Source organism: Streptomyces sp. CB01249 (assembly GCF_001905735.1).
Taxonomy (GTDB): domain Bacteria; phylum Actinomycetota; class Actinomycetes; order Streptomycetales; family Streptomycetaceae; genus Streptomyces.
The window spans coordinates 1284513-1399855 of sequence record NZ_LISW01000002.1 but is presented as its reverse complement, the minus strand read 5'-3'; the positions used below and the strand labels follow the sequence as shown (position 1 = coordinate 1399855).

The window sequence follows — 115343 nt, the reverse complement described above, 5'->3', positions numbered from 1 at the left end:
CTTCACCGTGCTGCTGTTCGCGGCGTCGTAGCGGTAGACCGGGCCGTCCATCGCGGCCTGGCCGCCGCCCTTGAGCCACGGCAGCTGGTAGGTCGCCTCCGACTCCTTGTACGACGGAACACCGTTCGCGTCGCGCGGGTAGTCGGGGCCGCCGCCCTGCGGGGAGTACCAGATGTTGTTGCCGGTGACCGGCGGCAGGTTGACCAGGCCGTCGTTGTTCGGCGACTCGTTCTTCGGGTGGTCGCAGTCGTACCAGCCCAGCGGCTTGGTCGGGTCGGGCAGGTTGCGGTCCCGGTAGGGCTGCTTGTTGCCCATGCAGTACGGCCAGCCGCGGTTGCTCGCCTTGGTGATCACGGCGAAGGTGTCGTACTTGGCCGGGCCCCAGGTCGTCGACGGGGCGCCGGCGTCCGGGCCGACCCAGCCGGCGTAGAGGATGTCGGTGGCCTTGTCGACCGAGATGCGGGCCGGGTTGCGCACGCCCATCACGTAGATCTCGCCGCGCGTCTTGCCGCCGCCCTCGGCGGTCTCCTCGCCGGTGAACAGGTTGCCCTCGGGGAGGGTGTAGGTGCCGTCCTGTTCGGGGTGGATGCGCAGGATCTTGCCGTTGAGGTTGTTGGTGTTGCCTGCGGTGCGGCGCGCGTCGGCGAAGGAGACGCCCTTGAAGTTGGGCTGCGGGTTGTTGCCCGAGTAACCGTCGCTGAAGCCACTGGAGTTGTTGTCACCGGTGGCGATGTACAGGTTGCCCCGGGAGTCCCAGGCCATCCCGCCGCCCGCGTGGCAGCAGCTGTGGATCTGCACCGGCCACTTCAGCAGCACCTTCTCGCTGGCCATGTCCAGCTTGCCGGTGGTGTTGTTGTACGTGAACCGGGAGACGCGCCGCTCGGCCATGTGCGTGTCGCGGTTGATCTCCGAGTGCGGCGTGTAGTGCAGGTACACCCAGCCGTTCTCGGTGAAGCGCGGGTCCAGCTCGATGCCGAGCAGCCCCTCCTCGACCTTCGTCAGCTCCTCGCCGCCGCCCTTGTTGCCGAAGACGGTCAGCTCACCGGCGAGGGTGACCTTCTTGGTCTTCGGGTCGTAGACGTGGATCTGGCCCTTGCCCTTGCCGACGTCCGGATCGTTCCAGTCGGTGACCACCGGCTGGGAGGCGTCGGCGCCGCCGCGGCCGATGTAGAAGACCCGGCCGTCGGACGCGGTGACCAGGCCGTGCGGCTCGCCGATCTGGTCGTTCTGCCCGGGCTGGTTGGGCTGGGTGAGCCGCTCCGCCTGGTAGTTGGCCGTGATGGTGGCCTTGCAGTCGGCCTGTGCGAGGCGCGTGGTCCACATCAGGGCGCCGCGCAGATGGGTGCGGAAGTCGGTCTCGTCGTAGGAGGAGGCCGTGCCGCCCATGGCGGTGTAGAAGGACCGGCCGCCGTCGTAGTCACGGCACCAGCTGACCGGGTGGTCGGCGCCGTTGGCACCGGTGCCCGGCTTGTACGTCGACTCGCGGACCCGGGCGACGGTGTGCACCTCGCCGGAGGGGTTCTTCGCCCAGTTGAGCCACTGGTCGGGGCGCTTCCACTCCTGCGGCAGGTCCTTGGTGGCCGGGTTGCGCCGGTCGCCGACCTCCACGGTGGCCCGCTGCACCGCGGGCGCGGCGCCGGCGACGGGGCGGGCACCGACCAGGCCGGTGAACCAGTCGGAGTACGGCTCGGCGCGGGCCGCGTCATGGAGGCCCACGAAGCCGCCGCCGGCCTCCATGTACGCCTCCAGGCCGGCCTCCTGCTCGGCGTTCAGGATGTCTCCGCCGCCGGTCAGGAAGACGATGGCGTTGTACTTGCCCAGCTTGCGCGTGTTGGTGAAGACCGAGGCGTTGCCGGTGGCCTCGGTGGTGAACCGTTCGGAGGCCGGGCCGGTCTGCCCGATGCGCTCGATCGCCGCGATGCCGGCGTTCACGACGGGCGACTCGTCACCGGCCGCGGCGGAGCCGTAGAACACCAGGACGCGCACGTCGGAGCCGCCTGGTGGCGACTTGATGGACATCGTTGTCAGGGACGGTTCCGGCACCGGGCGCGCGCTGGCGGACGTACCCGACAGCAGCCCGGCGGTGACGAGGCCCGCGGTCAGGGACGCGACCCATATCCGTCTCCGCCGGGACTTGGCGCTCGATCCTCTGTGGTGCACGGGCATGTGATGCGATGTCAACCGCATGTGGTAACCCACTCTCCTCGGTCGCAGCGACAGCGCTGAGGAAGCTAGACCCCTTTGCACGGTTCGCCAAGAGGTATCACCGGAATCGAACGAACTTTGTCCTGAGTGTGGATAAACCAAAAGGCAGCCGGTACCGTCCCACAGGCCCTGAGCCCATACCACTGTGGGGAGTTCGGCATGGAACGACGCGCTTTCAACCGACGGGTACTGCTGGGCGGCGCCGTGGCCGCGACATCGTTGTCGGTCGGTCCCGAGCTGGCGGGCGCCGCCCCGTCCGCCGCCGTCGCGGCACGTACGGCGCCGGCCGGCGGGCAGGTACGCCACCTCAAGATGTACGCCGAGAAGCTCCCCGACGGGCAGATGGGCTACGGCCTGGAGAAGGGGAAGGCGAGCATCCCCGGCCCGCTGATCGAGCTGACCGAGGGCGACACGCTGCACATCGAGTTCGAGAACACCATGGACGTCACCGCGAGCCTCCATGTCCACGGCCTGGACTACGAGATCACCAGCGACGGCACCAGGATGAACCACAGCGAGGTCGAGCCCGGCGCCACCCGCACCTACACCTGGCGCACCCACACCCCCGGCCGCCGCGCGGACGGCACCTGGCGGGCGGGCAGCGCCGGCTACTGGCACTACCACGACCACGTCGTCGGCACGGAGCACGGCACCGGCGGCATCCGCAAGGGCCTGTACGGACCGGTGGTCGTGCGCCGCAAGGGCGACGTCCTGCCGGACGCCACGCACACGATCGTCTTCAACGACATGCTCATCAACAACCTGCCGCAGGGCCCGAACTTCGAGGCCACCGTGGGCGACCGCGTCGAGATTGTCATGATCACGCACGGTGAGTACTACCACACCTTCCACATGCACGGACACCGCTGGGCGGACAACCGCACCGGCATGCTCACCGGCCCCGACGACCCCAGCCAGGTCATCGACAACAAGATCTGCGGCCCCGCCGACTCCTTCGGCTTCCAGATCATCGCCGGCGAGGGCGTCGGCGCCGGCGCGTGGATGTACCACTGCCACGTCCAGAGCCACTCCGACATGGGCATGGTCGGCCTGTTCCTGGTGAAGAAGCCGGACGGCACGATCCCGGGCTACGAGGAGCACGACCACGGCACGCATGGTCACTGAGCGTTTTCGGCGTTGCCTCCCCGGAGGCAACGCCGAAAACGCTCACTTACTTCTTCCTCGTGAGGTAGTAGGTATCCCGAATGTCGGGATCCGACGTCAAGAAAAACAGGCGAAGTTCGCCCTTCTTGCTCCTGCTGACCCCGATGTCCCACACCGCCTTCCCCGGCGGCGGTTCGGTGCGAGATGCGCCATCGTCTGGACTGAGTTCAGTCGCCGCCCCCGCGCCTTGCCCGAAGGGACCTTTCTCCCCTGCGAGGCCGGCCGGGCTCGCCTTGACCTCAATCACCCACCCATCCCCGACGGCGTTCCCACCTCGATACGCGCCGGGCTTCAGCAGGCGCCAGGACCCCGGACCCGACATGCGCCAGCCATCGTCGAATGCGAACTCCTGCCCGTCCAGCTTCTCCACAACCGCGCGGTGCTCGGGCCGAATGGTCAGAGAGCTGCCCTTCCAGCCCACCCAAGTGCCGTAGATATCGGCAGCAGTCACCTTGACGGAGGGGGGCGGCGGGTCGGTACGACTATCCACGCAGGAACTGAGAGCCAGCACCCCAGCACATGCCATTGCGAGTCCGACTGGTGCGCGTCTCATCGCCCGGGCCCCCGCATCACTATCTGCGCACTCCGCCAAAAGGTCACCCTCATGCCCTTCTCCCGCTCGGAAAGAACGCTTCGGTACGACGAGAAGGCACGATGACCTCTGGAACCGCAATCACGGCTATGCGGCCGGGCGTGTCCCGTAGTACGCGCTCACGGTCCTGGACAGCTTTCGCTGGATTTCCCGGAGGATTGGGAGCGTGGTCGCGTCACTGAGCCCCGTGGTCGTCTGCCACTCGACGCCTGAACCAACGAGGTCGCTGACGAAGACGATCTCCGTGGCCAGGAGAGTCCGCGCCCAATCGACGGGCTCGACCGGGTCATCGTCAGCCAGAGCGCGACTCAGGAGGCCGCACTGATCGAGCAGATCGCGAGCGTCCGCGAACCCCATGCCGAAGGCGAGTTGGTCACTGCACCGGGCCGGCCCGCCCCATTCGCCCAGAGCTCGTCGCAGCAGTCGGACCTCGTCCTCGGCCAGGAGTTCACTTGGCCGCACCGCTTGTTCCGGCATCCGTCCTGCCTTTGCAACCTCGTCCTTGCCGCAGGGCGATCAAGATACCTCGCCCCCAGCCCCATCTGCCGGAGACGTCTCAGGAACCATCTCAGCGACACGCTCACGGCAACACACACGTCCAGGGCGGCGACTGCGTCGAGGTCGCCGCGCACGCCGCCGCCTGGTCCGCCTTCCTCCGGGCGAACGTCTAGCGCCTCGTCGCCGCGAGGTACACGCGGCGGGCCGGGATCTCGTTCTCGTACGCCTCGCGGACCGTGCAGTCGTCGGTCGTGAAGCCCGCCTCGTGGGCTGCCCTGCGGAGCTCGTACGCGGTGAACTCCGCCCAGTAGACGCGGAGTTCGCTGCCCAAGGGGTCGGGGACGACGCCGTCCCCCTCGCCCTCCTTCGCGACGATCAGGAGCTCGCCGCCGGGGCGTATCGCGGCGGCCCAGGACGCCATCGTGTCGGGCAGGCGGTGCTTGGGCTGGTCGTGGAGGGAGTAGTACGCGACCAGGCCGTCGAGCGGGCCGCCCGTGATCGCGCCCTGGTCCATGACGGCGAACCGCACGCCCGGCTGCTCCCGGCGCGCCAGCGCGACGCAGCGGGGTGAGAGGTCGATGCCCAGCATGTCGAGGCCGTGGGCCGCGAGCAGGGCCGTGACGTGGCCGCAGGGGCCGCAGCCCGCGTCGTACACCCGGCCGCCCGCGCCGACCCGCTGCGCGAACGCGCGCAGGACCTCCAGGTCGTACGGCTTCTCCGTCAACTCGTCGCGGAAGAGCCGCAGATAGTGGTCCGCGCGGGCGTCCCACGTACGGACGACGTCGGCGGAGCTGCCGGGTGCGGGCGGCGATATGGGCGCGTCGGTCATCGCCGTACCGTATCGGGAACGGCGCTACCAGCGGTCGCGGTGGATCACATCGGCCACCGGGCGGCGGCGGACCGGGCCGAAGTTGCCCTGCGGCCAGCCCACCGGAATCGCGGCGAAGGTGTGCATGTCCGAGGGGATCCCCAGGGCCTTCTTCCACTCCTGTTCCAGCATCAGGTGCCAGATGGTGATGTTGGCGGCGAGCCCCAGCGCCCGCGCCGCGAGCAGGATGTTCTGGACGCCCGGGTAGACGCAGGAGCCCTCCGCCAGCGCCTGGAAGCGTGTCTGGGTGTTCGCCATGTGGTCGAGACCGGCCGGACCGAGCGAGGCGGCGTAGACGCCCAGGCCCTCCTCGTCGAACTGCGGCTCGGGGAACTTGTAGCAGGGGATGATCAGCGCGGGGGTGTCCGCGAAGTGGTCGCGCTGGTGCTCGATCGCCGCCACCATCCGACCGTACGCGGCGTCGTCCATGCCCTTCGGCGCGTGCTTGCCGGTCGTCGCGAGGTAGGCGTCCACGCACCGCTTCCAGAGCGGGGCCAGCTCGGCCATGACCGCGCGGTCGGTGACGACGACGTACTCGTAACACTGCATGTTGCCGCCGCTCGGCCCCCACACGGCCGCCTGTATGAGCTGGTCGATGGTCTCGTCCGGCACGGCGTCCGGCTTGAGGCGGCGCATGGCGCGCATCGTGGACATCGTGGGGAAGAGCGCGGGGCCGTCGGGAGAGGGCGCGTCGGCGTAGATCGTTTCGAAGGTCATGATCGCGGAGTCTACGGTTCGATTCCCGCCCCGGTAAGGCCCCTGGGGAGCGGCCGCCCGGCACCCCCTCGCGCCGGACGGCCGCCCCGTCACAGCCCCCCGCGCAGGGCGTTCACGCGGGCGGCCGCCGCGTCGAAGGCGGTCGGGTCCAGGGAGTCGCCGAGGGCGTCGGCCAGTGCGGTGACGGCCTCGTCGCCCTGGGAGACGCTGCGGGCCGAGCAGAGCAGCAGGTCCATCCCGGCGGCCGCGGCCTTCACGGCGCGCTGCGACGTACTGCCGTAGGACGAGAGCGCACCGGCCTCCAGCGCGTCCGTGACGGTGACGCCCTTGAAGCCGAGCCGGTTGCGCAGCTCGCCGACGACGGTCGGCGAGAGACCGGCGGGGCGGGCGGAGTCCAGGCCCGTGTAGATCGCCCAGGAGAGCATGACGAGCTTGACGCCCGCCGCGATGGCGTCCCGGTACGGGGCCTCGTCCACGCTGCGGAGGGTCGAGGCGGAGGTGGTGATCGTGACGGACCGCAGGTCGGTGTTCTGGCTCGCCGTCGCCGGGCCCAGGCCCGGGAAGTGCTTGGCGGTCGCGGCGACGCCCTCGCGCTGCTGGGCGGTGATGAAGTCGGCGCCGCAACTGGCCACGGCGGCGGCCGACTTGCTGTACGAGCGCTCGTACTGGTCGGTGAAGTCCCCGGCCGTGCGGTACACGTCGAGGACCGGGGCCAGGTTGACGTTCATGCCGACGCCCGCGAGGTTCAGGCCCGCGCCGCTGCCGGTGAAGTCGGCCCAGTAGTGCGGGTCGGAGGAGGCGCCGACGTCCTTCGCTGACTTGACCGGCTCCCCCGGCAGGCGGCGGATCATGCCGCCCTCCTGGTCGGTCATGAGGAGCAGCGGCGCCTTGACGGGGGACGAGGCGCGGGCCTGCTCCATGGACCGGATGACGCCCTCGATCTGCGTCAGGTTCTGGACGTTCTCGCCGAAGAAGATGACGCCCGCCGTGTGGCCCTGCTCGATGGCCGTCATCAGGGACGCGGGGGGCGTGAGGCCCGGGTACGAGTGGATGACGCGCTGCCCGGCGCGCTGGAGGGGCGACAGGGCGGAGAGGCGGGGGCGGGTGCTCTCGGGCAGCCGGAGGGCCGCCTCCGCCGCGCCGGCCGCCGGGCCCAGACCGCCGGCGAGGGCCGCCGCCCCGGCGATCAGGGCGCCGCGCCGGCTCAGGGGTGGGGTCATGAGGTGCTCCTTCGTGAACGGTCGTGGGGGGGGCGGGTGGGGCCGGAGCGGCCCGACCAGGCCGCTCCGGCTCGTACACCTATACGTTTACGTTCACGGCGTGTTGTTCGCCAGGGCGAGGAGGCGGGAGCGGTCGCCGCTGAAGCGGTCCCGGTCGACGTTGCCGGAGACTCCGCTCACCGAGCCGGTGGAGGTGTACTGCCAGACGGTGTAGAAGGGGAAGCCGGACGGGATGCTGGGGGTGCCGGTGGTCCAGTTCGCGACCCACAGCGGGCTGCGGGCGGACATGCCGCTCCAGCCGCCGGTGCAGGTGTTCCACCAGCTCGGGCTGGTGTAGATCACCACGTCACGGCCGGTGCGGGCCTTGTACTGGTTGTAGAAGTCGAGGATCCACTGCTGCATGGACGCCTGCGAGTAGCCGTAGCAGGTGCCCTCGATGTCCAGCACGCCCGGGAGCGTGAGGTTGTCCCGGGACCAGGCGCCGCCGTTGCTCGCGAAGAAGTCGGCCTGCGCCGCGCCGCCGGAGACGTCCGGCCGGGCGTAGTGGTACGCGCCCCGGATGACGCCCGCGTTGTAGGCGTTCAGGTAGTTGGCACTGAACGTCGGGTCCTTGTACGTCAGGCCCTCGGTGGCCTTCATCCAGGCGAACTCGATGCCCGCGCCGCGCACGGAGCTCCAGTTGATGCCGCCCTGCCAGCTGGAGACGTCGATGCCCTCGGGGTTCGCCTTGAGGCCGGCGTCCGGCTGCGCGCCGAGGTGCAGTTGCCGGGTGTCCGGCTTGAAGTCCTTGCTGTCCTGGACGTAGCCGACGCCCATGTACCCCTTGCCGAGCGGGACGGGGTTGTCGTGGCGGGGCGCCGCCGAGGCGGTGCCGGACATCAGGCCGAGCAGCAGCGCCGCGCTCGTACCGAGGACACCGGCCGCGGTGAGTCTCTTGCGAGTGATCATGAGGAGCCTCCTGCTGGTGGGGGGAACGGCCCTGACCGGCCGTTCGGGCAGCACGCTTCACGCATGGGGTCTACGCGCGTCCACTTGTCGCGAACACGACACAGTCAGCCACAGGAACGCCCCTCCGGTAAACAGTTTTCGTTCCTCGTTAGTGGTCTAGACCTCCACCCGTCTCCGTGAGCAGCGCGAACGCCCCTCGCCCGGCGGAAAGTTTCCGGGTGGCCGAAACGGTCCGCCAGGCGCTCTCCCACTCGATCGGGTGGACGTTCCCTCTCAAAGGCATGATTCGCGGGCAAATGACCTTGGCGAGGGTGATCATGCCTCGGTGATCTCTACCAACCGGACGGTCCGCCGTCCCAAGTCCCCTTTGCTGGCCGGGTTCGGCGGTGCACTCGCGCTGCTGAGTCTGGTCCCGGCGCTTCCCGCGACCGCCGCCGCGCCCGCGCGCGACAGCGCCGTACGCGCCACCGCGTATGCGGCGCCCCGGCCGGTGACGCCCGCCGAACGCCGTACCGCCGCCCACCTGGACGCACTGCGGGAGCGGCCCGCGCAGCTGCGGGCCTTCTTCAAGGAGCTGCCCAAGGGCGGTGACCTGCACAATCACCTGTCCGGGGCGGTGACCACCGAGTATCTGCTCCAGCTCGCGATCGAGCAGGGGCTCTGCATCGACGCGACGATGACCGCGGTGGCCTCGCCGTGTGCCCCGGGCGCCCGGCCGGCCTCCGACGCGCGCACCGACGCCGCGTTCAAGCAGCAGATCATCCGGGCCTGGTCGATGCAGGACTTCCCGGCCGACGAGTCCGGGCACGACCACTTCTTCGACACCTTCGGCAAGTTCGGCATGGCCACCTGGTACGCCCGGGGCAAGATGCTCGCCAACGTCGCGGACACCGTGGTGAAGCAGAACCAGTTCTACCTGGAGACGATGGTCAGCCCGGCCTCGGACAGCGCCAAGAAGCTGGCCGACGAGGTGGGTTACGACGCCGACTTCGCCGCCTTCCACCGCAAGCTCGTCGCGGGCGGCAAGCTGGACAAGGTCATCGACGAGGCCGTCCAGGAGGCCGACGACAGCGACGCGCAGTTCCGCGAGGCCGCGCACTGCGACACCCCGCGCCCCGCCCCCGCCTGCAAGCTGCCCGTCCGGTGGATCTCCCAGGTCTCCCGGGGCAGCGCCCCGAACCGCGTGTTCACGCAGATGGCGGTCGGCATGCGGCTGGCCGAGCGCGACCCGAGGTTCGTCGCGGTCAACCTCGTGCAGCCGGAGGACGGCGAGACCTCGCTGCGCGACTACAGCCTCCAGATGCGGATGCTGAAGTACCTGCGCGGGCAGTACCCGGGCGCCCACCTCACCCTGCACGCCGGTGAGCTGGCCCCGGGCCTGGTCAAGCCGGAGGACCTGACCTTCCACATCAACGAGGCGGTCCGGGTCGCCGGGGCCGAGCGCATCGGCCACGGCGTCGACCTGGTGCACGAGGACAACTGGCGGGCGCTGGCCCGGACGATGGCCCGGCGCCACGTGGCCGTCGAGGTGCCGTTCTCCAGCAACAAGCAGATCCTCGGCATCGCGGGCGACGACCACCCGTTCAACGCGTACCGCCGCTACGGCGTGCCGATCGTGCTCTCCACGGACGACCCGGGCGTCTCCCGGATCGACATCAGCCACGAGTACCAGTACGCGGCGAAGACCTACCGCCTCTCGTACACCGAGCTGAAGGACCTGGCCCGCGCCTCGCTGGAGTACGCCTTCCGCGACGGCCGCAGCCTGTGGGCCACCGGCGGCGCACCGTCGAGCTACCGCATGGTGGCGGCCTGCCGCGCCGACCGCCCCGGTGACGGCCGCCCGAGCGCACGCTGTGCGCGGTACCTCGCGGGCAGCCCGAAGGCGGCGACCGAGTGGCGCCAGGAGGCGGCATTCGCCACGTTCGAGCGGGCCCACGGGGGCCGCGGCTGAGCCTGCGGGGCAGCCGTTCCACCACGTCCGGGCCGCGGGGCCGTCCCCCCGCGGCCCGGTCGCGTGTCCGAGTCCCGCCTCAGCGGCGCCCGCCCGGGGCGAGGGTGATCCGCACGTTCTGGGGCGCGTCGCGGGGGAAGGTCCAGACGCGTCCTGCGGTGCTGACCGCGGTCACCGCGGTGTCGTCCAGGGCGACTTCGCGGAACGGGTCGGACCAGCGGGAGACGGCGAGCCATTCGAGCGTGCTCTCCTCGTCGTCCCGGGTGAGCGCGACCCAGCCGATGGAGCCGTGCCGGGCGGACTCCCCCGCCGAGGCGCGGCTTCCCCCGTGGACGTGGACGGCGTGGGTGGAATCGACGTCCAGCCAGTCGTCGGTGCTCCATTCGGTGGCCCGCAGGATCTCCAGCCAGTGCCAGCTCTCGGCCCGCGGATCGTCGGGCCGTCCGGCCTCGTGCGTCCGCAGGAGGTCCATCACGCGGAGGGAGCCGTCGGCGAACACGATGACGTCCCCGTCGGGCGCCTCCCGTTCGCGCCAACGGCGGTGCACCAGCTGGGCCATGGGCGTCGCGACCGCGTCGTTCATGCGCGCGATTCTGTCACGGGGCACCCGGGCTCCCCGTGCTCAGAAGCCGCCCCCGAAGTCCCCGCCGCCGCCGAACCCGCCCCCGTCGCCGAAGCCGCCGCCGTCCCCGAAACCGCCGCCTCCGAAGCCGGACGAGTCGAAGTCCGAGCCGGAGAAGTCACCGCCCGAGAAGTCGCCGCCCATGTCGCCGCCGCCGTAGTCGCCGCCCCCGTAGTCCGCCGCGTACGCCGGGGTGGCCAGCATCGAGCCGAGCATCGTGCCCATCAGGAGGCCCGGGAGCAGGCCGCCGCCGAAGTAGCCGCCCGCCCACGGACCGTAGGCCGGGCCCGCCTCCCAGTACGGGCGGCGGGTGCCGTCGCCCACCTCGACCGTGCGGCTCATCGGGTCCTCGCCCTCGTTCAGCCGCACCTGGTCCGCCGCGCACACCGGGACCTCCCGGGCGCTGCCGCCCGCCGGGGCCCAGCGGACGTCCGCGACGGAGGGGCCGTGGCGCGGGTCGAAGAAGCAGGGCGGGCGGCGGGCCGGGAGCTCGCGGCCGGAGCGGCGGGCGTCGAGCACCGCGAGCGAGTAGCGCCCGTCCTCCAGGGCCTGGGTCACCCCGCGCACGTCCGAGGGGTGTTTCGCCCCGGCCATACGGGACTTGGCGCTCTCGTAGGAGTCGAGGGCGCGTTCGTAGTCGCCGCGCATCGCGTCGTCGGCGCCGGGCTCCGCGGGGTGGAAGTCGAGCCGTTCCAGGGTCTCCCCGTAAGCCGTGATGTCCTCGTCCACGACCACCCGCAGCTTGTCGAGCGCGACCCGCTCCTCTTCCTCCTTGCGCCTGCGGTTGCGGCGTACGACCGTGTACGCCGCGGCTCCGCCGAGGACCACCACGGCCCCGGTCACGGCCAGGCCGACGGTGGCCGAGCTGCCGGTCGACGGGGAGTGCTCGCCGCCGCTCCAGGAGGCGGGGGCGCTGCCCCGGGCCTGTTCGAGGGCGCGGTCCACGAAGGCGTTGAGCTGGGTCGCCGCGTCGGTGTCCGCGCCGGGGGTCTTCACGGCGGCGGTGAGGTTGATGACCGCGTTCCGGGACATGACCTGCGGGTCGGCGCCCGCGCTGAAGCCGTCGCCGAGGCGGATCGCGTAGACGCCGGTGATGCCGGTCTCGGCGCGCAGGGTGCGCAGCACGGTGTCCTCGGGGAAGGCGGCGGTGTTCGGCAGCACGGCCACGAACACCGGTTTGTCCGCGTCCTCGATCTTCTTGCTCAGCGCGGCGGCCTGGCTCCGGGAGAGCTCGTCGGACGCGGCCGGGTCGACGTAGACGGGCCCCTTGCGCAGGGCCTGGGCGACGTCGTTCACGGTGGAGGCGCCGGTCGCGGCCGGGGCGGCGGGGGCCGCTGCCGGGGCCAGGAAGAGGGCGAGGGCGGCGAGCAGTGCCAGGAGCCCCGCCAGGAGCGCCGCCGGGGCCGTGAGGACGAGAAACGGCCTGTTCCGCATACTCCCAAGCTAACGCACACGCGTACGAAACGGGTCGGGACGTACGGAACGGGCGGGCGGCCTCCTGGTGCCGCCCGCCCGTTCCGCGTCGTCAGGCGGCCCGGTAGGCCGTCCTGAGCTTCGCCACCGCACCGGTCAGATCACCGGTGAGCAGCAGGTGGTCGGCGTCCGCGAACGGCTTGGACACCTTCTCGGTCAGCTTGCCGCCGGTCTTCTGCTGGACCAGCAGCCGGGCCTGGCCGACGATCTCCCGGCCGACCTCGGTCTTTCCGAGGCCGGTGCGCTCGGCGACCTGGGCGGCCAGGCCGAGCAGGGCGAGCGTGGCCTCGCCGCCGGCCGGGGGCTTCTTCAGCGTGGTGAGGCCCCAGCCGTACGGGAACTGCGGGTCGTACGAGGCGTCGCCCACGTTTATCGGGAGTTGCGCCTCGGACTTGGGCCAGGTCACCGGGAGCTGCCCGGTGAAGGCCCGCTTTCCGAAGAGGACGTCGGCGACGCCGTCGCCCTCGGAGCCCGGCAGCCAGGACGCCACCAGCGCGTCGATGCCGCCGAGCTGGTCCCCGATGAGCTGGGGGCGGCCCGAGACGATCAGGACGGCGCACTTCATCGCGGCGCAGACCTTGTCGACGGCGGCCCGGTCGGCGTCGGACAGCTTCAGGTCGTGCCCGTTGCCGACGTCGCCGACGCCCTCCGCGTACGGGGTCTCACCGACGACGACCACCCCGACGTCGTACCCGGCCGTGTCGGCGGACGCGTCCTTGGAGTACGTGACGGACGCGGCGTCCTTCTTCATGGCGGACAGGATCGTGGTGCCCGGTGTGGTGGCCCCGGAGGAGCCCTGCCAGCTGACGGTCCAGCCGCCGGCCTGGTTGCCGATGTCGTCGGCGTTGGAGCCGGCGACGTACACCTTCTGCGAGGACTTCAGCGGGAGCACGCCGCCGTCGTTCTTCAGCAGCACCTGCGACTTCGCGGCGGCCTCGCGGGCCACGGCCCGGTGCTCCGCCGAGCCGATCTTCTTCAGGTTGGCGGTGTCCGCGTACGGCTTCTCGAAGAGGCCCAGCCGGAACTTCTGGGTCAGGATGCGGGAGACCGCGTCGTCGATCCGGGACTGCGGGATGCGGCCCGCGGTGACCTCGTCCTGGAGCGTCTTCGTGAAGTCCTTGTACTCCGTCGGGACCATGATCATGTCGAGCCCGGCGTTGATCGACGTGCGCACGTCGCTCGCGTAGTCGCCGGGGAGCTGGTCGATCGCCTTGTAGTCGCTGATGACGAAGCCCTCGAAGCCCATGCGGTCCTTGAGGACACCGTTGATCATCTCGGCGTCGCCGTGCATCTTCACCGGGCCCTTGTCGTCCCCGATGATGTCGAGCGACGAGTAGGACGGCATGACCGTGCCGACCCCGCGCTTGACCGCGTCCTCGAAGGGCGCGAGGTGGACGGCCTCCAGCTCCTGCCGGGTGACCTTGGTGACGCCCTGGTCGGTCGTGTACGAACCGGTGGTGGACGAGCCGTACTCCGTACCGCCGTCGCCGACGAAGTGCTTGGCGGAGGCCAGCACCTTGTCGTTGCGGTCCAGGTCCTTGCCGGAGGGAGCGCCCTGCATGCCCTGGATCACGGTCTCCAGGGACTTCACGAGGGCCGGGTCCTCCCCGTACGCCTCGTACGAACGGCCCCAGCGCTCGTCGCGGGAGACGCAGAGGCAGGGCGCGAAGTCCCACGGGACGCCGGTCGCGCGGACCTCGCTCGCGGTGACGGCACCGGTCTTCTCGGCCAGCTTCGGGTCACGCGTGGCGCCGAGGCCGACGTTGTGCGGCATGATCGTCGAGCCGACCAGGTTGTTGTGGCCGTGCACCGCGTCCACGCCGTAGATCAGCGGGATCTGGAAGCGGGTGGCCTGGGCGCGCAGCTGGTAGCCGTCGATCATCTTCGCCCACGCCTCGGGGGTGTTGGGCGAGGGGACCGAGCCGCCGCCGGAGAGCAGCGAGCCGAGGTCGTACGTGGCGATGTCGCCCTGCGAGGAGAGTGCGTTGCGCTCGGCCTGGGTCATCTGGCCGGCCTTCTCGGCGGGCGACATCCGGGCGAGCAGGTCCGCGACGCGCTGCTTCACCGGCAGCTTCGCGTTCTGGTACGGCAGCCCGTGGGCGTCGATGACGGCCTGCGGGTTCTCCTTCGGCGGCCGGGCGCCGGTGACGGTCACGTCCAGCGGGATCGTCTTCGCGGAGGCGGCGCCGCTCACCTTCTTGGTGGCGACGGTGACCTTGTGCGTGGTGCCGGAGGCGGTGCCCGCCGGGAAGGTGTACGTGCCGCTGACCGGCGTGAAGTCGGTGCCGGGCTTCGCCGTACCGCCCTTCGTCTCGTACGCGACGGTGACGGGCTCTTCCAGCGGGACGGACCCGGTCGTGGTGAGCGTGAGGCCGAGGGACGCGGCGGCGCCCTGCTCGACCGGGACCACCGCGGCGTCGGTGACGACGCTCGCCTTCAGGGCCGCGTCGGCCTTGCCGTACAGCTCCACGCCGTCCATGGCGAACGTGCCGGGGGTGCCGGGCGGCAGGGTGAGGGCGTAGCCCCACATCTCGTTCAGGCCGAGGACCTGGTCGATGCCGCCGACGGGCTGGTAGTCGCCCCGGTAGGTGAAGTCGGCGAACGGGATCTCGACGAGGTGCCAGCCCTCCCAGTCGTCGGTGAAGGAGGTGGTCCACAGCTCGGAGGCCTCGCCGTTGGCGCCGCCGTCCTTGATCTCGAAGGCGATCCGCTTGCCCGAACCGGGCGGCAGGGGCGCGGTGTTCTGGCCGTACCACCAGAAGCGGATGCCCTTGTGGGCGGACCAGTCGTGGGCGGGCTGGTCGGCGGCGTAGTCGTGGCTGAAGCCGCCGTAGCCGCTGATGTCGTAGCTGCCTTCGAGGACCTTGGCGCCCTCGGGGGCGTCGGCCCGGTCCTTCAGCGCCAGGGTGGGCGGGTCGTCGGCGTCACCGCCCCAGGTGAAGATGCCCTCGGCCGGCTGGCCGGCGAAGGGCACCTCCCCCTCGAAGCGGTCGACGGCGACCGGTGCCGGTTCCTCGTCGGCCGGGGCGGCCGTGGACGGGACCGCCCCGGCGAGCAGGCCGGCCACCACGGTGGCGGCGGCCAGCACGGCGGTCACGGGTCTCGCCCGGCGGCGGGTGCGGGGTGGCATCTGTGCGGCTCCTTCTTACGGTGCCCGCGCGCGGCGCGGTGGTGGGGGACGCCGGGCCGCGCGCGGAACATGGGTGATACCGGAAGGTGACGTGCCTGTGGGGGGTGGTTCGGGGGGCCGGGTGCGGCTACTTCTTCTGCTCCACCCGCACCCAGTCGATCTCCGCCTTGACGCCGCCCTGTGCGACGCGGTCGACGCTGGACTGCGGAAGGCCCCAGTAAGGGCTGGTGACCTTGTTCCACCCGGCGGGATAGGCGCCGCCGAGTGCCAGGTTGAGGATCACGTACTGGTTGTGGTCGAAGACCCACTTGCCGCGCGTGGACTCCAGCTTGGAGCGGGAGGTCGTCTGCACGACGCGGTCGTCCACGGTGAACGTCATGCCCTCGGGCGTCCACTCGACGCCGTAGGTGTGCCACTCGTCGGCGCGGCCGCCGTTCGCGTACGTCTGCTGCTTGCCGATGTTTCCGTCGGCGGAGTAGCCCGGGCCGTGCAGCGCCGAGCTGGTCCAGTCGCCGTAGCCGATGTTCTCCATGATGTCGGTCTCGCCCGAGCCGGGCCAGGAGACGTCCGGGTTGTCGACGTCGCTGCCGAGCATCCAGAAGGCCGGCCAGAAGCCGTCACCGACCGGCAGCTTCATGCGGGCGCTGACCTTGCCGTAGGTGAAGTCGAACTTGGTGTTGGTGTCGATGCGGCCGGAGGTGAAGTCGAAGGTGCCTGCGGGCGTCTGGGTGCAGCCCTTGCAGTACTTCGACTGGAGGACGAGGGCGCCGTTCTCGGTGCGGATGTTGTCCGCCGAGTCGACGTACGCCTGGGACTCCCCGTTGACCGGGTTCATCTCCGTGCCGGTGCGCACCACCCGCCACTTGTTGCGGTCGAGTCCTGAGCCGGTGAAGTCGTCGAAGAACGTGGTGGTGTAGGCGCCGCCGGGGTCCTTGGGGAGGGCCGGGTAGGCGGCGTTCGCGCTGCCGCCGGTGCCCCACACCTGGAACTCGTAGAGCGAGTAGCCGAATTGGGCGGTCGCGGGCGCCGGGTTGTAGAACGAGCGCCGCTCGACCCCCAGCATCCGGACGTAGCGGCCGGTCGCCGGGGTGGGCAGCTGGACGGTGTCGTGCCGTCCGACGGCGTCGCCGGGCGACTTGACGTCCGCGCGGCGGGCGGCGACCTCGGAGGCGGACGGCTGGTAGACGGTGCGCCAGGTGCGGTTGTCGTCGGAGACCTGGATGCGGTAGTCGACGGCGTAGGCCGCCTCCCAGTAGAGGTCCACGCTGTCGATGGTGGAGGTGGCGCCGAGGTCGACGCCCACCCAGCGGTTGGCGTTCCAGTCGCTGGACCAGCGGGACTGGTCGGCCTTCAGGTCGGCGGGCCAGCCGCCGTCGGTGACGAAGGCCGGGGAGTTGCCCGCGTGCTGGTAGAAGTCGCCGTACGCGGGGTGGTTGAGGGCGAGGTTGCTGCGGGTGGTGGAGGCCGGGGCGGGCTCTCCGCCATACACCTTGAAGGAGTAGAGCGAGTAGCCCCAGGCGGTGGCGCGCTGGATGCCGCGCATCCGGACGTAGCGGCCGGTGACCTCCTGCGGGTAGGTGTGCGCGGTGACGCTGCCGCCGGTGCCGTCGTCCTCGGTGTAGAAGGGGGTCCAGTCCGTGCCGTTCTTCGACACCTCCAGGACGTACTTCTTGCCGTAGGCGGCCTCCCAGTCGAGGGTGACGCTGCTGACGCGGATGACGGAGCCGAGGTCGACCCTGATCCAGGCGTCGTCGGCGAAGTTGCTGGACCAGCGGGTGGTGCCGTCGCCGTCGGCCACCGCCCCGGGTCCGGAGGCGTCGTTCTCGCTCCCGGACGCGGTGACGGAGCCCGGGTCGGCGGCGTGGGCGGCGGCGGCCCGGTCGGTGTCCCAGGCCGCGGCCTGCACCGCCGCCGGCTTGGGGGCCGGGGCGGCGAAGGCCATGGGGGCGGCGAGGGCGATCAGAGCGGCGGTGGTGGCTGCCAGGGTCGTACGAGAGGGCATGGTGGGGTGTCCCGTTCGTATCCGGTGAGGGTGAGGCGCCACACCCGCGGTCGCGGCTACGACGCGTCGCGGGTGAGCCGGATGGTGTCGCGGTACCACTTGGCGCTGTCCTTGAGCGTCCGCACCTGCGTGTCGTAGTCGACGCGGACGATGCCGAACCGCTTGTCGTAGCCGTAGGACCACTCGAAGTTGTCCATCAGCGACCAGGCGAAGTAACCCCGCACGTCCGCGCCCTGGGCGCGGGCGGCGGCGACGGCGGCGATGTGATCGGCGAGATAGGTGGTGCGGTCGGCGTCGTGGATCCCGCCGTCCTCGGAGACGGTGTCGTCGAAGGCGGCGCCGTTCTCCGTGATGACCGTCGGGAGGCCGTAGTCCTTCTCCAGACGGACGAGCAGGTCGGTGAGGGCGGTGGGGGTGATCTCCCAGTCCATGGCGGTACGCGGCAGGTCGCGCTCCACCTGGCGGGTGACGGGCAGCCCCTCCGCGTCCGTGGTCGCGCCGTCCTCCGTGACGCCGGAGAACAGCGAACCGCGGTAGAAGTTGACCCCGAGCACGTCCAGCGGCGTCGAGATCGCGGCCAGGTCGCCGTCCTGGACGGGCAGTTCGATGCCCTGGGCGGCGAGGTCGGCGACGATGTCCTCGGGGTAGGCGCCCTTGACCAGCGGGTCCAGGTAGAGCCGGGCGCCCAGGCCGTCGGCGCGGCGGCACGCCTCGGCGTCCTCGTGGCTGTCGGTCTCCGGGGAGGCGGTGCCCAGGTTGAGGGTGATGCCGAGTTCGAGGTCGTTGCCCCGGGCGGCGGCCTGCTCGCGCAGGTACTGCGAGGCGAGACCGTGGCCGAGGAGCAGGTGGTGCACGGCGTGGATGGCCTCGCCGAAGTTCTGCCGGCCCGGCGCCTGGCCGCCGTAGGCGTAGCCGAGCATCGCGGAGCACCAGGGTTCGTTGAGCGTCGTCCAGTGCTCGACCCGGTCGCCGAACGCGTCGTAGGCGAGCGCGGCGTACTCGGCGAAGCGGTACGCGGTGTCGCGCGCCGGCCAGCCGCCCGCGTCCTCCAGCTCCTGCGGCAGGTCCCAGTGGTAGAGGGTGACCCAGGGGGTGACGCCCTTGGCCTCCAGCTCGTCCAGCAGGCGCTTGTAGAAGTCGAGGCCCTTGGCGTTGGCCGGGCCCCGGCCGCCCGGCTGGATGCGCGGCCAGGCCAGCGAGAAGCGGTACGTGTCGACGCCGAGGTCCGCGATGAGCTGCACGTCCTCGGGCATGCGGTGGTAGTGGTCGCACGCCACGTCACCGTTCTCACCGCGGACGACCATGCCCGGCACCCGGCAGTACGTGTCCCAGATGGACGGCGTTCTGCCGTCCTCGGCCGCCGCGCCCTCGATCTGGTACGCGGCTGTGGCGACGCCCCAGCGGAAGCCGGCGGGCAGACCGGGTACGGCCTGGGCGGCGATCTCGCGGGCGTATGCCTGGGGGGTGACGAGGTTCATGGTTCTCCTGTGGTTGCGTTGCTCGGGGCGGCCGGTTGCTAGACCTGGGCGGCGGCGGTGGCCGGGGCCTCGTGGTGGAGCCAGCAGGCCACCGAGCGGGAGCCGTCCGTCCCGGGCGCCGCGAGCACCGGGACGTGGGTGTCGCAGCCCTCGACCTTCTTGGCGCAGCGGGGGTGGAAGGCGCAGCCGGTGGGCATCGCCGAGAGGTGCGGGGGCGAGCCGGGGATGCCGCTGAGTTCGCGGCGGGGTCCGTGCAGCGCGGGGAAGGAGTGCAGCAGCCCGGCGCTGTACGGGTGGTGGGGGTCGCGGTAGATCTCGGTGGCGCCCGCCTCCTCCACGATCCGGCCGCCGTACATGATCGCGATCCGGTCGGAGAACTCGATCAGCAGCGAGATGTCGTGGGTGATGAAGACGACCGAGAAGCCGAGTTCCTCGCGGAGCCGGACCAGCTGGCGCAGGATCTGCCGCTGCATGACCACGTCGAGCGCGGTCGTCGGCTCGTCCATGATGACGATCTCGGGTTCCAGGGCGAGCGCCATCGCGATCATCACGCGCTGGCGCATGCCGCCGGACAGCTGGTGCGGGTAGGCGCCGAGCCGGTCCGGGGAGATCCCGACCAGGCTGAGGAGTTCCCGGGCCCGGGCGGTGCGGTCGGCCTTCTTCATCTCCGGGCGGTGCGCCTGGAGTACGTCGGTGAGCTGGGCGTGCACCGTGTAGACGGGGTTCAGCGAGTTCATCGCGCCCTGGAAGACGATGGACAGCTCCGCCCAGCGGAAGGCACGCAGCTCGGCCGCCGACATGGCGAGCAGGTCCATGGCCTGGCCGTCGCGCCCGTGGTAGTGGACCTCGCCGCCGGTGATGACGCCGGGCGGGGAGAGGAGCCGGGTGACCGCGTAGGCCAGGGTGGACTTGCCGGAGCCGGACTCGCCGGCCAGGCCGAGGACCTCGCCGCGGTGCAGGGTGAGGTCGATGTCGCGCAGGGCGTGCACGGCGTCGGCGCCGGTCCCGTAGTCCACGTTGAGGCCGCTGATGGTGAGGACGGGCTCGCTCATGAGCGGGTCTCCTTGTGGCGCGGGGTGCTGGTGCCGGGGCGGGCCACCGGGGTGAAGCCGACGCGCATCTTGACCTTCTTGGAGCCGCCGGTCTCGGTGCGCAGGCGCGGGTTGACGAATTCGTCGATGCCGAAGTTGATCAGGGCGAGGGACATGCCGAGCAGGGCGATGCAGAGCCCGGCCGGGACGAACCACCACCAGGCGCCCTGGGCCAGTGCCTGGCTGGACTGCGCCCAGAACAGGACGGTCCCCCAGTTCCAGTTCGAGATGTCGGCGACGCCGATGAAGGCGAGGGTGATCTCGGAGAGGATCGCGAAGATGACCGTGCCGACGAAGCCGGAGGCGATGACGGCGGTGAGGTTCGGCATCACCTCGAAGAGGATGATCCGCCAGGTCGGCTCGCCCGTGGCGCGGGCCGCCTCCACGTAGTCGCGGCGGCGCAGCGACAGGGTCTGGGCGCGCAGCACGCGGGCGCCCCAGGCCCAGGAGGTGAGGGCGATGACGAAGGCGATGAGCAGGTCGCCGGCGTCCGTGACGAAGCTGGCGATGATGATGATCAGCGGCAGTCCCGGGATGACCAGGAAGACGTTGGACAGCAGCGACAGCGCCTCGTCGGCCAGCCCGCCGAGGAAGCCGGCGGTGACGCCGATCAGCACGGACAGGGCGGTGGCGAGGATGCCCGCGACGAAGCCGACGACGAGCACGCCGCGGGTGCCGACGAGGATCTGCGAGAGCACGTCCTGACCGGTCTGCGTGGTGCCGAACCAGTGCGAACCGGAGGGCGCCTCCAGCAGGTCCTGGCTCATCGCGCTGGGGTCGTACGGGGCGATCCACGGGCCGATGATCGCGATCAGCACGAAGAAGAGCAGGATGCCCAGGCCGATGGTGGTCTTCCGGCCGCGCAGGAACCGGAACTTGCGCTTGCTCGCTGCCGGGGTTTCGGCGGCATCGAGTACGGCGACCTCGGTGGCGGTGACGGCCATGTCTAGTGCCTCTCGTCCGGATCGGGCCGGAAAGGGAGCGGGGCCTGGCGCGTGCAGCTGCAAGGCGGAGGATTGAGGCAACGCGGAGCGTTGGTGATTGACGACAACGCCGCAGATGTGCGTGCCAGGCCACGCGAGCCCGGCCTGATCTGGACGAGAGGCACTATGCCTCCCTTCGGGTACGGGGGTCGAGGAGCATGTAGAGGACGTCGGCGAGGAGGTTCGCCGCCAGGACGGAGAGCGTGATGATGAGGAAGATGCCCTGCATGAGGGGGTAGTCCTTGGCGCCCACGCCCTGGAAGAGCTGGTAGCCGATGCCCGGGTAGGAGAAGACCATCTCCACCAGGAGCGTGCCGCCGACGATGAAGCCGAGCGAGAGGGCGAACCCGGAGATGTTGGGCAGGATCGCGTTGCGTGCCGCGTAGCCGAACATCACCCGGCGCTCGGAGAGGCCCTTGGCCTGGGCGACCATGACGTAGTCCTCGCTGGACACCGTCACCATCATGTTCCGCATGCCGAGGATCCAGCCGGCGACCGCGCTGAGGACGATCGTGAAGCCGGGCAGCACCCCGTGGTAGAGCGCGCTGGAGATGAACGGCCAGTCGAAGGCGGGCACCAGCGAGTTGTCGTAGCCGCCGTCGGCCGGGAAGAGCGGCCACTTCACGGCGAACAGCGAGATCGCGATGAGCCCGAGCCAGAAGTACGGGATGGACGAGATGAAGGTGGTGACGGGGAGCAGGTTGTCCATCCAGGAACCGCGCCGCCAGCCCGTGAAGACCCCGATGCCGGTGCCGAGCAGGAAGCTGATCAGCGTGGTGATCCCGACGAGCGCCAGCGTCCAGGGCAGCGACTGCGCGATGACCTCGCTGACCGGGGTCGGGAAGAAGGTGAACGACAGGCCGAGGTCGCCGTGGAAGAGGTGCACCCAGTAGTCGGTGTACTGCTCCCAGAGCGACTGCTGCTTGTCGAGCCCGAAGAGGGCCTTCAGCGAGTCGATGGCGCTGGTGTCCAGCTGGCCCTGGAAGCGGGCGATGAGCGCCTGGACGGGGTCGCCGGGCATCAGCCGGGGGATGAGGAAGTTGATCGTGATGGCGGCCCAGGCCGTGACCAGGTAGAAGGCGAGCCGTTGGAGCAGGAACTTCACTTCGCAGCCTCCTTCTCGTGGTCGTCGGTGCGGGCGGTGCCGGTGCCGTCATAGAGCCAGCAGGCGGCCCACTGGCCGTCGGCCAGGTCGAACCGGGGCGGCAGCTCGGTGCGGCAGCGCTCCATCGCCTTGGGGCAGCGGGGGTGGAAGCGGCAGCCGGCGGGCGGGGCGATGAGCGACGGGGGCTCGCCGCTGCCCTGGTCCTCCGGCTCGTCCTCGACGGCCTGCCGGTCGGGGTGCGGCGCGGAGGCGATGAGCAGCTGGGTGTAGGGGTGTGCGGGGCGCTGTGTGACGGTCTCGCTGTCACCGCCCTCGACTATGCGGCCGGCGTACATCACCAGGGTGGTGTCCGCGAAGTAGCGGGCGGACGCGATGTCGTGGGTGATGTAGAGGATCGCGAGGTGCAGCCGGTCCTTGAGGTCCTTGAGCAGGTTGAGCACCCCGAGCCGGATGGACACGTCCAGCATCGAGACGGGCTCGTCGGCCAGGAGGACCTGGGGGTCGGCGCCGAGCGCGCGGGCGATGGCCACGCGCTGGCGCTGACCGCCCGACAGCTCGTGCGGGAACTTGTCCAGGTACTGATGAGGAGGAGTCAGCTGGACGCGGTTCAGCAGAGCGGTCAGGTTCTGTTCCAGTTCCGCCTCGCCGTTGCCCGCCCGGCCGTGGATCTTCAGCGACCGGGTGAGGTGGTAGCGCACGGTGTGCACGGGGTTCAGCGAGGCGAACGGGTCCTGGAAGATGAGCTGGACCCGGCGTACGTAACTGCGGAAGGACCGGCCACGTCCGGCCTTCGCCGGCTGCCCGTTCAGGTGGATCTCGCCCGAGGTGAGCGGATACAGCTGCGCGAGCAGTCTGGCGACGGTGGACTTCCCGGAGCCCGACTCCCCCACCAGTGCCGTGACGGTGCCGCGCCGCAGTTGCAGCGAGGCGTCGTCCACGGCGTGGACGGTACGGCGGGTGCGCGCGAGGAGATCGCGGGCGTTGCGCCGTACGGCGAAGTGCTTGGTGACTCCGCGTGCTTCGAGCACGATGTGGTTGTTCTCTGGCTGTTCAGACATGGCCGGTACCTGATCCCTGCTGTACTACTTGGCGGGCTTGAGATTCAGCACGACTTCCAGCGAGGTGCGCTGGGTGTGCTGCGGGTCCGCGTACGGGTTGTCCTCGGTGGGCCAGCCCACCCAGTTCTTCGTGGAGTACTCCGCCCCGACGGGAGCCGCCGCGGTCGGGATCATCGGCGCCTGCTCGACCATGATCTTCTGGAGCGCGTCCATCGCCTGCTTGCGGGCGGTGTCCGTGGTGGCCTGGGCGAAGTCCTTCAGCGCCTCGGTCGCCTCGGTGCTCTTGAAGCGGCCGAAGTTGCCGGACTGCGAGGGCTTGCCGATGGGCTGGAGCAGGGCGCCGTCCATGATGTTCTGGTACATGTCGTACGGCGTGGCACCGCTGTTGGTCCAGTGCAGGGTGGCGTCGAAGTTGCCGTTGGCGACGTCCGCGTTCCAGGAGTCCGCGGTCTGCGTCTTGACCTTGGCGTCGATGCCGATCTTCTTGAAGTTGTCCTTGATGATCGACAGGCCGGTGATGTAGTCGTTCCAGCCGGCCGGGTCGGTGAGGGTGAGCTTCACCGGCTTGCCGGACGGGTCCTTGAGGACGCCGCCGCTGAGCGTGAAGCCGGCCTTCTCCAGGACCTGCGTGGCGCCCGCGACGTCCGGCTTGGTGGTGGCCTTCTTGTACGTGTCGGAGATGAAGGACTCACCGGCCGGCAGCGGGATGCCGGTGGGGTTGGTGATCTCCGGGTACAGGGTCGCCTCGGCCTGGGTGTAGATGGCGTTGCGGTCGACCACCATCGCCATGGCCTTGCGGAGCGCCGCGTTGTCGAACGGCTTGCGGGCGGTGTTGATCCAGAGGCCGTGGATGCCGAGACCGGACGGGAACCACAGCTTGTGGTTCTTCGGGTCCTTGTCGATGAACAGCTTCTTGAAGTCCGGCATGAAGACGAACGACCACTCCAGCTTGCCGCTGGCCAGCGCGGTGGTCGCCGCGTTGTTGTCGTTGTACGTGCTGTACCGCAGCTCCTTGACCTTGGTCGAGCCCTTCCAGTAGGTGGGCGTCGCGATCAGGGTGGTGGTCTGCGGCGTGAAGGTCTTCAGCTTGTACGGGCCGGAGCCGACCGGGTTCCGGTTCGGCCAGGTCTCCGGGTTGTCGACCTTCTCCCAGATGTGCTTCGGGACGATGTACTGCTGGAGGATCTTGTTCTGGTTGACGTACTGCGAGCTGTTGAAGGTCAGGATGACCTTCTTGTCCTTGACCTCGACACCGCCCCACTGGATGCCGTCGGCGTTGAGCGCCGGGTGCTTCTTCAGCAGCTCGAAGGTGTACGCCACGTCGTCGGCGGTCAGCGGCTTGCCGTCGGCCCACTTGGCGCGCTCGTCGATGGTGAGGGTGACCTTCTGGAAGTTGAGGTCCCACTTCCAGTCGGTCGCCAGCCACGGGTCGGGCTTTTCGGCGGGCTTGATCTGGCGGACCATCGCCAGCGGCTCGTAGATCATCCAGCGGTAGCCGAGGGTGGCGCCGGCCGAGGTGTTCAGGAACGGGTTGCTGTTGTTCGTCTGCGGCCCGTCCGGCTTGCCGATGTTCAGGACGCCCGAAGCGGCACTGCCGCCGTTCTTGTTGTGGTTCGAGTTGGCCGAGGAACAGCCTGCGGCGAGTGCGACCACCGCGGTGGCGAGCGCGGCGGCTCTCAGCGTGTGACGGCGTGCGGACATATCGACTCCAGGAGGGACTGGCGGGTCTTGGGATCCGGAAACGGGCAGCGCTGGGCGCGCCTTGGTACGGCTGTGCGGGTGGTGCGGGTGCGGTGTGGGCCTGGGGGTGCCCTTGTCCGTTAGGTCGTGTCACCTGACTGCCGTCGTCGCCCGGAGGGCGGCCGGGCGGCGTCTGGTGCGTGCGATCGCAAGGCGCCGGAGAGTCCTCGTAGCGGAGCTACTAGGGCTTTTCGGCAACGCCGCGAGCGCGCGTGCCAGGCGTCGCCCGGCAGACGGCAGTCAGGTGACACGACCTGGGGGCGCCGAGTGGCGCACGACCAATTCGGTGGGGAGCACGACCGGGGTGTCCGGTGCGAGCGTGCCGCCCAGGTGGGAGAGGAGCATCCGCGCGGCCATCTCACCCATCTGCCGGGTGGGCTGGCGCACGGTGGTCAGGGGCGGTTCGGTGTGCTCGGACATCGGGATGTCGTCGAAGCCGACGACGGCGATGTCACCGGGCACGGTCTTCCCCGCGGCGCGCAACGCCCGCAGCACGCCCGCCGCGGTGATGTCGTTGTGCGCGAAGACCGAGTCGAACTCCGTGCCCGAGGCGAGGAGTTCCTCCACGGCGAGCCGGCCGGAGAGTTCGGTGAAGTCCCCCATGACGACGTGGTTCGTGGGGAGGACCGAGACGAACCCGGCCAGCCGGTCGCGTACGCAGCCGAAGTGCGCGGGGCCGGTGATCACGACGGGCCTGGTGCGACCGGCGTCCCGCAGATGGCGGGCGGCCGACGCGCCTCCTTCGTGGTTGGTGGTCACGACGGAGGGGAATTCGGGGTGGTGGCCGCGATCGTCGATGAGCACGATCGGCAGGCCGTCGCGGTGCAGTTCCGTGAGGTGGTCCAGGGTGTTCTCGGGTTCCACCACCACCAGGCCGTCGAAGGCCCGCGCCGACACCTGGCTGGTGAAGCGCTCCACGGACTCGGCCCCGCGATTGCAGGTGAACAGCAGCAGCCCGTAGTCGGCGGCCTCGACGGTGTCGACCACGCCCTGGAGCAGTTCACCCATCCAGGGCCAGGTCAGCGAGGGCACCAGCATGCCGACCGTACGGCTGCTGCCGCGGGCCAGACCGACGGCGCCCGAGCTGGGCACGTAACCGAGCTGCGCGATCACCGCGCGAACGCGGGCGGCCGTCGAACCGTCCACCTCGCCCTTGGTGTTGATGACCCGGGAGACGGTCGTCTTGCTGACGCCGGCCTCACGGGCGACATCAGCGATGGTGACGCGCATCGAGGCCTCCAGGACACAACGGGACAGATGAGAACGGCCGCAACGGCCGGGGATGGAACCGGTACCGCAACCGGTACCGCAACCGGTTCCGGAACCGGTACCGGCGTTGGTGGCGTGAGTTAACCCCGCAGAAACACCGCCGTCAATACTTCACGTCGAGATTGGTCCGTACCCATCTGATAACGAGAAGAACACGGTCCTTGCGTTCAACTTATGAACGCAAACACCTCTTGACGCGAGCACGTGAATCCCGTTCACTCAGTCCCCGTACGGGGCCGTACACGCGAACGCCCCCGTCCGCCCTGCCGGTTGAGGCGGGCGGACGGGGGCGGGCGTGTGCGGGAGACGGCCCCGTGCGGTCAGTCGGTCGGTTCGAGGCCGGCGCGCAGCAGTCCGTAGGTGTACGCGTCCTCCAGCGCCTGCCAGGACGCGGAGATGATGTTCTCGGCGACCCCGACGGTCGACCACTCGGCGGTCCCGTCGCCCGTGGTGATCAGCACGCGGGTGGTGGAGTCGGTGCCGGTGCGGCCCTCCAGGATGCGGACCTTGTAGTCCGTCAGCTCCAGCTTGGCGAGCTGCGGGTAGATCCGCTCCAGCGCCACCCGCAGCGCCCGGTCCAGGGCGTTGACCGGGCCGTTGCCCTCGGCCGTGGCGACGATCCGCTCGCCCTTGGCCCACAGCTTCACGGTCGCCTCGTTGGCGTGGGTGCCGTCGGGGCGGTCCTCCACGATGGCCCGCCAGGACTCGATGCGGAAGTAGCGCCGCACCCGGCCCTCGGCCTCGGCGCGCAGCAGCAGTTCGAAGGAGGCGTCGGCGGCCTCGTACGTGTAGCCCTTGAGCTCGCGCTCCTTGACCCGGGCGACGACCCGGGCGACCAGCTCCCGGTCTCCCCCGAGGTCGACGCCGAGCTCGTCGCTCTTCAGCTCGATGGAGGCCCGCCCGGCCATGTCGGAGACCAGCATCCGCATGGTGTTGCCGACGAGGGCGGGGTCGATGTGCTGGTAGAGGTCCGGGTCGACCTTGATCGCGGAGGCGTGCAGCCCGGCCTTGTGGGCGAAGGCCGAGACACCGACGTACGGCTGGTGCGTGGAGGGGGTCAGGTTGACCACCTCGGCGATGGCGTGCGAGACGCGGGTCATGTCGGCGAGGGCGCCGTCGGGGAGGACCCGCTTGCCGTACTTGAGCTCCAGCGCGGCGACGACCGGGAAGAGGTTGGCGTTGCCCACGCGCTCGCCGTAGCCGTTGGCGGTGCACTGGACGTGCGTGGCGCCCGCGTCGACGGCGGCGAGGGTGTTGGCGACGGCGCAGCCCGTGTCGTCCTGGGCGTGGATGCCGAGCCGGGCGCCGGTGTCGGCGAGGACCGTGGAGACGACGGCCTGGATCTGGGCCGGGAGCATCCCGCCGTTGGTGTCGCAGAGGATGACCACGTCGGCGCCGGCCTCGGCGGCGGCCTTGACGACGGCCTTGGCGTACTCGGGGTTGGCGCGGTATCCGTCGAAGAAGTGCTCGCAGTCCACGAAGACCCGGCGGCCCTGCTCGCGGAGGTGGGCGACGGTGTCGCGGACCATCTCCAGGTTCTCCTCCAGCGTGGTGCGCAGCGCGAGCTCCACGTGGCGGTCGTGGGACTTGGCGACCAGCGTGATCACCGGGGCACCCGACTCGAGCAGCGCCTTGACCTGGGGGTCCTCGGCGGCGGTTCCGCCCGCCCTGCGGGTCGCGCCGAAGGCGACCAGCTCGGCGTTCTTGAACTCGATCTCCTGGCGGGCGCGGGCGAAGAACTCGGTGTCGCGGGGGTTGGCGCCGGGCCAGCCACCCTCGATGAAGCCGACGCCGAAATCGTCCAGGTGCCGGGCGATGGTCAGTTTGTCGGCGACCGTCAGGTTGATGCCTTCACGCTGTGAACCGTCGCGCAGCGTGGTGTCGAAGACATGGAAGCTGTCGTCGGTGGGCTTGGCCTTGGTGGTCATTGCTGGTCTGACTCCTGTCGGATGAGTGGATCCGGACGACTGGGCCGTGTCCGGCGGATCATGGCCGGGGTCGCGACGCCTGGCACGGCACCTCGCCGCGTTGCCGAACCGCCCTAATCGCTCCTTCCCCAAGCTCTCAACTTCGTTCGAGCAGGGGAGACCCCATTGAGGACGCTCCGGCGCCTTGCGATGCACCGCACCAGACGCCGCGCCCTCCCCGACCCTGATCCGCCGGACACGGCCCGGCTCCACTTGCCCCCATCATCCCGCGCCGCTTGCCCCCGGCCGAGGTGGAGGCCGGAAAACAAAAAACCCCTCGCGGGTGCGAGAGGTCTGCGCGCGGGTCTGGGGCACGGTGGCCGTGCCGTACGTGGTGGTACGGGACGGTCACTGCGGACCGGCGCGCCTGTTGCCAATAATCATGACGAACGAGGACACGGAAGCAGTCTGGCACAGGACCGCCGCCGTGAACCGCCCGTCTCAGGATGCGGGCGTACGGGGAGCCCCCGGCGAGACACCGGGGGCTCCCCGTACAGCTTGGTCAGGCCAGGGAGTGCATCCAGCCGTGGGTGTCCTCGGCGGTGCCGCGCTGGATGTCGAGCAGGCGCTCGCGCAGCTTGAGGGTGACCGGGCCGGGGGTGCCGTCGCCCTGGGTCCACTCGCCGCCCGCGCTCTTCACCGTGCCGACGGGGGTGATGACGGCGGCGGTGCCGCAGGCGAAGACCTCGGTGAGGGTGCCGGCGGCGGTGTCCTCGCGCCACTGGTCGATGGAGACGCGGGACTCCTCGGAGGTGTAGCCGAGGTCACTCGCGAGCTTGAGGAGCGAGTCCCGGGTGATCCCGGCGAGCAGGGAGCCGGTGAGGGACGGGGTGACGATGCGGTCCCCGTACACGAAGTAGAGGTTCATGCCACCCAGCTCCTCCACCCACTTGTGCTCGACGGCGTCGAGGTAGGCGACCTGGTCGCAGCCCTTGGCGGCGGCCTCGGCCTGGGCGAGGAGGGAGGCGGCGTAGTTGCCGCCGGTCTTGGCGTCGCCCATGCCGCCGGGGACGGCGCGGACCCGGTCCTCGGAGAGCCAGATGGAGACGGGCTTCACACCGCCCGGGAAGTAGGCACCGGCCGGCGAGGCGATGACCAGGAACAGGTACTCGTTGGCCGGCCGCACGCCGAGGCCGACCTCGGTCGCGATCATGAAGGGGCGCAGGTACAGGGACTCCTCGCCGCCGTGGGCCGGGACCCAGGCCGCGTCCTGCTGGACGAGCGCGTCGCAGGCCGCGACGAACGTCTCGACGGGCAGCTCCGGCATGGCGAGGCGGCGGGCGGAGGAGCGGAAGCGCTCGCCGTTGGCCTCGGGGCGGAAGGTGGCGACGGAGCCGTCGGGCTGGCGGTACGCCTTCAGGCCCTCGAAGATCTCCTGGCCGTAGTGGAGCGTCATGTTGGCCGGGTCGATCGACAGCGGCGCGTACGGGACGAGCTGGGCGTCGTGCCAGCCGCGGCCTTCGGTCCACTTGATCGTCACCATGTGGTCGGTGAAGTAGCGGCCGAATCCGGGCTGGGCCAGGATCGCCTCGCGCTCCGCGTCGGACAGCGGGTTCGAGGAGGGCTTGAGCTCGATCGTGGTCGTCATGAGTGCGTGTCCTTCACCGTGATGTGTGTGTAGGACCGCGTGCACGCCTTCAAGTGCTAGGACGTCCGAGCTTCGCTGCGAGCCACGGCCCCGTTCGATTATCTCTCGAAGGGTGCCGTGCACGAAATGGCGTGAATGCGGTCCAGGGTTCGATGGTGACACCCGGGGCCGCGCAGGAGAAGCCGCCGGGTGCGTCTGCGACCCGGCGGCTTCGTGGTGGAGTCGTCGGGTCAGCCCGCTACGCGTACCGCGAGGGCGTCGCCGATCTCGTCGGTCGTACGGGCGGTCCCGTCGCGCTCCGCGAGGTCGGCGGAGACGGCGTCCTCGATGCGCACGGCCTCGGCCTCGTAGCCGAGGTGGCGCAGCAGGAGGGCGACGGAGAGGATCGTGGCGGTCGGGTCGGCCTTGCCCTGCCCCGCGATGTCGGGGGCGGAGCCGTGGACCGGCTCGAACATCGACGGGAAGGCACCCGTCGGGTTGATGTTGCCGGAGGCGGCCAGGCCGATGCCGCCGGAGACGGCCGCGGCGAGGTCGGTGAGGATGTCGCCGAAGAGGTTGTCGGTGACGATGACGTCGAAGCGCTCCGGCTGCGTGACGAAGAAGATCGTCGCGGCGTCGACGTGCAGGTAGTCGGTGGTGACCTGCGGGTACTCCGCGGCGACCTTGTCGAAGATGTTCTTCCACAGGTGGCCCGCGTAGACCAGGACGTTGTTCTTGTGGACCAGCGTCAGCTTCTTGCGCGGGCGGGCGGCGGCGCGCTCGAAGGCGTCCCGGACGACCCGCTCGACACCGAAGGCGGTGTTGAGGCTGACCTCGGTGGCGACCTCGTGCTCCGTGCCGGTGCGCAGCGAGCCGCCGTTGCCGGTGTACGGGCCCTCGGTGCCCTCGCGGACGACGACGAAGTCGATGTCCGGACGGCCGGCGAGCGGGGTCTCGGTGTTCGGGAAGAGCTTCGACGGCCGCAGGTTGATGAAGTGGTCGAAGGCGAAGCGCAGCTTCAGCAGCAGCCCCCGCTCCAGGACGCCGGAGGGCACGGACGGGTCGCCGATCGCGCCGAGCAGGATGGCGTCGTGGCCCTTGAGGGCGTCGAGCTCCGCGTCGGGAAGGGTCTCACCGGTACGGTGCCAGCGCCGGGCGCCAAGGTCGTACTCCTTGGTCTCCAGCTTCACGTCCTGCGGGAGAACAGCGTTGAGGACCTTGAGGCCCTGGGCCACGACCTCCTGGCCGATACCGTCACCGGGGATCACTGCGAGATTGATGCTGCGAGACATGGTGGCACCCTACTGCTCGTCCCACCCCATGACACGTGCCGTCCACCATACGGACACATGATCATCTGTACGTGTACCGTTCACCTATTCGACGGGAGGACGTCAGCCGGGCGGTGGAGGTTGTCGCCCATGGACATCCCCCGCTTCGGCATCCCCGAGAAGCTCGCCGACCGCATGAGCATGGCCGAGCAGCACGACTACCTCCGCACCCGGCTCACCCGCCGCGGGGCGCTGCGCACCGGCGTGGCGACCGCCGCCGTGGCCGGCGCCGGGATCGGCCTCGCCTCCTCCCCCGCGTACGCGGCCCCCACCGTACTCACCTCGCACAGCACCACCCGGGTCGACGGCGCGCTGGTGGCGCCCTTCGGCCGGCACCTGGCGTACGGGCCGGACCCGAGGACGCAGATGGCGGTCTCCTGGCAGGTGCCGTTCGCGGTGCGCCGCCCGTACATCCGCATCGGGCTGAAGCCGTGGGCGCTGAGCCGGCGGATCGACGCGGAGGTGCGCCACCTGACGACGCCGCAGCTGAACAACGGCAAGATCGCGGCGGCCGAGCAGTTCTACGTACACGCGTCGCTGGAGCGGCTGAAGCCCGGCACCACGTACTACTACGGCGTCGGCCACCAGGGCTTCGACCCGGCGGACGCGCGCAACCTGGGCACGCTCGGCACCTTCACCACCGCGCCCTCCCGGGCGGAGAACTTCACCTTCACCGCCTTCGGCGACCAGGGCGTCAGCTACCACGCGCTCGGCAACGACCAGCTGATCCTGGGCCAGAACCCGGCCTTCCACCTGCACGCCGGGGACATCTGCTACGCGGACCCGTCGGGCTCCGGGCAGACCACCGACACCTACGACGCGCGGACCTGGGACCAGTTCCTGGCGCAGACGGAGACGGTCTCCAAGACCGTGCCGTGGATGGTGACGACCGGCAACCACGACATGGAGGCGTGGTACTCGCCGGACGGCTACGGCGGCCAGAACGCGCGCTGGACCCTGCCGGACAACGGCCCGGACCCGGTCAACCAGCCCGGCGCCTACTCCTTCGTCCACGGCAACGTGGGCGTGATCGCGCTCGACGCCAACGACGTCAGCTACGAGATCCCCGCCAACTTCGGCATCAGCGGCGGCCGCCAGACCCGCTGGCTGGACCGGCGCCTCGGCGAGCTGCGGGCGCGCCGGGACATCGACTTCCTGGTGGTCTTCTTCCACCACTGCGCCTTCTCCACGACCAACGCGCACGCCTCGGACGGCGGGGTGCGGGACGCCTGGGTGCCGCTCTTCGAGAAGCACCAGGTGGATCTGGTGATCAACGGGCACAACCACGTCTACGAGCGCACCGACGCGATCCTGAAGAACGCCGTCAAGCGCCCGGTGCCGATCGGTGAGCGCACCGACCCCCGCCGGGACGGCATCGTCTATGTCACGGCGGGCGGCGCGGGCAAGGCGCTGTACGACTTCCCGGTGCCCGACAGCTACGAGGGGCACGTCGCGGACCTGGAGAGCGTGAACACGTACCACGTGGCCAAGGGCGGTGCGAAGGCCGCCGAGACCGTGGAGTGGTCGCGGGTGCGGTACACCGGCTTCTCGTTCCTCGCGGTGGAGGTGGAGGCCGGACGGCACCCCCGGATGAAGGTCACCGCCCTCGCCGAGTCGGGCGAGCGCGTCGACCACTTCGAGATCAGCCGCGGCTGAGCGCGGCCCGAGGGGGGACCGGTCAGTGACCGGTGGAGCCGCCGTTGTCCCTGCGGTCGAGGGCGCGCTGCAGGGCGGCGGCGGCAGCCTGCCGCTCCGACTCGGTCGGGCGGTGGGCGTGACGGACACGGCGGCGGGTGGTGGTCTCGGCCATGGTGGATCGACTCCTTGAGATCGCGAGGATTTCGAGATCGAACAGCGTGGGGTGATGTCGAGATCGTTGATTTCGAGGCGCCGGAAGGGGCGGGGAACGGGCGCCGCAGGGGTTGCCTGCACAGGGCGCGCGCTCTCGACCGCCAGTCGCTTGATCTAGCGAGACGTTCGGCTCCTACAAAGCTAGAACAGCCCGGCCGGTCTGTCTCCACAATTACTCGGACTTCCTACTATCTGAGACGGCGGTTTGCGCCGGCCCACCTGCCGCTCACCCTCCGCTCCCCCGCAACTCCCTGATCAGGGCCCGGACAGCCGCGGATCGTGCCAGCTCAGGGGTGGTGACATAGCCCACGGAGCGGGTCGGGCGCTCCGGTCCGAGAGCGGTGATCTCGACCGAGTCGGGTGCTCCGGACAGGGACAGTCCGGGCATGATCGCCATACCGAGACCGGCGGACACCATCGAGAGCACCGCTCCGTCGTCCTCCGCCTCCACGGTCGCCCGCGGGATCCAGTCCTGCGCCGCCCACCACTCCCGCGTGTACGAGGTGCAGTTCTCGGCCCAGTCCAGCAGCGGGAGCGTCCGGGGCGCCGGATGACCGGCCGGGTGCACGAGGGCGTACTCCTCCTCCCGCAGCACTCCCCCGACCAGTTCGTCCGGCACCGGCGACGACCCGCCCATGGTCGCGATCCCCAGATCGGCGCGCCCGTCCAGGACCTCGCCCGCCGTGCCCCGCCCCAGCTCGCGCACCACCCGCACCACCGGCTCGATCCCCGGGTGACGGTTCCGCAGCCGTTCCAGTGCGGGCGGCAGCAGATGCAGGGCGGCGCTGCGGAAGGCGGCGATCCGCAGCGGCCCGGCCGGTACGGCGTCCGCCCCGGGTCCGGCCGCCGCCGCCCGCGCCTCGGCGCCCATCACCTCCAGCAGCCGCAGCACGCGCCGGGCGTACCCGAGGGTGCTCGTGCCCGCCGCAGTGGGCAGGGCACCCCTGCGGCCCCGTTCGAAGAGAACCGCGCCGATCCTGCGCTCGGTGGTGCGGATCGCGTGGGAGACGGCGGACTGTGTCATGTCCAGGGCCGCGGCGGCGCCGGAGAAGCTGCCCGCGCTCTCGACGGCGAGCAGGATGCGCAGCTCGTGCGGGGTCAGGTCGGCCATCGTGCGGGTTCCCCTCGTTCCATGAACGCCGTTCATGGAAACGGCCTTTCCATCGACGCAACACCCTGCCGGGCCGGAAAGTTCCTCCCTACGGTCGCTGCCATGACGACGACACGCACCGCCCGCGCCTTCCACCTGACCGCCCGCCCCACGGGCTTCCCCACCCCGGACCTCTTCACCCTCACCGAGTCACCGGTGCCCGACCCCGCCCCCGGACAGGCCCTGGTGGAGAACCTCTACCTCTCCGTGGACCCCTACCACCGCGAGGAGATGGACGACGGCTGGGAGCTCGGCGCCCCGCTGGAGGGCCGGGCCCTGGGCCGGGTCACCGCCTCCCGCGACCCGGGCCTCGCGGAGGGCGACCTCGTCTTCCACCGGCAGGGCTGGCGCACCCACGCCCTGGTCACCGCCGGTACCGACGGCACCCGCCGCCTCCCGTCGTACGAGGGGGTGCCGCTGACCGCCCACCTCTCGATCCTCGGCGGCACCGGCCTCACCGCCTACGTGGCCCTGACCCGCGTCCTGGAACTCCGCCCGGGCCAGGACCTCTTCGTCTCCGCCGCCGCGGGCGGGGTGGGCACCGCGGTGGGCCGGATCGCCCGGCTGCTCGGCGCCGGGCGGATCATCGGCAGCGCGGGCTCGGCCGCCAAGGTCGCGCGGCTCACCGGGGAGCTGGGCTTCGACGCGGCGTTCGACTACCACGACGGGCCGGTCGGCGAGCTGCTGGCGAAGGCCGCGCCGGACGGGATCGACGCGGCCGTCGACAACGTGGGCGGCGAACATCTGGAGGGCGTGATCGCGGCGATGCGCGATTCCGGCCGCATCGCCTGGGTCGGCGCCATCGCCCAGTACCACTCGGCGCACACGCCGCCGCCCGCCCCGCGCAACCTGTTCGACGTGGTCGGCAGGAGCCTGCGCCTCGAAGGCGTCCTCGTCCGCAACCACCGCGATGCGCAGGGCGAGTTGGAGGCGCTGCTGGTGCCGCATCTGCGCAGCGGCGGGATCGCCCCGGACGTCACGGTCGTGGACGGCTTCGAGCGGACCGTGGACGGCTTCCTGGGCATGCTGCGCGGCGAGAACACCGGGAAGATGCTGATCCGCACGGCCGCGTAGGCCCGGGCCGCGCGCGTACTCAGGCGTACTTGAGTACCCGGGCCGTGTCGAAAGAACGTGCGTCGCACGAGAGTTGCGGTCATGAACGGCCTCTACGCTCTCAAGCCCTGGTACGCGGACCGGCTCTCCGGCGTCCGCGCCTCGCTGGTCCGCCGTGAGGTGTCGCCCGACACCCTCACCGCCGCCGGGGTGGCCGCCGCGGCCGGTGCCGCCGCCGCCCTGGCCTGGCTGCCCGCCCCGGTCGCCGCCCTGCCGGTCGCCGTCCTGCTCGCGGCGCGGCTCGCCTTCGCCAACCTGGACGGGGCGCTCGCCCGGGACACCGGCCGCACCACCCGGCGCGGCGCCGTCCTCAACGAGCTGGGCGACCGGGTCGCCGACCTCCTCGTGCTGGCCGGCTTCCTGACGCTCGCCCCGCTCTGGCTCGTCGCGCTGGCCGGTCTCGCGGCCACGCTGCCCTCCTGGGTGTCGCTGGCCGGGGCCGCCGCCGGGGCACACCGCCGCAACGGGGGCCCGGTCGGCAAGACGGAGCGCTGCCTGCTCGTCGTGATCGCCGCCGCGAGCGGCTGGGCCGTCCCGGTCCTGGCCGTGATCGCCGCGGGCTCCCTGCTCACCGCCGCGCTCCGGCTGGCCGGCCTCTGGCGGGAGCTCGCATGAGCGCCGTCCTGATCGCCGAGGAGGCCGCCGTCCGCGCGGTGCCGCTGGTCGCGGGGGTGCTGGGCGCGGGCGGGGTCGCCGTCGCGGTGCTGCCCGCGAGGGTCCGGATGCGCGCCGAACTCCGCAAGCGGTGGCGGACCTGGGCCGTGGTCGCGCCGGTCTTCCTCGGGGCGTTCTTCCTGGGCGGCGGCGGCACGTACGCGCTGGCCGCCGGGCTCGGCGTGGTCGCGGCCGGTGAGTACGCCCGGATGGCGGGGCTGCGCCGGGGCGACCTGGCCGTCCTCGCGGTGGCGTCGGCGGTCCTTCCGGGGCTGGCCTGGCTCGCCCCGCACCTGCTGGACCTGCGGACGGCGGCCCTGCTGCTCGTCGCGGCGGCGCTCCCCGCCGTGCTGGGCGGCGACGACCGCACGGGCTTCACCCGCACCGCCCGGACCGCCTTCGGACTGCTGTGGATCCCGCTCGCGCTGACCGGCCTGGTCACGCTCGGGGACACGGCGGTCGCGGTGGGCCTGGCGGTGGCGCTCGGGGACGTCGGCGCCTGGTGCGGCGGCACGGCGCTGGGGCGGCGCGGTCCGCTCGCCCGGCCGCTGTCGCCGCTCTCCCCGAACAAGACGTGGGCCGGGGTGCTGGGCGCGGCCGCCGCCAGCGCGGCGCTGCTGGTGGTGCTCGGCGCGTTCAGCCCGGCGCTGTGGGCGGCGGTCGTCGGCGGCTGTGTGCTCGGGGACCTGGTCGAGTCCATGGTCAAGCGCGAATCCGGGGTGAAGGACGCGGGCAGCTGGCTGCCGGGCTTCGGCGGCCTGCTCGACCGGATCGACTCCCTGTTGGTGGCCCTCCTCCTGGCGATGGTGATGACGTGAAGCCTCTGGGAAGCACGCTTGTACGCACCTCCGGTGTCCTCCCGGTCCGCTCGCGGGTCGCCTCCGCGCTGCGGCGCGGGCTGTGGTGGGGCGTGCTCAGCCTCACCGGCGGCATCGAGCGGCGCGGCCGGCTGCCGCGCGGCGGCTGCGTGGTCGTCGCCAACCACAGCTCGCACGCGGACACGGCGGCGCTCCTGGCCGCGCTGGACGCCCGGCACAGCCCGGCGATCGGCGCGGCGGCGGACTACTGGTTCGCCTCTCCGTGGCGGCGCCGGATCTGCCGCAGGCTGGCGGCCGGGTTCCCGGTGCGGCGGGCGGGCGGCGGGATGACGGACCTGCTGACGATGACCGGCGAGCTGCGCGAGGGCCGGGCGGTCGTGCTCTTCCCGGAGGGCACCCGCGCCGAGGACGGCACCCTGGGCTCGTTCCACAAGGGCGCGCTGGTGCTGGCCGAGGAGGCGGGCGTCCCGGTCGTTCCGGTGGGCATCGCGGGCACGGACCGGCTGCTGCCCAAGCACGGGCGGCTCCGCTCGTCCCTGGTCCGGGTGACCATCGGTGCGCCGCTGCCCGCCGGGGTCTCCCCCGAGGAGGCCCGGGACGCGGTGCGCGCGCTGCACGGCCGTACGGCCGCCGAACCGCTGCGGGACTCGGCGGTGCGCAGGCGGGTCGCCTCGGTCGTCACGTCCCGCGCGGGGCTGCCGCTGGCCTTCTGCTGGGCGTTCGCGGAGGCGCTGAGCTGGCCGCTGATGCCGGAGCTGCTGCTCGCGGTGGTGTGCGTGGCGGTGCCGCGCGCGGCGCTGAGGATGTCGCTGGGCGCGCTGGCCGGGAGCCTGGTGGGCGGGCTGCTCGCGCTGCACCTGGCGGCGGCGGGCGGGCAGCTTCCCGCCCCGCTGACCACGGACCGGATGCGGGCACAGGTGCGCGCGGAGCTGGCGGTGGAGGGGGCGCGGGCCGTCCGCCACCAGCCGTGGAACGGCATCCCGTTCAAGGTGTACGGGGCCGAGGCGGGGCGGGCTTCGGTGCCCGCGGCGGACTGGGTGGCCGCTTCGGCGGCGGCGCGGGGCGCGCGGACCCTGACGGTGGGGCTCGCCTTCGGCGCGTTCGGCCTGCTGCTGCGCCGCCACCGTCGGCTGTACGGGCCGTACCTGGCGCTGCTCGGCGGCGGCTTCGCGGTGGGGCTGGCGCTGATCGTGCGCGGGTGGAGCTGACCCGTCCATGGAAACCGCCCCCCGTCCGGCAGGGGAACCGGACGGGGGGCGGAGTTCTGGGGGGCGACGGGCGCCCGGGCTGGTCAGCCCTGGTGGGGGTAGGTGTACTCGGTCGGCGGGACCAGGGTCTCCTTGATGGCCCGGGTGAGGGTCCAGCGCTGGAGGTTCTGGGGGGCACCGGCCTTGTCGTTCGTACCCGAGGCGCGGCCGCCGCCGAAGGGCTGCTGGCCGACGACGGCACCGGTCGACTTGTCGTTGATGTAGAAGTTGCCCGCGGCGTACCGCAGCTTCTCCATCGTGTACGCGGCCGCCGCGCGGTCGTTCGCGATGACGGACCCGGTCAGGGCGTAGTCGGAGACCGACTCCATCTGGGCGAGCATCGCGTCGTACTGGTCGTCCTCGTAGACGTGCACGGCGAGGATCGGGCCGAAGTACTCGGTCGTGAAGACCTCGTTCTCGGGGTCGGTGCACTCGATGACGGTCGGGCGGACGAAGTAGCCCACCGAGTCGTCGTAGGTGCCGCCCGCGACGATCGTGCACGCCGGGTCGGCGGCGGCGCGGTCGATCGCGGCCTTGTTCTTCGCGAAGGAGCGGTCGTCGATGACGGCGCCCATGAAGTGCGACAGGTCGGTGACGTCGCCCATGGTGATGGAGTCGACCTCGGCCGCGAACGCCTCCTTGAAGCCCGCGTTCCAGATCGAGGCCGGGATGTAGGCGCGCGAGGTCGCCGAGCACTTCTGGCCCTGGTACTCGAAGGCGCCGCGGGTCAGCGCGGTCTTCAGGATCGCGGGGTCGGCCGACGGGTGGGCGACGACGAAGTCCTTGCCACCGGTCTCGCCGACGAGCCGCGGGTAGGTGCGGTAGTTGGCGATGTTGTTGCCGACGGTCTTCCACAGGTGCTGGAAGGTCGGGGTCGAGCCGGTGAAGTGGATGCCGGCCAGGTCGCGGTGGTTCAGGGCCACCTCGGAGACGGCGATGCCGTCGCCGGTCACCAGGTTGATGACGCCCTTGGGCAGACCGGCCTCCTCCAGGAGCTGCATGAGCAGCACGGCGGCGTGGGTCTGCGTCGGGGACGGCTTCCACACGACGACGTTGCCCATGAGCGCGGGCGCGGTCGGCAGGTTGGCGGCGATGGCCGAGAAGTTGAACGGCGTGATCGCGTAGACGAAGCCCTCCAGCGGGCGGTGGTCCATGCGGTTCCACACGCCCGGGGAGTTGGCCGGAGGCTGCTCCGCGAGGATCTGGCGCGCGTAGTGCACGTTGAAGCGCCAGAAGTCGACCAGCTCGCAGGGGCAGTCGATCTCGGCCTGCTGGGCGGTCTTGCCCTGGCCGAGCATCGTGGAGGCGGCCAGCGTCTCGCGCCACGGGCCGGACAGCAGCTCGGCGGCGCGCAGGATGATCGCGGCGCGGTCGTCGAACGACATCGCGCGCCAGGCCGGGGCGGCGGCGAGGGCGGCGTCGATCGCGTCCTGGGCGTCCTGCTCGGTGGCACCGGCGAAGGTGCCGAGGACGGCCTTGTGGTTGTGGGGCTGCACGACCTGGACGCGCTCGCCGCCGCCCATCCGCTTCTCGCCGCCGATGGTCATCGGCAGGTCGATGGGGTTCTGGCTGAGCTCCTTGAGCTTGGCCTCCAGGCGGGCGCGCTCCGGGGAGCCCGGGGCGTAGGAGTGGACCGGCTCGTTGACCGGCGCGGGGACCTGGGTCACAGCGTCCATGGTGTCCTTTGCTCCTTCAGTCAGTCGTGGGGAGGGGTGGAGGGGTGCTCAGCCCTTGGTGAGGATGGAGCGGCCGAAGAACAGGAGGTTGGCCGGCTTCTCGGCGAGGCGGCGCATGAAGTACCCGTACCAGTCGGTGCCGTACGCGGTGTAGACACGCATGCGGTGGCCCTCGGCGGCGAGCCGGATGTGCTCGTCGCTGCGGATGCCGTACAGCATCTGGAACTCGTACTCGTCCAGCTTGCGCCCGGCCTTGCGGCCCAGCTCCTGGGCGATGGCGATCAGGCGGGGGTCGTGGGACCCGATCATCGGGTAGCCCTCGCCCTGCATCAGGGTCTTCAGGATGCGGACGTACGCCTTGTCGATCTCGGCCTTGTCCTGGTACGCGACGGAGGCGGGCTCCTTGTAGGCGCCCTTCACGATCCGCACGCGGCTCCCGGCGTCGGCGAGGCGGCGGGCGTCCTCCTCGGTGCGGAAGAGGTACGCCTGGATGACGCAGCCGGTCTGCGGGAAGTCCTTCCGCAGCTCCTCGTGGATGGCGAACATCGAGTCGAGGGTGGTGTGGTCCTCGGCGTCCAGGGTGACCGTGGTGCCGATCGCGGCGGCGGCCTCCACGACGGGGCGCACGTTGGCGAGGGCCAGCTCGTGGCCGCCGTCCAGGGACTGGCCGAACATCGACAGCTTGACGGACATCTCCGCCCTGGTGCCCAGGCCGAGGTCCTTGAGGCGGTCGACCAGCTCCAGGTAGGCGTCGCGCGCGGCGGCGGCCTGCTCGGGCGTGGTGATGTCCTCGCCGACGACGTCGAGGGTGACTTCGAGACCCTTGTCGGCGGCGTCCTCGATGACCGGGACGACCTGGTCGACCGTCTCACCGGCGATGAAGCGGTCCACGACCTGCTTGGTGCCGGGCGCGGCCGAGATGAACCGGCGCATCTTGTCGCTTCGCGACGCGGCGAGAATCACGGGACCCAGCACGGGGCACCTCCACGGAAAGTACGAACGAGGCCACACCGCCGTATATGCCGTGTAACGAACATAAGCGGTACAGCACGGAGAACCACCGTGAAATCTAAGGATCGCGCGGATTCCCTGCCATCGACAGCTGCCACACATCCGTGGACTGGATCTCAGACATATGTCTGAAGGGGTGCGAGAATGGCCGGGTGAAGGGCGATTACCAGGAGCTGGTGGACGAGATCTCCGCGCTGCTCGGCGTCCCCGCGACGCTGGAGAACCGGGATTTCGGGCTGGTCGCCTTCGGGGCCCACGACAGCGACGACACCACGGCGATGGACCCGGTCCGCACCCGCTCGATCCTCACCCGCCGCTCCACCCCGGCGGTCCGCGCCTGGTTCGAGAACTTCGGCATCACCCGCGCCACCGGCCCCCTCCGCATCCCCGCCGCCCCCGAGGCCGGCGTCTACCGCGACCGCATCTGCCTGCCGGTACGCCATCGGGGTGTCGTGCTCGGTTACGTATGGCTGCTCGACGCCGACCCGGGGCCGACCGACCGCCAGCTCGACGCGGCGATGGACGTCGCCGCCCGGATCGGCGCGCTGCTGGCCGACGAGGAGCGGGCGGGCACCGACCTGTCCCGGGAGTTCGGCGCGGTGCTGGCCGCCGGGCGCGGCTGGCAGCGGGACATGGCGGTCGCCGCGCTCGCCGAGGCGCTGGGCCCCGACGCGGACGGGCTGCACACCGTGGTGTGCGTGGCCCCGTGGGCGGACGCCACGCCCGCCGTGCGCACCGTCCCCTCGGCGGCGGCGCTGACCGCCGCCCCGCCGCCGGGCCGGTCCGGGCCGCCCGCGCTTGCGGCGCTGATCCGGCTGCGGTCGCCGGAGGTCCTGGACCCCGCGCTCACCGCCGCCGGGCGGCTGCGCGCCACCGCCGGGGAGACCGCCACCGCCGGGATCGCGGTCCCGCGCCGGGGCCTCACGGAGCTGGCGGACGCCTGGCACGAGGCGTCGGCGGCGGCCCGGGCCGCGGCGGCGGAGACCAGGTTCGGCCCGGTCGCCGACTGGCCGGCCATCGGCCCGTACCGCACGCTGACCGCGCTCACCCCGGACGCCCTGCCCGACCCTGCCGTGCGCCCCCTGCTGACCCCGGCCCAGCGGGACCTGGCGCGCACCGCGGAGGTGTTCCTGGACTGCGCGGGCCAGGCGTCCCGGACCGCGGCCGAGCTGGGCATCCACCGCCAGACGCTGTACTACCGCCTCTCCCGCGTCCAGCAGCTGACCGGCCTCGACCTCAACGACGGCGAGGACCGGCTGCTGCTCCACATGGCCCTGAAGGCGGCCCGGCTGCGGTGAGGCGCCGGGCTCACAGCCAGGCGGGCGGGGGCGGGGCGAGGATCGGGCGGTCGCTGACCACGGCGGCCATGACCAGGGGCGCGTCCCCGTCGCTGCGGCCGACGCTCACGCCGACCCAGCGGTCCCCGGGGCCGGGGAGCGGTCCCCAGACGGACAGGTCGCCGTAGCAGTCCTCGGCGAGCAGGGCGTCGAACAGCGCGGGAACCGGGGTGCCCTCCTCCTTCAGGAGCAGCGCGACATGGACGGCGACGCGGTGGTGGGGGCCCCAGCGGGTGTCCAGCTCCGCGACGAGGGCGTCGAGCCGGGCCTCGGCCGCCTCCTCCGCCTCGTCCGGGTCGTCGTCGCCGTCGTCGTCGGACTCCCAGAGCGGGACGGCCCGGAAGCCCTCGCCGGTGGTCGCCCGCCACTCCCCGCTGTCCGGGTCGCCCTCGGCCACCGCGGGCCCGGCGGCCGGGAGCGGCGCGGTGAGCAGGGCCGCCACCTCGGCAGCGGAGCGCGCGAGGTCGAAGGGCTCGCCGGCCCGGACGGTCACCGGGCGCCCTCGGGGGCCGGGCCGCGTCCTTCCAGGACCAGCTTCAGGCCGTCCGTCAGGTCCTGGGCGGAGGGGGCCGACTCGGGGTCCATCAGCCACTGGACCATGACGCCGGCCAGGAGGGCCTGGCAGAAGAGGCCGGCGACGCGGGCGCGCTCGGGGTCGGCCTCGGGGTCGATGCCGAGCATGTTCTCGGCGAGGCCGTTACGGCCCTCGCGCTGCGGGCCGACGAGGGCCTTCTGCAGTTCGGGGTCGGTGTTGATCCGGGAGACGACCTCCATCTGGAGCTGCCAGACCGCCCGGCTCTGTTCGAAGCTCCCGATCACCCGCTCCCAGGCGCCCCGGAACTGGTCGAGCGGCGCGGTCGGCGCCTCCGCCTCCCGCTCCCCCTCGTCCTCCTTGGTCGCGAGATCGCCCCACTCCTCCGTCAGCCGGAGGAAGGCGAGGTTGAGCAGCGCGTCCTTGGAGCCGTAGTGGTAGCCGATGGAGGCGAGATTCGTGCCCGACGCGGCCACGATGTCGCGCGCCGTGGTGCGCGCGTACCCCTTCTCCAGCAGGCAGCGCTTGGCGCCTTCGAGCAGATCCTCACGATGTCCCATGACAGCAGCGTACCCGGTATGCAGACGTTTGTGTAAGACGCTCGTCTACATACCGGGTACGGCCGGGACCCGTGAGGCCCGGAAGGTCAGTCGGTGAGGTTCACCGAGCGGGCCGAGGCTGCGCCGATCTCCGAGGAGATCTCGGTGAGCACGGTCGCCGGGACGTCGTCGTCCACGGTGAGGACGACCAGCGCCTCGCCGCCCACGTCGGCGCGGGAGACCTGCATGCCCGCGATGTTCAGACCGGCCTCGCCGAGGATGCGGCCGACCGTGCCGACGACGCCGGGGCGGTCCTCGTAACGGAGCACGATCATGTGGTCGGCGAGCGCCAGGTCCACATCGTGCTCACCGATCGCGACGATCTTCTGGAGGTGCTTGGGGCCGGCCAGCGTGCCGGAGACCGCGACCTCCTGGCCGTCGGACAGGGTGCCCCGGACGGTGACCACGTTGCGGTGCTCGGGCGACTCGGAGCTGGTGGTGAGGCGGACCTCGACCCCGCGCTCCTGGGCGAACAGCGGAGCGTTCACGTAGGACACGGTCTCGTCCACGACGTCCTCGAACACGCCCTTGAGCGCGGAGAGTTCGAGCACCTTGACGTCGTGCTGGGTGATCTCGCCGTAGACCTCGACGTCGAGGCGGGCGGCGACCTCGCCGGCCAGCGCGGTGAAGATCCGGCCCAGCTTCTCGGCGAGCGGCAGCCCGGGGCGCACGTCCTCGGCGATGACGCCGCCCTGGACGTTGACCGCGTCCGGGACGAGCTCACCGGCGAGTGCGAGGCGCACGGACTTGGCGACGGCGATGCCCGCCTTCTCCTGGGCCTCGTCGGTGGAGGCGCCGAGGTGCGGGGTGCAGACGACCTGGTCGAACTGGAAGAGCGGGGAGTCCGTGCAGGGCTCCTTCGCGTACACGTCGAGACCGGCGCCGGCGACGCGGCCCTCCTTGAGCGCGGAGGCCAGCGCCTCCTCGTCCACGATGCCGCCGCGCGCGGCGTTGACGATGCGCACGGTGGGCTTCACCTTGTGCAGCGCCTCGTCGCCGATCAGGCCCAGCGTCTCGGGGGTCTTCGGGAGGTGCACGGTGATGAAGTCGGCGACCTCCAGGAGCTCGTCCAGCGAGAGGAGCTTGACGCCCATCTGCGCGGCGCGCGCCGGCTGCACGTAGGGGTCGTAGGCGACGATCTTCATGCCGAAGGCGGACATGCGCTGGGCGACCAGGACGCCGATGCGGCCGAGGCCGACGACGCCGAGGGTCTTCTCGCTCAGCTCGACGCCGGTGTACTTCGAGCGCTTCCACTCGCCGTTCTTCAGCGCGGTGTTGGCCTGCGGGATGTGGCGCGCGGTGGCCACGAGGAGGCCGCAGGCCAGCTCGGCGGCGGTGACGATGTTGGAGGTCGGCGCGTTCACGACCATGACGCCGGCCTTGGTGGCGGCGGAGACGTCGACGTTGTCCAGACCGACGCCCGCGCGGGCGACGACCTTCAGCTTCTTCGCGGCGGCGATGGCCTCGGCGTCGACCTTGGTGGCGGAGCGCACCAGGATGGCGTCGACATCGGCGATGGCGGGGAGGAGCTCGGCGCGGTCCGCGCCGTTGCAGTGCCGGATCTCGAAGTCCGGGCCCAGAGCGTCCACCGTGGCGGGCGACAGCTCTTCAGCGATGAGTACGACAGGTTTCGAGCTCACGTGAGTCCTCACAGATCCAGTGCGGACGGCCGTCCCGACGGCCGCAGGCGTGGAGGGGCTTGCCGCGTGGAAGACGCACGACACTGTGGGCCTGACGCGTGTATGTGGAGCAGTGTAGTCATGCGCGAGACCCCGATCAGCGCCCCTTCGGAAGGATCACCCGCACGAGTGCGTGGGCCCCGGGGGCGGGGGTGACCCGCCCCCGGGGCTCGGGTGTTACGCGTCCTCGTCGTTGACCCAGCTCATGAGCTTGCGCAGCTCACGACCGGTGGTCTCCAGGAGGTGGTTCTCGTCGGCCTTCTTGTACTCGTTGTACTTGGGCAGACCGTTGTGGTACTCGGCCATCCAGTTCTTGGCGAAGGTGCCGTCCTGGATCTCGGCGAGAACCTTCTTCATCTCGGCCTTGGTGGCGTCCGTGATGATGCGCGGGCCGGTGACGTAGTCGCCCCACTCGGCGGTCTCCGAGATGGACCAGCGCATCTTCTCCAGGCCGCCCTCGTACATGAGGTCCACGATGAGCTTCAGCTCGTGCAGGCACTCGAAGTACGCGATCTCCGGCTGGTAGCCGGCCTCGGTCAGGGTCTCGAAACCGGCCTTCACCAGGGCGGCGGTGCCACCGCAGAGGACGGCCTGCTCGCCGAAGAGGTCGGTCTCGGTCTCCTCGGTGAAGGTCGTCTTGATGACGCCGGCGCGGGTGCCGCCGATGCCCTTGGCGTACGAGAGGGCGAGCGCCAGGCCGTTGCCCGAGGCGTCCTGCTCGACGGCCACGATGCACGGAACGCCGCGGCCCTCCTCGTACTGGCGGCGGACCAGGTGGCCCGGGCCCTTGGGGGCGACCATGCAGACGTCGACGTCGGCCGGGGGCTTGATGAAGTCGAAGCGGATGTTCAGGCCGTGGCCGAAGAACAGCGCGTCGCCCTTCTTGAGGTTGTCCTTGATGGACTCCTCGTAGACCTGGGCCTGGATCGGGTCCGGGACGAGGATCATGATGACGTCGGCCTCGGCGGCGGCCTCGGACGGGGTCACCACGCGCAGGCCCTGCTCCTCGGCCTTGGCCTTGGACTTGGAACCCTCGTGCAGACCGACACGGACGTCGACACCCGAGTCACGCAGCGACAGCGCGTGGGCGTGGCCCTGGCTGCCGTAGCCGATGACCGCGACCTTGCGGCCCTGGATGATGGACAGGTCGGCATCGTCGTCGTAGAACAGCTCGGCCACTGGGTCTTCTCCTTGGTGTGCAGGTGTTGCGTCCCACCGTACGGCGGGGTGCGTCAGATACGTTTTCGGGTCTCGCCATACGAGCGGGGCGGCGGGACCTCCGGCTTGACGAGCTTTACGCCGAGCGGTCGAGGGCGCGCAGGGACCGGTCGGTGATCGAGCGCGCGCCGCGCCCTATGGCGATGGTGCCGGACTGGACGAGCTCCTTGATGCCGTACTGCTCCAGCATCTTGAGCATCGCCTCCAGTTTGTCGGCGCCTCCGGTCGCCTCGATCGTGACGGCCTCGGGCGAGACGTCGACGGTCTTGGCGCGGAACAGCTGGACGATCTCGACGATCTGGGAGCGGGTCTCGTTGTCGGCGCGGACCTTCACCAGGACGAGCTCGCGCTGGATCGCAGCGGACGGCTCGAGTTCGACGATCTTCAGGACGTTGACCAGCTTGTTGAGCTGCTTGGTGACCTGCTCCAGGGGCAGGTCCTCGACATTCACGACGATGGTGATGCGCGAGATGTCGGGGTGTTCGGTGGTGCCGACCGCGAGCGAGTCGATGTTGAAGCCGCGGCGGGAGAACAGGGCGGTGATCCGGGCCAGGACACCCGGCTTGTTCTCGACCAGGACGGAGAGCGTGTGCTTGGTGGACATGAGGTCGGTCTCTCTCTGTCTCTCAGTCGTCTTCGTTGTCGCCGAAGTCGGGGCGGACGCCCCGGGCTGCCATGACCTCGTCGTTGGAGGTGCCGGCGGCGACCATCGGCCACACCATGGCGTCCTCGTGGACGATGAAGTCGATGACGACCGGGCGGTCGTTGATCGCGTTCGCCTCGGCGATGACCTTGTCCAGGTCGGCCGGGTCCTCGCAGCGGATCGCGTAGCAGCCCATGGCCTCGGAGAGCTTCACGAAGTCCGGGATGCGGGTGCCCTTGTTGGGCGGGGTCTCGCCGTCCGGGCCCGCGTGCAGCACGGTGTTGGAGTACCGCTGGTTGTAGAACAGGGTCTGCCACTGGCGGACCATCCCGAGCGCGCCGTTGTTGATGATGGCGATCTTGACCGGGATGTTGTTCAGGGCGCAGGTGGTGAGCTCCTGATTGGTCATCTGGAAGCAGCCGTCGCCGTCGATCGCCCAGACCGTGCGGTCGGGCATGCCGGCCTTGGCGCCCATCGCGGCGGGGACCGCGTAGCCCATGGTCCCGGCGCCGCCGGAGTTGAGCCAGGTGGCGGGCTGCTCGTACTGGATGAAGTGCGAGGCCCACATCTGGTGCTGGCCGACGCCCGCGGCGAAGATCGTGTCCGGCGGGGCGAGCTCGCCGATGCGCTGGATGACCTGCTGCGGCGAGAGACTGCCGTCCTCGGGGAGGTCGTAGCCGAGCGGGTAGGTCTCGCGCCAGCGGTTGAGGTCCTTCCACCAGGCGCTGTAGTCGCCGGTGTTGCCCTCGGTGTGCTCGGCCTGGACGGCCTGGACGAGGTCGGCGATGACCTCGCGGGCGTCGCCCACGATCGGGACGTCGGCCGCGCGGTTCTTGCCGATCTCCGCCGGGTCGATGTCCGCGTGGACGATCTTGGCGTACGGGGCGAAGCTGTCGAGCTTGCCGGTGACGCGGTCGTCGAAGCGGGCGCCGAGGGCGACGATCAGGTCGGCCTTCTGGAGCGCGGTGACGGCGGTGACCGAACCGTGCATCCCGGGCATTCCCACGTGCAGCGGGTGGCTGTCGGGGAAGGAGCCGAGCGCCATCAGGGTGGTGGTGACGGGCGCTCCGGTCAGCTCGGCCAGCACCTTGAGTTCGGCGGTGGCACCGGCCTTGATCACGCCGCCGCCCACGTAGAGCACCGGGCGCTTGGCCTGGGTGATGAGCTTGGCGGCCTCGCGGATCTGCTTGGCGTGCGGCTTGGTCACCGGGCGGTAGCCGGGCAGGTCCATGACCGGCGGCCAGCTGAAGGTGGTCTTCGACTGGAGCGCGTCCTTGGCGATGTCGACCAGGACCGGGCCCGGGCGGCCGGTGGAGGCGATGTGGAACGCCTCGGCGATCGTGTGCGCGATGTCCTCGGCGCGGGTGACCAGGAAGTTGTGCTTCGTGATCGGCATGGTGATGCCGCAGATGTCGGCTTCCTGGAACGCGTCCGTACCGATGGCGCCGGAGGCCACCTGACCGGTGATCGCGACCATCGGCACGGAGTCCATGGCCGCGTCGGCGATCGGGGTGACGAGATTGGTGGCGCCGGGGCCCGAGGTGACCATGCAGACGCCGACCTTGCCGGTGGCCTGCGCGTACCCGGTGGCCGCGTGACCCGCGCCCTGCTCGTGGCGGACCAGGATGTGGCGGACCCGGGTGGAGTCCATCAGCGGGTCGTACGCCGGGAGAATGCAGCCGCCGGGAAGACCGAATACCGTGTCGGCGCCCACCTCTTCGAGGGAGCGGATGAGGGACTGCGCACCCGTGACGTGCTCAACGGTGGCGGAGGGCGATCCGCCGGTACGGGCCCGCGGCTGGGGATGGTGGGCCCCGGTGGCCTGCTCGGTCATCGGCATTCTCTTCTCGAAGCTGAGGTTTTTTGCGAGTGTTTTACGACGTTTTGCCTGGTCCGGTGCAACAAAAAAACCCCTCGTGCCGTGAGGCAAGCGAGGGGAGCGCGCCGGTGCGGTCCGCAGAGTGTCATGGAGGGACCCTGCTTCAGCCGACGCGCTTTCCAAGTACGAGAATTCGGGTGCGCATGGCATTGACCCTCTCTCCGACGCACGCGGAGTGTCAAGTGGGTGGGACCGGCGTCTCACCATGTGAGCGGCTGAGCGACGGGAACGCGCCGCCCGTGAGCACCTTCTGCGCGGGCACCCCGGCGGGCACCGGGAACGTCCCCCGGACCAGGGCGCGGCGCAGCCGATACTCGTCCAGCGGCCCCGAGAAGGCCGCGCCCTGGCCGTGCGTACAGCCCATGGCGCGCAGGGCGAGGACCTGCTCCGGGACGTCCACCCCGTCGGCCACGGACTGCATGCCGAGGTCGCAGGCGATCCTGAGCAGCCCGCTGGTGATCTTGTGCAGCCGGGCCGACTCCACGACGCCCTCCACCAGCCCCCGGTCCAGCTTGAGCACGTCGATGGGGAGGCGGCGCAGGGCGTTGATCGCGGCGTAGCCGCTGCCGAAGCCGTCGAGAGCGATCCGGACGCCCAGCCGGCGCAGCGCGGCCAGCCGCTGTTCCAGGTCCTCGAAGGGGACCCGGGGATCGCTGTCCGAGACCTCGATCATGAGCGCCCCGGAGGGCAGCCCGTGGCGCGTGAGCAGCGCCTCGACGGAGCCGGCCGGGAAGCTCCGGTCGAGCAGTCGGCGGGCCGGGAGGCGGACGGACACCGCGGTCCGGTGGCCCGCCCTGGCCCGGTCGGCGGCCTGCTCGACGGCCTCTTCGAGGAGCCAGCGGCCCAGCTCGGCGGTGCGGTCGCCGTCCTCGGAGATCCGCAGGAACTCGGCGGGCGTGAACAGGATACCCTGGGCGGAGCGCCAGCGGGCCTGGGCGGCGACGGCGGCGACCCGGCCGGTGGCGAGGTGCACCACGGGCTGGTGGAGGAGCGCGAACTCGCCGTCGCGCAGGGCGCCGCGCAGCCGGGTCGCCAGCTCGGAGCGGCGGACCACGTCGGCCTGCATCTGCGGGGCGTACAGCTCGACGCGGTTCTTGCCGCCGGCCTTGGCGCGGTACATGGCGAGGTCGGCGTTGCGCATGAGGTCGTTGGGGGTGATGCCGGGCTCGGCGAAGGCGACGCCGATGGAGGCGGTGACCCGGACCTCGCCGTCGCCGACGCGGTAGGGCTCGGAGAGCGTGAGGCGCAGCCGGTCGGCGATCTCGTGGACCTGGCACTCGCGGGCGTCCTGCTCGCGCCCGGCGTCGCCGACGATGAGGGCGGCGAACTCGTCGCCCCCGAGGCGGGCGGCGGTGTCCCCGGAGCGGACGGACTCGTGGAGGCGGCGGGCGGCCTGGACGAGCAGTTCGTCGCCCGCCTGGTGGCCGAGCCGGTCGTTGGCCGCCTTGAAGCCGTCCAGGTCGATGAAGAGGACGGCGGTGCCCGCGTCCCCGGCGCGGCGGCCGGAGAGCGCCTGGCGGACCCGGGAGGTGAACAGGGCCCGGTTGGGCAGGTCGGTGAGCGGGTCGTGCTCGGCGTTGTGCTGCAACTGGGCCTGGAGGCGGACGCGTTCGGTGACGTCCCGGCTGTTGAGGATCAGGCCGCCCTGGTGGCGGTTCACCGTGGACTCGACGTTGAGCCAGTCGCCGGAGCCGGACCGGAAGCGGCACTCGATGCGGGTGGCGGGCTCCTCGCCGGGCGGGGCGGCGAGGAAGCGGCGGACCTCGTGGACGACCCGGCCGAGATCGTCGGGGTGGATGATCGAGGACAGCTCGGCGCCGACCAGCTCGTCCGCGTCGCGCCCGTAGACACCGGCGGCGGCGGGGCTGACGTAGCGCAGGACGCCGCTGGGGGCGGCGATCATGATGACGTCGCTGGAGCCCTGCACCAGGGAGCGGAAGTGGTTCTCCTTCTGGGCCAGTTCCTGGGTGAGGGCGATGTTGTCGAGGAGCATGATGCCCTGGCGGACGACGAGGGCGAGGACCACCGTGCACCCGGTGAGGACGACGACGCGGTCCACCCGGCGGCCCTCGATCACGTTGTACAGGATGCCCAGGGTGCAGACGGCCGCGGCGAGATACGGGGTCAGCGCGGCCAGTGAGCCGGCGATGGGGCGGCCGGCGGCGCCCGGGGCGGCCGCCGCGTCCGCGCGCTCCTCCTCGGCCTGGACAGCGTTGTCCACGTCGCGCGCGGCGCCCCAGGGGGCGTACGCGAGGAGCAGCGAGCCGGCGAACCAGCCGGCGTCGAGCAACTGGCCGGAGTGGTAGGTCTGGCGGAGCAGCGGCGAGGTGAACAGGGCGTCGCAGAGCACGGTCAGGGCGAGCGCGGCGATGGCGGTGTTCACCGCGGCGCGGTTGACGCTGGAGCGCCGGAAGTGCAGGGCGAGGACCATCGAGACGAGCACGATGTCGAGCAGCGGGTAGGCCAGCGAGAGCGCGGCGCGGGCCACGCTGTCGCCCTCGATGTCCGCGACGTGCGCGGTGTGGGCGAGGGCGAGGCTCCAGGACAGGGTGAGCAGCGAGCCGCCGATCAGCCAGGAGTCGAGGGCCAGGCAGACCCAGCCGGCGCGGGTGACGGGCCGCTTGGCGAGGACAAGGAGTCCGACGATGGCGGGCGGCGCGAAACAGAGGAAGAAGACGTCGGCCAGGGACGGGCTCGGGACCCGGACCGCGCGCACGCACTCGTACCAGCCCCAGACGGCGTTGCCGCCGGAGGCCATCAGCGAGGAGAGCGCGAACAGCAGCCAGGCCGGGCGGAATCGCGCATCGGCGACGCGGGCGAAGAGGAAGCAGGAGACGGCGGCGGCGAGCGCGGCGGCGCTGAGGCCGAAGTCGCCCATGAACAGGGCGAGCTGGGCCGAGCCCCAGCCGGTGGCCGCGCCCACCGCGTAACCGCCGCAGACGAGGCCGAGGGCGAGCTGCGGGAGCAGCGCGGAGGTGCGGCCCGCCCCGGACTGCCGGGCGAGGAACGCTCCGCGGGTGCTCACCGGGGCGCTCACCGCGGCCCTCCCGAGGTCCCCGGCCGGCTGCGCCACCGGCTCACCGGTCCCTCCGCGCGCCGTCGCCGGCCCTGTCGTGTCGGATCGTTCGCCCATCGGCCGTCCATCGCCCGTCGCCCCCTCGCGTGTGGCTGGCTCCCCGGCGCCGTCCCTGCCACGGCGCGACACCCCTTTCGGGACGATACACCAGACTCGTCACTCAGGGACATAGTTCCTCTACTCTCCGTGACGACCTGCGGTGTTGTGGCCACGGAGGGGAGCCGGACGTGCCCGATGCGTGGTCAGCCGGTGGTGCGTACGACGTTCTCCAGCGGCTGCCCCGCGGCGAAGCGGGTGAGCTGTCCGGCGATCAGCCGCTTGGCGCGCGGCAGGAACGCGGAGGTGCTGCCGCCGACGTGCGGGGTGATGAGGACGTTCGGAGCATGCCAGAGGGGATGGCCGGAAGGCAGCGGTTCCGGGTCGGTGACGTCGAGGGCGGCGCGCAGCCTGCCGGACTCGAGTTCGGTCAACAGGGCCTTGGTGTCGACCACTCCGCCCCGCGCGACGTTCACCAGGAGCGCCCCGTCGCGCATCGCGGCGAGGAAGTCGGCGCCCGCCAGCCCCTGCGTGGAGGGGTTCAACGGGGTGGAGAGGATGACCACATCGGCCTCGGGCAGCAGGGCCGGGAGGTCGTCGAGCGTGTGTACGGGGCCGCGTGCGGTTGTCCGTGCGGAGCGCGCGACGCGCGCGACCCGCGCGCACTCGAACGGCGCGAGCCGGTCCTCGATGGCCGAGCCGATCGATCCGTAGCCCACGATCAGCACGGACTTGTCGGCGAGCGCCGGGTAGAAGCCGGACCGCCACTCCTCGTTGTCCTGGCCGTGCACGAAGCCGGGGAACCCGCGCAGCGAGGCCAGGATCAGCGCGAGGGTCAGCTCGGCGGTGGACGCCTCGTGGACGCCCTTGGCGTTGCACACGCTGACGCCCGCGTGCAGTCCGGCGAGGCCCGGCTCGACGTGGTCGGTGCCCGCCGACAGCGTCTGCACGACCCGGACGCGGCTCATCGCGCCGAGCGGGCGGACCGCGACCTCCATGCCCTTCATGTAGGGGACGACGTAGTAGGCGCAGTCGGCGGGGTCGGCCGGGTAGTCCTTCCCGCCGTCCCAGAAGTGGTACGTCAGGCCCTCGGGAAGCCCCTCGATCTCGTCGGCCGGGAGGGGCAGCCAGACCTCGGGGGCGGGGACGGAATGCGTGGTGGAAGTCATGGTCAGGAGGCTATGCGAAGCCCTCCCGGGCGCAGAGGTTAGGTTGTTGGCGGTGCGAGGAGGGGTTCGGGAGTTGGAGCGCAGGAGTCTCGGTGCGGCGGCGCTCGCCGTGGGTGCGGTCGGTCTCGGCTGCATGCCGATGAGCTGGGCGTACAGCGCCTCGCAGCAGCGGGGCGACCGTGCGCTGCGGGCGGTGCACGCGGCGCTGGACGCGGGCGTCGATCTGCTCGACACCGCCGACATGTACGGCCCCTTCACCAATGAGCTGCTGGTGGGGCGGGCCCTCAAGGGGCGGCGCGCGAAGGCGTTCGTGTCCACCAAGTGCGGGCTCCTGGTGGGTGATCAGCACATCGTGGCGAACGGCAGACCGGGCTACGTACGCAGGGCCTGCGACGCCTCGCTGCGGCGGCTCCAGACCGATGTGATCGACCTCTACCAGCTCCACCGCGCCGACCCCGAGGTACCCGTCGAGGAGACCTGGGGCGCGATGGCGGAGCTGGTGGGCGCGGGCAAGGTGCGGGCGCTGGGGCTGTGCGCGGTCGGTGCGCGGGCGTCGCGGCGGCCGGGTGCCCGGATGCATGACGGAACGATCCGGCAGCTGGAGCGGGTGCAGCAGGTCTTCCCGGTCAGCGCGGTGCAGGCGGAGCTCTCGGTGTGGTCGCCGCAGGCGCTGGAGTCGCTGCTGCCGTGGTGCGCGGACCGGGGCGTCGGCTTCCTGGCCGCGATGCCGCTGGGCAACGGCTTCCTGACGGGCACGCTGACGCCGGGCCAGGGGTTCGAGCCGGAGGACCTGCGGGCCCGGCATCCCCGGTTCACGGCCGAGATGATGGCGGCGAACCAGCCGTTGGTGGTGGGGCTGCGCCGTATCGCCGAACGGCACGGGGCGACGCCCGCGCAGGTGGCCCTGGCCTGGGTGCTGCACCAGGGGCCCCAGGTGGTGCCGGTGCCCGGCACGAAGCGGGCGGACTGGGCGGTGGAGAACGCGGGCGCGGCCGGGCTGACCCTGACGGAACGGGACCTGGCGGAGATCGACCGGCTGCCGGCGCCGCGCGAGTCCTGGGACAGCCCTTAGACACCGGTCCCGAAAGCGCCCCGGCCCGGGCGGCATCGGTGTAAGAACAGGGGATCAGGCGGCCGTTGAAGGGATCAGGTGCGGTGTTGGGATCAACGCAGAGCTCCGAGGGGCGTCGTACGGGGCACGACAGGAGCGGCCCGGGGGCGCGGCGGGGCGCGGTGGCCGTGCTGGCGGCCGGAGCCCTGCTGCTGGCCGCCGGGTGCAGCTCGCAGGACGGCGCGGGGAGTCCGGCGGGCGCGAGCTCTCCGGCGCACTCCCCCACCGCTTCGGCCGCCAAGTCACCCTCCCCGTCGCCGTCCGTCTCGCTGCCCCCGGCCGACCAGCCCCCCGCCAAGGGCTCGGCGAAGGTGGTCTCGACGCTCACCGAGGGGCTGAACTCCCCGTGGGGGCTGGCCGCGCTCCCCGGCGGCGACCTCCTGGTGGGCTCCCGGGACAAGGGCACGATCACCCGGATCGACGCGAAGACCGGCAAGAAGAAGCTCCTCGGCACGGTCCCCGGGGTCGCCCCGGCCGGTGAGGGCGGGCTGCTCGGCCTCGCCGTATCGCCCGACTTCGGCACGGACCACCAGGTGTACGCGTACTTCACCACCGCGTCGGACAACCGCATCGCCCGCATGATCTACGACGAGAACGGCTCGCCCGGCCAGCTGCTCGGCGCCCCGGACACCATCCTGCGCGGCATCCCCAAGGGCCAGATCCACAACGGCGGCCGGATCGCCTTCGGGCCCGACCGCGCGCTGTACGCGGGCACCGGCGAGACGGGCGACGACGGCCGCGCCCAGGACAAGAAGTCCCTGGCGGGCAAGATCCTGCGGATGACGCCCGACGGCGAGCCGCTGCACGGCAACCCGCAGGCCGACTCCGTGGTGTATTCGTACGGGCACCGCAACGTCCAGGGCCTCGCCTGGGACGCGGAGAAGCGGCTGTGGGCCTCCGAGTTCGGCCAGGACACCTGGGACGAGCTGAACCTGATCGAGCCGGGCGGCAACTACGGCTGGCCGGACGTCGAGGGCACCGCGCACAAGGAGGGCTTCCGGGACCCGGTCGCCCAGTGGAAGACCTCCGAGGCGTCGCCGAGCGGCATCGCGTACGTCAAGGGCTCCATCTGGATGGCCGGGCTGCGGGGCGAACGGCTGTGGCGCGTCCCGCTCTCCCGCGAGGACGGGGCCGCCGAGGAGCCGCTGGCGGACCCGCAGGCCTTCCTGGAGGGCGAGTACGGCCGGCTGCGCACGGTGCTCGCGGCGGGCGGCGACAAGCTGTGGCTGGTCACGAGCGAGACGGACAGCCGGGGCACGCCGAAGCCGGGCGACGACAGGATCCTGCTCGTCCAGGTCCGGTAGGGACCTGTCAGCGCTGCTCCGGCACCGGGTACAGCCGCAGGCGGTGGGCCAGGGCCGCCGCCTCGCCGCGGCCGGCCACGCCCAGCTTGGCCAGGATGTTGGAGACGTGGACGCTCGCGGTCTTCGGCGAGATGTACAGCTCCTCGGCGATCCGGCGGTTGGTGAGGCCCGCCGCGACCAGCCGGTGGACGTCCTGCTCGCGCGGGGTCAGCCCGAAGGACTCCACGGCGGCCGCGGCGGCCCGCAACTGCTCCTCCGAGGGGTCGCGGACGGGCCCGGGCCCGTCCGGGACGACGACCGCGGCCGGGATCTCCTCGGCCTCGCCGCCCGCACCGGCCAGGGCGATGCGGGCGCGCCCGGCCAGCAGCTCGACGGTCTCGGCGAGCGGGCGGGCCCCGAGCCGGACGGCGGTGGTGTGCGCGTCGCGCAGCAGGCCGGTGGCGGTGGCCCGGTCACCGGAGGCGACGAGCAGGGCCTCCGCCCAGCGGTGGTCGATCTGCGCCAGCTCGTACGGGCGGTGCAGCGGGGTGAACGCCCGGGCGGCGCCCTCCCAGTGGTCCGGGGTGTCGACGCCCTCGGCCCTGGCCAGCTCCGCCTCGACCAGGAGGGCGTAGGCGGACCAGACGGGGACGAGGACCGGCAGCCGCTTGAGGTGGCTCCGGACCAGGTCGAGGACGGCGGGGCGGCCCGGTTCGGTGGCGGGCAGGCCCCGGGCGTCGGCCTCGGCCGCCGCGACGGCGTGCAGCATGGGGAAGGCGTAGCGCTGGGTGCCGGTGGGGAAGCCCTCCTCGGCCTGCGCCTTGAAGGCGGCGCGCGCCTCGGGCAGCCGGCCCTGCATCACGGCGATCTGGATGGCGTGGCGCACCGGGTTGATGAAGTGCTGGGGCTGGGGGTCGCTGGACCCGAAGCAGCGCCGGGTCAGCGCCAGTTGCCGTTCGGCCTCGGCGAGGTCGCCCCGGGCGACGGCGAGTTCGGTACGGCGCGAGGCGACCAGCCCCTGCGACTTGCGGGACAGCGACTTGCGGGCGGCGGCCTCCGTGGTGGCCGCCGCCTCGTCCCAGCGGCCCAGCGAGAACAGGGACATCGCCTGGTTGGTACGGACCCACGCCTCCATGTCCGCGACGCCGTGCTCGTGGCAGATGCGGATGCCGTGGTCGGCGGCGGCCACCGCTTCCAGGGAGCGGCCCATGGCCTCCAGCGTGGAGGGCAGGTTGATGCTGGCCCGGCCCATGATGTCGATGAGGCCCAGCTCGTCGGCCCGGTCGCGCACGGTGTACATCTCGGCGATGCCCTCGTTCACGGCGCCCGCGTCCGCGTTGAGCCAGCCCCGGGTGAGCCGGGCGTGCAGCCCGATGTACTCGTCGCCGACGAGCTGGGCGTACTCCACGGCCCGTTCGGCGGCGGCCAGGGTCTCGGCGCCGGGGCGGTGCAGGGCGCCCCAGCCGGCCACCAGCATCAGGACGAACGCGTGCACCTTCGACGGGGGCAGGCCCCGGACCAGCCGCTCGGCGGTGGCCAGCTCCTCCCAGCCGTCGCCGCGCGTGAGGTCCTGGACGAGGCGGGAGCGCTGGACCCAGAACCAGGCGGCGCGCAGCGCGTCGTCCTCGCCCTCCAGGATGCGCAGGGCCTTCTTGCAGATGGCGAAGGCCCGTTCGCGCTCCCCGCCGAGGCGGGCGGCGACGGTGGCCTCCGCCATCAGGTCGAGGTAGGTCAGCGGGGTCGAGGCGTCCCGCCCGCAGGTCGGGTAGACCTCGGCGTAGTCGATGGGGCGCAGGGTGCGGCGGACGTCCTCGGGGGCGTCGTCCCACAGTTCGAGGGCGCGTTCCAGGAGGCGCAGCTGCTCGGCGTAGGCGTTGCGGCGGCGGGCCCGGACCGATGCCTTGAGGACGGCGGGCAGCGCCTTGGCCGCGTCGTGCGCGCCGTACCAGTAGCTGGCCAGGCGGGTGGCGCGCTCGTCGTCGGGGACGAGGGCGGGGTCGGCCTCCAGGGCCTCCGCGTACCGGCGGTTGAGGCGGGAGCGTTCGCCGGGGAGCAGGTCGTCGCTGACGGCCTCGCGGACCAGGGAGTGGCGGAAGCGGTAGCCGTCGCCCTCGGGGGTGGTCAGGAGCAGGTTGGCGCCGACGGCGGTGCGCAGCGCCGCGATGAGGTCGTCCTCGCCGAGTCCGGCGACGGCGGCGAGCAGTTCGTACTCGACGGCGGAGCCGCCCTCGGCGACGATCCGGGCGACCTTCTGGGCGTCGGCGGACAGCGCCTCGACGCGGACGAGGAGGAGGTCCCGGAGCGATTCGGGCAGGCCGTCGCCGTCCCCGTCGCCGCACTCCAGGATGCAGGCCAGCTCCTCCACGAAGAAGGCGTTGCCGTCGGAGCGCTCGAATATCTCGTCCACCAGGGCGGGATCGGGGGTGTCCGCGAGGATGCCGGCGAGCTGGCGGCGGACCTCGGAGCGGGTGAACCGGGAGAGTTCGATCCGGCGGACGGTGCGCAGCCGGTCGATCTCCGCGAGGAGGGGGCGCAGCGGGTGGCGGCGGTGGATGTCGTCGGCGCGGTAGGTGCCGACGACGACGAGGCGGCCACTGCGCAGGGTCCGGAAGAGGTAGGCGAGGAGGTGGCGGGTGGAGGAGTCCGCCCAGTGCAGGTCCTCCAGGACGAGGACGACGGACCGGTCGGCGGAGATGCGCTCCAGGAGCCGGACGGTCAGTTCGAAGAGGCGGGCGGTGCCGAGCTCGTCGTTGCCGTCGCGGCCGGTCTCGCCGAGCTCCGGGAGCAGCCGGGCCAGTTCGCCCTCCTGGCCGGCGCAGGCGGCGGCCATCTCCTCGGGCAGGGCGCGGCGCAGGGCGCGCAGGGCGGTGGAGAAGGGGGCGTACGGCAGGCCCTCGGCGCCGATCTCGACGCAGCCGCCGACGGCGACGACGGTGTCGCGGCGGGCCGCGACGGCGAGGAACTCCTCCACGAGGCGGGTCTTGCCGACGCCGGCCTCGCCGCCGATGAGCAGGGCCTGGGGCGCGCCGAAGAACCCTCCGGCGGTGCCGGAGGGTTCCTTGGTGGCGCGGGTGAGCGCGCCGGTGAGCGAGTTGAGTTCGCCGGTGCGGCCGACGAACACGGGGCTGACTGACCTGGTCTCCACGTGGGCGAGCATCGCACACGGGTCCGACAGTGCGGACGGAATTAGCTGTGGGCCGAGAGGCCCCCGGCCCCGGTCCACCGCCGCGCCTTACGCGGCGTGCGTGAACCGGTCCCGGACGCCGCCGGTACTCACCGGCCCCTCCGCCTCCTGGCGCGCGGTCCGGCGGGCGGCGCGGCGCGTGACGCGGCGGGCCCGGGTCGCTTCGCCGGCGAGGCGCTGGAGGTCGGCGCGGCGCAGGAGTTCGGCGTGCATGACCTTGTGGAGTTCGTAGTCGAACATGGGATGTCCCCCTGGGGTGAGGGCCCTTGCGGGCCTCGGTGGCGGCAGTTCCTCTGCCGTGCCACCACTCTCGTCCCCCAGGGGGGTGCGCCACATCGGGCGTGTTCCGCATCTGTGGCGTACGAGCGCCTTAGGTCCGGGGCCTCACCACCCCTAGGACCGATGAAACCGTCCGGACATGCCTTAGTCCGTGGCGCTCGGAGACCCGGAACCGTCCTAGCCGCCCGCGGTGGGCAGGGCGACGATGAGGTCGAAGTACATGGCTATGGAGATCAGTACGCCGAGGGTGCCGAGGGCGATGCCGCCCCGGGCGACGGCGCGGACCCAGCCGGCCTGCGGCTGCCGGGCGGGGGCGCCGAACGCGGGACGGACCAGGACGTAGGCGCCGACCAGCAGGGCGAGGAGGCCGAAGAGGCCGTTGACGAGGGCGGTGGAGTGCCAGGCGTCGCCGTAGATCTCGTTGATCTGCTGGGCCGCCGAGCCGCCGGAGGAGGTCTTGATCTGCCCGATCAGGGTCTCGCGCTCGGCGGCGACCCGGCCGCTCCAGGCGCCGGTGAGGCCGACGACGCCGAGTCCGGCGGAGACGACGGCCGCGGAGGCGGCGGCGAGCCGCCCGGAGGTGGCCTCGTCGGTGTCGTCGGTGTCTTCGGTGCCTTCGGTCTCCTCGACGGCTTCCGAGTCCGTCTCGTCCTGGTCCTGCGGTTCCGGATTCTCCGCGACAGCGCGGTCGGTCGTCCCGGTCTTCTCGGTCGTCTCGTCGGTCGTCTTCTCGCCGTTGGCGACGGCTTCGGGCGTGGTGGGGTTCATGCGGCGCACGCTAGGTGCCGCAGATGAGAGGCCCCTTAACGCCCTCCGTCGCACCGGCGGGCGGTCAGTGGACGCGCTCGGCCGGCTCGTCCTCGTACGTCCGCACACCCGGCACCGGCATCCGCACCACCGGGCGGTCCGGCGGTTCGATGCTGAGGCGGGGCAGGCGGCGCTCCAGCCAGCCGGGGAGCCACCAGTTGGCGCCGCCCAGCAGGTGCATGAGGGCCGGGACGAGCAGGGTGCGCAGGACGAAGGCGTCCAGGGCCACGGCCGCCGCGAGGGCGATGCCGAACATCGCGATCACGCGGTCACCGCTGAGGACGAAGGCGAGGAACACCGAGATCATGATCACAGCGGCCGAGTTGATCACCCGGCTGGTCTCGGCGAGGCCCACCCGGACGGCGCGCCGGTTGTCGCGGGTCTCCAGCCACTCCTCGTACATCCGGCCGACCAGGAAGACCTGGTAGTCCATGGAGAGGCCGAAGAGCACCGAGACCATGATCACGGGCAGGAAGGGTTCGATGGGGCCCGGGCTGCCGAGGCCCAGCAGTTCGCTGCCCCAGCCCCACTGGAAGATCGCGACGACGACGCCGAACGACGAGGCGACCGCCGCGACGTTCATCGCCGCCGCCTTCAGCGGGATGCCGACGGACCGGAAGGCCAGCAGCAGGAGCAGACAGCCGAGTCCTATGACGACGCCGATGAAGAGCGGCAGCTTGCCGATGATGATCTGCGCGAAGTCGTCGTAGCTGGCGGTCACCCCGCCGACATGGGTCTCCAGCGAGGTGTTGTCGGCCGCCTTCGGCAGCACGTCCGTGCGCAGCCGCTCCACGAGGTCGCTGGTCGCGCGGGACTGCGGGGAGGAGTCGGGGACGACGGTGACGTACGCGGTGTCGCCCGCCGCGTTGTACGTGACCGGGTGGGCCCACGCCACCCCGTCGACCGTGCGCAGGGTGGCGGGCAGGGCGTCCATCGCGAGCCGGTCGTCGGCGCCGTCGAGGTGCGCGGCGACGGTCAGCGGTCCGTTGACGCCGGGGCCGAAGCCGTCGGCGAGCAGGTCGTACGCCTGCCGGGTGGTGGCGGACTCCGCGTTGTTGCCCTGGTCGGAGCTGCCGAGGTGGAGCGAGAAGGTGGGCAGCGCGAGGACCAGCATCACCACGGCGGCCACGGCGCCCAGGAGCTTGGGGTGCCGCTCCACGAAGGCGGACCAGCGGGCGGCAAAACCGGTGGGCGGCTCGGGCTGCGGCCCGTGTTCGGCGAGCCGGGCCCGTTCGCGCCGGCTGAGCGCCCGCAGTCCGATGAGCGAGAGGAGTGCCGGCAGCAGGGTCACCGACGCGGCCACGGTCAGGACGACGGTGAGCGAGGCGGCGATGGCCACGCCGTTGAGGAAGCTCAGCCGGAGGATCAGCATGCCGAGGAGCGCGATGCAGACCGTGGCCCCGGCGAAGACCACGGCCCGCCCGGTCGTCGCCACCGCGTGCTGCGCGGCCTCGGGCACGGTCATGCCGCGCCGCAGCCCTCTGCGGTGCCGGGTGACGATGAACAGGGCGTAGTCGATGCCCACGCCGAGCCCTATCAGCATGCCGAGCATGGGCGCGAAGTCGGCGACGGTCATCAGGTGTCCGAGGAGCACGATGCCCGCGTACGCCGTGCCGACCGAGACGAGGGCCGTGGCGATGGGCAGCAGGCTCGCGGCGAGGGAGCCGAAGGCGAGGAAGAGCACGACGGCCGCGACGGCGACCCCGATGACCTCGCTGAGATGCGCGGCGGGCGCCTCGGTGAGCCCGACGGCCTGGCCGCCGAGTTCGACGCGCAGATGCGGGCTCTCGGCCGCCTTCGCGGTGTCCACGACCGCCCGCGCCTGCGCCACGGGCACGTCGTCGGCGCGCTGGTCGAAGGTGACGGTGGCGTACGCGGTGTGCCCGTCGGTGCTGATCTGCGCGGCCCCGGTCTCCGTGTAGGGGCTGTCGACGGCCCCGACCCCGGGCAGCCGCTCCACGGCGTGCAGGGTGCGGGTCATCTTCTGCTCGACGTCGGTGGCCCGGACCGTGGAGTCCGCGGTGTGCCAGACGATGGTGTCGGTGTCCCCGCCGAGATCGGTGAACCCGCTCTTCAGCAGCTCCGCGGCCCGCCCGGACTCGGTGCCGGGTGCCTCGTAGTCGTTGGTGTACGCGGACCCCGCGAACGCCGCGGCGGCGGCCGTGCCCCCGAGGGCGAGCAGCCAGATCAGGACGGCGATGAGGCGGTGCGTGACGCACCAGCGAGCGATGGCAGCCAAGGGGACGTGCTCCCTGCGGGTTCGTGGACCTTTAACCGCAGATAACGCGATCTGCCCGTAAACGTCTCATGACCTGAGAACGCCACTCTGACAGCAGAAGATGATCCTTTGTCCCTTTCGTGGCCATGGTCACAGGGCCTGATCCCGAGCCGCACCGGGATGGATCAGGCCCCGCGACCGGCGGGTCAGCCGGAGACGCTCGCCCGGCCGTTCTCGATGTGCCCCATCAGCCGTCGCCGGAAGCCGCTCTCGCCCTCGGCCGTGACCGCCAGGTCGTACCAGCCGTGCGCGTCGGCCGCCGAGTGCACGACCGTACGGGCGCGGCCCGGCTTGACGGTGACGCGGCGGGTCCAGCCCCTCAGGTCGGCCTCGTCCACGTAACCGAGCGGGCGCACCAGGAACGTCAGGTTCCGGCGGCCGTTGTTGCGCAGGGTGAGGTGCAGATCGCGGTCGCGGACGTCGACGCGGGTGGTGACCTCCGCGCCGCCGTCGGCCGGTCCCTCGAACTCGCGGCGGAAGCCGTTCGGCCCGGTGACCGTGAAGCGGTACGCCCCGCCCGTCCCCGGAACGGTCCAGTGCCCCTCGCCCCGGACGTCCTGGTGCTGCGGGGCCGGGAACTCGCCCGCGTACGGGTACAGCGCGAAGTGCGCCGACGCCTTGCCGCTGTTGGCGAGCTCCACCCGCAGACCGCCGCCGGTCCGCCGGACCTGGGCGTCGGGCTGGTACGGCAGCGGGCGCGCCGGGCGCACGCCGGGCTCCTGCTCGGGGAGGCGCTGGACGGCGGGCGGCTCGGGCTGCCAGCGGCCGCTGAGCGGCGGGATCGCCCCGGGCCGCGCCACGGCCGGCTGCCGCCGCTGCCGGGTGAAGTCGAACGCGGAGGTGAGGTCGCCGGTGACACGGCGCCGCCAGTCGCTGATGTTGGGCTCCTCGACACCCGTCCAGCGCTCCAGGAAGCGGATGACGGAGGTGTGGTCGAAGACCTCGGAGCAGACGTAGCCGCCCACGGTCCACGGCGAGACGACGAGCATCGGCACCCGGATGCCGAGGCCGGTCGGGCGGCCCTCCCACTGCTCGTCGGTCACGCCGGGCGGCGCGACGGGCGGCGGGACGTGGTCGAAGAAGCCGTCGTTCTCGTCGTAGTTGATCAGCACGGCGGTGTGCCGCCAGACGTCCGGGTGCTTGCCGAGCGCGTCGAGGATCTTGTAGACGACGGTGGCGCTGTGCACCGGCGAGGAGACGCTCGGGTGCTCGGAGTCGATGGCCGACGGGACCAGGTAGGAGACCTCGGGCAGCGTGCCGGCCGCCACGTCCTTGGCGAACTCCTCGGCCAGCGTCCCGGTCGGCACCCGGCGCAGCGCCCGCTCGAACAGGCTGCGCTCCTGCCGGGTGAGGGTGGCCACGCCCTGCTCCAGGAGCCCGAGCAGCCGCTCCCGTTCGGCCTCGGAGGCGCCCCGGACCTGCGCGTAGAAGGACTCCATGTAGGTGTGGCCACCAGTCTTCGCCAGCGCCTTGCGGGCGACGGCCTTGAAGGTGGCGTAGAACTCGATCTGGTTGTCGGTGAAGTTCTCCCACTCGGTGTACGTGCGCCAGCTGCGCCCGGCCTTCTCCAGCCGCTCGGCATAGGTGGACCAGTCGTAGCCGGGGTGCGTGCCCTCGTCGTAGGCGTCGTTCCCGACGGCCCGCTTCCCGTTCGGCTCGAAGCCGGTCTTCCCGCTCCACAGATGGTTGCGGTTGGGGCTGGTGGAGCTGTGGATCGAGGAGTGGTACGCGTCGCAGACGGTGAAGGTGTCGGCCAGTTCGTAGTGCAGCGGGATGTCGCGGCGGTCGTAGTACGCCATCGTGGCCGCGCTCTTGGCGCTGATCCAGCCGTTCATCCAGCCGCCGCCCCAGGCCTTCGCGCCGCCGTTCCAGGAGTGGTCGAGGGCGCCGATGTACTGGAGGTCCTTCTTCTGCTCCTCGGCCGCGCCGCGCACCGGGAAGGGCAGCACGGTGGAGCCGGCCGCGCCGGGCTGCTCGAACACCGTCGTGCCGGTGGGCAGTTCGACGGCGTTGCGGTCCCCGAAGCCGCGTACGCCGCGCAGGGTGCCGAAGTAGTGGTCGAAGGAACGGTTCTCCTGCATCAGGATCACCACGTGCCTGATGTCCCGCAGCCCTCCGCCACCGGGCCCCGCGTGGGCGGGCTGCGCGGCGATGGCGGTCTGGAGCGACGGCGGCAGGAACGATCCCGCCGCAGCGACGCCGAGCGCGCCGCCGCCCAGCGCGAAGAGCCGACGCCGTGACATGTCCGTGGTCAAAAGAGCCTCCCCATTCCGGTGGTTACAGCCGGGAAGCTATGCAGGCCGGGTGGCGCGGGGAAGGACTGCGCGCGGACCGGTGGTGAACGTCCAACAGGTCCGCCCCGAAAGTCCAAGCACGCCGAAGGGGCGGTGTCACCGGTCCGGAGACCGTGACACCGCCCCTTCGGGCCGTACGGGAGGCTCAGCCCTCGACGCCCAGCTTCTCCAGGATCAGCTCGCGGACGCGGGCCGCGTCCGCCTGGCCCCGGGTGGCCTTCATGACCGCGCCGACCAGCGCGCCGGCCGCCGCGACCTTGCCGCCGCGGATCTTGTCCGCGATGGCGGCGTTGCCCGCGATGGCCTCGTCCACGGCGGTGGACAGCGCGCCCTCGTCCGAGACGACCTTCAGGCCGCGCTTCTCGACCACGGTGTCCGGGTCGCCCTCGCCGGCGAGCACGCCCTCCAGGACCTGGCGGGCCAGCTTGTCGTTGAGGTCGCCCGCGGCGACGAGCTCGGCGACCTGGGCGACCTGCGCCGGGGTGACGGGCAGCTCGTCGAGGCCGCGGCCGGTCTCGTTGGCGTTGCGGGCCAGCTCGCCCATCCACCACTTGCGGGCCTGGTCCGACGGGGCGCCCGCTTCGGTCGTGGCGACGATCAGGTCGACCGCGCCCGCGTTGAGGATGGACTGCATGTCGTGCTCGGAGACGCCCCACTCCTCCTTGAGCCGGGCGCGACGGAGCCGCGGCAGCTCGGGGAGGTCCTTGCGCAGCTCCTCGACCCACTCCCGGGCCGGGGCGACCGGCACGAGGTCGGGCTCGGGGAAGTAGCGGTAGTCCTCGGCGTTGTCCTTGATGCGGCCGGCCGTGGTGGAGCCGTCCTCCTCGTGGAAGTGCCGGGTCTCCTGGACGATCGTGCCGCCGGAGTTCAGCACCGCGGCGTGGCGCTGGATCTCGAAGCGGGCGGCGCGCTCGACGGAACGCAGCGAGTTCACGTTCTTCGTCTCGGAGCGGGTACCGAACGTCTCGGTGCCGTTCGGGCGCAGCGACAGGTTGACGTCGCAGCGCATCTGGCCCATCTCCATGCGGGCCTCGGAGACGCCGAGCGCCTTGATGAGCTCGCGCAGCTCGGCGACGTACGCCCGGGCGACCTCGGGGGCCCGTGCGCCCGCTCCCTCGATCGGCTTGGTGACGATCTCGATGAGCGGGATGCCCGCGCGGTTGTAGTCGAGCAGGGAGTGGGACGCGCCGTGGATACGGCCGGTGGCGCCGCCGACGTGCGTCGACTTGCCGGTGTCCTCCTCCATGTGGGCGCGTTCGATCTGCACCCGGAAGACCTCGCCGTCCTCCAGCTGGACGTCCAGATAGCCGTTGAAGGCGATCGGCTCGTCGTACTGGGAGGTCTGGAAGTTCTTCGGCATGTCCGGATAGAAGTAGTTCTTCCGGGCGAAGCGGCACCACTCGGCGATCTCGCAGTTCAGCGCGAGGCCGATCTTGATCGCGGACTCCACGCCGATCTCGTTGACGACCGGCAGCGCGCCGGGCAGCCCGAGGCAGACCGGGCAGGTCTGCGTGTTGGCGTCCTGCCCCAGCTCGGTGGAGCAGCCGCAGAACATCTTCGTCTTGGTGCCGAGCTCCACATGGACCTCAAGGCCCATGACGGGGTCGTACGTCGCGAGGGCGTCCTCGTACGACTCCAGGTCGATGACAGTCACGGAAAACTTTCCCTCTCAGCCCAGCAGTACGTCGTCGTCGCCGAGACGCTTCAGTTCGCGATAGAGGATCGCGAGGCCGGTCACGATCGCCGCGGCGGACACGGCGGCGTCGATGAGGCGCAGCGTGTCGTTGTCCGAGCGGGCCATCTTCGCCTGCTTGGCGACGCTCAGCGCACCGAAGGCGGTGGTGCCCATGGACACGTACAGCCCGGTCTTCGACTTCTTGAAGTTCTTGGCCTTCTTGGTCATGGCACTCATAGCGACGGAGCCTCCTCGAGCAGCGGGTGTCCCCACTTTTCCACGAAAGCGGCCTCGACGGCGGCTCCGACCTTGTACAGCCGGTCGTCCTTCATCGCGGGGGCGATGATCTGGAGCCCGACGGGCAGTCCGTCCTCGGGGGCCAGGCCGCAGGGCAGCGACATGGCGGCGTTGCCGGCGAGGTTGGTCGGGATGGTGCACAGGTCGGCCAGGTACATCGCCATCGGGTCGTCGGCGCGCTCGCCGATCGGGAAGGCGGTGGTGGGCGTGGTCGGCGAGACGATCACGTCGACCTGCTCGAACGCCTGCTCGAACTCGCGCGTGATCAGCGTACGGACCTTCTGCGCGGAGCCGTAGTACGCGTCGTAGTAGCCGGAGCTGAGCGCGTACGTACCGAGGATGATGCGGCGCTTGACCTCGTCGCCGAAGCCGGCCTCGCGGGTGAGCGCGGTGACGTCCTCGGCGGACTTCGTGCCGTCGTCCCCGACGCGCAGGCCGTAGCGCATGGCGTCGAACCGGGCGAGGTTCGAGGAGCACTCGGACGGCGCGATCAGGTAGTACGCCGAAAGGGCCAGGTCGAACGTCGGGCAGTCCAGCTCCACGACCGTGGCGCCGAGCGACTTCAGCAGCTCGACCGACTCGTTGAAGCGCTGGACGACCCCGGCCTGGTAGCCCTCGCCGGAGAACTGCTTGACGACGCCGACGCGCATGCCCTGCACGGAGCCGTTGCGCGCGGCCTCCACGACCGGCGGCACCGGCGCGTCGATCGACGTCGAGTCCATCGGGTCGTGCCCGGCGATCGCCTCGTGCAGCAGGGCCGCGTCCAGGACCGTGCGGGCGCAGGGGCCGCCCTGGTCGAGGGAGGACGAGAAGGCGACCATGCCGTAGCGGGAGACCCCGCCGTAGGTGGGCTTGACGCCGACCGTGCCGGTGACGGCGGCGGGCTGGCGGATGGAGCCGCCGGTGTCCGTGCCGATGGCGAGCGGGGCCTCGAAGGAGGCGAGGGCGGCCGAGGAGCCGCCGCCGGAGCCGCCCGGGATGCGGGTGAGGTCCCAGGGGTTGCCGGTCGGGCCGTAGGCGCTGTTCTCGGTGGAGGACCCCATGGCGAACTCGTCCATGTTGGTCTTGCCGAGGATGACCACGTCGGCGGCCTTCAGCTTCCGCGTGAGGGTCGCGTCGTACGGCGGGACCCAGCCTTCGAGGATCTTCGAGCCGACGGTGGTCGGCATGTCCTTCGTGGTGAAGATGTCCTTGAGCGCGAGCGGGACGCCGGCCAGCGGGCCCAGCTTCTCGCCGGCCGCCTTCTTGGCGTCCACGGCACGGGCCTGGGCGAGCGCGCCCTCGCGGTCGACGTGCAGGAAGGCGTGCACCTTCTCGTCCACGGCGTCGATCCGCGCGAGGTGGGCCTCGGTGACCTGGACGGCGGTGAGCTCGCCGGAGGCGATCTTCGCGGCGATCTCGGCCGCGGTGAGCTTGATGATGCTGCTGATGTCCGTCATGGCTGTCAGTCCTCCCCCAGGATCTGCGGCACCTTGAAACGCTGCTGCTCCTGGGCCGGGGCGCCGGAGAGCGCCTGCTCGGGGGTGAGAGACGGACGGACGACGTCCGCCCGCATGACGTTCGTCAGCGGCAGCGGGTGGGAGGTCGGCGGTACGTCTTGGTCGGCTACCTCGGAGACGCGGGCGACCGCGCCGATGATGTCGTCGAGCTGTCCGGCGAAGTGATCGAGCTCTTCGCCCTTCAGCTCCAGACGCGCCAGCCGGGCGAGGTGGGCGACCTCCTCGCGCGTGATGCCAGGCATGCAGCGATCCTCAGGGGTTGGTGTGTGGTTTTCGCCCAATCCTATGGGGTCGGCCACGTGCCCGAGGACAGGGTTTCTACGTCGTCGCCGGGCGCGAGCCCGTCGTGCGGCCGGAGGGGCGCTGTTCCAGCTCGGCCGCCGGGGCCGTGGGCGTCGTGGCGGAGGCCGCCGGGGCCGGCGCCCCCGCCGCCGCGGCCAGCTCCGCCGGGCGGCGCCAGCCGTGCTCGCCCCGGGCCCGCAGCCAGGCGGTGGTCTCCTGGGGCGGCATCGCGGCCGCCACCAGCCAGCCCTGGACCGCGTCGCACCGCAGGTCCCGCAGCCGCTCCCAGGTCTCGTCGTCCTCGACGCCCTCCGCCACGACCAGCAGGCCCAGCGAGTGGGCCAGGTCGATGGTGCAGCGGACGATCTCCGCGTCCTCGTGGTCGATGGCGAGCCGGGCCACGAAGGAGCGGTCGATCTTCAGCTCGCTGACCGGCAGCCGGCGCAGGTGGACCAGCGACGAATACCCGGTGCCGAAGTCGTCCAGGGACATCTTCACGCCGTGCCCGGTCAGCCCGGCGAGCGTGTCCGCCGCCCGCTGCGGGTCCTCCAGGAGCACGTGCTCCGTTATCTCCAGCTGGAGCGCTCCCGCCGGGACGCCGTGCCGGGCGAGCCGGGCCGCGACGCCGCCGGCGAACCCGGGGGTGTGCACATCGCGCGGCGACACGTTGACGGCGACCGGGACGAAGAGGCCCTGGGCCCGCCACCGGGCGACCTGGGCGAGCGCCGTCTCCAGGACGTACTCGGTGAGGTGCGGCATCAGCCCGGAGGACTCCGCGATGACGATGAACTCGTCCGGGGGCACTCTGCCGCGTTCCGGGTGCACCCAGCGCACCAGCGCTTCGAGCCCGGCGACCTGGCCGTCGAAGCGGACCTTGGGCTGGTAGTGCAGCTCCACCTCGCCCGCGTCCAGCGCGCGGCGCAGGTCGCCGAGGAGGCCGAGCCGGTCCGGGGTGTTGCTGTCGCGCTTGGACTCGTACACCTCCACGCCGGTGCGGTCCCGCTTGGCCTGGTACATCGCCACGTCGGCGCGGCGCAGCAGCCCCTCCGCGTCCAGCGCGTGGTCCGGGAAGACGGCGACGCCCGCGCTGGCCTCCAGGACCAGGGTCAGCCCGTCCAGGTCCAGCGGGGACGACAGCTCGGCGACCAGGTGGCGGGCGACGCGCTGGGCGCTGGTGGTGGAGTCGGCGGTGGGCAGCAGGACCGCGAACTCGTCGCCGCCGAGCCGGGCCGCCTCCGCGCCGCGCGGCAGGGCGAGCCGGAGCCGTTCCGCGATCTGGAGCAGCAGCCGGTCGCCGGCCAGGTGGCCCAGGGTGTCGTTGACGGCCCGGAAGCGGTCGAGGTCGATGAGGACGAGGGCGACCCGGCTGCCGACGCCCTCCGCCTCCTCCAGCGCGGTCCAGGTCCGCTCCAGCAGCCACTGGCGGTTGGGCAGCCCGGTCAGCGGGTCCTTCAGCTGCTCCTCGGCCCGGGCGCGGGCGATCCAGAGCGTGGAGTCGAGCGCGATCAGCGGCACCGCGAAGAGCGGCAGCAGGACCGGCCGGGCCATCGCGACGACGCAGATCAGCGGGGCGATGCCGAGCAGGGCGACCGCGACGAGGCCCTGACGGAGCATCGCGGTGCGGGCGACGGTGGGCAGGCCGCCGCCGGGCTGGGCCCGCGAGTACCACAGCAGGACCCGGGTGACGAGCAGATAGGTGGAGGCGGCGAGCAGGACTTCCGGGACGGCGTCGATGCCCCAGTCGAGTGGCCGCCACGGCGTTTCGACCGACTGCACCTCGCCGAACGCGGCGAGCACCAGGGCCGCCGCCCCGACCCCGAGGATGTCCACGGCGCCGTGCAGGAGCCCCTGCCACCAGCGGTGTCTGCGGGCGACGCCGACGAGGACGACCACGACGAGGCTGACCAGTCCGGCCGGCACCCAGCCGTACAGCAGCAGGACGGCCAGGGTGAGGGCGGCGCCGGAGCCGGTGCCGCCCCACCAGCGGTCGCGGCCGAGCGCGACGAGGTGGCCGACGACGATGCCGGTGAGGACGGCCAGCGACCAGCCGGCCTTGCCGTCCGGGAAGAGGGCGCGCCCCTGGTCGAGGGCGCGGGAGAAGCCGGTCGCGAGCTGGATCGTGGCAAGGGCCACCACGACGGCGCCCACTTTGGGCGCGGGTCCCACGAAACCTTGCAGCCGCGCCACCGGTGCGGCGCTCTCGGTCGGTTTCATTCCGTCCCTCTCACAGCCGGCGATGCCGATGTCACCCGATGAATGCGTGCCGTGCCACGACGCACCCCGGCCCCGCCCGGTGGCCAGGTTCGAGGGCGTGTCTGACCACAGTAGGCCGCGGAGGGCTGCTACGGGCAGCGGTCTACGGGTCTTGCCCAAATGCGAACCGACTATCCGTCAGCATCTGCTAGGGGGCGCCCTTGCGCCGATCGGGTGACGCCGACGATGCGTCGGCGGGCGCTCACTCTCCGGGGGCGGCGCCCTCCTCCGGAGCCGGTTCCCCGGCCGGGACGGCCGCCTCGCGGGCGGCGTCCGGGCCCTCGGCGAGGAGGACGGCGAAGCCGGTCTCGTCGAGCACGGGGACCTTCAGCTGGACCGCTTTGTCGTACTTGGATCCGGGGTTGTCGCCGACGACGACGAAGGCGGTCTTCTTGGAAACGGAACCGGTGACCTTCGCTCCCCGGCTCTGCAGGGCCTCTTTCGCGCCATCCCTGGTGTGCCCGGTCAGGGTGCCCGTGACGACGACGGTGAGCCCTTCGAGGGGGCGGGGGCCCTCGTCCTCACCGGCTCCCTCGTCCTCCATCCGGACTCCGGCCTCGCGCCACTTGCGCAGGATCTCGCGGTGCCAGTCCTCGGCGAACCACTGCTTGACCGAGGCGGCGATGATGGGCCCGACCCCGTCGGCGTCGGCCAGCTCCTGCTCGGTGGCCTCCTCGATGCGGTCGATGGACCGGAACTGGCGGGCCAGCTCCCGGGCCGCGACCGGGCCGACGTGGCGGATGGAGAGCCCGGTGAGGACGCGGGCCAGCGGGGCCTCCTTGGCCGCGGCGATGGCGTCGAGCATCGCGAGGGCGTTCTTCTTGGGCTCGCCCTGCTGGTTGGCGAAGACCCGGGCGATCTTCTCCTCACCGGTCTTCGGGTCGCGCTTGGGCAGCCCGCTGTCCGGGTCGAGGACGTAGGCCCGGATCGGCAGCAGCTCGTCCACGGTCAGCCCGAAGAGGTCGCCCTCGTCGCGCAGCGGCGGTTCGGCGGGCTCCAGCGGTGCGGTCAGCGCGGCGGCGACCACGTAGCCGAAGTGGTCGATGTCGAGGCACTTGCGGCCGGCGAGATAGGAGACGCGCTCGCGCAACTGGGCCGGGCAGGAACGGGCGTTGGGGCAGCGGACGTCGACGTCCGCCTCCTTCATGGGCTTCAGCTCGGTGCCGCACTCCGGGCAGTGGTCCGGCATGACGAACGCCCGCTCGGTGCCGTCGCGGAGGTCCACGACCGGGCCGAGGATCTCCGGGATCACGTCCCCGGCCTTGCGGAGCACCACCGTGTCGCCGATCAGGACGCCCTTGGCCTTGACCACGTTCTGGTTGTGCAGGGTGGCGAACTCGACCTCGGAGCCCGCCACCACGACCGGCTCGACCTGGGCGTACGGGGTGACGCGGCCGGTGCGGCCGACGCCGACGCGGATGTTGACGAGCTTGGTGTTGACCTCCTCCGGCGCGTACTTCCAGGCGATGGCCCAGCGCGGGGCGCGGGAGGTGGAGCCAAGGCGGCCCTGGAGCGGGATCTCGTCCAGCTTGACGACGACGCCGTCGATCTCGTGCTCCACGGAGTGCCGGTGCTCGCCGAAGTAGGCGATGAACTCCCGTACGCCTGCGAGGGAGTCGACCACCTTGTTGTACTTGGCGGTGGGCAGGCCCCACTCGCGCAGCAGTTCGTAGGCGTGCGAGAGGCAGTCGATGTCGAAGCCCTCGCGGGCGCCGATGCCGTGCACCACCATGTGCAGCGGGCGTGTGGCGGTGACCTTGGGGTCCTTCTGGCGCAGCGAACCGGCCGCCGCGTTACGGGGGTTGGCGAAGGGCTTGTCGTCGGCCTCCACCAGCCGGGCGTTCAGCTCCTCGAACCCCTCCATCGGGAAGAAGACCTCGCCGCGCACCTCGACCAGCGGGGGCACCCGGTCGCCCTTGAGGCGGTGCGGGATGTCCGCGATGGTGCGGACGTTGGGCGTGATGTCCTCGCCGGTGCGGCCGTCGCCCCGGGTCGCGGCGCGGGTCAGCACGCCGTGCTCGTACGTCAGGTTGACGGCGAGGCCGTCGATCTTCAGCTCGCACAGGTAGTGGTAGCCGGGCGCGCCGACGTCCCGGGCGATGCGCTCGCCCCAGGCGGACAGCTCCTCGTCGTCGAAGGCGTTGTCCAGGGACAGCATGGGCTCGCGGTGCTCGACCGAGGTGAACTCCGTGCGGTACGGCCCGGCGACCTTCTGGGTCGGCGAGTCCGGGGTGCGCAGCGGGGGGTGGGACTCCTCCAGGGCCTCCAGCTCGCGCAGCAGCCGGTCGAACTCGGCGTCGCTGACGACCGGCTGGTCGTTCACGTAATACCGGAAGCGGTGCTCCTCGATCTGCTCCGCGAGGAGCTTGTGCCGCTCCTGTGCCTCGGCTGGCACCGCCGTCTGCTCTTCGCCGGCCATCGTCCCGTCCTCCCGTTACCCAGCGTCCCGCTACTCAGGGTTGTCTGCGAGCGATCTCGCGGCCCGGGCGCAGTGGGCGAGCGCGGCCCGTGCGTACGCGGGCGACGCACCCGCGAGTCCGCACGAGGGGGTGACCGTCACGGACTCGGTGAGAGTCCCCGGATTCAGCCCCAGCCTGCGCCACAGCGTCCTGACACCCATGACGCTACCGCCCGGGTCGGACAATCGGCCCGAGGCCGGGTCGGTGCCCGGTACGACCCCGAAGAACATCCGGGTGCCGCCCTCGACGGCTTCCCCGACGGCCTCCTCCTCACGCTCGGTGAGCAGGGAGAGGTCGAAGGAGATGCCGTCCGCCCCGGCCCGGCGCAGCAGCGCGAACGGCACATCGGGGGCGCAGGTGTGCACCAGCGTGGCGGTCTCCCCCGCCGCCGCGAGGACCTCGCGCAGGGTGGCCTCCACGACCTGGCGGTCCACCGCCCGGTAGGTGCGGTAGCCGCTGGCGGTCCGGACCCGGCCGCGCAGCACGGCGGTGAGCGAGGGCTCGTCCAGCTGGAGGGCGATCCGCGCCCCGGGCACCCGGCGGCGCACCTCGGCGAGGTGGCCGCGCAGACCCTCGGCGAGCGAGTCCGCGAGGTCGCGGCAGGCCCCCGGGTCGCCGAGGAACGCCTCGCCGCCCCGGCGTTCCAGGGCGGCGGCGAGGGTCCAGGGCCCCACGGCCTGGACCTTGAGCGGGCCCTCGTAGCCCTGGGTGAACTCCTCCAGGGCGTCCAGGTCCTCGCCGAGCCAGGACCGGGCGCGGCGGGTGTCGCGGCCGGGCCGGTCGCTGATCCGCCAGCCGCTCGGCTCGACGTGCCCGTACAGCTCGGAGAGGAGTCCGATCGTGCGGCCGATCATGTCGGCGCCGGGCCCGCGGGCCGGAAGTTCCGCCAGGTACGGCATGCCCTCGCCGTCGCCGAAGGAGCCGGTGACGGTCTTCGCCGCCTCCCGGGCGTCTCCCCCGGGCATCGAACCGATCCCGGTGGCCGGGCAGTCCCTGAACTCGCTGATCTCGCTCACGCGAGAAGCCTAAGGCCCTGCGATCAGCGGCCGGGGCGGACGGTGAGGTCGTTGACCTCGGCGTCGCGGGGCAGGTCGAGCGCCATCAGGATGGTGGTCGCGACGGACTCGGGGTCGATCCAGCGGGCGGGGTCGTACTCCTTGCCCTCCTGCCGGTGGACCTTCTCCTGCATGGGGCTGGCGGTGCGGCCCGGGTAGACGGTGGTGACCCGGACGCCGTTGCCGTGCTCCTCGTGGCGCAGCGAGTCCGCGAGGGCCTTCAGGCCATGCTTGCTGGCGGCGTACGCGCTCCACTCGGGGCTCGCGGAGAGCCCGGCGCCGGAGTTGACGAAGAGTACGTGGCCCTGGGCGACGCGCAGTTGGGGCAGGGTGAGCCGGGTCAGCTCGGCGGGGGCGACGAGGTTGGCGTTGAGCTGGTAGTGCCAGGCCTTGGGGGTCAGCTCACCGACCGGGCCGAGCTCGACCACGCCCGCGACGTGCAGCAGCGAGTCGAGCCGTTCCGGGACGCTCTGCTGGGCGAGGGCCCAGGAGAGCCGGTCCGGGTTGGACAGGTCGCCGACGAGGGTGCGGGCGCCGGGGTGGAGCGCGGCGAGCTCCTTGGCGCGGCCCGCGTCGCGGGCCAGCAGGACGAGGTCGTCGCCGCGCTCGGTGAGACGCCGGGCGACCGCTGCGCCGATGCCGGAACCGGCACCGGTGATGAGGTGAGTGGACATGGCCCCCATCGTCGCATCCGCCGCCCGGGCCCCGTACGTCACATCACTGCAGGCCGGCCGACTCCTCCAGGTAGGCCAGGGCGCCGACGCCGTCCTCCGCGAAGAAGACCAGCTCGGTCAGCGGGAGGGGCAGGAAGCCCTCGTCCTCCATGCGCTGGAACTGCTCGCGCAGGCCGTCGTAGAAGCCGGCGGTGTTGAGCAGGACGACGGGCTTGGTGTGCTTGCCGTGCTTCTTGAGCTCCAGGATCTCGGTCGCCTCGTCCAGCGTCCCGGTGCCGCCGACCATGATCACGATCGCGTCGGACTTCGCGAGCAGGAGCGCCTTGCGCTCGGCGAGGTCGCGGGCGATGACCATCTCGTCGGCGTTGGTGCGCGCCTTCGCGGCCAGGAAGTCCACCGAGACGCCGACCAGCTTGCCGCCCGCCTCCTGGACGCCGTCGGCGACGACCTTCATCAGGCCGCTCTCGGAGCCGCCCCAGACGAGGGTGTGCCCGCCGCGCCCCAGCAGCTCGGCGAATTCACGGGCGGGCACGGTGTAGCGGTCGTCGAGGTCGGCAGCGGAGAGGAAGACGCAGATGTTCATGACCGCCACGGTACGACCCGCCCCGCGCGGAGCCGCTGCCGGGATGCGGCGGGCGCCGGTGTGGCGGACCCTGAAATCCGTGGCACCGCCACGAAAGCGCCCCGCGCGGCCACGCCCGTACTGGGGTCGGGCGTTGCCGTGCGGGGCTTTCGCGCGCGTACGGTGCTCAGCTCGCGGCGGCGCGCTCCCGGCGGACCGTCGTCGCGATCGTCGCGGAGCCGACCACGCGGGTCCCGTCGTACAGCACGACCGCCTGACCGGGAGCGACGCCCCGGACCGGCTCGGTGAACGTGACGTGCAGGATGCCGTCGGCCAGCTCGGCGGTCACCTCGGTCTCGCCGCCGTGGGCGCGGAGCTGCGCGGTGTACGTCCCCGGGCCGGACGGCGGTGTTCCGCACCAGCGGGGCTTGATCGCGGTGAGCGCGGTGACGTCCAGGGCCTCGGCGGGGCCGACGGTCACCGTGTTGTTGACCGGGGAGATGTCCAGGACGTAGCGCGGCTTGCCGTCGGGGGCGGGGTGGCCGATGCGCAGGCCCTTGCGCTGGCCGATGGTGAAGCCGAAGGCGCCCTCGTGGGTGCCGAGCTTCGCACCGGACTCGTCCAGGATGTCGCCCTCCGACGGGCCGCCGAGGCGGTTCGCCAGGAAGCCCTGGGTGTCGCCGTCGGCGATGAAGCAGATGTCGTGGCTGTCGGGCTTCTTGGCGACCGCGAGGCCCCGGCGCTCGGCCTCGGCGCGGATCTCGTCCTTGGTGGTGAGGGTGTCGCCGAGCGGGAACATCGCGTGGGCGAGCTGGCGCTCGTCCAGGACGCCGAGCACATAGCTCTGGTCCTTGGCCATGTCCGAGGCGCGGTGCAGCTCGCGGTTGCCGTCGGCGCCGGTGACCACGGTGGCGTAGTGGCCGGTGCACACCGCGTCGAAGCCGAGCGCGAGGGCCTTGTCGAGGAGCGCGGCGAACTTGATCTTCTCGTTGCAGCGCAGGCACGGGTTGGGGGTGCGCCCCGCCTCGTACTCGGCGACGAAGTCCTCCACGACGTCCTCGCGGAAGCGTTCCGCCAGGTCCCAGACGTAGAAGGGGATGCCGATGACGTCCGCGGCGCGGCGGGCGTCCCGGGAGTCCTCGATGGTGCAACAGCCCCGGGCGCCGGTCCGGAAGGACTGCGGATTCGCGGAGAGGGCGAGGTGCACACCGGTCACGTCGTGGCCCGCCTCGGCGGCGCGGGCCGCGGCGACGGCGGAGTCGACACCGCCCGACATGGCGGCGAGCACACGGAGGGGGCGCTGGGGAGTCTCAGTCATAGCCCCACCAGGGTACGTGGGGGCGGGAACCGAAAGCTCGCGGATAAGCGTTGTCCGTCTCATGGGGACCAAGGGGACGGACGGCAGCGGCACCGGGACCGGGATCAGCCGGCGCTCGGTGCTGATCGGCGGTGCCGTCACGGCCGTGGGCACGGCGGCGCTGGCCCGGGACCGGCTGAAGCGCGCCTGGTGGCGGCTGCCGGGCGTGGAGAAGCCGCGCACACCGGGGGCGGTGGACTACGCGGCGGCGCAGTGGGTCGCGGCCTCGGAGGCGAACTGGCGGCGGGCCGACCGCCCCGACGACTACGGCATCGACCGGGTGGTCATCCATGTCACGCAGGGCAGCTTCAACAGCGCGGTCCGCGCCTTCCAGGACCCGGGCCACCAGGCGGCGGCGCATTACGTGGTGCGCAAGGACGGGCACGTGACGCAGATGATCCGCGAGCTGGACGTGGCGTTCCACGCGGGCAACCGCTCGTACAACGAACGCAGTGTGGGCATCGAGCACGAGGGCTTCGTGGAGCGCCCGCAGGACTTCACCGCCGCGATGTACGGGGCGTCGGCGAAGCTCACCGCGGCGATATGCGGGCGGTACGGCATCCCGGTGGACCGCGAGCACATCATCGGGCACGTCGAGGTCCCGGGCGCCGACCACACGGACCCGGGCCGCGGCTGGGACTGGGACCGCTACATGGAGCTGGTGCGGCGCGCGAAGACGTCGGGGAAGGCCGAGGGGGCCCCGAAGACGGGCAAGGCCTAGCTGAGCCCCGCCGAGCGCGCGCGCTCCACCGCCGGGCCGATCGCCCGGGCCACGTCCTGGACGTCCTGCTTGACCGAGGTGTGGCCGAGCGAGAAGCGCAGGGTGCCGCGGGCCAGGTCCGGATCGGTGCCGGTGGCGAGCAGCACGTGGCTGGGCTGGGCGATCCCGGCGGTGCAGGCGGAGCCGGTGGAGCATTCGATGCCCTGGGCGTCCAGCAGCAGCAGGAGCGAGTCGCCCTCGCAGCCGGGGAAGGTGAAGTGCGCGTTGGCCGGCAGACGGCCGCCCGGTGCCGGGTCGCCGCCCAGGATCGCGTCGGGGACCTCCGCCAGGACGGCGGCGGCCAGCTCGTCGCGGAGCGCGCCGGCCTCCCGGGCGAAGTCCTCGCGCCGGTCGGCGGCGATCCGTCCGGCGACGGCGAAGGAGGCGATGCCCGCCACGTCCAGGGTGCCGGAGCGGACGTGGCGCTCCTGTCCGCCGCCGTGCAGCACGGGCACCGGGGTGTACTCGCGGCCGAGCAGCAGCGCGCCGACGCCGGTGGGCCCGCCGATCTTGTGCGCGCTGACGGTCATCGCGGCGAGCCCGGACGCGCCGAAGTCCACGTCGAGCTGCCCGAACGCCTGGACCGCGTCGGCGTGCATCGGGATCTCGAACTCGCGTGCCACCTCGGCCAGTTCGCGTACCGGCAGAATCGTGCCGATCTCGTTGTTGGCCCACATCACGGTGATCAGCGCGACGTCGTCGGGGTCGCGCAGGACCGCCTCGCGCAGCGCCTCGGGGTGGACCCGCCCGTACCGGTCGACGGGGAGGTATTCGACGGTCGCGCCCTCGTGGGTGGCCAGCCAGTCGACCGCGTCGAGGACGGCGTGGTGCTCGACGGGGCTGGCGAGGACCCGGGTGCGGCGGGGGTCGGCGTCGCGGCGGGCCCAGTACAGGCCCTTCACCGCGAGGTTGTCCGATTCGGTGCCGCCCGAGGTGAAGACCACCTCGCTGGGGCGTGCGCCGAGGGCGTCGGCGAGGGATTCCCGGGACTCCTCGACGGTACGGCGGGCCCGGCGCCCGGCGGCGTGGAGTGAGGACGCGTTGCCCGTGACGGCGAGCTGCGCGGTCATCGCCGCGATCGCCTCGGGAAGCATCGGCGTGGTCGCGGCGTGGTCGAGGTAAGCCATGGTGGGCTCGATTCTACGAGCCCCCGGTGGGGCGTACGGCGGGCGCATGGGGTCCCGCTCCCCGCGCACTGTGCGGGCCGGGCGGATCAGCCCCCGAAGTTCCAGGCGACGACGCCGTTTCCGGTGACCAGGAAGGCCAGGACCACCAGGTCGGCGACGCCGAGCGCGAGGCCGAGGAAGGCGCGGGTGCGCCGGGTGGTGGAGCGGGCCAGGGCCACGAGGGCCATCACGATGGCGGCGGGGCCCAGCAGCAGGTTCATCACCAGCAGCCCGACCAGGCCCAGCACGAACGAGGCGATGGCGAGCCCGTCGGCGTCCCGGCGGGTGCGCGGGGCGGCTTGCACCGGGGCGCTCACCGGGAACCCCGCGCCCGCTCGCGCACGGCGAAGACCAGGAGCCAGCAGGCGATGAGCGCGCCGAGGACGAGCGACAGGGGAAGCGGGATCTGGGCCACCGCTCCCAGCACGATCCCCAGCAGGAGCAGGGCGGCGACAAGGACGATCATGTTCGGCCTTTCCGTGTGCGGATGGCGTGGTGCCAGGAACATTCAGAGTACGACTGTTCACTGACTCTTGAGTCTAAACCCGCACACCCCTTCCCCGCTCCGGAGAACAGTTGTTTACTGAATGGCATGAGTCACATCGCCGGGGTCCGCCAGAACCAGAAGCTGAAGACGCGCCAGGCGCTCCTGGACGCCGCCCTCGGACTGCTGGCGGAGCAGAGCCTGAGCAGCCTCGGGCTGCGCGAGGTGACCCGGGCGGCCGGCATCACGCCCACGGCCTTCTACCGGCACTTCGAGAGCGTGCCCGCGCTCGGCGTGGCCCTGGTCGAGCAGACCCTGGGCAGCCTGCACGGCATGATCGGCGCGATCCTCACCGAAACCGGCGACAGCGAGGTCCGGCTCGACCGCAGCGTGGAGCTGATACGGCGTCACGTACGGGAGCAGCCCGCGCACTTCCGCTTCATCGCGCGGGAACAGCACGGCGGGGTCGGCCCGGTCCGCGAGGCCATCGCGGCGCAGCTGCGGCTGTTCGCCGAGGAGGTGGCGGCGACTCTCGCGGCGGAGCCGGAGTCCCGGGGCTGGGCCGAGGAGGACCTGCTGATGCTGGGCGGTCTCTATGTGGACCACATGGTGATCACCGCGTCGGCCCTGCTGGACGCGGGCCCGGCGGACGACGAGCGGGTGGCCCGCACGGCGGGGCGCCGGCTGCGGCTCATCGCACTCGGCGCCCTGCACTGGCTCGACGAGCCGGCACAGGGCGCCTGAGAAGGAGGACCGGGGAAATCAGTCGCGCGGGGCGCGGGCGAGCTGGCGGGACTGGGCGACCAGGCGGTCGGCGCTGTCCCAGACGTCCGCGTCCTCCTCCAGGAAGCCGCCCGCCAGGTTGCGGGTGGTGATGGAGACGCGCAGCGGGCCCGGGGCCGGGCGGCAGCGGATGTGCGTGGTGAGCTCGATGGTGGGCGTCCAGCCCTTGAGCCCCAGCTCGAACGAGGTCGGCGGCAGGGCGTCCACGGTGAGCAGCAGGGAGAGCGCGTCGGGGTCGCGGCCGTCGGCCAGACCGAACCAGCCGCGCATCTCGCCCTTGCCGGAGGGCTGCCCGATCGCCCAGCCGATGGTGGCCGGGTCGAGCTTGATGTCGAGCCGTTCGGTGATCGCGGAGCTGCCCGGGATCGGCGCGGGTCCGTCACTGGGGCCGAGGCAGTGCTCGCGCGGCGGGATGGCCGGCGGCTTCGCGGCGGTGCGGACGTCGTCGCTGAGCGCGTCCAGGTCGCCGTAGGTGGCGAGGACGCGGATGCGCTCGACCTCGGTGCCGTCCTCGGCGTACTGGAAGAGCGACGCCTGACCGGTGGAGAGGGTGCGGCCGGTGCGGACGGTCTGGGTCCGGATCACCGCCGGGCCGGGCACGGAGGCGGTGAGGTAGTGCGCCGAGACGGAGAACGGGTCCGCGTGCGGCAGGGCCTCGCCGAGCGCACGGCCCAGCATCGCCAGCAGGTAGCCGCCGTTGACGGCATGGATGATCGTCCAGCCCGCCGAGAGCTCCGCGTCGTAGACGCCCTCTTCGCGCAGGGTGACCGCGGTGTCCCGGTCGAACTCGCTGTCCCCGATGGTTGCCTGTGCCATGGACGCACCGTACACCGATTGTATTACTGAGCGGTAGCTTTTTGTGCTCCCGAGTAGGTCACCCCTCGTCCGCCCGCGCCGAGCGCCGGTTGTAGGCGCGCGGCGCCCGCCAGTGGAAGCGGAGCGCGAGCAGCCGCAGGACGAACGCGGTGATCACGGCCGCGCCGCTGGTCAGGGCGTTGAGCGCGTCGAAGCGGATGCAGAGCACGATCATGGTGGCACCGACCATGGCGGGCACCGCGTACAGGTCCCGGTCCCAACGCAGCAGCGAGGGCACCTCGTTGGCCAGGACGTCGCGCAGCACACCGCCGCCGACCGCCGTGGCCAGGCCCAGCGCCGCGGACGAGGTGAGGCCGAGCCCGTAGTCGTACGCCTTCACCGTGCCGGTGACGCAGAACAGCCCGAGACCGGCCGCGTCGAAGACGTTCACGCCGACCTGGATGCGCTCCACGTGCGGGTGGAGGAAGAAGACCAGCCCGGCGGCGAGCAGCGGGGTGGTGAAGTACCCCAGATCCGTGAAGGCGGCGGGCGGCACCGCGCCGATGATCAGGTCACGGAAGAGCCCTCCGCCCAGCGCGGTCACCTCGGCGAGCACCGCGATGCCGAAGACATCGAAGTTCTTGCGTACGGCGAGCAGGGCGCCCGAGATCGCGAAGACGAAGATCCCCACGATGTCGAGCGCGTGCTGGACGGAGGGCGTGAACAGTTCGTTGAGCACCGGGCAATTGTGCCCGTACTACTCCTTCGTACCGTCCGGGGCGGGCTCGGAGGGCTCGGCGGCCTGCGCGGGCTCCTCCTTCACCGGTGCCTCGGCGGGCTCCTTCGCGGGCGCCGACCGGACCGTGATGACGTCCGCGACCAGCGGCGCGTCGCCCGGCACCTGGTCCTCGCCGTTCTCCGGGTGGTGGCAGGCCACCTGGTGCCCGGTCTTCAGCTGGAGCAGCGGCGGCTCGGTCGTGCCGCAGACCTTCGTCGCCTTCCAGCACCGGGTGTGGAAACGGCAGCCGGCGGGCGGCGAGATCGGCGACGGGACATCGCCCTTGAGCAGGATGCGGTCGCTCTTGGCGCCGCGCCGGCGCGGGTCCGGCACCGGCACCGCGGACATCAGCGCCTTCGTGTACGGGTGCATGGGCGCCTCGTACAGCGACTTGCGGTCCGCCAGCTCCACGATCTTGCCGAGGTACATGACCGCGATCCGGTCCGAGACGTGGCGGATCACCGACAGGTCGTGGGCGATGATCATGTACGTGAGCCCGAGCTCGTCCTGGAGGTCGTCCAGCAGGTTCACCACCTGCGCCTGGATCGACACGTCCAGCGCGGAGACCGGCTCGTCCGCGACGACCAGCTTCGGCTTGAGCGCGAGCGCCCGGGCGATGCCGATGCGCTGGCGCTGGCCGCCGGAGAACTCGTGCGGATAGCGGTTGTAGTGCTCGGGGTTGAGCCCGACGAGCTCCAGCAGCCGCTGGACCTCCGCCTTCACGCCGCCCTCGGGCTTGACGCCCTGGAGCCGGAAGGGGGTGGAGACGATCCCGCCGACCGTGTGGCGCGGGTTCAGCGAGCCGTACGGGTCCTGGAAGATCATCTGGATGTCGCGCCGCATCGGCCGCAGCCGTCCGGCGGACAGATGGGTGATGTCGCGGCCTTGGAACTCGACCTTGCCGCCGGTCGGTTCCAGCAGCCGGGTCACCAGCCGGCCCATGGTCGACTTGCCGCAGCCCGACTCGCCGACGACGCCCAGGGTCTCCCCCGGGCGCACGTCGAAGGTGAGCCCGTCCACGGCCTGGACCGCGCCGACCTTGCGCTTCAGCACGCCCTTGGTGATCGGGAAGTGCTTGACCAGGCCGTCCACCTTGAGGAGCGGTTCGGGGCCGGACCCGTCCGACCCGGCCGCGGCGGGCGCGGGAGTCTTCTTGTTCAGCTCAGTCACAGCTTCGGCGCAATCTCTTCGGTCCAGATCCGGTCGCGCTGCTCGGGCGACATGTGGCACGCGGAGAAGTGCCCGTCGCCGACCAGTCGCAGCTCCGGACGCTCGGTGCGGGTGATGTTGTCGGGCGGGACGTCGGCGTACGGGCAGCGCGGGTGGAAGGCGCAGCCCGACGGGACGTTGATGAGACTGGGCGGCGAGCCCTTGACGGGGATCAGCCGCTCGGTCTGCTCCCGGTCGATCCGCGGCATCGAGCCGAGCAGACCCCAGGTGTACGGGTGCTGGGGCTCGTAGAACACCTTCTCGGCGGAGCCGCGCTCGACGCACCGTCCCGCGTACATCACGAGGATCTGGTCCGCGATCTCGGCGACGACGCCGAGGTCGTGGGTGATCATGATGACCGCGGAGCCGAACTCCTTCTGCAGATCGCGGATCAGGTCGAGGATCTGCGCCTGGACGGTGACGTCGAGGGCGGTCGTCGGCTCGTCGGCGATGAGCAGCTGCGGGTTGTTGACCAGGGCCATCGCGATCATCGCGCGCTGGCGCATGCCGCCGGAGAACTGGTGCGGGTAGTCATCGAACCGGCGGTGCGGCTCGGGGATGCCGACCCGGTCGAGCATCTCGATGGCGCGCTTCTTGGCGGTCTTCTTGTCGACCTTGTGGTGGACCCGGTGGGCCTCCACGATCTGCGCGCCGATCGTGTAGTACGGGTGCAGGGCGGACAGCGGGTCCTGGAAGATCATGGCCATCTTCTGGCCGCGCAGCCGCCGTACGCGCTCGGCGCCGGAGCCGATCAGCTCCTCGCCCTCCAGCCAGATCTCGCCGCCGATGCGGGCCCGCTCCGAGGTGTGCAGGCCCATGATCCCCAGCGAGGTCACGGACTTGCCGGAGCCGGACTCGCCGACGATGCCGAGGGTCTGGCCGGCCTCCAGGTCGAAGCTGACGCCGTCCACGGACTTGACCAGGCCGTCGTCGGTGTCGAAGTGGACGCTGAGGTCGCGTACGGAGAGGAACGGGTGACCGTCGCCCGGACGCGGGGCCGGGACGGCCGCGTCCTTCTCGGCGTCCTTCGTGGTCGAGTCCTTCTTGGTCGCGCCGCTCATGAGAGCCTCACCCGGGGGTCGATCGCGGCGTACACGAGGTCCACCAGCAGGTTGCAGATGACGATGAAGAAGGCCGCGACCAGGGTCACGCCCATCACCTTGGGCAGGTCGGCGGTGGTCACGCCCTGGATCGCGAAGGCGCCGAGCCCCTGGAAGGAGAAGACGCGTTCGGTGATGACCGCGCCGCCGAGGAGCAGCGCGAAGTCCATGCCGAAGATCGTGACCAGCGGGGTGAGCGCGGACCGCAGCCCGTGCTTGACGACCACCTTGCGTTCCTGGAGGCCCTTGGCGCGCGCGGTGCGGATGTAGTCCTCGCTCATGGTCTCCAGCATCCCGGCCCGGGTGAGCCGGGCGTAGAGCGCGGAGTACAGCAGGGCGAGCGTGCACCAGGGCAGGACCAGGCTGCCCGCCCAGGCGACCGGGTCCTCGGTGATGGGCACGTACTCCCCGTTGCCGAAGAGCGCCAGGACGACCAGGCCGGTGAAGAACATCGGCAGGGAGACACCGGCGAGGGCGACGCCCATGGAGAGGCGGTCGAAGAGCGAGCCCCGCTTCAGCGCGGAGACGACGCCGATCGCGACACCGGAGATGACCCAGATGACGGCGGCACCGACGGCCAGCGAGAGCGTGACCGGGACCCGGTCCACGAGCTGCGGCCAGATCTCGGTGTGCGTCTTGAACGAGTAGCCGAAACAGGGGGCGTTGCACGTGACGGGGTCGGGGCCGAACTGGTACTGGGCGCCGACCACGATGCCCTTGATGAAGTGCCAGTACTGGAGGTACAGGGGCTGGTCGAGCCCCAGGTTCTTCTTGACCGCGGCGATGACGTCGGGGTCGGGGCTCTTCCCCACGTACTGGGCGGCCATGGAGTCGAGGGTCTGCCCGCCGAGGCGGGGCACCAGGAAGAAGATCGCGAACGTGACTGCGCTGACCACCAGCAGCAGCAACACCGCGGCGAATACGCGTCGGATGATATACGCAGCCACAGCCGTGCGGCGCCGGGCGGGTGGGGCGGGTAACCCCGCCGCCCGGCGCCTTCACCTGCCTTTCAGGGGATGCTTTTGATGAACAGGTGCTACTTGGTGGACGTCATGAGCACGTAGTCGTACATGCCGAGGTACGCGTCGGTGACGGTGACGTTCGCCGCGGAGGCCGGGCGGTAGAGCAGGTTCTTGCGGTAGAAGAGGGGAACGACCGAGGCGTTCTCCATGACCTTCTGGTCGACCTCGCCCCACGTGGCGTTGCGCTCCGTGGTGTCGACGGTCCCGATGCCCTTGACGAGGAGGTCGTTGATCCCCTTGTCGTTGAGCTCCATCAGGTTGGTGCCGCCGGAGGGCTTGATGGCCGAGCCGTTGACGATCTGGTCGAGGAAGCCGAAGCCGGTCGGCCAGTCGGCGCCCCAGGCCATCATCATCATGCCCGCGTTGTTCTTGTGGACCCAGGCCGGAACGCCCGCGAAGTCGGTGAAGTACTTGTCCGCCGGGAACTGCTTGATCTCGGCGGTGACCCCGATCGCCTTCAGGCTGTTCTGGAGCTGCGTGGCAGCGGTGACCTCGTCAGGACGGTCCGAACGGGCCGTCAGCGTGGTCTTGAAGCCGTCCGGGTGACCGCACTTGGCCAGGTGCTCCTTGGCCTTGGCCACGTCGCCCTTGCTGCCCTCGGTCGGGTACAGGTCGAACTTCTTGTAGCCGGCGACGGTCGGGGGGATGACCGTGCTCGCCGGGTCGCCCTTGACCGAGCCGCCGATCGAGTCGACCATGCTCTGCTTGTCGACCGCGTACTGGACGGCCTTGCGGCACTCGACGTTGTCGAACGGCTTCACGTTGACGTTCAGCGCGAGGTACTGCAGCGCGCCGGCGTACGGGTTGTCCGTCTTCGCCTTCTCGGACGCCTTGGCCAGGACCTTGGGCTGGGTCTTGGACTGGAGGCCCGTGCCCGCGATGTCCGCGGTGGTCTCGTCGTTGAGCAGGTGCTCGTCGACGGTGGTGGGGTTGACGTTGAACTTCAGCTCGATCTTGTCCGGCAGCGCCTTGCGGATCGGGTCCGTCTTCGGGTCCCACTCCGTGTTGCGGACCAGGGTCGCGCCCTTGCTCTCGTCGTACGCCGAGAACTTGTACGGACCCGAGGAGACCATCTTCTGGACGTAGCTGGCGCCCGTGTCGGCCTTCTGCTGGATCGGCGCGGTCTGCGAGAACGCGGCCAGGTAGTCCATGTCCGCGAACGGCTTGTTCAGGTGGAAGACGATCGTGTACTTGTCCGGGGTCTCGATGGACTTCAGACCCGCGGTGGACTTGTCCTTGTAGGGACCCTTGTACTTGTCGCCGCCCTCGAGGTACGCCTTGAAGTACGTCGGGCCGTTGGACAGGGCCTCCGGCGCGAAGTTGGAGCGCTCGACGGCGTACTTGACGTCCTGCGAGGTGATCTCGGAGCCGTCCTCGAACTTCACGCCCTTGCGCAGCGTGTACGTCCAGGTCTTGGCGTCCGCGCTCGCCTTGCCGAGGCCGGTGGCGAGGTCGGGGACGACCTTCAGGCTGTCCTTGCCGGCGGCCGGCTGGAAGGTGACCAGCGAACGGGCGTACAGGCGGGAGAAGTTCTGCACCCAGCCGTAGTACGTGTTGCCGGGGTCGAGGGAGTCCGGGCCACTGGTGTGCTCGTAGGTGACCGTCCCGCCCTTCTTGTCGCTGGCGTTGACGATGCTCGTCAGACCGGCGTCGGCCTTGGCGTTGCCGCCGCCGCCCTTGCCGCTGCCGCCGTCCGAGTCCTTGCTGCACGCCGTGGCGCCGAGCGACACCGCGATCGCGACGGCTATGAGCGCCGCTGTCTTTCTGTTCTGCATGCTGAGGAAAGCCCCCTCGCTAGTCCTGTGCGGCACTGCCGCGTTTACTTGCCACGAGGGTCGAGTGCGTCACGCAGCCCGTCCCCCAGCAGGTTGAAGGCCAGCACGGTGATGAAGATCGCCATGCCGGGGATGACCATGAACATCGGGTCCACCTCGTAGAGGTCGACCGCCTGCGTGAGCATGCCGCCCCAGGACGCCTGCGGCGGTGCGATACCCACGCCCAGGAAGGACAGGGCCGCCTCGAAGAGGATGTTCGTGGGGATCAGCAGCGTCGCGTAGACGAGGATCGGCGCGACCAGGTTGGGCAGCAGCTCGCGGAAGAGGATGAACGGCCCGCGGGCGCCCAGCGACCTGGCGGCCTCCACGAACTCGCGCTCGCGGAGGGACAGCGTCTGCGCGCGCACGATGCGGCCGATGTACGGCCAGCTGAAGAAGCCGATCACGAAGATCAGGACCGCGATCCGCAGCGTGAGCCCTTCCATCCCGAAGGCGTTGCCCTGGAGGGACGCGGAGATGGAGATCGCGAAGAGCAGCAGCGGGAAGGCCAGGAAGGTGTCCATCAGCCGGCTGATCAGGCTGTCCACCCAGCCGCCGTAGAACCCGGCCACGACACCCATGACGACGCCGATGGCGACGGAGAGCAGGGTGGAGCCGACGGCCACGACGAGCGAGACCCAGGAGCCTTCGAGGATGCGCGCGAAGATGTCGCGGCCGGTCTGCGGCTCGACGCCGAACGGGTGGTCCCAGCTGATCCCGCCGAAACTGCCCTTGGGCGCCAGCATGACGGGGTCGACCAGCGTCTGGTTGAACGCGTTGGGGTCGAGACCCAGGAGCGACTGGAGCGGCTTGGAGAGCACCGCGGTCAGGATCAGCAGGACGACAACGATGCCACCGGCCATCGCGGCCTTGTCCCGCTTGAACCGGGTCCAGGCGATGCGGCCGAGCGAACGGCCCTCGATCTCCTTGCGGCCCGCGCCTTCCAGCACCGCTTCGGGCCGCGTATCCGCCCTGGTGGTCTCGATAGGTGCCGTCATTGCGCTGGAGACCCCTCTCGGCCGGCGGTGGCCGGCCCGTGACCGCCGCGGTAGCGGCTCGTACATAGCTAGTTGCGTGGGAGTCTTCAGCCACGGCGCGCACACCCGCCAGACCTGACGGGGAATGTTTGCTCAAACGTGATGACGTCAGAATGCAACCGATATCCGAACAGCAGGGCTCGGAAGTCGGGCCTCCCGGTCGCAAAACAGCGATAACGAACACTTCGCGCACGAACACCGAAGTGCCCGTAATGCCCCTGATATGCCGGGGACCTGACGTGGGATCAGTACGCGGGTGCCTGGGGGTAGCCGTAACCGGGCGCGGCGTGCGCCTCGCGGTCGTAGAACGGGCGGGAGTTGGCGCGCAGCCACATCGCCACCGGGTCGTACTCGTCGGACATCGCGACCGTGGAGACCGGCAGCCCCTCGGGGACGGCGCCGACCGACTGGCGCATCATCGCGCGCACCGCGTCGACGGACGGCCGGCTCGTGTCGTACAGGTCGAGGCCGACGGCGAGGTACGGGACGCCGAGCGCGGGCTGCACCCAGGCGCGGCGCAGCGAGCGGATCGCGGGGGTGTGGTGGGCGTTCTGCGTGAGCTGGGCGTAGAACTGCGGAAGGTCGAGGGCGGGTTCGCTGATCCGCAGCGGCCCGGCGGGCATCCGGTCGAGGCCGGTCGCGATGCGGCGCAGGTCCAGCCAGGGGATGCCGACGCCGCCGCCCGGGGCGTGCGGATTGAGCCAGACGCCCCAGCGGTCCGGGTAGAGGGCGCGCGCGATGTCCAGTCCGGCGACGACCTCGTGGTCCCGGCTCCAGCCGCTGGCGGTGAGCTCCTGGGGGGAGGTGACGCACGGGGCGTACCCGAGTCCGTCGACCTCCATGTTCCCGTACTGGGCGTCGGGGGCGCCGGGGCGGCCGTGCCACAGCAGCATCCAGACCCGGCCGGACGCCAGGGCCTGGAGCAGCGCCTCGTACGCGTCGTAGCGCCCGGGCGCGACCTGTCGCAGCATGTGCTCGACCTGACCGGCCGCCGCGGTGCCTGACGCACTCACCCTGGTCCCGCCCCTCGTAGATCCTCTGCTTCGGCCACCGGGCATCGGCCTTCAGCCATCAAACCAGCTTATGCGGCCGCACTGTCACCGGCTTGACGCCGTGGCCGCCCCCCGTCACTCCGGGGCGCGCGTGTAGAAGGGCCGCACCCGCTCCAACATCCATTCGGCGACCGGGTCCTGCGCCACGTCGAGGAGGACGAGGTTGACCGGCCACGGCACCGCGACGCGGCCGAGCGCCCGGCCCAGGGCCTCCATCGGGGCGCTCTGCCCGGCGCCGTCCCAGGTGGAGAACTCGACGCCGACGAAGAGCACGGGGTCGTCGCCCTCGATGCTGGCGAGGACCCGGCGGGCGGTGCGGACGACGCCGCTCTCCTGGAACTCGCCGGCGGCGGCGGCCAGGAAGTCGACGGGCTCCTCCTTCCAGTCCGGCTCGTACAGCCGGACCCGGCCCCCGGTCGCCGGGCCGTCGAGCGGGGTGCGCCCGGCCCGGCACAGCTCGGCCACGGCGGGCGGAGGCAGCGGCAGCCCGACGGCGCCGCCCGGGTTGACGGCGAGGCCGAGCTGAGGGGGCAGTCCGCGGGCGAATTCGGCGGCGGGGGCGATGGTGAAGGACATCCGGTCGCCGACGCAGGTGAGGAACTGGTGCTCGGAGCTGTAGACGGGGACGTACGCGACGCCGTCGATGTCCATCGCGGGCAGGTCGAGCTCCCGGGCCTCGGGCCCGCCGCCGTTGGGCAGGGGCACCCAGACATGGCTGCGTCCCAGCACCTCCAGCAGGCGGCCGCCCGCCTCCGGAGTGCCGAGCGAGGCGCCCAGCACCTCTTCGAGTTCATTGGCCGGCCAGCCGCTCTGCGGCAGGCTCCCGGCCTGTGCAGGAATGTCCACTGCTTCCCTCTCGCCCCGTTGCCGTGCAGCAAGAGGGTACGGCCTCCCCCGGCCTCCGTCGCTCCTAGGGCCTGTCCGGAAACCGCCCGTCCCGGCTACCGTCCAGCCGTTGGACGGTCCGTTTTCAGCCGTCGGTCTGTGCGTTCGCGAACGTGATGCGCGTGAGCATCGCGGCCGCCTCGCGGTCGAGCAGCACCGCCGAGGCGCAGCCGCGCGGCAGCAGCCCGGCCTCGGTGTCCCGCAGCAGCCGCCCCACGGCTCTGCGGTGCCGGGCGAAGGCGTACGCGGAGACGCCCCGGCCGCGCTCGCGCTGGCCCTGGCGCGCGGTCCGGGCGGAGACGTCGAGCAGGACCAGATGCAGGCCGCTGCCCCGGCGCCGGGCATGGCGGGCGAGCAGGGCCCGGACCCAGCTCTGCGTACCGCAGTCGTGGACGACGACGGAGGCGCCGGAGCGCAGCGCCCGCCGCAGTCCCCGGTAGTGGGCGAGGCGGACGAGCGGGCGGTAGAGGACGTAGGGGAGTAAGCGGGGCAGCCGGCGGGCCCAGCGGTCCCGGGTGTCCTGGGAGTCGACCGCGTGCGCCGGGGCGGTGCGGGAGATCAGCGTGGACTTGCCGCTGCCGGGGAGCCCGGAGACGACCACGACATCCCCGGCGGCGAAGCGCAGGGCGCGCGGGCCGCGCCCGGACCGGCCGCGCAGGTCCCGGACGACGGGCGGATGGGTGCCCACCGCCTGCCGGGGAGGTGAGCCGGACTGTGCGGGCAGCGCGGTGCCCGTGGTTCCCGCGGTCGTCGCGTAGCGCAACGTCATCGCCTCCCCCTGGCCGTACGGCCGACGCGTGCAGGACCGATACCTACCCCCGAAGTGTAAAGAAAAGGTAATGCGAGGCAACCGTCCGACCCGCCGCGAAACCGTGACCCGGCCCACCGGTCCCGGCGCCCCGCTCCCCCGGAATGCGTGCGATGATGACCCCGCCAACTGCATACAGGCCGCTTGAATCCGCGCGGGAGAGTCCCGGTCACCGTGCCGGGCGCCGAAGGAGCAAGATCCTCCCTTGAATCTCTCAGGCCCCGTACCGCGTGGATGAGGCAGATCTGAAAAGCGAGTCGCCCGGCGGCTCCACCCAAGGTGCAAGCCGAACCCCTGTGGGGTCTCTCGGCGAACCTCTCAGGTTCCGATGACAGATGGGGAGGGATCGTCCTCGTCGTCGTCATGCCCTGGGAGCCCGTTTCATGAGCAGCACCCCCCGTCTCACCGCCCTCGATGCCCTGCATCGTTCGCTGGGCGCCACCATGACCGACTTCGCGGGCTGGGACATGCCGCTGCGGTACGCCAGTGAGCGCGACGAGCACAACGCCGTCCGCACGAAGGCCGGTCTCTTCGACCTGTCCCACATGGGCGAGATCACGGTCACCGGCCCGCAGGCCGTGGACCTGCTGAACCACGCGCTGGTCGGCAACATCGGCACGGTCTCGACCGGCCGGGCCCGCTACACGATGATCTGCGCCGAGGACGGCGGCATCCTGGACGACCTGATCGTCTACCGCCTCCAGGACACGGAGTACATGGTCGTCGCCAACGCCGGCAACGCCCAGCTCGTCCTGGACACGCTCACCGAGCGCGCCGCCGGCTTCGACGCCGAGGTCCGCGACGACCGCGACGCCTACGCGCTGCTCGCCGTGCAGGGCCCCGAGTCCCCGGCGATCCTCGCGGCCGTGACCGACGCCGACCTGGACGGCCTGAAGTACTACGCCGGACTGCCCGGCACGGTCGCCGGGGTCCCCGCGCTGATCGCCCGTACCGGCTACACCGGTGAGGACGGCTTCGAGCTGTTCGTCGCGCCCGGCCACGCCGAGCAGCTGTGGCGGGCGCTCACCGACGCGGGCGCCGCGCACGGCCTGATCCCGTGCGGCCTGTCCTGCCGTGACACGCTGCGCCTGGAGGCGGGCATGCCGCTGTACGGGCACGAGCTGACGACCTCGCTGACCCCGTTCGACGCCGGGCTCGGCCGGGTCGTGAAGTTCGAGAAGGACGGCGACTTCGTCGGCCGCAAGGCGCTGGAGGCCGCCGCGGAGCGCGCCGAGACCGCCCCGCCCCGCAAGCTCGTCGGCCTGGTCGCCGAGGGCCGCCGGGTGCCGCGCGCCGGCTTCCCGGTCGTGGCGAACGGCGAGGTCATCGGCGAGGTCACCTCCGGGGCCCCCTCCCCCACGCTGGGCAAGCCGATCGCCATGGCGTACGTCGACGCGGCGCACGCCGAGCCGGGCACCGCCGGAGTCGCGGTGGAGATCCGAGGCAGCCACGAGCCGTACGAGGTCGTGGCGCTCCCCTTCTACAAGCGCAAGAAGTAGAACCGTAGGACCCGGCCGGGCGCCGCACACGTGACGCGGTCCCGTCTCACACCGTAAGACCATCGTTCATCCGCACTCCCCGCGTACAGGAGAATTCAGACCATGAGCAACCCCCAGCAGCTGCGGTACAGCAAGGAGCACGAGTGGCTGTCGCCCGCCGAGGACGGTGTGGCCACGGTCGGCATCACCGAGCACGCGGCCAACGCGCTCGGTGACGTCGTCTACGCGCAGCTTCCCGAGGTCGGCGACACCGTGACCGCGGGCGAGACCTGCGGCGAGCTGGAGTCGACCAAGTCGGTGAGCGACCTGTACTCGCCGGTGACCGGTGAGATCACCGCGTTCAACCAGGACGTCGTGGACGATCCGTCGCTGGTCAACTCCGCTCCGTTCGAAGGCGGCTGGCTGTTCAAGGTACGCGTCGCGGAGGAGCCGAAGGACCTGCTCTCCGCCGACGAGTACTCCGAGTTCTCCGGCAACTGAGACCCCAAGGGACCACCTGATGTCGCTTCTCAACTCCTCCCTCCACGAGCTGGACCCGGACGTCGCCGCCGCCGTCGACGCCGAGCTCCTGCGCCAGCAGTCCACGCTCGAAATGATCGCCTCGGAGAACTTCGCTCCGGTCGCGGTCATGGAGGCACAGGGCTCCGTCCTGACCAACAAGTACGCCGAGGGCTACCCCGGCCGCCGCTACTACGGCGGCTGTGAGCACGTCGACGTGGTCGAGCAGATCGCGATCGACCGGATCAAGGCGCTCTTCGGCGCCGAGGCCGCGAACGTCCAGCCGCACTCCGGTGCGCAGGCGAACGCCGCCGCGATGTTCGCGCTGCTGAAGCCGGGCGACACGATCATGGGCCTGAACCTGGCGCACGGCGGTCACCTGACCCACGGCATGAAGATCAACTTCTCCGGCAAGCTCTACAACGTGGTCCCGTACCACGTGGACGACACCGGTGTCGTGGACATGGCCGAGGTCGAGCGCCTGGCCAAGGAGGCCAAGCCGCAGCTGATCGTCGCCGGCTGGTCCGCCTACCCGCGCCAGCTGGACTTCGCCGCCTTCCGCCGCATCGCGGACGAGGTCGGCGCGTACCTGATGGTCGACATGGCGCACTTCGCCGGTCTGGTCGCCGCGGGCCTGCACCCCAGCCCGGTGCCGCACGCCCACGTCGTCACCACCACCACGCACAAGACCCTCGGCGGTCCGCGCGGCGGTGTGATCCTCTCCACCCAGGAGCTCGCCAAGAAGATCAACTCGGCGGTCTTCCCGGGTCAGCAGGGCGGCCCGCTGGAGCACGTGATCGCGGCCAAGGCGGTCTCGTTCAAGGTCGCGGCGGGCGAGGAGTTCAAGGAGCGCCAGCGGCGCACCCTGGAGGGCGCCCGCATCCTGGCCGAGCGCCTGGTCCAGCCCGACGTCACCGAGGTCGGCGTCTCCGTCCTGTCCGGCGGCACCGATGTGCACCTGGTCCTGGTGGACCTGCGCAACTCGGAGCTGGACGGCCAGCAGGCCGAGGACCGGCTCCACGAGCTCGGCATCACGGTCAACCGGAACGCCATCCCCAACGACCCGCGCCCGCCGATGGTCACCTCCGGCCTCCGGATCGGCACCCCGGCCCTGGCCACCCGCGGCTTCGGCACCGAGGACTTCACCGAGGTCGCCGAGATCATCGCCTCGGCCCTCAAGCCGTCCTACGACGCGGACGACCTGAAGGCCCGGGTCACGAAGCTCGCCGAGAAGTTCCCGCTGTACCCCGGCCTGAAGTAGCCGACCCGGCGCGTTTGCGCTTTCGGATGGGGCACCCCGCACACTGAACAGTGGGCGTGGTGCCCCATCCCTTGTCACCCGCACTTCGGGCCGACCCGGCCCGTACCGCACTACCCGGCAGACAACGGCGTCTACCAACCCTTAGGAGTCACCCGTGGCCATCTCGGTCTTCGACCTGTTCTCGATCGGCATCGGCCCGTCCAGCTCCCATACGGTCGGCCCCATGCGCGCGGCCCGTATGTTCGCGCGCCGCCTGAAGAACGAGGGCCTGCTCGCGCACACCGCCTCGATCCGGGCCGAGCTGTACGGCTCCCTCGGCGCCACCGGCCACGGCCACGGCACCCCCAAGGCGGTCCTGCTCGGCCTGGAGGGCGAGTCCCCGCGCACCGTGGACGTCGAGACGGCCGACGAGCGCGTCGAGGCGATCCGCTCCACCGGCCGGATCAACCTGCTCGGGATGCACGAGATCCCCTTCGACGCGGACGAGCAGCTGATCCTGCACCGCCGCAAGGCGCTCCCGTACCACGCCAACGGCATGACCGTCTTCGCGTACGACGCCGACGGCGCCCCGCTCCTGGAGAAGACGTACTACTCGGTCGGCGGCGGCTTCGTCGTGGACGAGGACGCCGTGGGCGAGGACCGGATCGTGCTCGACGACACGGTCCTGAAGCACCCCTTCCGCACCGGTGACGAGCTGCTGCGGCTGGCCCGCGAGACCGGTCTGTCGATCTCCTCGCTGATGCTGGAGAACGAGCGCGCCTGGCGCACCGAGGAGGAGATCCGCTCCGGGCTCCTCGGCATCTGGCGGGCCATGCAGGCGTGCGTGACGCGCGGGATGTCCCGCGAGGGCGTCCTGCCCGGCGGCCTCAGGGTGCACCGCCGCGCCGCGAAGACCGCCCGCCAGCTGCGCGCGGAGGGCGACCCCCAGACGCACGCCATGGAGTGGATCACCCTCTACGCGATGGCGGTCAACGAGGAGAACGCGGCGGGCGGCCGCGTGGTCACCGCCCCGACGAACGGCGCGGCCGGCATCATCCCGGCCGTCCTGCACTACTACGTGAACTTCGCGGCGGGCGGCGCGACCGAGGCCGAGAAGGACGACAGCATCGTCCGCTTCCTGCTGGCGGCGGGCGCGATCGGCATGCTGTTCAAGGAGAACGCCTCCATCTCCGGCGCCGAGGTCGGCTGTCAGGGCGAGGTCGGCTCCGCCTGCTCGATGGCCGCCGGCGCCCTCGCCGAGGTCCTGGGCGGCACCCCCGAGCAGGTGGAGAACGCCGCCGAGATCGGCATGGAGCACAACCTGGGCCTCACCTGCGACCCCGTCGGCGGCCTCGTCCAGATCCCGTGCATCGAGCGCAACGGCATGGCCGCGGTGAAGGCGGTCACGGCCGCGAAGATGGCGCTGCGCGGCGACGGCAGCCACAAGGTCTCCCTGGACAAGGTCATCAAGACCATGAAGGAGACCGGCGCGGACATGTCCGTGAAGTACAAGGAGACGGCCCGGGGCGGGCTCGCGGTGAACATCATCGAGTGCTGAGGGGCCGTAAATGCGGTAAAGGGGGCTGTCTCCCATTCGATAAGATGCAAACGGCCTGCGACAGAGGCACCGGCACCTTAGAAACTGGGAGCATCCAACGATGACTCGACACCTGATCACCAGCGCGCTTCCCTACATCAACGGGATCAAGCACCTGGGGAACCTGGTCGGGTCGATGCTCCCGGCGGACGTCTATACGCGGTATCTGCGCCAGCGGGGCGAGGAGGCGCTGTACATCTGCGCCACCGACGAGCACGGCACCCCGGCGGAGCTGGCCGCGAAGGCGGCCGGGCTGCCGGTGGCCGAGTTCTGCGCGCAGCAGCACGACGCGCAGAAGGCGGTCTACGACGGGTTCGGGCTCGCGTTCGACTACTTCGGGCGCAGCTCCTCCGCCGAGAACCGCGAGATCACCCAGCACTTCGCCCGCAAGCTGCACGAGAACGGCTTCATCGAGGAGCGGGCGATCCGCCAGGTCTTCTCGATCGCCGACGACCGCTTCCTGCCGGACCGCTACATCGTCGGTACGTGCCCGCACTGCGGGTACGACAAGGCGCGCGGCGACCAGTGCGAGAACTGCACCCGGGTGCTGGACCCGACGGACCTGATCGAGCCGCGCTCCGCGATCAGCGGCAGCAGCGAGCTGGAGGTCCGGGAGACCAAGCACCTCTTCCTCCTCCAGTCGAAGCTGTCCGGCGAGGTCGAGGCGTGGATCGACAAGACGAGCGACGAGTGGCCGCACCTGGCGTCCTCGATCGCCCGCAAGTGGCTCACCGAGGGCCTGCACGACCGGTCGATCACCCGTGACCTGGAGTGGGGCGTGCCGGTCCCGGCCGACACCTGGCCGGAGCTGGCGGCCGAGGGCAAGGTCTTCTACGTCTGGTTCGACGCCCCCATCGAGTACCTCGGGGCGACGAAGGAGTGGGCGGACCTGGAGCCGGAGACCCGGGACTGGCGTTCCTGGTGGTACGAGGCGTCCGACGTCCGGTACACGCAGTTCATGGCCAAGGACAACGTCCCGTTCCACACGGTGATGTTCCCGGCGATGCAGATCGGCACCCGTGAGCCGGTCAAGCGGGTCGACCACGTCAAGGCGTTCAACTGGCTGAACTACTACGGCGGCAAGTTCTCGACGTCGCAGCAGCGCGGCATCTTCTCGGACACCGCCCTGGAGCTGCTGCCCGCGGACTACTGGCGCTACTTCCTGATGGCGCAGGCCCCGGAGTCGGACGACACGTCGTTCACCTGGGAGCTGTTCGCCACCTCGGTCAACAAGGACCTGGCCGACACCCTCGGCAACTTCGTGAACCGGGTGCTGTCCTTCTCGCGCAAGCGGTTCGGCGACGAGGTCCCGGCGGGCAAGGAGGCCGGGGAGGCCGAGCGGAAGCTGGGCGAGGAGATCGCGCGGCTGCTCGCGGAGTACGAGGGCCACATGGAGGCGCTCCAGTTCCGCAAGGCGGCCCAGGCGCTGCGCGCGCTGTGGAGCGCGGGCAACTCCTACCTGGAGGAGAAGGCCCCCTGGCTGGAGATCAAGACCGACCAGGAGGGCGCCGCGCTCACGCTGCGCACCGCGATGAACCTGATCCACCTGTACGCGGTCGTCTCGGAACCGTTCATCCCGTCCTCCGCGCGGGCCATGCGCGAGGCGTTCGCCCTGGCGGACGACACGGCGACCTGGGTGAGCGCCGACGAGGCCCGCGCCCTGGCGTCCGTACCGGCCGGGACCGCCTTCACGGTGCCGCCGGTGCTCTTCGCCAAGATCACCGATGAGGACCTGGAGGCGTGGCGCTCGCGCTTCGGCGCCCAGTAGTCCCGCACAGTCGTACGTCGTCGCCCGGCCGGGTCCTTCCGGCCGGGCGATTGCGCGTTCCGGGGCGCCCTCACCCCCGTACGATCGAAATATTTCGAACCGTTGACCGAAAGTTCCGGCGGCGCTAATCTGCCGCGTGCCCGGCCGGGGCACGCACGTGTGCATGGAGAAACCCGACACGCAGAGGGAACACCGCCATGAACCGAAGAACGTCGCTCCTCAGCCTGATCACCGCGGGGTCGCTCTGCGCGACCCTCGCCGCCGTCTCCCCGGCCCTCGGCGCCGCGGAGGCTCACTCCGGCGGCGCGCCCGGCCCCCGGGAACGCGGCGCGCACTGGGTCAGCAGCTGGACGTCCATGCCTCAGCTGACCGAGCCGTCGAACATGCCCCCGGCCCCCTTCACCGGCGACGACTCCGTGCTGACGGACACGACGCTGCGGCAGACCGTCCATGTCTCGGCGGGCGGCGACCACATCCGGCTGCGGTTCTCCAACGCGTTCGGCGGCGCGGTGCTGCCGATCACCGAGGTCTCCGTGGCGCTCCCGCTGGACGGGAAGGCGGGGACCGGGGCGATCCGTCCGGGGACCTCGCACAAGGTGACCTTCCGGGGCTCGGCCTCCATCGACGTACCGGCCGGGGCGCAGGCCGTCTCCGACCCGCTGGACTTCCGGGTCGCCCCCGGGTCCAACCTCACGGCGACGGTCTACCTGGCGACCGGGCAGGCGTCCACCGCCCTCACCTCGCACCCGGGCTCCCGCACCACCTCGTACCTGCTGCGCGGCGACCACGTACGGGACGGGGACCTGCCCGGCGCGACGACCACCGACCACTGGTACCTGCTCAGCGGGGTCGAGGTCTGGGCCCGGGGCACCACGTCGGCGACGGCCGTGCTCGGGGACTCGCTGACGGACGGCCGGGGCTCCACGACCAACGGCAACGACCGCTGGCCGGACGCGCTCCAGGGCCGGCTGACGGACCGCACCTCCGTGGTCAACCAGGCGGCCGGCGGCAACCGGCTGCTCGCCGACGGACTGGGCCCCAACGGACTGGCCCGGCTGGACCGCGACGTCCTGGCGCAGAGCGGGACGGACCGGCTGATCGTCTTCGAGGGCGTCAACGACATCGGCACGGCGGACGCCACCCCGGCGGCCCAGAAGCGCACGGCCGAGGCCGTCATCACGGCGTACGACCAGATCATCACCCGCGCCCACGCCCAGGGCATCCGGGTGTACGGGGCGACACTGACGCCCTTCGGCGGCAACACGGACTACGACGATCCGAACGGGTACCGCGAGGAGTCCCGCCGTACGGTCAACACCTGGATACGCACGAGCGGCCGGTTCGACGCGGTGCTGGACTTCGACCGGGCGGTCCGCGACCCGCACCGGCCCACCGCGATCCGCGCCTCCCTGGACGTCGGTGACCACCTGCACCTGAACCCGGCCGGCTACCGGGCCCTCGCGGAGGCGGTCCCGGCCCGCCTCTTCGCACCGTCGCCGCTCCCGGCGGGCTTCGGCTACAACTGACCGGCCCACCGATTCAGCCATCCGGGGTCCGCCGCCGTGCGACGCGCGGGAGGCCCAGGAGTAAGCCAACTGCTCACAAGCGCGCAGGAGTTCATGTCGATCACACATTTTCGGTCACCGGCTCCTTCCCTCCCTTGCTCGCAGGGAGTTCACTGGACGTGACGAATGGTGACGCGACCGCCGCGCACGTCAGGCGGTGCGCTGCCCCGGGCCCTGCTCCGGCCGCCCGGTCCGCGCGGAGGAAAGAGGACAGTCATGCCGGCCGCCCCTTCCCCGGCACGCCCGCGGCGTGATCCGGCCGTGCGGGCCGCGTACGGCCGTCCGGAAGGGGTGGCCGGGGGTCCGGCGGTGACCGCCCGCCGCACCGGCTCCGGTCCGGGGGCGCGGCGGGCTCCGTCGCGCCCGGCCCGCTGTCCCACCGCGCTCCCGCCGTGCCGGTGCGGGCCATGGCCGCAGGGCCGTGCGTGCGTCCGCCATTCGTCGTCGCGCGTTCCGCGTGCGCGTATCCGTCTCGCGCATCCCCCTGCCCTGTTCTTATCGTCACGACGAGGTGCACCATGAGCAAGATCGCGCTTCCCGCATTCCACATGCCGTTCGAAAGTGCGGGATGTCATCCGGGAGTGGAGAAGACGAAGAAGGCCGCCTGGGAATGGGCGGAGGCCAGTGAACTCGTCCTGTCACCCGTGGCCGTGAAGAAAATGATCCGGACCCGCCCGGAACTCTGGATCTCGCTGATATTCCCCCGGGCCTCGCAGAAGCATCTGGACCTGTTCTGCCAGTGGCTCTTCTGGGCCTTCCTGGTGGACGACGAGTTCGACGACGGCCCGGCCGGGCGCGACCCGCGGCTCTGCGAGGGCGCGATCGGGCGTCTGGTGGACGTCCTGGACGGGGTGCGGGCACCCGTCGGCCGCATGGAGCACGCGCTGGACGAACTGCTCGCCCGGACCTGCGTGGACCGTCCGGCGCACTGGGTGCGGCAGTTCCGGCGGGACACGGCGGCCTGGCTGTGGACGTACTACGCGGAGGCCGTGGACCGGGCGGCCGGACATGTGCCGACCACCGCCGACTTCGTGAAGCACCGCCGCGATTCCGTCGCGATGCAGCCGTTCCTGGATCTGCACGAGATCACCGCCGGAATCGACCTCCCGGAATCCGCCCGGAGCCTGCCCGCCTATATCGCGCTGCGCAATGCGGTGGCCGACCATTCCGGGCTCTGCAACGACATCTGCTCGTTCGAGAAGGAAGCGGTGCTCGGATACGAGCACAACACCGTCCGGCTGCTCCAGCGCGACCGGGGCTGCACGCTCCAGGAGGCGGTGGACGAGGCCGGAATTCTGCTCGGCCGTATCGCCGACCGGGTGCAGCGCGCCGAGAAGGAACTCGTGGAGGAGATCGAGGCCGCCGGAATCGAGGGCCCGACGCGCACCGCCCTGGAGCGCTGCGTCCTGGATTACCGGGGGCTCGTACGGGGTGACTTCGACTACCACGCCCGGGCCGAGCGCTACACCCGCCCGGAGCTGACGGAGATCGAGGAGGACGGCTCGATGTCCCGTAACTTCGCGGCCTGACGGGACGGAGCGGGGGCGGGCGGGGAGGCGACCGGGACCGGTGCGCGGCACCGCGTCAGCGATTTCCGGACATTTCTCGCCGCGCCGCCCCCGCGCTCCCCGGCCGGGGGCCGGGAGGCCGCCGGTGGCCGGAACCGGTGGCCACGGAGCCTGTCCCGGATCCGCCCTTGTTCCGCTCGGGCCTGGTGCTGCTCAGCCCTTGTTCTGTGCGGCCCAGAACTCGTCGAACGTGAGGAGCCCGTCGCCGTTCGCGTCGTGGGAGTTGATCACGGCCTGCGCGACCGGCTCGGTGACGTACGGGTCACCCAGCTGAGCCATGACGCTCTTGTACTCGGCGGCCGAGATCAGCCCGTCGCCGTTCAGGTCGTACCGCTCGAACGCCTTGCGCGCCGACTCGATGTCCGCCACTGTTCCGCCCTTTCGTATGACTGTCTGACGGGGCTCAGATTATCCGGCGCCCCGGGCGGGCCGATGCGTGGGAGGGGCAGCCGACCGGCACACGCCGTCCACATCGTGGACGATCAATGGATCATGCGCGTGAACTCATGAATACTCATCGATTTCCAGGCACGTGACCGACCACACCTGCGTTTCCTCGATGAAATGTCCGGATCTGTAGCGATATACAAAGAATGCGACTTTGGCTGGGGAGTCTTCCGTCTGTCATAGTCGGTGGCACGACCCCCATTGACCCGGGCCAGGTCGTCATGAGCGGCCGTGAACACACCCCCCATTTCACGGTCCCCCCACAGAAGCCCCCGAGGCGCCGTCACCACGGCCGACACGGGGGCTTCTGTCTGCCCGGGGCGGCCCGCGGAGGGCGGGGTCAGCGGTCGGAGATGCGCATCTCGAACCAGGTGGTCTTGCCCCGGGGTAAGAGGTCCACGCCCCAGCGGTCGGAGAGCTTGTCCACGAGCATGAGGCCGCGGCCGCTGATGTCCATCTCGCGGACCGGCATGAGGCACGGCAGCCCGCGCGAGGGGTCGCGCACCTCGATCCTGATCCAGCCGCGGCGGCGCAGCATGCGTAGTCCGAAGACCCGGGCGCCGGTGTGCCGCACGGCGTTCCCGACGAGCTCGGAGACGAGCAGGACGGCGTGTTCGGCGGCCTGCGAGGAGAGCGCCCACTGATGGAGGACCACGCACGAGGTGAGCCGGCGGGCGGTGGCCGCGGACTCCGGGCGGGAGGGCAGCCGGACTTCTTCCTCCGTCGGGTTTCCGAACAACTCCAGCGCTTTGAACGCCTGTTCGTCCTCGACGGCCGGCAATCTCCGTGCCGCTGTCGCGCTGCTGCGCGGTCGCGGCTGCTCCACACCCTCCAGGCCCGCCATGCACACCATCATGGCCGCACAGCGGGCCTTCCGGGGCCGTTCCGAGGGAATACGCGACCCGTAATCAGTCGTTCCCCGAGGGCTGTTTGGCATATGCCACTGGCACTACGCGCCCCCAAACAGCCCACCTGACCTGCGAAAACAATCCCTCCGGTCGGGTTCTCCGACGCTCCGGGCGCGGCCGCTCTTAAGGTTCCGCTAATCCGCCCGCACGGATGAACGCGCCCGTTTGCGTTCTCCACCGGCGTTCGGTCGGGGTTTCAACCAGCTTGCCGTCAGAGGAATTTCGCCTTGCCGGGACCCTCCTCCACGAAGCTGCGCATTCCGCGTTCCCGGTCCTCCGTGGCGAACAGACCGGCGAACCACGTCCGTTCGATCGTGAGGCCCGTGTCGATGTCCGTCTCCAAGCCGCCGTCGACGGCCTCCTTGGCCGCGCGCAGCGCCAGCGCCGGCCCCTTCGCCAGCTTGGCCGCCCAGGCGTGCGCCTGCTCGTACACCTCGGCGGCGGGCACGACGCGGTCCACGAGCCCCATCGTCAGGGCCTCGTCCGCCCGGACGTGGCGGCCGGTGAAGATGAGGTCCTTGGCCTTGGCGGGGCCGACCAGCCGGGCGAGGCGCTGAGTGCCGCCGGCGCCCGGGATGAGGCCGAGCAGGATCTCCGGCTGCCCGAGCTTGGCGTTGTCCCCGGCGATACGGAAGTCCGCGCAGAGGGCCAGCTCGCAGCCGCCGCCGAGCGCGTAGCCGGTGACGGCCGCGACGACGGGTTTGGGGATGCGGGCGACGGCGGTGAAGGAGTCCTGGAGGGCCTTGGAGCGCAGCACCATGGCCGCGTGGTCCATCGCCTGCATCTCCTTGATGTCCGCGCCCGCCGCGAACACCTTCTCGCCGCCGTAGAGCACCACGGCGCGCACGTCGTCGCGCCGGGACGCCTCTTCGGCGAGCTCGCGCAGCCGGTCCTGGGTCGCCACGTCCAGGGCGTTCATCGGCGGACGGTCCAGGCGGATGGTGCCGACGCCGTCGCGTACTTCGAGGGTTACGGTCATGGGGTGCAGGTTAGACCGAGCGGCGCATGGGGGGCGGAAGAAGGAGCGGGGCTGGGTGCGTGCAGCTGCAAGGCGGAGGATTGAGCCATGGCGGAGCCATGGTGATTGACGACAACGCGGCAGATGCGCGTGCCCAGCCCCGCGACGCCGCCCCCCATGCGCCGCTCGGTCTGAACCAACGCTAACCGCGGGCGGCGCGGGCCGGGGGCGGTGCCGTGCGTCACGGCGGACGCGGGCGGGCCCGGCACCGTGGATCTCGGTGCCGGGCCCGCCGGGGTGTGAGGGGCGTGGACCTACTTGGTCCACTCCGACCAGCTCATGTTCCAGCCGTTGAGGCCGTTGTCCGGGCTGATGGTCTTGTCGTTCGAGTTCTTCACGACGACCACGTCGCCGATGAGCGAGTTGTCGAAGAACCAGGCCGCCGGGGTGGAGGAGCTGCCGCCGCCGCGCACATCCTGGAGGCCGACGCAGCCGTGGCTGGTGTTGGCGTTGCCGAACACGCCCGGGCCGCCCCAGTAGTTGCCGTGGATGAAGGTGCCCGAGGTGGACAGGCGCATCGCGTGCGGCACGTCCTTGATGTCGTACTCGCCGCCGAAGCCGACGGTGTCACCGTTCATCCGGGTCACCCGCAGCTTCTCGCTGATGACCATCTGGCCGTTGTACGTGGTGGTGGCCGGGGCGCCCGCCGAGATCGGGATGTCCTTGATCTGCTTGTCGTCCCGGACGACCTTCATCCGGTGCGTCTTCGCGTCGACGGTGCTGACCTGGCTGCGGCCGATGGTGAAGGAGACGGTCTTGGCCTGCTTGCCGTAGACCCCGGGCCGTCCCTCGACGCCGTCGAGGTTGAGCTTCACGGTCACCTTGGTGCCGGCGGCCCAGTACTGCTCGGGGCGGAAGTCCAGCCGGTCGTTGCCGAACCAGTGGCCCTCGACGGGCACGGCGGGCTCGGCGGTCACCTTGATGGCCTTCTCGACGGCCTCCGGGTCGGTGATGCCCCGGGTGAAGTGGATGGAGACCGGCATGCCGACGCCGACCGTCGAGCCGTCCTCGGGGGTGTACTGGCCGATGAAGGTGTTCTTGGGGACGAGCGTGGTGAAGGAGGTGTCCTTCGCGGACTCACGGCCCTTGGCGTCCTTGGCCACCGCGTGGACCTTGTACTTGGTCGCCGATGCCAGGTGGTGGTCGGGCACCCAGCTCGCGCCGTCCGTCGCGATCTTCCCCTCGACCTCGCCGCCCTTGGGGTCCGAGACCTTGACGACCGTCAGCTTCCCCTGCGCGGCGGTGATCTTCAGCGCGCCGCTCGTCGCGACGTCATCGGTCCCGTCCTTGGGCGCGACGGTCACCACCGCCTGCGAGGCGCTGGTGTCCTGGTCCTTGACCCCGCCCGCCTTGCCGTCCGCGCTGCCCGCGTCGGCGTCTCCCCCGCCGCAGGCCGTCACCAGAAGCAACAGCGCGCCCACCGCCAGGGCCGGCAGACCGGTGGCTCCCCGCAGCCGCCGCCTGCCGCCCGTCCCGGCCGATGTCCCCGATATCGGCTGCCCGTTCAATGTGGTCGTCTCCCCTCACACGGCCTGGCCCCGCCTAGGCCCGGGGAACCCGTGGGTTCCCGCCCCCGCGCACTGCATACGCGCGCTCAGCAGAGAGATAATCACACCGACTGTGGGCAGATCCTCTCGGAATTGTCACCGTTCCGTCCCAACTGGCCCCGGGCCTCCGCCGCCCCGCTACCGGAGCGCCGAACCCGCCCGCCACCGGGCCCAGTCCAGGTTCCAGCCGCCGAGTCCGTTGTCCGGTGCGACCGTCTTGTCCGGGGAGTTGACGACCTCGACGACGTCCCCGATGAGGGTGCGGTCGAAGAACCACCCGGCCGGGGTCGAGCCGCTGCCGCCCTGGACGTCCCGCAGCCCGATACAGCCGTGGCTGACGTTGGTGGAGCCGAAGACGCTGTCGTCGGACCAGTAGTTGCCGTGGAGGAAGGTGCCGGACTTGGTCAGCCGGATGGCGTGCGGCACGTCCTTGATGTCGTACTCGCCGCCGAAGCCGACGGTCCGCCCGTCCATCCGCGTCACCTCGTGCATCTCGCTCACCACCATCTTTCCGTTGTACGTGGTGGTCGTCGGGGAGCCCGCGGTGACCGGGACCGTGGAGACCAGCTGCCCGTCCCGGCGCACCTCCATCGTGTGCGCGGCGGAGTCCACCCGGGAGACCTGCTCCCGGCCCACCGTGAAGCGCACGGTCTTGCGCTGGCTGCCGTACACCCCCGGCGCGCCCTCCACGTCGGCCAGTGCGATGTCCACGGTGACCTCGGTGCCGGACTGCCAGTACTCCTCGGGGCGGAAGTCCAGGCGGCTCCTGCCGAACCAGTGCCCGGCCACCGTCACCGCCGGATCGGCGGTCACCCGGATCGCCCGCTCCACCGCCGCCCGCCGGGTGACGGGCCGGTTGAACTCGAAGGAGACGATCATGCCGGTGCCCACGGTCGAGCGGTTCTCCGGCTTGAAGTAGCCGATGAAGCGGTCCTTGGGGACGGCCGTGGTGAAGGTGGTGTGCCGGGCCGCGCGGTGGCCGCCGCCGTCCACCGCGACCGCGTCCACGCTGTACTTCGCGGCGAGCCCGAGCCGCGCCCCCTTCACCGGGGCCCAGGAGTGGCCGTCCTCGGCGATCCGGCCCGGCACCTCCTGCTCCTGCGCGTCCTCGATCCGCCGCACCCGGACGCTCTCCAGCCGGCCGTCCGGGACCTCCACCCCGACCCGGCCGTCCGCCCGGACGTCCTCGGCCCGGTCGGCGGGCGTGACCCGGATGGCCTCCTGCGGTCTCCCCTTCCCGCCGATGAACGAACCGGCGCCCGAACAGCCCGTCAGCACGGCCAGCAGCGCCAGTACGGCGAGCAGGCACCGCGCGGGCGGTGGGGCGAACGGACGCGTCCCTGCCTTCTTCGCTACGTCAGTCATGTCCCCCCAACGACGCGGGCGGCTCGGGGGAAACGTGAGTGCGGGCCGCCCGGTGGGCAGAACACAGGGGACGGCCGCACTCGGGGAGCCGCGGCCGGGACGCCGCACACCCCCTTCCGGTGCCGGTCCCCCGAGCCGCGGGAGGCGAGAAGGTGTCGAGCGCAGCCGAGCAGGAAGCAGTACCGATGACGGACGTGGGAACCGCCGGGGCGGTCGCGGAGGCGGTCCCCGCCCCGGCCCCCGGACCGCGCCCGCCGGCGGTGTGGCCGGGGGCGCCGATGCCGCTCGGTGCCCGCTTCAGGACCGGCCCCGACGGGGTGGCGGGCACCAATTTCGCGCTCTGGGCGGGTGGCGCGGAGGCCGTCGAGCTGTGCCTCTTCGAGGAGGACGGCACGGAGACGCGGCTCCCGCTGACCGAGCTCACCCACGAGGTCTGGCACGGCTTCGTCCCCGGGGTGAGGCCGGGCCGCCGGTACGGATACCGGGTGCACGGCCGGTGGGATCCGTGGACGGGCGCCCGGTGGAATCCGGCGAAGCTGCTGCTCGATCCGTACGCCCGGGCCGTGGACGGCGAATTCACCCTTCCGGCCGAGGTGTACGGCCATGTGAGGGACTGGCCCGACCAGCAGTTCGCGGACACCGTACGGGACGAACGGGACTCCGCCCCGTACGTGCCGAAGGGGGTCGTCGTCCACGACGACGACGACTGGGCCGACGACCGCAGGCCGAAGACGCCGTGGGCGGACTCCGTCATCTACGAGCTGCACGTGAAGGGCTTCACCCGGCGCCACCCCGGCATTCCGGAGGAGCTGCGCGGCACCTACGCCGGGCTCGCCCACCCGGCGGCGATCGGGCATCTGAAGGACCTCGGGGTGACGGCGGTGGAGCTGCTGCCGGTGCACCAGTTCGCGCACGAGGACCATCTGCTGCGGCGCGGGCTGCGCAACTACTGGGGCTACAACTCCATCGGCTACTTCGCCCCGCACGCCGGATACTCGGCGAGCGGCACCACGGGCGGCCAGGTCGGCGAGTTCAAGCGGATGGTGCGCGCGCTGCACGACGCGGGCATCGAGGTCATCCTCGACGTCGTCTACAACCACACCGCGGAGGCGGGCGAGCTGGGCCCGATGCTGTCGCTGCGCGGCATCGACAACCGGGGCTACTACCGCCTCCAGGCCGACGCCCGCCGGTACGCGGACTACACGGGCTGCGGCAACACCCTGCACGTCGTCCAGCCCAACGTGCTGCGGCTCATCACGGACTCGCTGCGGTACTGGGTGACCGAGATGGGCGTGGACGGCTTCCGCTTCGACCTGGCGGCGGCGCTCGCCCGCTCCATGCACGACGTGGACATGCTCTCGCCGTTCCTCGCGGTGATCGCCCAGGACCCGGTGCTGCGCCGGGTCAAGCTCATCGCCGAGCCCTGGGACGTCGGCAACGGCGGCTACCAGGTGGGGGCGTTCCCGCCGCTGTGGACGGAGTGGAACGACCACTACCGGGACGCCGTACGGGACTTCTGGCGCGGCGCGCTGCCCGACGTACGGGACCTCGGCTACCGGCTGACCGGGTCGAGCGACCTGTACGCGTGGGGCGGGCGCCGCCCGTACGCCTCGGTCAACTTCGTCACCGCGCACGACGGGTTCACCCTGCGCGACCTGGTGAGCTACCAGGAGAAGCACAACGAGGCCAACGGCGAGGAGAACCGGGACGGCACCTCGGACAACCGGGCCTGGAACTGCGGGGCCGAGGGTGAGACGGACGACGCGGAGGTCAACGCGCTGCGCCGCCGCCAGCTGCGCAACCTGCTCACCACGCTGCTCCTGTCGACCGGGGTGCCGATGCTGGTCGCGGGCGACGAGATGGGGCGTACGCAGGGCGGCAACAACAACGCGTACTGCCAGGACAACGAGACCGGCTGGGTCGACTGGTCACTCCTCGACCGATCGGAGTGGCGGGAGCTGGCGGCGCTGACCGCGCGGGTGCTCGCGCTGCGCCACCGCCACCCGGTGCTGCGCCGCCGGGCGTTCTTCTCCGGGCGGCCGCAGGCCCCGGACGGGCTGCGGGACCTGGCCTGGTTCACCGGTGAGGGCACGGAGATGACCGAGGCCGACTGGTACGCCCCGGCCGCGACGGTCGGGCTCTACCTCTCCGGCCGGGACATCCCCGGGCGGGACGCGCGCGGTGAGCAGGTGACCGACGACAGCTTCCTGGCCGTCCTGCACGCGGGCCACGAACCGGCGGACTTCCTGCTGCCCGGCCCGCCGTGGGCCCAGGCGTACGAACTGGTCCTGGACACCTCGCGGGAGGACCAGGCCGAACCCCCGGGCACGGTGCACGGGGGCGGCGAGCGGCTGACGGTGCCGGAGCGGTCGGTGCTGCTGCTGCGCGTACGGGAGTGAGGGGCGCGCTAACCGAGGATGCCGCGGTCGTAGCCCGTCGCGACGGCGGCGGCGCGGTCCTTGACGCCGAGCTTGGCGAAGAGGTGGGTGAGGTGGGTCTTCACGGTGGCCTCGCTGATGAACAGCTCGGCGGCGATCTCCCGGTTGGAGGTGCCCCGGGCGACGAGCCCCAGCACCTCGCGCTCGCGGGCGGACAGGGTCTCGTTGCCGGCGGCGGCCGGGGCGCGGACCGCGGAGACGAGGCGCGAGGCGACGGCCGGTGAGAGGACGGTCCGTCCCTCGGCGGCGGCCCGGACGGCGGTGAACAGCTCCTCGCGGGGCGCGTCCTTGAGGAGGTAGCCGGTCGCGCCCGCCTCGATCGCGGGGAGGGTGTCGGAGTCGGTGTCGTACGTGGTGAGGACGAGGACCTTGGAGCGGGCGCCGCGCCGGGTCAGCTCGGTGATCGCGGCGACCCCGCCGCCGCCCGGCATGCGCAGGTCCATGAGCACCACGTCGGGGTCGAGCCGGAAGGCCATCTCGACGCCCTCGACCCCGTCGGCCGCCTCACCGAGCACCCGGAACTCCGGTGCGGAGGCGAACATCCCGCGCAGCCCGTCCCGTACGACGGGGTGGTCGTCGACGACGATCAGGGTGATGACGCGCGCGGGTTCCCGGTCCATGACGGACACCGTACGGGACGGGTTCAGGGCGTGCTTTGGAAGTAGCGCCGTCCGCCCGAAGGGCGGGCCGGGCGGCGTCTGGTGCGTGCGATCGCAAGGCGCCGGGAAGTCCTTGTAGCGGAGCTACCAGGGCTTTTCGGCAACGCCGCGAGCGTGCGTGCCAGACGCCGCCCGGCAGGCGGTACTTTCAAAGCACGCCCTGAGCTTGCGGCACCAGTGGGACGCGGGCGCTGACCGCGGTGCCGAGGCCGGGTCCGGTCTCCACCTCGACGGTGCCCGCGATGCGTTCGGCGCGCGAGCGCATGCCGCCGAGGCCGAATCCGCCCGCACCCCGGTACGGGGGCAGCGCGGCCGGGTCGAAGCCGCGCCCGTCGTCGCGGACGTCGAGCGTGATCTCGTCGCCCATGTACGACAGGGTGACCCCGGCCCGGGACGCCCGGGCGTGCCGGGCCGCGTTGGCCAGGGCCTCCTCGGCTATGCGGAGCAGGGTGGCGCCGACCTCGTCGTGCAGGGGTGCGACGGTGCCGGTGACGGTGAACTCGGCGCGCACCCCGGTGCGCCGGGACCAGGTGGCGACGGTCTTCTTGAGCGCGCCGGGCAGGTCGTCGTGTTCGAGGGCCGCGGGCAGCAGGTTGTGCACCGATCGGCGGGCCTCGCCGAGGCTGTGCCGGGCGAGGGCGGCGGCCCGTACGAGGTGTTCGCGGGCGAGGTCCGGGTCGGTGTCACCGGTGGAGGTGGCGGCCTGGAGCTGGGCGATGATGCCGGTGAGTCCCTGGGCGATGGTGTCGTGGATCTCGGCGGCCAGCCGGCTCCGCTCGTCGGCCACCCCGGCCTCGCGGGCCTGGACGAGGAGTTGGGCGTGCAGCCCGGCGTTCTCCGCGAGGGCCTGTTCCAGGCGGGCGTTGGCGGTCTCCAGTGCGGTGATGGTCGCGTTCCTGGACCGGTCCTGGTCGGCCTCCCGCTCCCCGATCTGGGCGAAGACCATGGTGAGCGTGGCGTGGACGGCGAGGACGACGCCGAAGACGATCCAGTTCATCAGGGTGGCGGGCGGCAGGGGGCTGCCGCTCTGCGCGCCCGCCATGATGACCGCGACCGCCAGCAGCCCGGGCCGGAAGGCGCGTTGCGGGAGGACCCGGCCGGCGTCGAAGTAGCCGAACACCGCGTAGATGGAGAAGAAGGGGTTGCACCAGGTGAGCCCGAAGGCGAGCAGGGTGCGGGCGCCGAAGTAGCAGACGCTCGCCCTCGGTCCGGCGCCGGACGCGGTGCGGGACCACCACAGCTGGAGCCCGAGCGCCGCCGGGAGGAGCACCACGGCGACGCGCTCGTCGGCCGGGGACATGACGAGGTTCCGGGTGACGGCCGAGACGACGGCGGCCAGGCCGAGCAGCCCGTACGGGCCGTAGCGGAAGAACCGCCCCCACCACTGCTCCGCCGTCGTGACGTGTGCGCTCATGCGGGGAAGTCTCCCAAGGCCCTACTGCCACCGGAACGTGCGGATCGCGGTCCACCCGGCCGCGAGGGCCCAGGCGGCGACCGCCCCGAGGTAGGCCAGGGCGGGCCAGTCGCCCCGGGCGGCCTGGTCCAGGGCCTGGGACGCGGCGCCGAAGGGGGTGGCCTGGACGACGCGGCGCAGCGCGTCGGGCATGGCCTGAACGGGGACCCAGACGCCCGCCGTGAACATCATGGAGAAGTAGACGAGCGAGCCCGCGGCGGCGGCGATCTTCGTCGTACGCGAGAGCGCGCAGATCAGCGAGCCGATGGCGAGGACGCAGGCGACCGCGAGCAGTAGCGCCAGCAGATAGCCGAACGGCTGGTCCGGCAGCCGCACCCCGTAGGCGATCCGGCCCACGGCGACGACCAGCAGGGCGGAGACGAGCGCGGCCGCGCCGTGCAGGGCGATCTGCGCGCCGAGCAGCGCGGAGGGCCGCACCGGTGTGGTGGACATCCGGCGCAGGATGCCGCGTTCGCGGTAGCCGGTGAGGACGGGCGGCATCGCCTGGAGCCCGGACATGATCAGGGCGAGCAGCACCGCGACGGGCACGTACAGGTCGATGACGCGACGGCCGCCGAGTCCGTCGTCGTGCGCCCGGAAGGAGGGGACGAAGCCGAGGATCGTCAGGAGCACGGTCGGGAAGACCACGATCCAGAACAGGCTGCCCGGTTCGCGCAGGAAGAGCCGGGTCTCCGCCTTGAGGACGGCGAGCGTCGCGCCGGGCACGGCGGTGCGGGGCGCGGCGGCGGGGGCGGTGGGTGCGGTGTGCGCTGTGGCCATCTCAGGCTGCCCGTTCTGTGCGGCCGGGCCCGTCGGCGGGGCCGGTGAGGTCGAGGAAGGCGTCGTCCAGGGTGGCCTCGGAGACGCGCAGGCGGTGGGCGGTGACGCGGAGCCGGGCCAGCAGCGAGATCACGGCGTTGACGGTCTCGTCGGTGCCGTTGATGACGACCCGGCCGCCCTCGGTCTCGTACGACACCGCGCCGGGCAGGCCCGCGAGTTCGGCCTCGGGCAGCGGTGCGGAGGGCGTGAAGGAGATGACGGTGGAGCCGTCGGCGCCGGCGACGAGACCGGCCGGGGTGTCGAGCGCGACGACGCGCCCCCGGTCGATGACGGCGATGCGGTCGCAGAGGCGCTGGGCCTCCTCCATGAAGTGGGTGACGAGCACGACGGTGACGCCGCCGTCCCGGATGTCCTCGATCAGCTGCCAGGTGTCGCGCCGGGCCCGCGGGTCGAGGCCGGTGGTCAGCTCGTCCAGGATGACCACGCGGGGCCGGCCGACGAGGGCGAGCGCGATGGACAGGCGCTGCTTCTGGCCGCCGGAGAGCCGGTGGAAGCGGGTGTCCAGCTTGCCGTCCAGGCCGAGCCGTTCGGCGAGCGGGCGCCAGTCGGCGGGCCGGGGGTAGAAGGCGCTGTACAGGTCCAGGGCCTCGCGTACGGTGATCTTGGTCTGGAGTTCGCTCTCCTGGAGCTGGGTGCCGAGCAGTCCGGTCACCCGGTCGCGGTCGGCGACCGGGTCCAGCCCGGCGACCCGGACGGTGCCCGCGTCGGGGACCCGCAGGCCCGCGACGCACTCGACGGTGGTGGTCTTGCCCGCGCCGTTGGGGCCGAGAATCCCGAAGATCTCCCCCTCGTCGACGGCGAAGGTGACCCCGTCGACCACGGGGCGGCCGGCGTAGGACTTGCGCACCCCGTTCGCTTCGATGATTGCCATGGCACCGAGCATCGGCCCGCCGGGCCCGCCCCGGTATCGGCCATCGCGCTCGAACCGGCATCGGCCGATCGGTTGATGTCCCGTACGACCCCTAGGGGGTTCAGGGGGTCCGCGGGCGCGTGCTGTGGCGGGATAAAACCGCAGGACCGATATCCGGACGGACCGTAGGCTCCTCCCTGATGCGCCAGGAACATGTAGAACCCAAGGACCGGTCGGCCGTGCGCTCGCTGTTGCGGTTGTGGCCGTACGTGAAGCCGGTACGGGCACGGCTCTCCGGGGCCGCCCTGGTGGGGATCGTCGCCTCCTGTCTGGGCCTGGTGATCCCGCTCGTCCTGAAGTGGATCGTGGACGGCCCGGTCGCGGACGCGGACCCGGGCGGGGTCTGGCTCGGCGCGCTGTACCTGCTGCTCCTGGGCATCGCCGAGGCGGTGCTGTTCGGGGTGCGGCGGTGGCTGGTGGCGCGTCCGCTGGCCGGGGTCGAGGCGTCGATGCGGGCGGACCTGTACCGGCATCTGCAACGGCTGCCGGTGGCCTTCCACGACCGGTGGCCCTCGGGGCAGTTGCTGTCGCGCGGGACGACCGACCTGATGATGGTCCGGATGTTCCTGGCCTTCCCGCTGACCTTCCTGCTGGTCAACGCGACCACGATCCTCGTCGGCTTCGTGGTCCTGCTGTCCCAGGAGTGGACGCTCGGCCTGGTGCTGCTCGCCCCGGTCGTCCCGCTCGTGATCATCTGCTCGGCGTTCGAGGCGAAGTACGCGAACGTCGCGCGCCGCGCCCAGGACCAGGTCGGCGACCTGACCACGGTGGTCGAGGAGAGCGTGCTCGGCATCCGCATCATCAAGGGCTTCGGACGCCACCGCAGCCAGGCCGCCGCCTTCCGGGCGCTCGCCGGGAAGCTGCGCACCACGGAGCTGGTCAAGGCCCGGCTGCTCGCCCGGATCTGGACCCTCATCACCACGCTCCCCGAACTCGCCATCGGGGCCGCCCTGGTGTTCGGCACGATCGAGGTCGCCGACGGCAACCTGTCGGCGGGCACCCTGGTCGCGTTCCTCTCCACGGCCCTCGCGCTGCGCTGGCCCGTCGAGTCCATCGGGTTCCTGCTGGCGATGAGCCAGGAGGCGGCGACGGCGACCGAGCGGTACTTCGAGGTGATGGACGCCGCCGAGGAGGAGGACACCGGGCAGGCTGCCGCGCCCGGGACCGCCGGGGCGGGCGGGATGGTCTTCGAGGGCGTCGAGTTCCGCTATCCCGACGCGGAGGAGGGCTCGGCGCCCGTGCTGGCCGGGATCGATCTGCGCATCCGGCCGGGCGAGACGATGGCCCTGGTCGGCGCGACGGGGTCCGGCAAGACCACGCTCACCTCGCTGGTGCCCCGGCTGTACGAGGCGACGGCCGGGCGGATCACGCTGGACGGCGAGGACATCTCCGCCATGCCGCGCGCCCGGCTGCGGGAGCTGGTGTCGGTGGCGTTCGAGGAGCCGACGCTCTTCTCGGCGAGCGTCGGCGAGAACGTGCTGATGGGCGACGAGGAGGCCGGCGAGGAGGAGTTGCTGCGGGCGCTCTCGGTCGCCCAGGCCGGTTTCGTCCACGAGCTGCCGCAGGGCACCGGCACGGAGGTCGGCGAGCAGGGCCTGAGCCTGTCCGGCGGCCAGCGCCAGCGCCTCGCCCTGGCCCGGGCGGTGGTGGGCCGGCCGCGCTTCCTGGTCCTGGACGACCCGCTCTCCGCGCTCGACGTGCACACGGAGGCCCTGGTGGAGGCGGCGCTCCGGCAGGTCCTCGCGGAGACCACGGCGGTGGTGGTCGCGCACCGGCCGTCGACCGTGATGCTCGCGGACCGGGTGGCGCTGCTGTCCGGGGGCCGGATCAGCGCGGTCGGCACCCATCAGGAACTCCTGCGCACCAACGCGGAGTACGCCTGGCTGATGTCGGGGGCGGGCGCGTCGGGCAACGCGGAGACTTCGGGCGACGCGGAGGCGGAGCCCGTACCTGAGCAGCCCGTCCCCGACACCGGTCCCACCGAACCCCTGGGCGCGAAGGCCCCTGCCGAGGAGGGCAGCACCCGATGAGCAGCACGACGACCGGACGGCCCGCCGAGCCCGCCGAACCCGGCGAGGAGGACGAGCGCGCGGCCGCGCCGGACGCGGCGGCCGGGGACCCCTTCGACCGCGACGACCTGCCGACCCCGCGCGGCGCCACCGGGCAGCTGCTCGCCTCGCTGCTGCGGCCGATGCGGGGGCGGGTCGCCGCGTCCGCCCTGGCCATCCTGTTGCAGCAGGCCGCGGTGCAGGCCGGGCCGCTGCTGGTGGCGTACGCCATCGACAGCGGGGTGCCCGCCTTCCGCGACGACGACTACGGGCCGCTGATCGCCGTGGCGCTGGGCTACGCGCTGTGCGCGGTGGCCGCGGGCCTCCTCCAGTACGCGTTCATCCGGCTTTCCGCGCAGGTCAGCCAGAACGTCCTGCTCGACCTGCGCGGCCGGATCTTCCGCCATGCGCAGGCGCTGAGCGTGGACTTCCACGAGCGGTACACCTCGGGGCGGCTGATCTCGCGCTCCACGACCGACCTGGAGTCGCTGCGGGAGCTGCTGGACGAGGGGCTCCAGGAGCTGATCCACATCGTGCTGTCGTTCGCCTCCATCGCCGTGGTGCTGCTCTGGCTGGACCTGGCGACGGGCGCGGCGGCGCTGGCGTCCTTCCTGCCGCTGTATCTGCTGGTGCGGCTCTACCGGAAGCGCTCCTCGGTGATCTTCGCCGCCCGCTCGACGGCGATCGCCACGGTGATCGTGAAGTTCGCGGAGACCATGAACGGCATCCGGCCCGTCCAGGCGTTCCGCCGCGAGCCGGTGAACGACGCGGCGTTCCTGGAACTGAACACGCGTCACCGGGCCGCCAACGGCGCCGCGATGCTGGAGAACGCGCGCTACGTCGTCGGCTCGCGGCTCGTCGCCAACACGGCGGTGGCCGGAATCGTGCTGTGGGGCGCCTACCGGGTGGCGGACGGCGGTCTCGCGCTGGGGGTGCTGGCCGCGGTGGTTCTCTATCTGCGGCGGCTGTACGACCCGATCGACCGGCTCAGCATGTTCCTCAACTCCTTCGAGTCCGCGGCGGCCTCGCTGACGAAGATCGCCGGGCTGCTGGCCCAGGCGCCGACGGTCCCGGAGGCGCTGGAGCCCGTGGAGCTGCCCGCCAGGACCGGTGACCAGCCGGGCCGCGAGGTGGTCTTCGACGCGGTGAGCTTCGGATACCGGACGGGCGGCGAGGTGCTGCCCCCGTTCGACCTGACGATCCCGGCCGGGCAGACGGTGGCCGTGGTCGGCTCCACGGGGGCCGGCAAGTCGACGCTCGCCAAGCTGCTGGCCCGGTTCTACGACCCGAGCGCGGGCCGGGTCCTGCTGGACGGCACCGACCTGCGCGACCTGGCCACGCCCGAGCTGCGGCGCGGGGTGGTGATGGTGACCCAGGAGGCGTTCCTGTTCTCCGGGACGGTCGCGGAGAACATCGCGATCGGCCGCCCGGAGGCGGGCCGGGAGGAGATCGAGCGGGCCGCGAAGGCGATCGGCGCGCACGACTTCATCACCGGTCTGCCCGACGGCTACGACACCGACGTCCGCAAGCGGGGCGGCCGGATCTCGGCGGGGCAGCGGCAGTTGGTGGCGTTCGCCCGGGCGCTGCTGGCCGACCCGGCGGTGCTGATCCTCGACGAGGCGACCAGTTCGCTGGACATCCCCGGTGAGCGCGCGGTGCAGCGGGCGATGGACACGGTGCTGCACGGCCGCACCGCGGTGGTCATCGCGCACCGGCTCTCGACCGTGGAGGTCGCGGACCGGGTGCTCGTGATGGAGCGGGGCCGGATCGTGGAGGACGGCACGCCGGCCGAGCTCATCGCGGGTACGGGCCGCTTCGCCGGCCTGCATCGCGCCTGGCGGGAGAGCCTGGCCTGACGGCCCCGCGCCACCCCGGCCGCCCGCCCCTTTTGCCCCAGGGGCGGGCAGCCGGATCCGGCCACGCCTTCACACCGTCTCGACAGGTGGGAACTTTCCGCTTGTTCACATTCGCGTCGCACTCCGCCCTTCCGCCCGCAACCATGACGCGCCCTGCGCTTTCAGGCGGCACGAGCCCTCCGGGCACCCCTCCGCACCCCCGCGTGGCCATTCACGAAACGTCCGCTTAACGAACACGCATCTTCCGGCAACGAACGAATTCCGGCCAAGTTGTTGACGCGGTCCTGACAGGGATGGCCGACTCCTGACACTCTTCACCCCGTTCCGCGCTCTGCTTGCTCTGCCCGGACGGCTCACCCAGCCGCCGGTACCCCCCTCGCAGAAGGAGTCCGCGTGAGATCCACGCACAG

92 protein-coding genes and 1 riboswitch (2 of these 93 cut by a window edge) are annotated in these 115343 nt (G+C 71.5%); of the genes, 23 read left to right on the top strand and 69 right to left on the bottom strand.

Annotated elements, in window-relative coordinates; all coding sequences use genetic code 11:
• Positions 1 to 2166 carry the 5' portion of a ThuA domain-containing protein gene (locus AMK18_RS14780; protein WP_198956997.1) on the bottom strand. It extends 327 nt beyond the left edge of the window, so 2166 of the gene's 2493 nt are visible here — the first part of the coding sequence; it begins with the start codon at positions 2164 to 2166; the stop codon falls past the left edge of the window.
• A 198-nt stretch (positions 2167 to 2364) separates the two neighbouring features.
• Between AMK18_RS14780 and AMK18_RS14775 the strand changes: the two genes are divergently transcribed.
• Positions 2365 to 3330 carry a multicopper oxidase domain-containing protein gene (locus tag AMK18_RS14775; RefSeq protein WP_073863114.1) on the top strand — a complete coding sequence of 322 codons (966 nt, stop codon included), beginning with the start codon at positions 2365 to 2367 and terminating at the stop codon, positions 3328 to 3330.
• A gap of 46 nt (positions 3331 to 3376) precedes the next feature.
• On the opposite strand, the gene AMK18_RS14770 is transcribed toward AMK18_RS14775, so the two are convergent.
• The 5 genes from AMK18_RS14770 to AMK18_RS14745 form a co-directional block, all read right to left on the bottom strand.
• Positions 3377 to 3859 (bottom strand): hypothetical protein, encoded by a 483-nt coding sequence (locus AMK18_RS14770; RefSeq protein WP_143202269.1) that lies wholly within the window; start codon positions 3857 to 3859, stop codon positions 3377 to 3379.
• A gap of 769 nt (positions 3860 to 4628) precedes the next feature.
• Positions 4629 to 5288, bottom strand: coding sequence for a class I SAM-dependent methyltransferase (locus AMK18_RS14760; RefSeq protein WP_073863111.1), 660 nt, complete (start codon positions 5286 to 5288; stop codon positions 4629 to 4631).
• A 24-nt stretch (positions 5289 to 5312) separates the two neighbouring features.
• A complete protein-coding gene (locus AMK18_RS14755; RefSeq protein ID WP_073863110.1) occupies positions 5313 to 6044 on the bottom strand; it encodes a nitroreductase family protein in 732 nt (243 codons plus the stop codon).
• Between the two features lie 89 nt (positions 6045 to 6133).
• A complete protein-coding gene (locus AMK18_RS14750; protein ID WP_018102475.1) occupies positions 6134 to 7264 on the bottom strand; it encodes a glycoside hydrolase family 3 N-terminal domain-containing protein in 1131 nt (376 codons plus the stop codon).
• A 93-nt stretch (positions 7265 to 7357) separates the two neighbouring features.
• Positions 7358 to 8212: a GH25 family lysozyme gene (locus tag AMK18_RS14745; RefSeq protein WP_018102476.1), complete on the bottom strand. Its 855-nt coding sequence runs from the start codon at positions 8210 to 8212 to the stop codon at positions 7358 to 7360.
• 325 nt (positions 8213 to 8537) lie between these two features.
• On the opposite strand from AMK18_RS14745, the gene AMK18_RS14740 reads away from it, so the two are divergent.
• Entirely contained in the window at positions 8538 to 10163 is a 1626-nt protein-coding gene (locus tag AMK18_RS14740; RefSeq protein WP_073863109.1) for an adenosine deaminase family protein, read from the top strand.
• 79 nt (positions 10164 to 10242) lie between these two features.
• On the opposite strand, the gene AMK18_RS14735 is transcribed toward AMK18_RS14740, so the two are convergent.
• The 14 genes from AMK18_RS14735 to AMK18_RS14665 all read right to left on the bottom strand — a co-directional run bounded on the left by AMK18_RS14735 (position 10243) and on the right by AMK18_RS14665 (position 30940).
• A complete protein-coding gene (locus AMK18_RS14735; RefSeq protein ID WP_073863108.1) occupies positions 10243 to 10746 on the bottom strand; it encodes a hypothetical protein in 504 nt (167 codons plus the stop codon).
• A gap of 39 nt (positions 10747 to 10785) precedes the next feature.
• The gene (locus AMK18_RS34890; protein WP_073863107.1) at positions 10786 to 12219 is read right to left on the bottom strand and encodes an LPXTG cell wall anchor domain-containing protein; all 1434 of its coding nucleotides are present in this window, start codon (positions 12217 to 12219) and stop codon (positions 10786 to 10788) included.
• A 91-nt stretch (positions 12220 to 12310) separates the two neighbouring features.
• Complete coding sequence (locus AMK18_RS14725; RefSeq protein WP_073863106.1) at positions 12311 to 15388, bottom strand: glycoside hydrolase family 3 protein; 3078 nt, start codon at positions 15386 to 15388, stop codon at positions 12311 to 12313.
• A gap of 127 nt (positions 15389 to 15515) precedes the next feature.
• On the bottom strand, positions 15516 to 17390 hold the full coding sequence (locus tag AMK18_RS14720; RefSeq protein ID WP_073863105.1) for a discoidin domain-containing protein: 1875 nt from the start codon (positions 17388 to 17390) through the stop codon (positions 15516 to 15518).
• 56 nt (positions 17391 to 17446) lie between these two features.
• Positions 17447 to 18868 (bottom strand): GH1 family beta-glucosidase, encoded by a 1422-nt coding sequence (locus AMK18_RS14715; protein ID WP_073863104.1) that lies wholly within the window; start codon positions 18866 to 18868, stop codon positions 17447 to 17449.
• Between the two features lie 38 nt (positions 18869 to 18906).
• Positions 18907 to 19920 carry an ABC transporter ATP-binding protein gene (locus AMK18_RS14710; protein ID WP_073863103.1) on the bottom strand — a complete coding sequence of 338 codons (1014 nt, stop codon included), beginning with the start codon at positions 19918 to 19920 and terminating at the stop codon, positions 18907 to 18909.
• A complete protein-coding gene (locus AMK18_RS14705; RefSeq protein ID WP_073863102.1) occupies positions 19917 to 20903 on the bottom strand; it encodes an ABC transporter permease in 987 nt (328 codons plus the stop codon). Before AMK18_RS14705 ends, AMK18_RS14710 begins: the two co-directional genes overlap by 4 nt.
• A gap of 163 nt (positions 20904 to 21066) precedes the next feature.
• The gene (locus AMK18_RS14700) at positions 21067 to 22047 is read right to left on the bottom strand and encodes an ABC transporter permease (protein WP_018102486.1); all 981 of its coding nucleotides are present in this window, start codon (positions 22045 to 22047) and stop codon (positions 21067 to 21069) included.
• Complete coding sequence (locus tag AMK18_RS14695) at positions 22044 to 23105, bottom strand: ABC transporter ATP-binding protein (protein ID WP_018102487.1); 1062 nt, start codon at positions 23103 to 23105, stop codon at positions 22044 to 22046. Before AMK18_RS14695 ends, AMK18_RS14700 begins: the two co-directional genes overlap by 4 nt.
• A gap of 24 nt (positions 23106 to 23129) precedes the next feature.
• Positions 23130 to 24806, bottom strand: coding sequence for an ABC transporter substrate-binding protein (locus AMK18_RS14690; protein WP_073863101.1), 1677 nt, complete (start codon positions 24804 to 24806; stop codon positions 23130 to 23132).
• A gap of 279 nt (positions 24807 to 25085) precedes the next feature.
• Positions 25086 to 26075, bottom strand: coding sequence for a LacI family DNA-binding transcriptional regulator (locus AMK18_RS14680; protein ID WP_073863100.1), 990 nt, complete (start codon positions 26073 to 26075; stop codon positions 25086 to 25088).
• Between the two features lie 359 nt (positions 26076 to 26434).
• Positions 26435 to 28042, bottom strand: a complete 1608-nt coding sequence (cimA, locus tag AMK18_RS14675) for a citramalate synthase (protein ID WP_073863099.1) — start codon at positions 28040 to 28042, stop codon at positions 26435 to 26437.
• 541 nt (positions 28043 to 28583) lie between these two features.
• Positions 28584 to 29669, bottom strand: coding sequence for a branched-chain amino acid aminotransferase (locus tag AMK18_RS14670; protein WP_018102491.1), 1086 nt, complete (start codon positions 29667 to 29669; stop codon positions 28584 to 28586).
• A gap of 230 nt (positions 29670 to 29899) precedes the next feature.
• The gene (locus tag AMK18_RS14665; protein WP_037785879.1) at positions 29900 to 30940 is read right to left on the bottom strand and encodes a 3-isopropylmalate dehydrogenase; all 1041 of its coding nucleotides are present in this window, start codon (positions 30938 to 30940) and stop codon (positions 29900 to 29902) included.
• 129 nt (positions 30941 to 31069) lie between these two features.
• On the opposite strand from AMK18_RS14665, the gene AMK18_RS14660 reads away from it, so the two are divergent.
• Entirely contained in the window at positions 31070 to 32635 is a 1566-nt protein-coding gene (locus AMK18_RS14660) for a purple acid phosphatase family protein (RefSeq protein WP_073863098.1), read from the top strand.
• A 22-nt stretch (positions 32636 to 32657) separates the two neighbouring features.
• Here AMK18_RS14660 and AMK18_RS35505 read toward each other — a convergent pair whose 3' ends face one another.
• Together AMK18_RS35505 and AMK18_RS14655 are read right to left on the bottom strand one after the other, a co-directional pair.
• Positions 32658 to 32789, bottom strand: a complete 132-nt coding sequence (locus AMK18_RS35505; protein ID WP_018102494.1) for a hypothetical protein — start codon at positions 32787 to 32789, stop codon at positions 32658 to 32660.
• A 267-nt stretch (positions 32790 to 33056) separates the two neighbouring features.
• Positions 33057 to 33941: a LysR family transcriptional regulator gene (locus AMK18_RS14655; protein ID WP_073863097.1), complete on the bottom strand. Its 885-nt coding sequence runs from the start codon at positions 33939 to 33941 to the stop codon at positions 33057 to 33059.
• Positions 33942 to 34043: 102 nt separating this feature from the next.
• On the opposite strand from AMK18_RS14655, the gene AMK18_RS14650 reads away from it, so the two are divergent.
• The 4 genes from AMK18_RS14650 to AMK18_RS14635 all read left to right on the top strand — a co-directional run bounded on the left by AMK18_RS14650 (position 34044) and on the right by AMK18_RS14635 (position 37773).
• A complete protein-coding gene (locus AMK18_RS14650) occupies positions 34044 to 35054 on the top strand; it encodes an NADP-dependent oxidoreductase (protein ID WP_073863096.1) in 1011 nt (336 codons plus the stop codon).
• Positions 35055 to 35135: 81 nt separating this feature from the next.
• Positions 35136 to 35708, top strand: a complete 573-nt coding sequence (locus tag AMK18_RS14645) for a CDP-alcohol phosphatidyltransferase family protein (RefSeq protein WP_073863095.1) — start codon at positions 35136 to 35138, stop codon at positions 35706 to 35708.
• Positions 35705 to 36565 (top strand): phosphatidate cytidylyltransferase, encoded by an 861-nt coding sequence (locus AMK18_RS14640; protein ID WP_073863094.1) that lies wholly within the window; start codon positions 35705 to 35707, stop codon positions 36563 to 36565. Before AMK18_RS14645 ends, AMK18_RS14640 begins: the two co-directional genes overlap by 4 nt.
• Positions 36562 to 37773, top strand: a complete 1212-nt coding sequence (locus AMK18_RS14635) for a lysophospholipid acyltransferase family protein (RefSeq protein ID WP_073863093.1) — start codon at positions 36562 to 36564, stop codon at positions 37771 to 37773. Before AMK18_RS14640 ends, AMK18_RS14635 begins: the two co-directional genes overlap by 4 nt.
• Before the next feature lie 83 nt (positions 37774 to 37856).
• Here AMK18_RS14635 and pruA read toward each other — a convergent pair whose 3' ends face one another.
• Both pruA and AMK18_RS14625 read right to left on the bottom strand, forming a co-directional pair.
• Entirely contained in the window at positions 37857 to 39488 is a 1632-nt protein-coding gene (pruA, locus tag AMK18_RS14630) for an L-glutamate gamma-semialdehyde dehydrogenase (protein WP_018102500.1), read from the bottom strand.
• A gap of 48 nt (positions 39489 to 39536) precedes the next feature.
• Positions 39537 to 40463 carry a proline dehydrogenase family protein gene (locus AMK18_RS14625; RefSeq protein ID WP_018102501.1) on the bottom strand — a complete coding sequence of 309 codons (927 nt, stop codon included), beginning with the start codon at positions 40461 to 40463 and terminating at the stop codon, positions 39537 to 39539.
• Positions 40464 to 40651: 188 nt separating this feature from the next.
• Here AMK18_RS14625 and AMK18_RS14620 point away from each other — a divergent pair, with 188 nt between their 5' ends.
• Complete coding sequence (locus tag AMK18_RS14620; RefSeq protein ID WP_073863092.1) at positions 40652 to 41797, top strand: PucR family transcriptional regulator; 1146 nt, start codon at positions 40652 to 40654, stop codon at positions 41795 to 41797.
• A 10-nt stretch (positions 41798 to 41807) separates the two neighbouring features.
• Here AMK18_RS14620 and AMK18_RS14615 read toward each other — a convergent pair whose 3' ends face one another.
• The 8 genes from AMK18_RS14615 to AMK18_RS14580 form a co-directional block, all read right to left on the bottom strand.
• The gene (locus AMK18_RS14615) at positions 41808 to 42329 is read right to left on the bottom strand and encodes a hypothetical protein (protein ID WP_073863091.1); all 522 of its coding nucleotides are present in this window, start codon (positions 42327 to 42329) and stop codon (positions 41808 to 41810) included.
• Positions 42326 to 42928: a TetR/AcrR family transcriptional regulator gene (locus AMK18_RS14610; RefSeq protein WP_073863090.1), complete on the bottom strand. Its 603-nt coding sequence runs from the start codon at positions 42926 to 42928 to the stop codon at positions 42326 to 42328. Before AMK18_RS14610 ends, AMK18_RS14615 begins: the two co-directional genes overlap by 4 nt.
• 86 nt (positions 42929 to 43014) lie before the next feature.
• Positions 43015 to 44607 carry a phosphoglycerate dehydrogenase gene (gene serA / locus AMK18_RS14605; protein WP_018102505.1) on the bottom strand — a complete coding sequence of 531 codons (1593 nt, stop codon included), beginning with the start codon at positions 44605 to 44607 and terminating at the stop codon, positions 43015 to 43017.
• A 216-nt stretch (positions 44608 to 44823) separates the two neighbouring features.
• Positions 44824 to 45825, bottom strand: coding sequence for a ketol-acid reductoisomerase (gene ilvC / locus AMK18_RS14600; RefSeq protein WP_018102506.1), 1002 nt, complete (start codon positions 45823 to 45825; stop codon positions 44824 to 44826).
• A gap of 115 nt (positions 45826 to 45940) precedes the next feature.
• The gene (gene ilvN, locus AMK18_RS14595; protein ID WP_018102507.1) at positions 45941 to 46468 is read right to left on the bottom strand and encodes an acetolactate synthase small subunit; all 528 of its coding nucleotides are present in this window, start codon (positions 46466 to 46468) and stop codon (positions 45941 to 45943) included.
• Between the two features lie 22 nt (positions 46469 to 46490).
• Positions 46491 to 48347, bottom strand: coding sequence for an acetolactate synthase large subunit (locus AMK18_RS14590; RefSeq protein ID WP_026171436.1), 1857 nt, complete (start codon positions 48345 to 48347; stop codon positions 46491 to 46493).
• 217 nt (positions 48348 to 48564) lie between these two features.
• Entirely contained in the window at positions 48565 to 51411 is a 2847-nt protein-coding gene (locus tag AMK18_RS14585) for a putative bifunctional diguanylate cyclase/phosphodiesterase (RefSeq protein ID WP_026171437.1), read from the bottom strand.
• 293 nt (positions 51412 to 51704) lie between these two features.
• The gene (locus AMK18_RS14580) at positions 51705 to 52667 is read right to left on the bottom strand and encodes a 2-hydroxyacid dehydrogenase (RefSeq protein WP_073863089.1); all 963 of its coding nucleotides are present in this window, start codon (positions 52665 to 52667) and stop codon (positions 51705 to 51707) included.
• Positions 52668 to 52776: 109 nt separating this feature from the next.
• On the opposite strand from AMK18_RS14580, the gene AMK18_RS14575 reads away from it, so the two are divergent.
• Together AMK18_RS14575 and AMK18_RS14570 are read left to right on the top strand one after the other, a co-directional pair.
• The gene (locus AMK18_RS14575; RefSeq protein WP_073863088.1) at positions 52777 to 53739 is read left to right on the top strand and encodes an aldo/keto reductase; all 963 of its coding nucleotides are present in this window, start codon (positions 52777 to 52779) and stop codon (positions 53737 to 53739) included.
• Between the two features lie 161 nt (positions 53740 to 53900).
• The gene (locus AMK18_RS14570) at positions 53901 to 55082 is read left to right on the top strand and encodes a PQQ-dependent sugar dehydrogenase (RefSeq protein ID WP_073863087.1); all 1182 of its coding nucleotides are present in this window, start codon (positions 53901 to 53903) and stop codon (positions 55080 to 55082) included.
• 7 nt (positions 55083 to 55089) lie between these two features.
• Here AMK18_RS14570 and AMK18_RS14565 read toward each other — a convergent pair whose 3' ends face one another.
• From AMK18_RS14565 to mnmA, 15 genes are all read right to left on the bottom strand, one after another.
• A complete protein-coding gene (locus AMK18_RS14565) occupies positions 55090 to 58218 on the bottom strand; it encodes a helix-turn-helix transcriptional regulator (RefSeq protein WP_241836560.1) in 3129 nt (1042 codons plus the stop codon).
• 75 nt (positions 58219 to 58293) lie between these two features.
• The gene (locus AMK18_RS14560) at positions 58294 to 58485 is read right to left on the bottom strand and encodes a hypothetical protein (protein WP_018102514.1); all 192 of its coding nucleotides are present in this window, start codon (positions 58483 to 58485) and stop codon (positions 58294 to 58296) included.
• A 216-nt stretch (positions 58486 to 58701) separates the two neighbouring features.
• Positions 58702 to 59292: a hypothetical protein gene (locus tag AMK18_RS14555; protein ID WP_073863085.1), complete on the bottom strand. Its 591-nt coding sequence runs from the start codon at positions 59290 to 59292 to the stop codon at positions 58702 to 58704.
• Between the two features lie 64 nt (positions 59293 to 59356).
• A complete protein-coding gene (locus tag AMK18_RS14550; RefSeq protein WP_018102516.1) occupies positions 59357 to 61570 on the bottom strand; it encodes an MMPL family transporter in 2214 nt (737 codons plus the stop codon).
• A gap of 185 nt (positions 61571 to 61755) precedes the next feature.
• Entirely contained in the window at positions 61756 to 63864 is a 2109-nt protein-coding gene (locus AMK18_RS14545) for a phosphocholine-specific phospholipase C (protein WP_073863084.1), read from the bottom strand.
• A 184-nt stretch (positions 63865 to 64048) separates the two neighbouring features.
• A complete protein-coding gene (gene gatB, locus AMK18_RS14540; RefSeq protein ID WP_073863083.1) occupies positions 64049 to 65557 on the bottom strand; it encodes an Asp-tRNA(Asn)/Glu-tRNA(Gln) amidotransferase subunit GatB in 1509 nt (502 codons plus the stop codon).
• Between the two features lie 15 nt (positions 65558 to 65572).
• Entirely contained in the window at positions 65573 to 65815 is a 243-nt protein-coding gene (locus AMK18_RS14535) for a hypothetical protein (RefSeq protein ID WP_026171438.1), read from the bottom strand.
• The gene (gene gatA / locus AMK18_RS14530; RefSeq protein ID WP_018102520.1) at positions 65812 to 67314 is read right to left on the bottom strand and encodes an Asp-tRNA(Asn)/Glu-tRNA(Gln) amidotransferase subunit GatA; all 1503 of its coding nucleotides are present in this window, start codon (positions 67312 to 67314) and stop codon (positions 65812 to 65814) included. The genes AMK18_RS14535 and gatA overlap by 4 nt, the downstream gene beginning before the upstream one ends.
• 5 nt (positions 67315 to 67319) lie before the next feature.
• Entirely contained in the window at positions 67320 to 67616 is a 297-nt protein-coding gene (gene gatC / locus AMK18_RS14525; protein ID WP_018102521.1) for an Asp-tRNA(Asn)/Glu-tRNA(Gln) amidotransferase subunit GatC, read from the bottom strand.
• 76 nt (positions 67617 to 67692) lie between these two features.
• Entirely contained in the window at positions 67693 to 69870 is a 2178-nt protein-coding gene (locus tag AMK18_RS14520; protein ID WP_073863082.1) for a putative bifunctional diguanylate cyclase/phosphodiesterase, read from the bottom strand.
• A gap of 241 nt (positions 69871 to 70111) precedes the next feature.
• Positions 70112 to 72328, bottom strand: a complete 2217-nt coding sequence (gene ligA / locus AMK18_RS14515) for an NAD-dependent DNA ligase LigA (protein WP_018102523.1) — start codon at positions 72326 to 72328, stop codon at positions 70112 to 70114.
• Between the two features lie 30 nt (positions 72329 to 72358).
• The gene (locus AMK18_RS14510) at positions 72359 to 73384 is read right to left on the bottom strand and encodes a methionine synthase (RefSeq protein WP_073863081.1); all 1026 of its coding nucleotides are present in this window, start codon (positions 73382 to 73384) and stop codon (positions 72359 to 72361) included.
• Between the two features lie 23 nt (positions 73385 to 73407).
• Entirely contained in the window at positions 73408 to 74097 is a 690-nt protein-coding gene (locus AMK18_RS14505; protein ID WP_073863251.1) for an SDR family oxidoreductase, read from the bottom strand.
• A gap of 43 nt (positions 74098 to 74140) precedes the next feature.
• Positions 74141 to 74680: a TIGR00730 family Rossman fold protein gene (locus AMK18_RS14500; RefSeq protein ID WP_073863080.1), complete on the bottom strand. Its 540-nt coding sequence runs from the start codon at positions 74678 to 74680 to the stop codon at positions 74141 to 74143.
• Between the two features lie 166 nt (positions 74681 to 74846).
• On the bottom strand, positions 74847 to 75977 hold the full coding sequence (gene mnmA, locus AMK18_RS14495; protein WP_073863079.1) for a tRNA 2-thiouridine(34) synthase MnmA: 1131 nt from the start codon (positions 75975 to 75977) through the stop codon (positions 74847 to 74849).
• Positions 75978 to 76038: 61 nt separating this feature from the next.
• Between mnmA and AMK18_RS14490 the strand changes: the two genes are divergently transcribed.
• Complete coding sequence (locus tag AMK18_RS14490) at positions 76039 to 76737, top strand: N-acetylmuramoyl-L-alanine amidase (RefSeq protein ID WP_073863078.1); 699 nt, start codon at positions 76039 to 76041, stop codon at positions 76735 to 76737.
• On the opposite strand, the gene AMK18_RS14485 is transcribed toward AMK18_RS14490, so the two are convergent.
• The 3 genes from AMK18_RS14485 to AMK18_RS34885 form a co-directional block, all read right to left on the bottom strand.
• Entirely contained in the window at positions 76734 to 77903 is a 1170-nt protein-coding gene (locus AMK18_RS14485) for a cysteine desulfurase family protein (protein WP_073863077.1), read from the bottom strand. The two genes, AMK18_RS14490 and AMK18_RS14485, sit on opposite strands and share 4 nt — an antisense overlap.
• Positions 77904 to 77989: 86 nt before the next feature.
• Positions 77990 to 78259 (bottom strand): DUF4190 domain-containing protein, encoded by a 270-nt coding sequence (locus tag AMK18_RS14480; RefSeq protein WP_073863076.1) that lies wholly within the window; start codon positions 78257 to 78259, stop codon positions 77990 to 77992.
• Positions 78256 to 78408 (bottom strand): hypothetical protein, encoded by a 153-nt coding sequence (locus AMK18_RS34885; protein ID WP_198956996.1) that lies wholly within the window; start codon positions 78406 to 78408, stop codon positions 78256 to 78258. Before AMK18_RS34885 ends, AMK18_RS14480 begins: the two co-directional genes overlap by 4 nt.
• A gap of 126 nt (positions 78409 to 78534) precedes the next feature.
• Between AMK18_RS34885 and AMK18_RS14475 the strand changes: the two genes are divergently transcribed.
• Positions 78535 to 79170 (top strand): TetR family transcriptional regulator, encoded by a 636-nt coding sequence (locus AMK18_RS14475; RefSeq protein WP_073863075.1) that lies wholly within the window; start codon positions 78535 to 78537, stop codon positions 79168 to 79170.
• 18 nt (positions 79171 to 79188) lie between these two features.
• Here the strand turns inward: AMK18_RS14475 and AMK18_RS14470 are convergent, their stop codons facing one another.
• The 10 genes from AMK18_RS14470 to AMK18_RS14425 form a co-directional block, all read right to left on the bottom strand.
• Positions 79189 to 80025, bottom strand: coding sequence for a thioesterase family protein (locus tag AMK18_RS14470; RefSeq protein WP_073863074.1), 837 nt, complete (start codon positions 80023 to 80025; stop codon positions 79189 to 79191).
• Positions 80026 to 80083: 58 nt separating this feature from the next.
• Positions 80084 to 80743: a trimeric intracellular cation channel family protein gene (locus AMK18_RS14465; protein ID WP_018102534.1), complete on the bottom strand. Its 660-nt coding sequence runs from the start codon at positions 80741 to 80743 to the stop codon at positions 80084 to 80086.
• An 18-nt stretch (positions 80744 to 80761) separates the two neighbouring features.
• Positions 80762 to 81952 carry an ABC transporter ATP-binding protein gene (locus AMK18_RS14460; RefSeq protein WP_073863073.1) on the bottom strand — a complete coding sequence of 397 codons (1191 nt, stop codon included), beginning with the start codon at positions 81950 to 81952 and terminating at the stop codon, positions 80762 to 80764.
• Positions 81949 to 83052 (bottom strand): ABC transporter ATP-binding protein, encoded by a 1104-nt coding sequence (locus tag AMK18_RS14455; protein WP_018102536.1) that lies wholly within the window; start codon positions 83050 to 83052, stop codon positions 81949 to 81951. Before AMK18_RS14455 ends, AMK18_RS14460 begins: the two co-directional genes overlap by 4 nt.
• Entirely contained in the window at positions 83049 to 84038 is a 990-nt protein-coding gene (locus AMK18_RS14450) for an ABC transporter permease (protein WP_026171441.1), read from the bottom strand. The genes AMK18_RS14455 and AMK18_RS14450 overlap by 4 nt, the downstream gene beginning before the upstream one ends.
• An 89-nt stretch (positions 84039 to 84127) precedes the next feature.
• Entirely contained in the window at positions 84128 to 85888 is a 1761-nt protein-coding gene (locus AMK18_RS14445; RefSeq protein ID WP_073863072.1) for an ABC transporter substrate-binding protein, read from the bottom strand.
• Between the two features lie 44 nt (positions 85889 to 85932).
• Positions 85933 to 86925, bottom strand: a complete 993-nt coding sequence (locus tag AMK18_RS14440) for an ABC transporter permease (RefSeq protein WP_026171442.1) — start codon at positions 86923 to 86925, stop codon at positions 85933 to 85935.
• Between the two features lie 284 nt (positions 86926 to 87209).
• Positions 87210 to 87977, bottom strand: coding sequence for an enhanced serine sensitivity protein SseB C-terminal domain-containing protein (locus tag AMK18_RS14435; protein WP_026171443.1), 768 nt, complete (start codon positions 87975 to 87977; stop codon positions 87210 to 87212).
• A gap of 114 nt (positions 87978 to 88091) precedes the next feature.
• Complete coding sequence (locus AMK18_RS14430) at positions 88092 to 88862, bottom strand: enhanced serine sensitivity protein SseB (RefSeq protein WP_026171444.1); 771 nt, start codon at positions 88860 to 88862, stop codon at positions 88092 to 88094.
• Between the two features lie 124 nt (positions 88863 to 88986).
• On the bottom strand, positions 88987 to 89670 hold the full coding sequence (locus tag AMK18_RS14425) for an AAA family ATPase (RefSeq protein WP_073863071.1): 684 nt from the start codon (positions 89668 to 89670) through the stop codon (positions 88987 to 88989).
• A 184-nt stretch (positions 89671 to 89854) separates the two neighbouring features.
• Positions 89855 to 89948, top strand: a riboswitch (glycine riboswitch).
• Between the two features lie 144 nt (positions 89949 to 90092).
• Here AMK18_RS14425 and gcvT point away from each other — a divergent pair.
• From gcvT to AMK18_RS14390, 7 genes are all read left to right on the top strand, one after another.
• Positions 90093 to 91208 (top strand): glycine cleavage system aminomethyltransferase GcvT, encoded by a 1116-nt coding sequence (gene gcvT, locus AMK18_RS14420; protein WP_018102543.1) that lies wholly within the window; start codon positions 90093 to 90095, stop codon positions 91206 to 91208.
• A gap of 102 nt (positions 91209 to 91310) precedes the next feature.
• Positions 91311 to 91688: a glycine cleavage system protein GcvH gene (gene gcvH / locus AMK18_RS14415; RefSeq protein ID WP_018102544.1), complete on the top strand. Its 378-nt coding sequence runs from the start codon at positions 91311 to 91313 to the stop codon at positions 91686 to 91688.
• Between the two features lie 19 nt (positions 91689 to 91707).
• Positions 91708 to 92967 (top strand): serine hydroxymethyltransferase, encoded by a 1260-nt coding sequence (gene glyA / locus AMK18_RS14410; protein ID WP_073863070.1) that lies wholly within the window; start codon positions 91708 to 91710, stop codon positions 92965 to 92967.
• Between the two features lie 154 nt (positions 92968 to 93121).
• On the top strand, positions 93122 to 94504 hold the full coding sequence (locus AMK18_RS14405; RefSeq protein ID WP_073863069.1) for an L-serine ammonia-lyase: 1383 nt from the start codon (positions 93122 to 93124) through the stop codon (positions 94502 to 94504).
• A 100-nt stretch (positions 94505 to 94604) separates the two neighbouring features.
• Positions 94605 to 96311 (top strand): methionine--tRNA ligase, encoded by a 1707-nt coding sequence (gene metG / locus AMK18_RS14400; RefSeq protein ID WP_073863068.1) that lies wholly within the window; start codon positions 94605 to 94607, stop codon positions 96309 to 96311.
• Between the two features lie 197 nt (positions 96312 to 96508).
• The gene (locus tag AMK18_RS14395; protein WP_073863067.1) at positions 96509 to 97837 is read left to right on the top strand and encodes an SGNH/GDSL hydrolase family protein; all 1329 of its coding nucleotides are present in this window, start codon (positions 96509 to 96511) and stop codon (positions 97835 to 97837) included.
• A gap of 620 nt (positions 97838 to 98457) precedes the next feature.
• A complete protein-coding gene (locus tag AMK18_RS14390; RefSeq protein ID WP_018102549.1) occupies positions 98458 to 99405 on the top strand; it encodes a terpene synthase family protein in 948 nt (315 codons plus the stop codon).
• A 192-nt stretch (positions 99406 to 99597) separates the two neighbouring features.
• Here the strand turns inward: AMK18_RS14390 and AMK18_RS14385 are convergent, their stop codons facing one another.
• From AMK18_RS14385 to AMK18_RS14365, 5 genes are all read right to left on the bottom strand, one after another.
• Positions 99598 to 99813, bottom strand: a complete 216-nt coding sequence (locus AMK18_RS14385; RefSeq protein ID WP_018102550.1) for an EF-hand domain-containing protein — start codon at positions 99811 to 99813, stop codon at positions 99598 to 99600.
• 418 nt (positions 99814 to 100231) lie between these two features.
• Entirely contained in the window at positions 100232 to 100747 is a 516-nt protein-coding gene (locus AMK18_RS14380) for an ATP-binding protein (RefSeq protein ID WP_026171446.1), read from the bottom strand.
• Between the two features lie 263 nt (positions 100748 to 101010).
• Positions 101011 to 101778 (bottom strand): enoyl-CoA hydratase/isomerase family protein, encoded by a 768-nt coding sequence (locus tag AMK18_RS14375; protein ID WP_018102552.1) that lies wholly within the window; start codon positions 101776 to 101778, stop codon positions 101011 to 101013.
• Between the two features lie 293 nt (positions 101779 to 102071).
• Positions 102072 to 103325, bottom strand: a complete 1254-nt coding sequence (locus AMK18_RS14370; protein WP_026171447.1) for a L,D-transpeptidase — start codon at positions 103323 to 103325, stop codon at positions 102072 to 102074.
• Between the two features lie 177 nt (positions 103326 to 103502).
• Positions 103503 to 104729: a L,D-transpeptidase gene (locus tag AMK18_RS14365; RefSeq protein WP_018102554.1), complete on the bottom strand. Its 1227-nt coding sequence runs from the start codon at positions 104727 to 104729 to the stop codon at positions 103503 to 103505.
• Positions 104730 to 104881: 152 nt separating this feature from the next.
• Here AMK18_RS14365 and glgX point away from each other — a divergent pair, with 152 nt between their 5' ends.
• A complete protein-coding gene (gene glgX / locus AMK18_RS14360; protein ID WP_073863066.1) occupies positions 104882 to 107128 on the top strand; it encodes a glycogen debranching protein GlgX in 2247 nt (748 codons plus the stop codon).
• A gap of 8 nt (positions 107129 to 107136) precedes the next feature.
• On the opposite strand, the gene AMK18_RS14355 is transcribed toward glgX, so the two are convergent.
• The 4 genes from AMK18_RS14355 to AMK18_RS14340 form a co-directional block, all read right to left on the bottom strand.
• On the bottom strand, positions 107137 to 107787 hold the full coding sequence (locus AMK18_RS14355; protein ID WP_073863065.1) for a response regulator: 651 nt from the start codon (positions 107785 to 107787) through the stop codon (positions 107137 to 107139).
• 187 nt (positions 107788 to 107974) lie between these two features.
• Positions 107975 to 109240, bottom strand: a complete 1266-nt coding sequence (locus AMK18_RS14350) for a sensor histidine kinase (RefSeq protein WP_073863064.1) — start codon at positions 109238 to 109240, stop codon at positions 107975 to 107977.
• 21 nt (positions 109241 to 109261) lie between these two features.
• Positions 109262 to 110059, bottom strand: coding sequence for an ABC transporter permease (locus tag AMK18_RS14345; RefSeq protein ID WP_073863063.1), 798 nt, complete (start codon positions 110057 to 110059; stop codon positions 109262 to 109264).
• Between the two features lies 1 nt (position 110060).
• Entirely contained in the window at positions 110061 to 110990 is a 930-nt protein-coding gene (locus AMK18_RS14340) for an ABC transporter ATP-binding protein (RefSeq protein WP_073863250.1), read from the bottom strand.
• Between the two features lie 179 nt (positions 110991 to 111169).
• Here AMK18_RS14340 and AMK18_RS14335 point away from each other — a divergent pair, with 179 nt between their 5' ends.
• From AMK18_RS14335 to AMK18_RS14325, 3 genes are all read left to right on the top strand, one after another.
• Positions 111170 to 113059, top strand: a complete 1890-nt coding sequence (locus AMK18_RS14335; protein ID WP_073863062.1) for an ABC transporter ATP-binding protein — start codon at positions 111170 to 111172, stop codon at positions 113057 to 113059.
• Positions 113056 to 114933: an ABC transporter ATP-binding protein gene (locus AMK18_RS14330; protein WP_073863061.1), complete on the top strand. Its 1878-nt coding sequence runs from the start codon at positions 113056 to 113058 to the stop codon at positions 114931 to 114933. The genes AMK18_RS14335 and AMK18_RS14330 overlap by 4 nt, the downstream gene beginning before the upstream one ends.
• Before the next feature lie 393 nt (positions 114934 to 115326).
• Positions 115327 to 115343, top strand: partial view of a M4 family metallopeptidase gene (locus tag AMK18_RS14325; RefSeq protein ID WP_073863060.1) — the beginning only. 2035 nt of this gene lie beyond the right edge of the window; the window shows 17 of its 2052 coding nt (coding positions 1-17); it begins with the start codon at positions 115327 to 115329; its stop codon lies beyond the right edge, outside the window.

Excerpts from the sequence above, each read along its gene's own strand:
- AMK18_RS14775 (WP_073863114.1), top strand. The coding sequence starts at position 2,365 with ATGGAACGACGCGCTTTCAACCGACGGGTACTGCTGGGCGGCGCCGTG.
- AMK18_RS14760 (WP_073863111.1), bottom strand. The coding sequence starts at position 5,288 with ATGACCGACGCGCCCATATCGCCGCCCGCACCCGGCAGCTCCGCCGAC.
- AMK18_RS14755 (WP_073863110.1), bottom strand. The coding sequence starts at position 6,044 with ATGACCTTCGAAACGATCTACGCCGACGCGCCCTCTCCCGACGGCCCC.
- AMK18_RS14750 (WP_018102475.1), bottom strand. The coding sequence starts at position 7,264 with ATGACCCCACCCCTGAGCCGGCGCGGCGCCCTGATCGCCGGGGCGGCG.
- AMK18_RS14745 (WP_018102476.1), bottom strand. The coding sequence starts at position 8,212 with ATGATCACTCGCAAGAGACTCACCGCGGCCGGTGTCCTCGGTACGAGC.
- AMK18_RS14735 (WP_073863108.1), bottom strand. The coding sequence starts at position 10,746 with ATGAACGACGCGGTCGCGACGCCCATGGCCCAGCTGGTGCACCGCCGT.
- AMK18_RS34890 (WP_073863107.1), bottom strand. The coding sequence starts at position 12,219 with ATGCGGAACAGGCCGTTTCTCGTCCTCACGGCCCCGGCGGCGCTCCTG.
- AMK18_RS14725 (WP_073863106.1), bottom strand. The coding sequence starts at position 15,388 with ATGCCACCCCGCACCCGCCGCCGGGCGAGACCCGTGACCGCCGTGCTG.
- AMK18_RS14720 (WP_073863105.1), bottom strand. The coding sequence starts at position 17,390 with ATGCCCTCTCGTACGACCCTGGCAGCCACCACCGCCGCTCTGATCGCC.
- AMK18_RS14715 (WP_073863104.1), bottom strand. The coding sequence starts at position 18,868 with ATGAACCTCGTCACCCCCCAGGCATACGCCCGCGAGATCGCCGCCCAG.
- AMK18_RS14710 (WP_073863103.1), bottom strand. The coding sequence starts at position 19,920 with ATGAGCGAGCCCGTCCTCACCATCAGCGGCCTCAACGTGGACTACGGG.
- AMK18_RS14705 (WP_073863102.1), bottom strand. The coding sequence starts at position 20,903 with ATGGCCGTCACCGCCACCGAGGTCGCCGTACTCGATGCCGCCGAAACC.
- AMK18_RS14695 (WP_018102487.1), bottom strand. The coding sequence starts at position 23,105 with ATGTCTGAACAGCCAGAGAACAACCACATCGTGCTCGAAGCACGCGGA.
- AMK18_RS14690 (WP_073863101.1), bottom strand. The coding sequence starts at position 24,806 with ATGTCCGCACGCCGTCACACGCTGAGAGCCGCCGCGCTCGCCACCGCG.
- AMK18_RS14680 (WP_073863100.1), bottom strand. The coding sequence starts at position 26,075 with ATGCGCGTCACCATCGCTGATGTCGCCCGTGAGGCCGGCGTCAGCAAG.
- cimA (WP_073863099.1), bottom strand. The coding sequence starts at position 28,042 with ATGACCACCAAGGCCAAGCCCACCGACGACAGCTTCCATGTCTTCGAC.
- AMK18_RS14670 (WP_018102491.1), bottom strand. The coding sequence starts at position 29,669 with ATGACGACCACGATCGAGCTCAAGCCCTCCTCGAACCCGCTGTCCGAC.
- AMK18_RS14665 (WP_037785879.1), bottom strand. The coding sequence starts at position 30,940 with ATGTCTCGCAGCATCAATCTCGCAGTGATCCCCGGTGACGGTATCGGC.
- AMK18_RS14660 (WP_073863098.1), top strand. The coding sequence starts at position 31,070 with ATGGACATCCCCCGCTTCGGCATCCCCGAGAAGCTCGCCGACCGCATG.
- AMK18_RS35505 (WP_018102494.1), bottom strand. The coding sequence starts at position 32,789 with ATGGCCGAGACCACCACCCGCCGCCGTGTCCGTCACGCCCACCGCCCG.
- AMK18_RS14655 (WP_073863097.1), bottom strand. The coding sequence starts at position 33,941 with ATGGCCGACCTGACCCCGCACGAGCTGCGCATCCTGCTCGCCGTCGAG.
- AMK18_RS14650 (WP_073863096.1), top strand. The coding sequence starts at position 34,044 with ATGACGACGACACGCACCGCCCGCGCCTTCCACCTGACCGCCCGCCCC.
- AMK18_RS14645 (WP_073863095.1), top strand. The coding sequence starts at position 35,136 with ATGAACGGCCTCTACGCTCTCAAGCCCTGGTACGCGGACCGGCTCTCC.
- AMK18_RS14640 (WP_073863094.1), top strand. The coding sequence starts at position 35,705 with ATGAGCGCCGTCCTGATCGCCGAGGAGGCCGCCGTCCGCGCGGTGCCG.
- pruA (WP_018102500.1), bottom strand. The coding sequence starts at position 39,488 with ATGGACGCTGTGACCCAGGTCCCCGCGCCGGTCAACGAGCCGGTCCAC.
- AMK18_RS14610 (WP_073863090.1), bottom strand. The coding sequence starts at position 42,928 with ATGGGACATCGTGAGGATCTGCTCGAAGGCGCCAAGCGCTGCCTGCTG.
- ilvN (WP_018102507.1), bottom strand. The coding sequence starts at position 46,468 with ATGTCCACCAAGCACACGCTCTCCGTCCTGGTCGAGAACAAGCCGGGT.
- AMK18_RS14590 (WP_026171436.1), bottom strand. The coding sequence starts at position 48,347 with ATGCCGATGACCGAGCAGGCCACCGGGGCCCACCATCCCCAGCCGCGG.
- AMK18_RS14580 (WP_073863089.1), bottom strand. The coding sequence starts at position 52,667 with ATGACTTCCACCACGCATTCCGTCCCCGCCCCCGAGGTCTGGCTGCCC.
- AMK18_RS14565 (WP_241836560.1), bottom strand. The coding sequence starts at position 58,218 with ATGCTCGCCCACGTGGAGACCAGGTCAGTCAGCCCCGTGTTCGTCGGC.
- AMK18_RS14560 (WP_018102514.1), bottom strand. The coding sequence starts at position 58,485 with ATGTTCGACTACGAACTCCACAAGGTCATGCACGCCGAACTCCTGCGC.
- AMK18_RS14555 (WP_073863085.1), bottom strand. The coding sequence starts at position 59,292 with ATGAACCCCACCACGCCCGAAGCCGTCGCCAACGGCGAGAAGACGACC.
- AMK18_RS14535 (WP_026171438.1), bottom strand. The coding sequence starts at position 65,815 with ATGAGTGCCATGACCAAGAAGGCCAAGAACTTCAAGAAGTCGAAGACC.
- gatA (WP_018102520.1), bottom strand. The coding sequence starts at position 67,314 with ATGACGGACATCAGCAGCATCATCAAGCTCACCGCGGCCGAGATCGCC.
- gatC (WP_018102521.1), bottom strand. The coding sequence starts at position 67,616 with ATGCCTGGCATCACGCGCGAGGAGGTCGCCCACCTCGCCCGGCTGGCG.
- AMK18_RS14520 (WP_073863082.1), bottom strand. The coding sequence starts at position 69,870 with ATGAAACCGACCGAGAGCGCCGCACCGGTGGCGCGGCTGCAAGGTTTC.
- ligA (WP_018102523.1), bottom strand. The coding sequence starts at position 72,328 with ATGGCCGGCGAAGAGCAGACGGCGGTGCCAGCCGAGGCACAGGAGCGG.
- AMK18_RS14505 (WP_073863251.1), bottom strand. The coding sequence starts at position 74,097 with ATGTCCACTCACCTCATCACCGGTGCCGGTTCCGGCATCGGCGCAGCG.
- AMK18_RS14500 (WP_073863080.1), bottom strand. The coding sequence starts at position 74,680 with ATGAACATCTGCGTCTTCCTCTCCGCTGCCGACCTCGACGACCGCTAC.
- mnmA (WP_073863079.1), bottom strand. The coding sequence starts at position 75,977 with ATGACTGAGACTCCCCAGCGCCCCCTCCGTGTGCTCGCCGCCATGTCG.
- AMK18_RS14490 (WP_073863078.1), top strand. The coding sequence starts at position 76,039 with ATGGGGACCAAGGGGACGGACGGCAGCGGCACCGGGACCGGGATCAGC.
- AMK18_RS14485 (WP_073863077.1), bottom strand. The coding sequence starts at position 77,903 with ATGGCTTACCTCGACCACGCCGCGACCACGCCGATGCTTCCCGAGGCG.
- AMK18_RS34885 (WP_198956996.1), bottom strand. The coding sequence starts at position 78,408 with ATGATCGTCCTTGTCGCCGCCCTGCTCCTGCTGGGGATCGTGCTGGGA.
- AMK18_RS14475 (WP_073863075.1), top strand. The coding sequence starts at position 78,535 with ATGAGTCACATCGCCGGGGTCCGCCAGAACCAGAAGCTGAAGACGCGC.
- AMK18_RS14470 (WP_073863074.1), bottom strand. The coding sequence starts at position 80,025 with ATGGCACAGGCAACCATCGGGGACAGCGAGTTCGACCGGGACACCGCG.
- AMK18_RS14455 (WP_018102536.1), bottom strand. The coding sequence starts at position 83,052 with ATGAGCGGCGCGACCAAGAAGGACTCGACCACGAAGGACGCCGAGAAG.
- AMK18_RS14445 (WP_073863072.1), bottom strand. The coding sequence starts at position 85,888 with ATGCAGAACAGAAAGACAGCGGCGCTCATAGCCGTCGCGATCGCGGTG.
- AMK18_RS14440 (WP_026171442.1), bottom strand. The coding sequence starts at position 86,925 with ATGACGGCACCTATCGAGACCACCAGGGCGGATACGCGGCCCGAAGCG.
- AMK18_RS14425 (WP_073863071.1), bottom strand. The coding sequence starts at position 89,670 with ATGACGTTGCGCTACGCGACGACCGCGGGAACCACGGGCACCGCGCTG.
- gcvT (WP_018102543.1), top strand. The coding sequence starts at position 90,093 with ATGAGCAGCACCCCCCGTCTCACCGCCCTCGATGCCCTGCATCGTTCG.
- gcvH (WP_018102544.1), top strand. The coding sequence starts at position 91,311 with ATGAGCAACCCCCAGCAGCTGCGGTACAGCAAGGAGCACGAGTGGCTG.
- glyA (WP_073863070.1), top strand. The coding sequence starts at position 91,708 with ATGTCGCTTCTCAACTCCTCCCTCCACGAGCTGGACCCGGACGTCGCC.
- metG (WP_073863068.1), top strand. The coding sequence starts at position 94,605 with ATGACTCGACACCTGATCACCAGCGCGCTTCCCTACATCAACGGGATC.
- AMK18_RS14395 (WP_073863067.1), top strand. The coding sequence starts at position 96,509 with ATGAACCGAAGAACGTCGCTCCTCAGCCTGATCACCGCGGGGTCGCTC.
- AMK18_RS14380 (WP_026171446.1), bottom strand. The coding sequence starts at position 100,747 with ATGATGGTGTGCATGGCGGGCCTGGAGGGTGTGGAGCAGCCGCGACCG.
- AMK18_RS14375 (WP_018102552.1), bottom strand. The coding sequence starts at position 101,778 with ATGACCGTAACCCTCGAAGTACGCGACGGCGTCGGCACCATCCGCCTG.
- AMK18_RS14365 (WP_018102554.1), bottom strand. The coding sequence starts at position 104,729 with ATGACTGACGTAGCGAAGAAGGCAGGGACGCGTCCGTTCGCCCCACCG.
- AMK18_RS14355 (WP_073863065.1), bottom strand. The coding sequence starts at position 107,787 with ATGGACCGGGAACCCGCGCGCGTCATCACCCTGATCGTCGTCGACGAC.
- AMK18_RS14350 (WP_073863064.1), bottom strand. The coding sequence starts at position 109,240 with ATGAGCGCACACGTCACGACGGCGGAGCAGTGGTGGGGGCGGTTCTTC.
- AMK18_RS14345 (WP_073863063.1), bottom strand. The coding sequence starts at position 110,059 with ATGGCCACAGCGCACACCGCACCCACCGCCCCCGCCGCCGCGCCCCGC.
- AMK18_RS14340 (WP_073863250.1), bottom strand. The coding sequence starts at position 110,990 with ATGGCAATCATCGAAGCGAACGGGGTGCGCAAGTCCTACGCCGGCCGC.
- AMK18_RS14335 (WP_073863062.1), top strand. The coding sequence starts at position 111,170 with ATGCGCCAGGAACATGTAGAACCCAAGGACCGGTCGGCCGTGCGCTCG.
- AMK18_RS14330 (WP_073863061.1), top strand. The coding sequence starts at position 113,056 with ATGAGCAGCACGACGACCGGACGGCCCGCCGAGCCCGCCGAACCCGGC.